Source organism: Paracoccus cavernae (genome assembly GCF_042430175.1).
Classification (GTDB): Bacteria; Pseudomonadota; Alphaproteobacteria; order Rhodobacterales; family Rhodobacteraceae; genus Paracoccus; species Paracoccus cavernae.
Window position 1 is genome coordinate 1 of record NZ_JBHMDZ010000045.1, and the last position, 113,093, is coordinate 113,093.

The 113,093-nt window shown below is 63.2% G+C and carries 101 protein-coding genes, 1 tRNA gene and 1 riboswitch (1 of these 103 running past the window's edge); of the genes, 61 read left to right on the forward strand and 41 right to left on the reverse strand.

Annotated features, from left to right (window positions below; all coding sequences use genetic code 11):
* The first annotated feature begins 451 nt into the window (after window positions 1–451).
* Both ACFFUC_RS14600 and tnpB read left to right on the forward strand, forming a co-directional pair.
* A complete protein-coding gene (locus ACFFUC_RS14600; protein WP_377687462.1) occupies window positions 452–844 on the forward strand; it encodes a hypothetical protein in 393 nt (130 codons plus the stop codon).
* On the forward strand, window positions 841–1,191 hold the full coding sequence (gene tnpB, locus ACFFUC_RS14605) for an IS66 family insertion sequence element accessory protein TnpB (RefSeq protein ID WP_377687464.1): 351 nt from the start codon (window positions 841–843) through the stop codon (window positions 1,189–1,191). Before ACFFUC_RS14600 ends, tnpB begins: the two co-directional genes overlap by 4 nt.
* A gap of 66 nt (window positions 1,192–1,257) precedes the next feature.
* Here tnpB and ACFFUC_RS14610 read toward each other — a convergent pair whose 3' ends face one another.
* Window positions 1,258–1,710, reverse strand: coding sequence for a hypothetical protein (locus ACFFUC_RS14610; RefSeq protein ID WP_377687466.1), 453 nt, complete (start codon window positions 1,708–1,710; stop codon window positions 1,258–1,260).
* A gap of 48 nt (window positions 1,711–1,758) precedes the next feature.
* On the opposite strand from ACFFUC_RS14610, the gene ACFFUC_RS14615 reads away from it, so the two are divergent.
* Together ACFFUC_RS14615 and ACFFUC_RS14620 are read left to right on the forward strand one after the other, a co-directional pair.
* Window positions 1,759–2,439: an AAA family ATPase gene (locus tag ACFFUC_RS14615; RefSeq protein WP_377687684.1), complete on the forward strand. Its 681-nt coding sequence runs from the start codon at window positions 1,759–1,761 to the stop codon at window positions 2,437–2,439.
* 75 nt (window positions 2,440–2,514) lie between these two features.
* Window positions 2,515–2,970, forward strand: coding sequence for a DUF6634 family protein (locus ACFFUC_RS14620; protein WP_377687468.1), 456 nt, complete (start codon window positions 2,515–2,517; stop codon window positions 2,968–2,970).
* A gap of 169 nt (window positions 2,971–3,139) precedes the next feature.
* On the opposite strand, the gene ACFFUC_RS14625 is transcribed toward ACFFUC_RS14620, so the two are convergent.
* Both ACFFUC_RS14625 and ACFFUC_RS14630 read right to left on the reverse strand, forming a co-directional pair.
* Window positions 3,140–4,837 (reverse strand): hypothetical protein, encoded by a 1,698-nt coding sequence (locus ACFFUC_RS14625; RefSeq protein WP_377687469.1) that lies wholly within the window; start codon window positions 4,835–4,837, stop codon window positions 3,140–3,142.
* A 57-nt stretch (window positions 4,838–4,894) separates the two neighbouring features.
* Complete coding sequence (locus ACFFUC_RS14630) at window positions 4,895–5,950, reverse strand: dsDNA nuclease domain-containing protein (RefSeq protein ID WP_377687471.1); 1,056 nt, start codon at window positions 5,948–5,950, stop codon at window positions 4,895–4,897.
* Between the two features lie 2,363 nt (window positions 5,951–8,313).
* Here ACFFUC_RS14630 and tnpC point away from each other — a divergent pair.
* Both tnpC and cml read left to right on the forward strand, forming a co-directional pair.
* Window positions 8,314–9,993, forward strand: coding sequence for an IS66 family transposase (gene tnpC, locus ACFFUC_RS14635; RefSeq protein WP_377687473.1), 1,680 nt, complete (start codon window positions 8,314–8,316; stop codon window positions 9,991–9,993).
* A 258-nt stretch (window positions 9,994–10,251) separates the two neighbouring features.
* Entirely contained in the window at window positions 10,252–11,454 is a 1,203-nt protein-coding gene (gene cml, locus ACFFUC_RS14640; RefSeq protein WP_377687474.1) for a CmlA/FloR family chloramphenicol efflux MFS transporter, read from the forward strand.
* Window positions 11,455–11,873: 419 nt separating this feature from the next.
* On the opposite strand, the gene ACFFUC_RS14645 is transcribed toward cml, so the two are convergent.
* The 3 genes from ACFFUC_RS14645 to uxuA are packed head-to-tail and all read right to left on the reverse strand — an operon-like array spanning window position 11,874 to window position 15,477.
* Window positions 11,874–12,779: a sugar kinase gene (locus tag ACFFUC_RS14645; RefSeq protein ID WP_377687476.1), complete on the reverse strand. Its 906-nt coding sequence runs from the start codon at window positions 12,777–12,779 to the stop codon at window positions 11,874–11,876.
* An 11-nt stretch (window positions 12,780–12,790) separates the two neighbouring features.
* Window positions 12,791–14,248 (reverse strand): mannitol dehydrogenase family protein, encoded by a 1,458-nt coding sequence (locus ACFFUC_RS14650; RefSeq protein ID WP_377687478.1) that lies wholly within the window; start codon window positions 14,246–14,248, stop codon window positions 12,791–12,793.
* Window positions 14,245–15,477, reverse strand: coding sequence for a mannonate dehydratase (uxuA, locus tag ACFFUC_RS14655; RefSeq protein ID WP_377687480.1), 1,233 nt, complete (start codon window positions 15,475–15,477; stop codon window positions 14,245–14,247). Before uxuA ends, ACFFUC_RS14650 begins: the two co-directional genes overlap by 4 nt.
* Before the next feature lie 223 nt (window positions 15,478–15,700).
* Here uxuA and glpK point away from each other — a divergent pair, with 223 nt between their 5' ends.
* Entirely contained in the window at window positions 15,701–17,188 is a 1,488-nt protein-coding gene (gene glpK, locus ACFFUC_RS14660; protein ID WP_377687482.1) for a glycerol kinase GlpK, read from the forward strand.
* 95 nt (window positions 17,189–17,283) lie between these two features.
* Here the strand turns inward: glpK and ACFFUC_RS14665 are convergent, their stop codons facing one another.
* From ACFFUC_RS14665 to ACFFUC_RS14680, 4 genes are all read right to left on the reverse strand, one after another.
* Entirely contained in the window at window positions 17,284–18,846 is a 1,563-nt protein-coding gene (locus ACFFUC_RS14665; protein ID WP_377687484.1) for an FAD-binding oxidoreductase, read from the reverse strand.
* Window positions 18,843–19,178, reverse strand: a complete 336-nt coding sequence (locus ACFFUC_RS14670) for a c-type cytochrome (protein ID WP_377687486.1) — start codon at window positions 19,176–19,178, stop codon at window positions 18,843–18,845. Before ACFFUC_RS14670 ends, ACFFUC_RS14665 begins: the two co-directional genes overlap by 4 nt.
* Window positions 19,179–19,182: 4 nt before the next feature.
* Window positions 19,183–19,554, reverse strand: a complete 372-nt coding sequence (locus tag ACFFUC_RS14675; RefSeq protein ID WP_377687488.1) for a hypothetical protein — start codon at window positions 19,552–19,554, stop codon at window positions 19,183–19,185.
* A gap of 568 nt (window positions 19,555–20,122) precedes the next feature.
* Window positions 20,123–21,595: an aldehyde dehydrogenase family protein gene (locus ACFFUC_RS14680; protein WP_377687490.1), complete on the reverse strand. Its 1,473-nt coding sequence runs from the start codon at window positions 21,593–21,595 to the stop codon at window positions 20,123–20,125.
* Window positions 21,596–21,723: 128 nt separating this feature from the next.
* Here ACFFUC_RS14680 and ACFFUC_RS14685 point away from each other — a divergent pair, with 128 nt between their 5' ends.
* Complete coding sequence (locus tag ACFFUC_RS14685; protein WP_377687492.1) at window positions 21,724–22,626, forward strand: helix-turn-helix transcriptional regulator; 903 nt, start codon at window positions 21,724–21,726, stop codon at window positions 22,624–22,626.
* A gap of 308 nt (window positions 22,627–22,934) precedes the next feature.
* Window positions 22,935–24,410 (forward strand): aldehyde dehydrogenase family protein, encoded by a 1,476-nt coding sequence (locus ACFFUC_RS14690; protein WP_377687494.1) that lies wholly within the window; start codon window positions 22,935–22,937, stop codon window positions 24,408–24,410.
* A 39-nt stretch (window positions 24,411–24,449) separates the two neighbouring features.
* Here ACFFUC_RS14690 and ACFFUC_RS14695 read toward each other — a convergent pair whose 3' ends face one another.
* Entirely contained in the window at window positions 24,450–25,301 is an 852-nt protein-coding gene (locus tag ACFFUC_RS14695) for a helix-turn-helix domain-containing protein (RefSeq protein WP_377687496.1), read from the reverse strand.
* A gap of 91 nt (window positions 25,302–25,392) precedes the next feature.
* Here ACFFUC_RS14695 and pobA point away from each other — a divergent pair, with 91 nt between their 5' ends.
* On the forward strand, window positions 25,393–26,562 hold the full coding sequence (gene pobA / locus ACFFUC_RS14700) for a 4-hydroxybenzoate 3-monooxygenase (protein WP_377687497.1): 1,170 nt from the start codon (window positions 25,393–25,395) through the stop codon (window positions 26,560–26,562).
* An 18-nt stretch (window positions 26,563–26,580) separates the two neighbouring features.
* On the opposite strand, the gene ACFFUC_RS14705 is transcribed toward pobA, so the two are convergent.
* Entirely contained in the window at window positions 26,581–27,540 is a 960-nt protein-coding gene (locus ACFFUC_RS14705) for a LysR substrate-binding domain-containing protein (protein ID WP_377687499.1), read from the reverse strand.
* A gap of 102 nt (window positions 27,541–27,642) precedes the next feature.
* Between ACFFUC_RS14705 and pcaD the strand changes: the two genes are divergently transcribed.
* From pcaD to ACFFUC_RS14735, 6 genes are all read left to right on the forward strand, one after another.
* A complete protein-coding gene (pcaD, locus tag ACFFUC_RS14710) occupies window positions 27,643–28,428 on the forward strand; it encodes a 3-oxoadipate enol-lactonase (protein ID WP_377687501.1) in 786 nt (261 codons plus the stop codon).
* Window positions 28,425–28,802, forward strand: coding sequence for a 4-carboxymuconolactone decarboxylase (gene pcaC / locus ACFFUC_RS14715; RefSeq protein WP_377687502.1), 378 nt, complete (start codon window positions 28,425–28,427; stop codon window positions 28,800–28,802). The genes pcaD and pcaC overlap by 4 nt, the downstream gene beginning before the upstream one ends.
* Window positions 28,799–29,542 (forward strand): protocatechuate 3,4-dioxygenase subunit beta, encoded by a 744-nt coding sequence (pcaH, locus tag ACFFUC_RS14720; RefSeq protein ID WP_377687504.1) that lies wholly within the window; start codon window positions 28,799–28,801, stop codon window positions 29,540–29,542. The genes pcaC and pcaH overlap by 4 nt, the downstream gene beginning before the upstream one ends.
* Before the next feature lie 3 nt (window positions 29,543–29,545).
* Window positions 29,546–30,145, forward strand: coding sequence for a protocatechuate 3,4-dioxygenase subunit alpha (pcaG, locus tag ACFFUC_RS14725; RefSeq protein ID WP_377687506.1), 600 nt, complete (start codon window positions 29,546–29,548; stop codon window positions 30,143–30,145).
* Window positions 30,146–30,166: 21 nt separating this feature from the next.
* Window positions 30,167–31,228, forward strand: a complete 1,062-nt coding sequence (locus tag ACFFUC_RS14730; RefSeq protein WP_377687507.1) for a 3-carboxy-cis,cis-muconate cycloisomerase — start codon at window positions 30,167–30,169, stop codon at window positions 31,226–31,228.
* Between the two features lie 473 nt (window positions 31,229–31,701).
* Window positions 31,702–32,793, forward strand: a complete 1,092-nt coding sequence (locus ACFFUC_RS14735; protein ID WP_377687508.1) for a Hint domain-containing protein — start codon at window positions 31,702–31,704, stop codon at window positions 32,791–32,793.
* Window positions 32,794–32,886: 93 nt separating this feature from the next.
* Here ACFFUC_RS14735 and ACFFUC_RS14740 read toward each other — a convergent pair whose 3' ends face one another.
* Window positions 32,887–33,396, reverse strand: coding sequence for a cell wall hydrolase (locus ACFFUC_RS14740; protein WP_377687509.1), 510 nt, complete (start codon window positions 33,394–33,396; stop codon window positions 32,887–32,889).
* A 165-nt stretch (window positions 33,397–33,561) separates the two neighbouring features.
* Window positions 33,562–35,442, reverse strand: a complete 1,881-nt coding sequence (locus ACFFUC_RS14745; protein ID WP_377687511.1) for an acyl-CoA synthetase — start codon at window positions 35,440–35,442, stop codon at window positions 33,562–33,564.
* Between the two features lie 578 nt (window positions 35,443–36,020).
* Between ACFFUC_RS14745 and ACFFUC_RS14750 the strand changes: the two genes are divergently transcribed.
* The gene (locus ACFFUC_RS14750; RefSeq protein ID WP_377687513.1) at window positions 36,021–36,560 is read left to right on the forward strand and encodes a CAP domain-containing protein; all 540 of its coding nucleotides are present in this window, start codon (window positions 36,021–36,023) and stop codon (window positions 36,558–36,560) included.
* A 148-nt stretch (window positions 36,561–36,708) separates the two neighbouring features.
* On the opposite strand, the gene ACFFUC_RS14755 is transcribed toward ACFFUC_RS14750, so the two are convergent.
* The 5 genes from ACFFUC_RS14755 to tsaD all read right to left on the reverse strand — a co-directional run bounded on the left by ACFFUC_RS14755 (window position 36,709) and on the right by tsaD (window position 41,352).
* Complete coding sequence (locus ACFFUC_RS14755; RefSeq protein WP_377687514.1) at window positions 36,709–38,532, reverse strand: ABC transporter transmembrane domain-containing protein; 1,824 nt, start codon at window positions 38,530–38,532, stop codon at window positions 36,709–36,711.
* Between the two features lie 123 nt (window positions 38,533–38,655).
* A complete protein-coding gene (locus ACFFUC_RS14760; RefSeq protein WP_377687685.1) occupies window positions 38,656–39,081 on the reverse strand; it encodes an EVE domain-containing protein in 426 nt (141 codons plus the stop codon).
* Window positions 39,081–39,353 (reverse strand): YciI family protein, encoded by a 273-nt coding sequence (locus ACFFUC_RS14765; RefSeq protein ID WP_377687516.1) that lies wholly within the window; start codon window positions 39,351–39,353, stop codon window positions 39,081–39,083. The genes ACFFUC_RS14760 and ACFFUC_RS14765 overlap by 1 nt, the downstream gene beginning before the upstream one ends.
* Window positions 39,353–40,291 (reverse strand): NAD(P)H-dependent glycerol-3-phosphate dehydrogenase, encoded by a 939-nt coding sequence (locus ACFFUC_RS14770; RefSeq protein ID WP_377687517.1) that lies wholly within the window; start codon window positions 40,289–40,291, stop codon window positions 39,353–39,355. Before ACFFUC_RS14770 ends, ACFFUC_RS14765 begins: the two co-directional genes overlap by 1 nt.
* The gene (gene tsaD / locus ACFFUC_RS14775) at window positions 40,288–41,352 is read right to left on the reverse strand and encodes a tRNA (adenosine(37)-N6)-threonylcarbamoyltransferase complex transferase subunit TsaD (protein ID WP_377687519.1); all 1,065 of its coding nucleotides are present in this window, start codon (window positions 41,350–41,352) and stop codon (window positions 40,288–40,290) included. Before tsaD ends, ACFFUC_RS14770 begins: the two co-directional genes overlap by 4 nt.
* Window positions 41,353–41,504: 152 nt before the next feature.
* On the opposite strand from tsaD, the gene ACFFUC_RS14780 reads away from it, so the two are divergent.
* The 4 genes from ACFFUC_RS14780 (at window position 41,505) to ACFFUC_RS14795 (ending at window position 45,751) form a co-directional block, all read left to right on the forward strand.
* Window positions 41,505–42,164 carry a uroporphyrinogen-III synthase gene (locus ACFFUC_RS14780; RefSeq protein WP_377687521.1) on the forward strand — a complete coding sequence of 220 codons (660 nt, stop codon included), beginning with the start codon at window positions 41,505–41,507 and terminating at the stop codon, window positions 42,162–42,164.
* Between the two features lie 100 nt (window positions 42,165–42,264).
* A complete protein-coding gene (locus tag ACFFUC_RS14785) occupies window positions 42,265–43,797 on the forward strand; it encodes a hypothetical protein (protein WP_377687523.1) in 1,533 nt (510 codons plus the stop codon).
* A gap of 10 nt (window positions 43,798–43,807) precedes the next feature.
* Window positions 43,808–45,613 carry a heme biosynthesis protein HemY gene (locus tag ACFFUC_RS14790; protein WP_377687524.1) on the forward strand — a complete coding sequence of 602 codons (1,806 nt, stop codon included), beginning with the start codon at window positions 43,808–43,810 and terminating at the stop codon, window positions 45,611–45,613.
* Between the two features lie 62 nt (window positions 45,614–45,675).
* Window positions 45,676–45,751, forward strand: a tRNA-Thr gene (locus tag ACFFUC_RS14795).
* A 290-nt stretch (window positions 45,752–46,041) separates the two neighbouring features.
* On the opposite strand, the gene ACFFUC_RS14800 is transcribed toward ACFFUC_RS14795, so the two are convergent.
* The 4 genes from ACFFUC_RS14800 to ACFFUC_RS14815 form a co-directional block, all read right to left on the reverse strand.
* Window positions 46,042–46,617, reverse strand: coding sequence for a DoxX family protein (locus ACFFUC_RS14800; protein WP_377687526.1), 576 nt, complete (start codon window positions 46,615–46,617; stop codon window positions 46,042–46,044).
* A gap of 171 nt (window positions 46,618–46,788) precedes the next feature.
* Window positions 46,789–47,391 (reverse strand): hypothetical protein, encoded by a 603-nt coding sequence (locus ACFFUC_RS14805; protein WP_377687528.1) that lies wholly within the window; start codon window positions 47,389–47,391, stop codon window positions 46,789–46,791.
* Window positions 47,392–47,502: 111 nt separating this feature from the next.
* Complete coding sequence (locus ACFFUC_RS14810; RefSeq protein WP_377687686.1) at window positions 47,503–48,708, reverse strand: glycerate kinase type-2 family protein; 1,206 nt, start codon at window positions 48,706–48,708, stop codon at window positions 47,503–47,505.
* Window positions 48,709–48,914: 206 nt separating this feature from the next.
* Entirely contained in the window at window positions 48,915–49,853 is a 939-nt protein-coding gene (locus tag ACFFUC_RS14815; protein WP_377687530.1) for an FCD domain-containing protein, read from the reverse strand.
* Between the two features lie 255 nt (window positions 49,854–50,108).
* On the opposite strand from ACFFUC_RS14815, the gene ACFFUC_RS14820 reads away from it, so the two are divergent.
* The 20 genes from ACFFUC_RS14820 (at window position 50,109) to ACFFUC_RS14915 (ending at window position 70,692) form a co-directional block, all read left to right on the forward strand.
* Window positions 50,109–51,182 carry a zinc-binding alcohol dehydrogenase family protein gene (locus ACFFUC_RS14820; RefSeq protein ID WP_377687532.1) on the forward strand — a complete coding sequence of 358 codons (1,074 nt, stop codon included), beginning with the start codon at window positions 50,109–50,111 and terminating at the stop codon, window positions 51,180–51,182.
* Window positions 51,183–51,240: 58 nt separating this feature from the next.
* Entirely contained in the window at window positions 51,241–51,660 is a 420-nt protein-coding gene (locus ACFFUC_RS14825; protein WP_377687534.1) for a hypothetical protein, read from the forward strand.
* Between the two features lie 326 nt (window positions 51,661–51,986).
* On the forward strand, window positions 51,987–52,826 hold the full coding sequence (locus tag ACFFUC_RS14830; RefSeq protein WP_377687536.1) for a methylamine utilization protein MauF: 840 nt from the start codon (window positions 51,987–51,989) through the stop codon (window positions 52,824–52,826).
* Window positions 52,827–52,928: 102 nt separating this feature from the next.
* Entirely contained in the window at window positions 52,929–54,185 is a 1,257-nt protein-coding gene (mauB, locus tag ACFFUC_RS14835; protein WP_377687538.1) for a methylamine dehydrogenase (amicyanin) large subunit, read from the forward strand.
* Between the two features lies 1 nt (window position 54,186).
* A complete protein-coding gene (locus tag ACFFUC_RS14840; RefSeq protein ID WP_377687539.1) occupies window positions 54,187–54,750 on the forward strand; it encodes a MauE/DoxX family redox-associated membrane protein in 564 nt (187 codons plus the stop codon).
* Window positions 54,751–54,752: 2 nt separating this feature from the next.
* A complete protein-coding gene (mauD, locus tag ACFFUC_RS14845; protein WP_377687541.1) occupies window positions 54,753–55,352 on the forward strand; it encodes a methylamine dehydrogenase accessory protein MauD in 600 nt (199 codons plus the stop codon).
* A 45-nt stretch (window positions 55,353–55,397) separates the two neighbouring features.
* Window positions 55,398–55,964, forward strand: coding sequence for a methylamine dehydrogenase (amicyanin) small subunit (gene mauA, locus ACFFUC_RS14850; protein WP_377687543.1), 567 nt, complete (start codon window positions 55,398–55,400; stop codon window positions 55,962–55,964).
* A 74-nt stretch (window positions 55,965–56,038) separates the two neighbouring features.
* A complete protein-coding gene (locus tag ACFFUC_RS14855; protein ID WP_377687545.1) occupies window positions 56,039–56,425 on the forward strand; it encodes an amicyanin in 387 nt (128 codons plus the stop codon).
* A 52-nt stretch (window positions 56,426–56,477) separates the two neighbouring features.
* Complete coding sequence (gene mauJ / locus ACFFUC_RS14860; RefSeq protein ID WP_377687546.1) at window positions 56,478–57,407, forward strand: methylamine utilization protein MauJ; 930 nt, start codon at window positions 56,478–56,480, stop codon at window positions 57,405–57,407.
* Window positions 57,401–58,621 (forward strand): cytochrome-c peroxidase, encoded by a 1,221-nt coding sequence (locus tag ACFFUC_RS14865; protein WP_377687548.1) that lies wholly within the window; start codon window positions 57,401–57,403, stop codon window positions 58,619–58,621. Before mauJ ends, ACFFUC_RS14865 begins: the two co-directional genes overlap by 7 nt.
* Window positions 58,622–58,655: 34 nt before the next feature.
* On the forward strand, window positions 58,656–59,321 hold the full coding sequence (gene napG, locus ACFFUC_RS14870) for a ferredoxin-type protein NapG (protein WP_377687550.1): 666 nt from the start codon (window positions 58,656–58,658) through the stop codon (window positions 59,319–59,321).
* On the forward strand, window positions 59,321–60,172 hold the full coding sequence (gene napH, locus ACFFUC_RS14875) for a quinol dehydrogenase ferredoxin subunit NapH (RefSeq protein WP_377687552.1): 852 nt from the start codon (window positions 59,321–59,323) through the stop codon (window positions 60,170–60,172). Before napG ends, napH begins: the two co-directional genes overlap by 1 nt.
* Before the next feature lie 103 nt (window positions 60,173–60,275).
* A complete protein-coding gene (locus ACFFUC_RS14880; protein WP_377687553.1) occupies window positions 60,276–61,928 on the forward strand; it encodes a Na/Pi cotransporter family protein in 1,653 nt (550 codons plus the stop codon).
* A 171-nt stretch (window positions 61,929–62,099) separates the two neighbouring features.
* Complete coding sequence (locus ACFFUC_RS14885) at window positions 62,100–63,734, forward strand: amidohydrolase (RefSeq protein ID WP_377687555.1); 1,635 nt, start codon at window positions 62,100–62,102, stop codon at window positions 63,732–63,734.
* Between the two features lie 111 nt (window positions 63,735–63,845).
* Complete coding sequence (locus ACFFUC_RS14890) at window positions 63,846–65,438, forward strand: ABC transporter substrate-binding protein (protein ID WP_377687557.1); 1,593 nt, start codon at window positions 63,846–63,848, stop codon at window positions 65,436–65,438.
* Window positions 65,439–65,521: 83 nt separating this feature from the next.
* On the forward strand, window positions 65,522–66,457 hold the full coding sequence (locus tag ACFFUC_RS14895) for an ABC transporter permease (RefSeq protein WP_377687559.1): 936 nt from the start codon (window positions 65,522–65,524) through the stop codon (window positions 66,455–66,457).
* A 3-nt stretch (window positions 66,458–66,460) separates the two neighbouring features.
* Window positions 66,461–67,282: an ABC transporter permease gene (locus ACFFUC_RS14900; RefSeq protein WP_377687561.1), complete on the forward strand. Its 822-nt coding sequence runs from the start codon at window positions 66,461–66,463 to the stop codon at window positions 67,280–67,282.
* Window positions 67,279–68,202, forward strand: coding sequence for an ABC transporter ATP-binding protein (locus ACFFUC_RS14905; RefSeq protein ID WP_377687563.1), 924 nt, complete (start codon window positions 67,279–67,281; stop codon window positions 68,200–68,202). Before ACFFUC_RS14900 ends, ACFFUC_RS14905 begins: the two co-directional genes overlap by 4 nt.
* Window positions 68,199–69,164: an ABC transporter ATP-binding protein gene (locus tag ACFFUC_RS14910; RefSeq protein WP_377687564.1), complete on the forward strand. Its 966-nt coding sequence runs from the start codon at window positions 68,199–68,201 to the stop codon at window positions 69,162–69,164. Before ACFFUC_RS14905 ends, ACFFUC_RS14910 begins: the two co-directional genes overlap by 4 nt.
* Before the next feature lie 19 nt (window positions 69,165–69,183).
* Complete coding sequence (locus ACFFUC_RS14915; protein WP_377687565.1) at window positions 69,184–70,692, forward strand: M81 family metallopeptidase; 1,509 nt, start codon at window positions 69,184–69,186, stop codon at window positions 70,690–70,692.
* Window positions 70,693–70,760: 68 nt separating this feature from the next.
* On the opposite strand, the gene ACFFUC_RS14920 is transcribed toward ACFFUC_RS14915, so the two are convergent.
* The 11 genes from ACFFUC_RS14920 to ACFFUC_RS14970 all read right to left on the reverse strand — a co-directional run bounded on the left by ACFFUC_RS14920 (window position 70,761) and on the right by ACFFUC_RS14970 (window position 81,647).
* Window positions 70,761–71,798: a quaternary amine ABC transporter ATP-binding protein gene (locus ACFFUC_RS14920; protein ID WP_377687567.1), complete on the reverse strand. Its 1,038-nt coding sequence runs from the start codon at window positions 71,796–71,798 to the stop codon at window positions 70,761–70,763.
* The gene (locus ACFFUC_RS14925) at window positions 71,791–72,678 is read right to left on the reverse strand and encodes an ABC transporter permease (protein WP_377687569.1); all 888 of its coding nucleotides are present in this window, start codon (window positions 72,676–72,678) and stop codon (window positions 71,791–71,793) included. Before ACFFUC_RS14925 ends, ACFFUC_RS14920 begins: the two co-directional genes overlap by 8 nt.
* 82 nt (window positions 72,679–72,760) lie before the next feature.
* The gene (locus ACFFUC_RS14930; protein ID WP_377687570.1) at window positions 72,761–73,762 is read right to left on the reverse strand and encodes an ABC transporter substrate-binding protein; all 1,002 of its coding nucleotides are present in this window, start codon (window positions 73,760–73,762) and stop codon (window positions 72,761–72,763) included.
* A 599-nt stretch (window positions 73,763–74,361) separates the two neighbouring features.
* Window positions 74,362–75,399: an ABC transporter ATP-binding protein gene (locus ACFFUC_RS14935; RefSeq protein ID WP_377687572.1), complete on the reverse strand. Its 1,038-nt coding sequence runs from the start codon at window positions 75,397–75,399 to the stop codon at window positions 74,362–74,364.
* The gene (locus ACFFUC_RS14940; RefSeq protein WP_377687574.1) at window positions 75,396–76,178 is read right to left on the reverse strand and encodes an ABC transporter permease; all 783 of its coding nucleotides are present in this window, start codon (window positions 76,176–76,178) and stop codon (window positions 75,396–75,398) included. Before ACFFUC_RS14940 ends, ACFFUC_RS14935 begins: the two co-directional genes overlap by 4 nt.
* Window positions 76,175–77,026 (reverse strand): ABC transporter permease, encoded by an 852-nt coding sequence (locus ACFFUC_RS14945; RefSeq protein WP_377687576.1) that lies wholly within the window; start codon window positions 77,024–77,026, stop codon window positions 76,175–76,177. Before ACFFUC_RS14945 ends, ACFFUC_RS14940 begins: the two co-directional genes overlap by 4 nt.
* A gap of 61 nt (window positions 77,027–77,087) precedes the next feature.
* Entirely contained in the window at window positions 77,088–78,134 is a 1,047-nt protein-coding gene (locus ACFFUC_RS14950) for an ABC transporter substrate-binding protein (protein WP_377687687.1), read from the reverse strand.
* 180 nt (window positions 78,135–78,314) lie between these two features.
* On the reverse strand, window positions 78,315–79,040 hold the full coding sequence (locus ACFFUC_RS14955; protein WP_377687578.1) for an adenosylcobinamide amidohydrolase: 726 nt from the start codon (window positions 79,038–79,040) through the stop codon (window positions 78,315–78,317).
* Window positions 79,037–79,807, reverse strand: coding sequence for an ABC transporter ATP-binding protein (locus ACFFUC_RS14960; protein ID WP_377687580.1), 771 nt, complete (start codon window positions 79,805–79,807; stop codon window positions 79,037–79,039). Before ACFFUC_RS14960 ends, ACFFUC_RS14955 begins: the two co-directional genes overlap by 4 nt.
* Window positions 79,804–80,811: a FecCD family ABC transporter permease gene (locus tag ACFFUC_RS14965; RefSeq protein ID WP_377687582.1), complete on the reverse strand. Its 1,008-nt coding sequence runs from the start codon at window positions 80,809–80,811 to the stop codon at window positions 79,804–79,806. The genes ACFFUC_RS14960 and ACFFUC_RS14965 overlap by 4 nt, the downstream gene beginning before the upstream one ends.
* Window positions 80,808–81,647, reverse strand: a complete 840-nt coding sequence (locus ACFFUC_RS14970) for an ABC transporter substrate-binding protein (RefSeq protein WP_377687583.1) — start codon at window positions 81,645–81,647, stop codon at window positions 80,808–80,810. Before ACFFUC_RS14970 ends, ACFFUC_RS14965 begins: the two co-directional genes overlap by 4 nt.
* Before the next feature lie 305 nt (window positions 81,648–81,952).
* Between ACFFUC_RS14970 and ACFFUC_RS14975 the strand changes: the two genes are divergently transcribed.
* The 6 genes from ACFFUC_RS14975 to ACFFUC_RS15000 all read left to right on the forward strand — a co-directional run bounded on the left by ACFFUC_RS14975 (window position 81,953) and on the right by ACFFUC_RS15000 (window position 88,432).
* On the forward strand, window positions 81,953–83,737 hold the full coding sequence (locus ACFFUC_RS14975) for a monovalent cation:proton antiporter-2 (CPA2) family protein (RefSeq protein WP_377687585.1): 1,785 nt from the start codon (window positions 81,953–81,955) through the stop codon (window positions 83,735–83,737).
* Complete coding sequence (locus ACFFUC_RS14980; protein ID WP_377687587.1) at window positions 83,737–84,282, forward strand: NADPH-dependent FMN reductase; 546 nt, start codon at window positions 83,737–83,739, stop codon at window positions 84,280–84,282. The genes ACFFUC_RS14975 and ACFFUC_RS14980 overlap by 1 nt, the downstream gene beginning before the upstream one ends.
* Before the next feature lie 118 nt (window positions 84,283–84,400).
* Entirely contained in the window at window positions 84,401–85,339 is a 939-nt protein-coding gene (locus ACFFUC_RS14985) for a pirin family protein (RefSeq protein WP_377687589.1), read from the forward strand.
* A gap of 201 nt (window positions 85,340–85,540) precedes the next feature.
* A complete protein-coding gene (locus ACFFUC_RS14990; RefSeq protein WP_377687591.1) occupies window positions 85,541–86,401 on the forward strand; it encodes a pirin family protein in 861 nt (286 codons plus the stop codon).
* A 262-nt stretch (window positions 86,402–86,663) separates the two neighbouring features.
* Entirely contained in the window at window positions 86,664–87,710 is a 1,047-nt protein-coding gene (locus tag ACFFUC_RS14995) for a four-carbon acid sugar kinase family protein (RefSeq protein WP_377687593.1), read from the forward strand.
* The gene (locus ACFFUC_RS15000; protein WP_377687595.1) at window positions 87,707–88,432 is read left to right on the forward strand and encodes a FadR/GntR family transcriptional regulator; all 726 of its coding nucleotides are present in this window, start codon (window positions 87,707–87,709) and stop codon (window positions 88,430–88,432) included. The genes ACFFUC_RS14995 and ACFFUC_RS15000 overlap by 4 nt, the downstream gene beginning before the upstream one ends.
* Window positions 88,433–88,436: 4 nt before the next feature.
* Here ACFFUC_RS15000 and ACFFUC_RS15005 read toward each other — a convergent pair whose 3' ends face one another.
* The 4 genes from ACFFUC_RS15005 to ACFFUC_RS15020 are packed head-to-tail and all read right to left on the reverse strand — an operon-like array spanning window position 88,437 to window position 92,629.
* Complete coding sequence (locus ACFFUC_RS15005) at window positions 88,437–89,552, reverse strand: iron-containing alcohol dehydrogenase (protein WP_377687597.1); 1,116 nt, start codon at window positions 89,550–89,552, stop codon at window positions 88,437–88,439.
* A gap of 13 nt (window positions 89,553–89,565) precedes the next feature.
* Window positions 89,566–90,474, reverse strand: coding sequence for a dihydrodipicolinate synthase family protein (locus ACFFUC_RS15010; protein ID WP_377687599.1), 909 nt, complete (start codon window positions 90,472–90,474; stop codon window positions 89,566–89,568).
* Entirely contained in the window at window positions 90,471–91,421 is a 951-nt protein-coding gene (gene pdxA, locus ACFFUC_RS15015) for a 4-hydroxythreonine-4-phosphate dehydrogenase PdxA (RefSeq protein ID WP_377687601.1), read from the reverse strand. Before pdxA ends, ACFFUC_RS15010 begins: the two co-directional genes overlap by 4 nt.
* Window positions 91,418–92,629: a sialidase family protein gene (locus ACFFUC_RS15020; RefSeq protein WP_377687603.1), complete on the reverse strand. Its 1,212-nt coding sequence runs from the start codon at window positions 92,627–92,629 to the stop codon at window positions 91,418–91,420. Before ACFFUC_RS15020 ends, pdxA begins: the two co-directional genes overlap by 4 nt.
* A gap of 264 nt (window positions 92,630–92,893) precedes the next feature.
* Between ACFFUC_RS15020 and ACFFUC_RS15025 the strand changes: the two genes are divergently transcribed.
* The 5 genes from ACFFUC_RS15025 to ACFFUC_RS15045 all read left to right on the forward strand — a co-directional run bounded on the left by ACFFUC_RS15025 (window position 92,894) and on the right by ACFFUC_RS15045 (window position 98,923).
* Complete coding sequence (locus ACFFUC_RS15025; protein WP_377687604.1) at window positions 92,894–93,841, forward strand: DMT family transporter; 948 nt, start codon at window positions 92,894–92,896, stop codon at window positions 93,839–93,841.
* Between the two features lie 29 nt (window positions 93,842–93,870).
* Window positions 93,871–95,370 carry an ABC transporter substrate-binding protein gene (locus tag ACFFUC_RS15030; RefSeq protein WP_377687606.1) on the forward strand — a complete coding sequence of 500 codons (1,500 nt, stop codon included), beginning with the start codon at window positions 93,871–93,873 and terminating at the stop codon, window positions 95,368–95,370.
* An 86-nt stretch (window positions 95,371–95,456) separates the two neighbouring features.
* Window positions 95,457–96,371, forward strand: coding sequence for an ABC transporter permease (locus ACFFUC_RS15035; RefSeq protein WP_377687607.1), 915 nt, complete (start codon window positions 95,457–95,459; stop codon window positions 96,369–96,371).
* 10 nt (window positions 96,372–96,381) lie between these two features.
* Window positions 96,382–97,296 carry an ABC transporter permease gene (locus ACFFUC_RS15040; protein ID WP_377687608.1) on the forward strand — a complete coding sequence of 305 codons (915 nt, stop codon included), beginning with the start codon at window positions 96,382–96,384 and terminating at the stop codon, window positions 97,294–97,296.
* Window positions 97,289–98,923, forward strand: a complete 1,635-nt coding sequence (locus tag ACFFUC_RS15045; RefSeq protein WP_377687610.1) for an ABC transporter ATP-binding protein — start codon at window positions 97,289–97,291, stop codon at window positions 98,921–98,923. Before ACFFUC_RS15040 ends, ACFFUC_RS15045 begins: the two co-directional genes overlap by 8 nt.
* A gap of 24 nt (window positions 98,924–98,947) precedes the next feature.
* Here ACFFUC_RS15045 and ACFFUC_RS15050 read toward each other — a convergent pair whose 3' ends face one another.
* On the reverse strand, window positions 98,948–99,850 hold the full coding sequence (locus tag ACFFUC_RS15050; protein ID WP_377687613.1) for a LysR family transcriptional regulator: 903 nt from the start codon (window positions 99,848–99,850) through the stop codon (window positions 98,948–98,950).
* 205 nt (window positions 99,851–100,055) lie between these two features.
* Here ACFFUC_RS15050 and ACFFUC_RS15055 point away from each other — a divergent pair, with 205 nt between their 5' ends.
* The 6 genes from ACFFUC_RS15055 (at window position 100,056) to nrdF (ending at window position 106,837) form a co-directional block, all read left to right on the forward strand.
* Window positions 100,056–101,414: an MFS transporter gene (locus ACFFUC_RS15055; RefSeq protein ID WP_377687616.1), complete on the forward strand. Its 1,359-nt coding sequence runs from the start codon at window positions 100,056–100,058 to the stop codon at window positions 101,412–101,414.
* A gap of 30 nt (window positions 101,415–101,444) precedes the next feature.
* The gene (gene speB / locus ACFFUC_RS15060; RefSeq protein ID WP_377687618.1) at window positions 101,445–102,425 is read left to right on the forward strand and encodes an agmatinase; all 981 of its coding nucleotides are present in this window, start codon (window positions 101,445–101,447) and stop codon (window positions 102,423–102,425) included.
* Between the two features lie 302 nt (window positions 102,426–102,727).
* Window positions 102,728–102,925, forward strand: a riboswitch (cobalamin riboswitch).
* Between the two features lie 103 nt (window positions 102,926–103,028).
* Entirely contained in the window at window positions 103,029–103,250 is a 222-nt protein-coding gene (gene nrdH / locus ACFFUC_RS15065) for a glutaredoxin-like protein NrdH (RefSeq protein ID WP_377687622.1), read from the forward strand.
* A gap of 15 nt (window positions 103,251–103,265) precedes the next feature.
* Complete coding sequence (gene nrdI, locus ACFFUC_RS15070) at window positions 103,266–103,682, forward strand: class Ib ribonucleoside-diphosphate reductase assembly flavoprotein NrdI (RefSeq protein ID WP_377687625.1); 417 nt, start codon at window positions 103,266–103,268, stop codon at window positions 103,680–103,682.
* Entirely contained in the window at window positions 103,664–105,790 is a 2,127-nt protein-coding gene (nrdE, locus tag ACFFUC_RS15075; RefSeq protein WP_377687627.1) for a class 1b ribonucleoside-diphosphate reductase subunit alpha, read from the forward strand. The genes nrdI and nrdE overlap by 19 nt, the downstream gene beginning before the upstream one ends.
* A gap of 75 nt (window positions 105,791–105,865) precedes the next feature.
* Window positions 105,866–106,837, forward strand: coding sequence for a class 1b ribonucleoside-diphosphate reductase subunit beta (nrdF, locus tag ACFFUC_RS15080; protein ID WP_377687629.1), 972 nt, complete (start codon window positions 105,866–105,868; stop codon window positions 106,835–106,837).
* A gap of 117 nt (window positions 106,838–106,954) precedes the next feature.
* Here nrdF and ACFFUC_RS15085 read toward each other — a convergent pair whose 3' ends face one another.
* Window positions 106,955–108,586: an acyl-CoA synthetase gene (locus ACFFUC_RS15085; protein WP_377687631.1), complete on the reverse strand. Its 1,632-nt coding sequence runs from the start codon at window positions 108,584–108,586 to the stop codon at window positions 106,955–106,957.
* Between the two features lie 418 nt (window positions 108,587–109,004).
* Here ACFFUC_RS15085 and ACFFUC_RS15090 point away from each other — a divergent pair, with 418 nt between their 5' ends.
* Window positions 109,005–110,534: a TerC family protein gene (locus tag ACFFUC_RS15090; protein ID WP_377687633.1), complete on the forward strand. Its 1,530-nt coding sequence runs from the start codon at window positions 109,005–109,007 to the stop codon at window positions 110,532–110,534.
* An 89-nt stretch (window positions 110,535–110,623) separates the two neighbouring features.
* Here the strand turns inward: ACFFUC_RS15090 and ACFFUC_RS15095 are convergent, their stop codons facing one another.
* Window positions 110,624–111,382, reverse strand: coding sequence for a DsbA family protein (locus tag ACFFUC_RS15095; protein ID WP_377687635.1), 759 nt, complete (start codon window positions 111,380–111,382; stop codon window positions 110,624–110,626).
* A 146-nt stretch (window positions 111,383–111,528) separates the two neighbouring features.
* Here ACFFUC_RS15095 and ACFFUC_RS15100 point away from each other — a divergent pair, with 146 nt between their 5' ends.
* Together ACFFUC_RS15100 and ACFFUC_RS15105 are read left to right on the forward strand one after the other, a co-directional pair.
* Complete coding sequence (locus ACFFUC_RS15100; protein ID WP_377687636.1) at window positions 111,529–112,194, forward strand: winged helix-turn-helix domain-containing protein; 666 nt, start codon at window positions 111,529–111,531, stop codon at window positions 112,192–112,194.
* Between the two features lie 3 nt (window positions 112,195–112,197).
* Window positions 112,198–113,093, forward strand: partial view of an ATP-binding protein gene (locus ACFFUC_RS15105; protein ID WP_377687638.1) — the 5' portion only. 484 nt of this gene lie beyond the right edge of the window; 896 of the gene's 1,380 nt are visible here — the first part of the coding sequence; its start codon is at window positions 112,198–112,200; the stop codon falls past the right edge of the window.

Below are 113,093 nucleotides of genomic sequence, written 5' to 3' on the forward strand. Positions count from 1 at the left end.
CCGCAACCAATATCCAAAAAAACAGCGCCCAAAATGGGCGCTTTTTGCGTTCATAAATGCCGAAGACGTGTGAATCCGTGAGGCGCCGGCATGGCTTCGCCGCGTATGGATATGTGGACAGCCGATCATCCCTAACCCAAGTATGCGCCTTTCGAATGATCGAGGGCCGTAGCTGGAACACCGTCGCGACAGAACCGCCTGATGTCGTTCCTCCGATCTTGCGTGGGCGGCCAGGGGTGCTCGAACGGAGTCTTCATTGTTCGCATACACCGAACAGAGCCGTGTTGGATCGCTAGCCTCCGTGTAGATCGGGAAGGGAGAGGACCAGACGGGTTGAAAGTCTTTCTCTACTCGGCCCATTGTAAGCGGTGCATATGACCCCCTCAAAGGGTCCTATCTCGGACTTCCGGCACGATGATATCCTTCCTGTAACTTGAGGCAGGAGGTCAACATGGATGTGCGCGAGGTCTGGGGCTACCAGATCGGATCATCCCCCAGCGGGAAGAGCATTTGGCCGAACGCCCTCAAACGCGAGGCCGTCAAGCGACTGCGCGATGGTGCACGGCCTGGCGATGTCGCGGCCGAGATCGGCGCACATGAATGCCTTGTACGCAAATGGTACGTCGCAGATCGTCGTGCGCGCGGAGAGGTTGTGCCCGCGCGACCTCCGGCTTTCGCCGAGGTCCTGATTGAAACATCCGCCGAACGCGCCTCTCCTGTCGACGGGGATATCAACCAATGCTCGGCGAAGCTCCATATTGGATCGCTGATCGTCGAATTCCCGATCTCGATTGCGGAGAAGGATCTGCACAAGATCATTCGCGTCGCGACAGGTGCGTCATGATCACGCCCTCCAACACCTACAAGATCTACCTGGCCACCGAACCTGTCGACTTCCGCAAAGGGATGGATGGCCTCGCCAGTTTGGTATCCAGAAATTTCGATCTGGATCCATTTTCGGGCGCCTTCTTCATCTTTCGTTCGAAAGGGAGAGAGCGGATGAAAATACTCCTGTGGGACGGTACCGGCCTGATCCTTGTCTACAAAAGGATCGAGGGCAAAGGCTTCATCTGGCCCAAGATCGCAGACGGGATATTACAATTGACCAAGGCCCAGTTCGAAGCCCTGTTCGAGGGCATCGATTGGCGGCAGGTCATCAAGCCCCGATATCGCCAGATCCGATTGGCCTGAACTGAACTCAGCCACGCAGTCGGCGGGACCGTAGCGAGGTCCACGACCAGAGCAACGCCGTGGCGATCATAGATCCCAAGCAAAAAGCGTGCTGTACGGCGCCGATGTCGCTCGCGCCGACGGCAGCAGCTTGTCTAAGAAAAGCTCAATCACATGCCTCTCATCCCTTTTGCCGAGATCAGATTCTTTGACCCGGCTGATGCCCGCGCAAATCTTGAAACCAGGTTCGAAGGTCATCTCTGTCGTCTTCGCGGCTTCTCTGACCACAGCGACGACGATTGCTACGAGATCGCAGCCAAGGTGCCTGCACAGATCGGGCATAGGCATAGTCTTGGGCGCGATGACCTGCAGAAGATCCAGCGTCGAATTTCTCGTCTCCTGGCTCGCCGCGACGCGGCGAGTGGCATGAGCCATCTCAAACGTGAAGACCGCGAGAGGCTTGAGGTTCTCAGGAGCGGTGTTCAGTTGGTGGCCGTACCAAGTGAGCATCGTGCCGATGGGATTGCAGCGCAACTTCATGCTGAAGCCCCTTGGATGGCGCCGGCGACCGAGATCGTCTGGCACGCCATGCGACGCTCCGTGCGCGAAGGCGCACACGGTTTGCGCCTACCGCCCTTACTTCTCGACGGCCCACCTGGCATTGGCAAAAGTCACTGGTCTCGTCGCTTGGGCGCATTCCTTATGCTTCCGACGACCGTTGTCGAGGCAACCAGCGAAAGTGCATCCTTCGGGCTGACCGGCTCTCAGCGCGGGTGGGGCAACGCGCAACCAGGTCGATTGATTGAGACAATCCTTCGCAATCTGGTCGCCAATCCGCTTGTAGTGATCGACGAACTGGAAAAGGCTGGAACGGTCACGTCGAGCAAGGGACACAGCTACGGCTTGGCAGATTCCTTGCTGCCGCTCTTGGAAACGCTGACCTCCCGCCGTTGGAAGTGCCCGTACTATGACATCCGGTTCGACGTCAGCTGCGTCAACTATGTGTTGACCTGCAATGACTATCGGCGACTTCCGGAACCTCTGCTGAGCCGCTGCCCACCGATCCGTCTACGCAATCTGAACAAGGACGAAATTGAAGGCTTTGTCCGGCGCGAAGGCGAAAAGCGATGCCTCTCGGACCTGGCGATCGAAACGATCCTAGAAGCAATACAACACCCATCCTGCCGAACCAGCCAACCGAGTCTGCGCCTTGCCTCGCGGATGCTGCAGCGCGCGAGCGAACTCGAGAACGCGCCACCCTTGCATTGATACGGCCTCGCCAGCGCCAGCAGAAAACCCACTTCGAGCGGCGCTGGCGCCCATCCCACGCTCAGGAGATCAACGATGATTCCTCATCACCGCAAAGAATTGAATCGTGCCATTAGCGCTATTCACGCCGCAGAGGTAGGGCCGACTGAAATCGATTTGGCAGACGCTCCGTTGCTGGCCTTTTGGCAAGTCTTGCTGGACTCTCGCGGTATGTCGATGCTGTTTGGCGAGGTGACAGATCATCCCAAACTTGGCAAAACAACGATGACGAGTTCCCGACTGATCGCCATTGACCGCGAGGCTGGCTGGGCGCGAACCATCAGTCGCTGGTATCGACTGGGGCGGCCATTCAACGACCTTGAAGCAGAGCTCATCCAGGCATGTCACAAAGCCGGACACGACGTGGTCTCCGCCCTGTTCGATTTTTCGCCTCACACGCCACTTGATGCAGACCACCTGGACCGGTTGCTCGCGGACTATGTAGCCCTTGTTCGGAAAATTTCGTTGGAATATCCGGAGGCCAAGGCTTAACGGCTCAACCGTTGATCACAGGCGCCTGAGCACTGTCTAAATCGACCCGAAGGGCGGACAGCGGTCTATGAGATCGCGGCATCGCATACGCGGCAATCGGCGATATCGGTCATTCACGACTCGTTCGGAGAGCGACACACTGCGCAGGTGTGAACAGAAAGCAGGAGCCTCAGCTGGCGTCCGCGGCCATATCCATGAATGGCTGTAGCGTCGCATGCACGCTCTCGAACTCACCAGCACGCAAAACCTGCAGCTTGTCGGTGAATTCGATAATATCGGCGTCCTCGAATTTCTGGTCATGCAGTGACACGGTTCCGAGAATCACCTGCGCGTCGTGCGGCACCGCCTTCACGACGAGGTCAATCATGGCGCCCACGTTTTTTGCGTCCTGGTCCTGCTGGTTTGGGCTGTCGATGACGATTGGCCCGAAGAACGACGTCGAGAACTCGTTCATCGTATTTATGATCGCGAGGTAGTAAGCGAGGATCGACCGCGGCAGGTCACTACCGGTCTCCGAAATTCGGGCCGGCAGCTTGGTGAATTCCTGAATACTGTAGTTGGCAACATCGAGCCGATCGAGATAGGAGAGCATGAGCCGGGCGTAGAAGGCGACGATCTCATCGCGACGCTTCTTGTCCTTCAACGCGCTCAGCTTCTCTTCGATCTCTTTGATTTCATTCACGAGAATCGAAATCTCATCCGTGAGATTGTCGAATTGTTCCCGGAAAAGATCAGACGCAATGCGTCGGCCCTTGCTCTCGATGACATCCGCCAAGGAGACATCGTCGCGCCGGGCGTTGAGCGCGGCTTGGATCTCGGCCATCGCCGCATCCGCATCTCGCACCTCCGCATCTACGGAAGCGGCCGATTTCGCAAGTTGCTGGATTTTCGTCGAAGAGTCAGAAATGAACTCGAGGCACGCCTCGCGATCCTCGATAATGCTGTATCGATTGGCAAAATCGTTCTGGTGGGACGTGCCACAGGTGGGACACAGGATCTCCTCAGGAAGATCACGAGCGAAGACGATGTCCTTTTCGATCTCCTGAAGTGCCGCGCGCACGGTGGCGATCTGATTATCGGTTATTACCCGCTGATCCAAAATTTCGGCGAGCTTTGCCGCGCGGGTCCGTCGATCTTCGCGAAGCTGTTTCAGCCGGACCAGCAACCGCTCGATTGCGACTTCGTGACCTTCAGTGCTGAGCTCCAGGCCATCGAAGGTCACCGTAAGCCTGACCTTCTCTATGGCCTTCTGAACAACGTTTCGATCCGCCTGGAACTCACGTTGCTTGATCTGGATCTGACGCTTGTTTGCCTCCAAGACGTAGAACTCGTTCGGCAGAATGCCGGTGTGGAACTCGATAACCGGCTTTTTATAGGCGTTGTATTGCGCGAGATTTGCGAAGGATTCGAGTGGCTTGGTCCAGCCGTCATCCTGGTCAATGTAGAAGGGTAAAAAAGCATAGGCGGGTGGCGGAATTTCGGGCTCCCCGGCACGACTCGATAGAACCAGCTTAAAATCCAGCAGCTCCGCCATAAAGGGCGCGAGCTCCTTTACCACACTGTTGGCTCGAATGACGAGCTTGCCGTCATCCGTGAAGAACGAAAAGCGGTTCCGCTCTCTGAGAACCCGATAGCGGACATCATCCACGGTGAATGTGAGGAGCGACTTGATGTTCGCTTCCACCCAGTTGGGATGAACCTTCGCCGCCTCGGCTCCCAGAGTCCAATAGATGCTCTTGATAACCGACGATTTACCGACGTCATTTTCGCCGATGATCACCGTCATCTTCGGATGAAATGAGATCCGGCGTGCCTTCCGTTCTTTGAGAGACAACAACTCCAAGCTTTCGAAGCGCAATTTTTTCATCGTTCTTTTTTCGCAGATTTCTGATCAAGAGTTGAAAGAGCTGATCTTCGTTACGTCTCATCGCTGCAACTCATACAAGATCGCCGCCTTGACCAGAAAATCGCTCGCGCCAGGGTGCCACTCCGCGACTAGGTTTTTCGCTTCTATAAACACGATATCTAAGAGATGCATTTTATCGTCGGCCTGATCGACACCGGCATACACTACATCATGAAGTTCCTGGGTAAACGCCACCGTTGCGGCATTCGTGCGGGAACGCACGAGCATTTCGTATTCACGCCAAGAGGCTTGGATACCGACCTTCTCCTTGAAAGGCACGGTCAGATCATCCGACGCAGTCTTCCAGTCTGGGCGATGTGAATGGTGATCTTGGGCCTGTGTCAACCACTTCATCATATTCGCTCGCGTGACGAACTTCGAAGCCTTCAACGCCTCGAAGTTCCCGAGATCTGCTAGCGCCTTGGAGCGCGTACGGCAGAAATCATTCAGAGCCAGCGCGAACGTCTTGGGCGGGATATCGGAGCCAAGTTCGGACTCGAGGAATTCGGCGATGCGTCCAATCACCGTATTTTGGTAGTTCGTCAGATTTAGATCGGAGAAAACGAAGAAGAAGAGTACGTTATGAACACCATCATCATAACCATCCACCTCTTCGGAAATCGCCTTAACGAACTTCTCGAGCTTCGCCTTCTCAGCCGAGGAAAACTTTTCCTCTCCATGGGCAACAATCACCTCCGGTAACGGCTGATTGCTGACGAATACCAATCGTTCAACGGTGGCGCCGAAACGAACACAGTTATCGAACATCTTTCCGGCGAACGAACTCTTCTTGATGCCTTTGCTGGAGGGGCGATGCGTGATTTTTGCAAAGGACCAATTACCAGTTTCTCTGGTCTTCACTTGATAAAAGATCGCGGATGACGGCTCATCCGCATCGTCAAGCGCGACGATGTCATCATGAAATTCGAAGGCGACAGCGTAATTCGATCCCTTCTCGTGCAAATCCAACAGCCTAGAAACGCCCCAAGCTGTCTGATAGTCAAACCGATCCAATGCAGTTTGGCCACCCTTCTCACGCTCGGGGACACACGTTAGAAATTCTTTGACACCCACCATCAGCTCCCGTCTGCGGCGCTACTACATCATACCAGTCGCCGCCGCATTGGAGCGCAGACTTCATGAAACATTAAGCCCACTTCCAAATTCAACCTCAAGAGGAGCCGGCGGCTATTTGATGGGCGTGGCGTTTTCGACACTCCGGCGGACGGCACGCAGTTCGAGGGCCTAGTGCCAAGGTTTCAGGCAAGCAGCTGTATCGCGTTTGCCTCAAGCACCACCAAGCCGATGTCGCAAAAGGGCTGCAACCGCATTTCGCAGCGGTGCGGTTGAATGGATGTTTCGCCGGGTTGCGCTGCGCTCAATGATGATAGAGACGGCGATGGGCCGGCCATGCAGGCTTGTCCTACTGATTGTCCCAACCTCGCAGCCCTGTCGCTTGCCATGGCGCAGGGCATCACTCGACGCCCTCTGCCTTCAATCCCTGCCGCCGCTTAGGAATCATGATATCGATCTTTTCGGATCGGGCCCCATGACACGAGTCGGCAAGTTGAACGCCGGTTCTCGTCCTCGTGGGTGGCTCTTGATTAGAACAACCCTCCCGCTCCGATAGCGCCTCTCGTGCTCGCTTACCCAATGGCGCACTGGCCCGTTTCTGGTCGGCTGGGAGTTACGTACGAACTCAAGGCGAGCTTGCCTCTCTTGCATGGCTGTCATCATGTCCGTCATTGCGCCGCAGCACCAGTCGAACGTCGGCTTTCGGGATGCGGCCACCCAGCGCGGGTCGAGCCCGACCGTCGGCTTAGGGCCGTCATTGACACTGCGATGGACACGCCTCGCCTGGTCTACTGCCAAGGCGATGATCGACGTACCGGACACGTAGCGACTTGCTTCCAGCCCTTGCTATAGGTTGAATGACCCTATGGTTGAGCCCGGGATAACGATACGACCTGCGCATCCGGCAGACATTTCCGCGATTGGTGAGATCGTCTCGGAATCGTGGCAGCACACGTTCTGCGATCTACTGCCACGAGACTTCTTGCAGTCAATCACGCCGGGCACCCAAGCATCTCGCCATAAACGAACTTTCGCACGACGTGACGTGCATTACCTTGTAGCCTGCGAGGCCAAGTCTGGGAACCTGATTGGATTCGTGTCTTGGGGACGTGGCCGTTAACCGAATTGTGCAACGCCATACGAACTCTACGCGCTGTACCTTCGGCCGGGGTTCGAGTGCCGAGGCGTTGGCCGACTTCTGTTCCAAAGGGTGATTTCCGGCGTTGCTTCTTTTGGTTGTTCTGGCCTCTACCTCACCGCGCTCGCGCTGAACGCCAACCTAGATTTTACGTCAAGCTTGGAGGGATCGAGGTCGTTGCCCCACCTATCCAACTCGGGGATGCGTTCATCTGGCGCTTCGCACGATAGTGACCGTTCGCGCGGCCCGGCATCGCTAACATCGCGGCCAGGATCTCAACTCGCCTGGACCAAGTGTCAACTTCGGAAAATACTGCTTCATAGCGAAAACTTCAGACGGCAGTCGGCCTAGGGCTGAATATACCCTAGCCCAGAACTACAGCCCGCGGTCAATTCCGACACCTTCCTCCGTACGGGATTCCCAGCGCCCAGGACCTTCAGGTCGGCCACGGCTGCAGTGATCGAAGCGAACCAGATTTCCTATGGGTTTTCTCATAGCTCAAAATAGGGGCAGTGGATCGACGGACTCGCAGCATGATCCAACTCTGAGGATTCTGCCTTCAGAATGAGAAATTTAGCGTCACCATCTGGAATCTCCTGCCCCTGAGGCCTGTCAAGCTTAACCATCCTCATATACCGGCGGCATGATAATGACCTTAGGCGGAAATTCGCCCAAATTGAAATATCGGCGTTTGTAGCCGTTTGCGAAAAATGCAAAGCCGAACACTCTCAAAATAAATCGCATATAAATTAACGCTCTGGGGTCTCGATTTTTCTAATAGAGAAATAGAGTTATGCGAAAAATCTTACTTATTCACTTTTTCGCATAAAATAATTGATCAAATAAGGACCGCCCCAAAATCGCTCAAATTATTTCCTCTTGATCTGGTGATTCGATTCGCGCAGAAAAAATGAACCCTGAATTTTTTGGCACTTCAGGGTTTCACGGCGGAGGACTGCTTCGCGATGAACTGTTTTCTCACCAGAAAGGTCGCCCTTTCTGGGCCCCGCCTTATGAAGGGAGTGCGCAGATGATCTAGAGCTTATGATCTTGGAAAGGAAAAGGGCCCTTCGGATCTGTAAATCCTCAGGGCCCGGAAATCGCTTAGACCACGATCGTCCCCTTTCATCCCACCCTGACATCATCAAGTCAAGCAAAACCGCGCTGAGCGAGCGAACGGCATTCTTGCGTTCGTGTCGCGCCTCAGTAAAAGGGATGAGATTACATGGATATTATTCAAATGGCTTGCGAGCCACTCTTGCGGCATGATGACTTAGCTGTATCATCAGCCGCGCTTGAGATCGCGGCAGCTGATTTGCGTCGCGACGCGGAGCATGAAAAGATTTGCGCGCAAAAAGACGCTGCCTACTCAGTGCTGAGCGCCAAATGTAAGGTGGCGACCGCAGAATGGAAGCGTTGCAAGGAGCAGCTTGCCACCCTAAAGCTCGTAATCTTCGCACAGAGCAGTGAGAAGACGGCGAAATCGGGAACGGAAAATATCGGGGAGACGCTATCCGGAATTGTCCCCGATAACGATGAGTCCAAGGACGGGGTGGAAAACGGGATCGAGGCTGGTTCCGTCACAACGGGGCAAGTCACTGATGCCCCCCAACGAACATCATCGGGAAAGCGAGCCGTCAGACTGCCGGACAATATTCCCCGGGCGCTCGAGGTCCACGAACCGCCATCTACCAGCTGCGATTACTGCGGCTGTCAGGCAACTGTGATTGGTGTCCAAATCGTCGAGAAAGTAGGTTTCCGGCCAGCCAGGGTCGTGGTGACTGAGCAGCGATTTCCTAAGTACAAGTGTCCGGGCTGCAAGACAGTCTTTCAGGCAAAGGTACCTGATCAGGCCTTTGATTTTACCAAGTACGGTCCCGAACTGCGAGCGGGCATCGCAACGAGTAAGTTCGCCGACTTCCTTCCCTTGTTCCGTATCGAGCAGATCTTCGAACGATCAGGCGCCAAAATCCATCGTGGGACACTGAGCCGGTTGATGACCAGCACAGTTGAAGCGCTTAAGCCAGTCTACGAGGCGCTTCTTGAGGATGTTCGCGCTTCCGGCAAGCTGCATATGGACGAAACCATAATGCCGCAATTCGTGCCAGGGAATGGAAAAGTCCGGAATTGCTATGCTTGGGCATTGTGCAGAGATGATAGACGCTGGTTGGGCAACCTACCTGCTGCCGTGGTCTTCGACTTCGCTCAATCTCGGGCGGGCGAGCACGGTGAGCGGTTCCTTGGTGATTTCCGAGAAGTACTGCAGGTCGATGGCTTCCCCGGGTATAACCGGCTGACCAGCGAGGGTCGTCCAAACGGTCCCATCAAGCTCGCTTATTGCTGGTCTCACGTCCGACGGCGTTTCCATCAGCTTTGGCTATCGACCAAATCCATGGCTGCAAAGCACCTCCTTGATCAGATCAATGCCATGTACGGGATCGAACAGCGGATAGCGGGAACGCCCGCCAGCCATCGGCTCAGTGTACGCAAACGGGAGACCGCTCCTCTCGCCGCTGAACTCAAGAGCAGCTTGGAGCAGACGGCAGCATCTATCGCAACGAAGTCCATCCTCGGCGAGGCTATCAGCTATACGCTGAATCTATGGGACGGCCTGCTTGTGTTCCTGTCGGATGGCCGCGTCGAAATGGACAATAACCCGGTAGAAAATGCCATTCGGCCGATTGCGCTTTTGCGCAAGAACGCCCTTTTCGCTGGATCTGAGGTTGGCGGAAGGAACTGGGCGATCATGGCCAGTCTGGTCGGTACCTGCAAGCTTCACGGCGTCGAACCCTACACCTACTTCACATGGGTGTTTGAGCAGTTGGCAAAGAAGTTGCCCCGGTCCGAGTATCATAGGCTGATGCCGTGGAACTGCCCGAAAGGTCGGTACAAGGCCAAGGACTAACGTCAGCCCGCGGAGCTAGCTCCAGCCGGCATCAGCTTGGCGGGAGCAAACTCAGCATTAATAAAAAGGGTGGCGGTCAGTTTGATCGCCATCCCAGACTGTGCTATGCGCTCTCGGGCAAGAGGGAGATCGACATGGGACCGAAGAAAGCACGCCGCTAAGCCGCCACAACCCTGACTTTGGTTGTTGCGGCCGTCACATGGTCAGCGCGCTTGCGTCCCTGAACGGCCGTCGGATTCATTCCTACGGAAGCTACCCATGCAAACCCAACCTTTACGGCTGTGGAATTACAGCCTGACAGTCGCGCTCGCGCTGCTGATCCCATTTAATTTGATCGCCTCGCTCGGGATGGATATCTATCTGCCCATTGTTCCCGCAATGCCGTCTATCCTCGGCACCAGCCCCTCTATCATTCAGCTGACCCTGACGCTTTACATGATCATGCTGGGCGTCGGTCAGGTGGTCTTCGGCCCGATCTCTGACGGGATCGGCCGGCGTCCCGTGCTGGCGTTCGGGGCCATCCTGTTCGTTCTGTCCAGCTTCGGTCTTGGCGCGGTTTCGACGGCCGCGCCGTTCGTTGCCCTTCGTGGCGCCCAGGCACTTGGCGCGTCTGCCATGCTTGTCGCGATCTTCGCGACCATTCGCGATGTCTATGCCGATAGACCCGAAAGCGGCACGATTTACAGCCTCATGAACGCTATGCTGTCCTTTGTTCCAGCGCTTGGTCCGATCATCGGCGCAATCGTGGCCGAAGCCTTTGGCTGGCGCTGGATCTTCTACCTGCTGGGAATCGCCGCGCTCATCCTGACCGCTGCCATTCTGCCGAAATGGAGAGAAACTCGCGTCAGAAGGGCTGAGCCAACCAACCTCACCGCGCGGGACATCCTGAGCAGCCGCGCCTTCTGGGCCTATACGTTCGCCTTTGGCACGGCGATGGGTGCGTTCTTTGTCTTCTTCTCGACCGCCCCACGCCTGCTCATTGAGCGCGCCGGATATGGTGAGTTTGGCTTCAGCGTGGCCTTTGCAACCGTTGCCGTAGTCATGATCGCGGTTTCGCGCTTCGCAGCTATCTTCGTCGATAGATGGGGAGTACGCGGTTGCGCCTGCCGCGGTTTGCTCCTGATGTTGGCTGGAGCGCTTCTGCTCTTGCTTGGACACCTGATCCTCGCCCCGTCACTGCTCTCCTTCATCATGCCGATGTGGCTCGTTGCAGTTGGGATCGTGATGATCGGCTCGGTCACAGCCAACGGTGCGCTCGCGGAATTTGGCGAGATCGCCGGGATGGCCGTCGCGCTGCATTTCTGCGTGCAAAGCTTGATCGTGGGGGTCGTGGGGACGGCTTTTGTCGTCATGCTCGGAGGCGATACCGCACTGCCCTTGATCACCTACACTACGATCATGGCGAGCGTTTCGTTTGCTTGGGTTAGAGCAGCAGGGAAGCGACACACGTCAGTGCATTGAAAAATATCAATAAACTGCCAAATTACACGTCGGAAGGTAAACTGGCGCTTGCGCCAGTTTACTCGACCTAGATCAATGCGAACAGGAATAAGGCCGGGGGTCATATGCACCGCTTACGGCCCATTCAGGACCCGCGATAACTATATCCCTTCACTCGACTCCGGTGCCGCCATTGCCGGCTTGAACTTGGCAAGCTTTGGCCGCTGATGGTCGCCCTTTCCTTTTGGAAACCACGCAAGGGAGAGAAAAAGGAAACGTTCTTATCAAGGTCGCGACCAAAGGTGCGGTAGCGCGGTCCCGCGACAAGACAGCGCGAGCCGGCGGAGGCAAGTCACTGAAAAGTCGCAAGCTTTTTCCGAAAGGATATGTGGCGCTAAGGCGCGGCGGCGCGATCAATGGCCCGCCACGCCCTTTGAATGTCACGTCTCGAGATCGCCCTGCGGGATCAGCGCGCCGGGATGGCGGACCACCCGTGCGGCGAGGTCATGGCCTGCGCGTGCAGCTGTTTCCATATCCGCGCCTTGAAGGCGGGCCGAAAGATAGCCGCCGTTGAAGGAATCGCCCGCGCCGGTTGTGTCGGTCGGGGTCACGGACGGGAAATGCGGTGCGGCATGGGTGGTCTCGTTGCGCAAGCAAAGCTTGCCGCCACCGTTCTTGACCACGATTTCGCTGGCCCCGAGCGCAAGATAGCGCGCGGCAGTCGCCTCGGGGTCGGCATCGCCGAACCATTGCGCCTCGTCGTCAAAGCTCGGCAGAACGATATCGGCCAAAGCGCCGGCCTCTGAGATCGCGGCGCGCAGGGTTTCGTGGTCGGGCCAAAGGCGCTCGCGGATATTGGGATCGAAGGCCAGCGTGCAGCCGCGCGCCTTGGCGTCGCGGAGGGCGGCGAACAGCGTCGCGCGGCCTTCGGGCGGCAGGATCGCCACAGTGATCCCCGAGAAATAGCACAATTCGGCATCGGCAATGGCCGCAGCGAGAACCGCCGCATCATCGGCCAGACCCCGCGCCGCCGATTGGCCGCGCCAATAGGTAAAGCTGCGCTCGCCCTCGCTCAGGCTGATCGCGTAAAGGCCGATATTGCGGGCGCTTTCGCGCTGGATCGTGCTGGTGTCGATACCGGCCGCGGTCAGGAAGGCCAGCATCTCTCCCGAGAAACGGTCCTCGCCGATGCGCGTCACATAAGAGACCTGCCATTCCGAGCCAAGCCGCGCGCGCAGATACCAGGCCGTGTTCAGCGTGTCGCCCGCATAGCCCATCCGCCACAAACCCTCGTCCGCTTGCGAGAGCTCGATCATACATTCCCCGATACAGGCGATTTTGCGCATGGGACGGCCTTTCAGTGGATTCCCGCCTCCTTGGCGATCGCCGGGATCATGCCGATCACCAGCATGGTTTCAAGCCGCGAAACACAGGCGTCGCGGAAAATGTCGGCGTTCAGGACAGGGGGCAGAAGCTCGGGTAGAGCCGCCAAAGCGTCAAAGATCGGGGCAGCACCTTCCTTGCCCGCAAGCGCGGCGGTGATTTCGGCTTCGCGGGGGTCGTTCAGGGCGTAGCCTTTGCCCGCCTCGTCCCGACCCAAAGCGTAGCGCATCCATGCAGCGGTCGCGAAGGCAAAGGCCGCGATGTCCTGACCTGCCGCCAGAGCCTCGCAGGCGGGCGCAAAAATGCGCTGGGGCATCTTCTGGCTGCCGTCCATTGCGATCTGGGCCGTGGCATGGGCGATCGCGGGGTTCTGAAAGCGCGCGACCAGTGCCTCGGCATAGGCGGCCGGATCGGGCGCACCTTCGGGCAGGCTTGCGGCCGCCGCGCCGAGGTGGCGGCGCACCAGCAGGGACAGCGCCGGATCGGCCATGACATCGCGCACGAAAGGTCTGCCCGAGAGGAAACCGGCATAGGCCAGCATCGAATGGCTGCCGTTCAGCATGCGCAGCTTCATCGCCTCATAAGGGCGCACATCGCTGGTCAGGGTTGCGCCCATCGCTTCCCATGCCGGGCGGCCCGAAGGGAAATGGTCCTCGATCACCCATTGCGAAAAGGGCTCGGTTTCGACGGCCGCGAGATCCTCGGCCCCGATCAGGGCTGCGGCCTCGGCAAAGGTCGCTTCGGTGCTGCGCGGGGTGATGCGGTCGACCATGCTCGAGGGCGAGGCGACTTCGGCCTCGATTCTTGCGGCCAAATCCTCGCCATGGGCAAGGCGGGCGAAGTCCATGACGGCGAGCTTCAGCAGCCTGCCGTTGTCGGGCAGGTTGTCGCAAGAGAGCATGGTGAAGGGCGGCACGCCCGCAGCAAAGCGGCGCTTCAGCCCCAGCGCGAGCAGGCCGAGAACGCCGCTTGGTGCCTCGGGGCGGGCCAGATCGGCGGCAACGGCGGGGTGATCGGGATCGCAGCCGCCCGAGCGGCGCAGCCCGTAGCCCTTTTCCGTCACCGTCATGCTGACGATGCGGCAGGCGGGATCGCCGATCGCGGCAAGAACATCTTGCGCCACCGTCTCGCCGGAGAGGACCCGGGCCAAAGCCCCGACGACCTGCGCCTTTGTCACGGTGCCCTTGATCAGCAAACTATAGCGCCCGTCCTGCGGATTGAGTGCGCGGGCGACGTCCTGACCGCGCAGGCTGGCACCGATCACGCGCCAATCGCCGCCTTCGGCTGCCATCGCGGCTTCGGTATAGGCGCAAAGATGGGCGCGCGCGAAAGCCCCGAGGCCGAGGTGGACAATGCCCACGCCGCGCGCCTCTGGGTCATAGGCGGGCCAGTCGGCCCCTTGGTTCCGCGGGGTCTGTGACGTCAGCCTCATGCGCGCGCCGCCTGCATCTGGTGGCGCACTTCGGGATGGGACAGGGCGGTCATGATCCCGCGCAGCTCGGCCAGACCCTTGAGCCGTCCGATCGAGGGATAGCCAGGCTGTGCGCGGCGGTTGAGATCGTCGAGGATATCCTGCCCGTGATCGGGACGCATCGGGATCTGCCAATCGGCGCGGCCTTCGGCACGACGACGTGCCTCCTCGTCAAGAACGGCCGCGATCATCGCTACCATATCGGTGCCGCCCTCCAGATGCCCCGCCTCGTGGAAGGAGCCGAAATTGGTCGGCGTCTCGATCGCCACATTGCGCAGATGGAGGAAATGTACGCGATCCCCCAGCCGCCGCATCATCCCCGGCAGATCATTGTCGCGCCGCGCCCCGAGCGAGCCCGAGCAAAGCGTGATTCCGTTCGCGCCCAGATCGACGGCCTCCATGACCTGACGGTAATCCGCCTCGGTAGACATGACGCGCGGCAGACCCAGAAGCGGAACCGGCGGATCGTCGGGGTGACAGCAAAGCCGCATCCCCAACTCTTGTGCCAGCGGCGTGACCTCCGACAGGAAGTCGATGAGATGGCGACGCAATTGCTCGGCGGGAATCGCGTCATATTCGGCGATATGGCGGCGCACATCATCCAGCGTAAAGCTTTCCGCCGCACCGGGCAGACCGAACACGACATTGCCCGCAAGCTGCCCGCGCCGCGCGGCATCCATGCCTGCAAAGCGCGCGGCGGCTTCGGCCACCGTCGCGGCGTCAAAGCTCTCCGCCGCGCCGCGACGTGCGAGGATATGGATGTCGAAGGCCGCGAAATCGACGAGATCAAAGCGCATGCAGGTCGCGCCGGTCGGAACGCGGTAGGCCAGATCGGTTCGCGTCCAATCCAGAACCGGCATGAAGTTGTAGCAAACAACCTCGATCCCCGATTGTTTGAGGTGGCGCAGGCTTTGCTTCCAGTTCGCGATATGCGCCTTCCAATCGCCCTTCTGCTTCTTGATGTCCTCGGAAACCGGCAGGCTTTCGACCACTTCCCAAGCCAGCCCGGACGGCGCACCATCCTTCATCCGGCCGATTTCGTCCTGCCGCTTGCGGATCTCTTCGACCGGCCAGACCGCGCCTGTCGGCATGTGATGAAGCGCCGAAACAACCCCCTCGACCCCTGCCTGAAGCATGTCGTCAACGGATGTCAGATCCTTGGGCCCGAACCAGCGCCACGTCTGCCGCATTTGCTCTCTCCTCCTCGATGCCGGAGCATTCTGCGAAAATGCCGACTAGTATGCAAGTTGCCATTGTGCCGCTCTGCCCGATTTCTTCATCACCCAAATACCCGTGCACCGGTGCCGCCAGCGCGATCCGGCATCGGCGATGCGGCGGGGGGCGATTTCCCTTGCCAGCTTGGCGGTGATGACCAAGTCTGGCGGGAATGACAGCCAACAGGACGGAACCGGTATGAGGTTCATTCTCGCCATCGATCAGGGGACGACCTCGACCCGCGCCATCCTTTTCGACCAGAACCTCAAGGTCGCTGCCGTCTCCCAACAGGAGTTCCCGCAGCATTTTCCCGCTTCGGGCTGGGTCGAACATGATGCGGGCGATCTTTGGACCAGCGCGGCAGGGACCGCGCGGGCGGTGATCGAGAAAGCGCGGATCAAGGCCACAAGCATTGCCGCGATCGGCATCACCAACCAGCGCGAGACAAGTGTGCTCTGGGACCGCGCCACCGGCAAGCCGCTGGCCCGCGCGATCGTTTGGCAGGACCGCCGCACCGCCGCATTCTGCGCCGAACTGCGCGAGGCGGGCCACGAGGCGATGATTACCGAGCGGACCGGCCTTTTGCTGGACCCCTATTTCTCGGGAACGAAGCTCAAATGGCTGCTCGACACCATCCCCGATGCCCGTGCGCGTGCGCTGCGCGGCGAGCTGGCCTTCGGTACCGTAGACAGCTGGCTGATCTGGAACCTGACGGGCGGGCGCAGCCATGTGACCGATGCGACCAATGCCGCGCGTACCATGCTGTTCAATATCCGCACCAACCAATGGGACAAGGATATCTGCGCGCTGCTCGACATCCCGATGGCGCTTCTGCCCGAAGTCTTTGATTGCGCCGCCGATTTCGGCCGCAGCCGTGCCGATCTTTTCGGCCACGAGATCCCTATCCTCGGTGTTGCGGGCGACCAGCATGCCGCGACGGTGGGACAAGCCTGTTTCACGCCCGGCATGATGAAATCGACCTATGGCACCGGCTGTTTCGCGATGCTCAATATCGGGCGCGATTTCGTGACCTCGAAGAATCGGCTCCTGACCACGATCGCCTATCGTCTCAACGGCGAGACGACCTATGCGCTGGAGGGCTCGATCTTTATCGCGGGGGCGGTGGTGCAATGGCTGCGCGACGGGCTCAAAATCATCCGCGACGCCTCCGAGACCCAGCCCTTGGCGATTGCTGCGGACGATACCCAACATCTGGTGATGGTCCCCGCCTTTACCGGCCTTGGCGCGCCTTATTGGAAGCCCGATTGCCGCGGTGCGATCTACGGGCTGACGCGCAGCTCCGGCCCCAAGGAATTCGCGCGCGCCGCGCTTGAAAGCGTGGGTTTCCAGACCCGCGACCTGCTGGATGCGATGCGCGCCGATTGGGGCATGGCCGAGGATGCCATCCTGCGCGTCGATGGCGGCATGGTGGCCAGCGATTGGACGATGCAGTTTCTGGCCGATATCCTCGGGACCAGCGTCGACCGGCCGGAGATGACGGAAACCACGGCGCTGGGGGCCGCCTATCTGGCGGGACTTCAGGCCGGACTTTGCCCCTCGCCACAGGATTTTGCCAAGAACTGGGCGCTCGAGCGCCGTTTCGATCCGAAAATGGACGCTGGTGCGCGCGCCGATAAATATGCGCGCTGGGTGAAGGCGGTGCAGGCGACGATGATGGTCACCTGACGGACCGCGCGTTCTCCATGCTGGTGCACCCATGAAAAAGCCGCCGGAGCATGCTCCGGCGGCTTTCTTTCCGCCCTCCCTCAGCCAGGGAAAGGTCAGATAGTGATGCCCGATTTGCCCGGAGCAAGAATGCCCTTGGGGTCGAGCGCGCGCTTCAGCGTCTGGTTCACATCGCGCTGGGTCTGACCGTAGATGCCTGCAACCTTGTCCATGAAGGCGTTGTTGACGCGGTAGACCGCATAGCCGCGCGCGGCAAACTCGGTCAGAAGCTCGTCGAAGCACTCATAGGCGCGCTTGGTTTCCTCTTCGTCGGACTTGTCGAACAGGACGTCGATGATGTGATGGAGGTCACGCATGCCGACGATATATTCGCCCGCATAATCAAAGCCGTATTTGTTGAGGATATCGGTCGCGAGCTTGGTCTGGTCCAGCGTTTCCGAACCCTTGTTGACCGTCACCGGTGCGAACCACATCGATCCGCCACCCGCGCCGCGGTCATCGCGCCAGCGGTAGAGGCCGAATTCCTGCATCGTCATGTAACCGCGCATCAGATCGGCGCGGTACTGGAAGGGCTGGGTGCCACCGGCGTCTTCCTCGGTGATGATGCGGCCCTTGCCGTGGCCCTCTACAACCGATTTCACGATCGCCCAGTTCACATCAACCTGCTCTTTGGTGCCGTAAAGCGCCGCATAGACGTTCCATGCGCCAAGACCCTCTTTCTCGCGGATCTCCTGCACGACCTCGGGGGGGGTCGCGCCCTCGCCGTCGAAATATTTGCGGCGCGAGATGATGCCGGCGGCCTCGTAGATGGTCGAGGCATAGACGATCGAGTTCGGGATGACGTTGTTCAGGCGCAACGGACGGAACAGGTCGACGATCTCGGCAATGTCTTCTTCATTGTCGTAGGCGACGCTGAAGGGTTTGAAGACCGGAGGCTTCGGCATCAGCCAGAAGCCCATTTTGGTCACGATGCCGAAGTTCGACTGGGTGAAAATCCCGTCGAGATAGGGGCCGTAACCCCATTTGAAGACCTGCCAGGCCGAGTTGCCCTCGACCCCGCCCATGCCGGTGCGCAGCACCTCGCCATTGGCCAGAACGACCTCCATGCCGCATTGCATCATGAAATGCTCGCCATAGGGGGTGTAGCCGACGCCGCGGTCCATCGTATTGCCGACGGGGCCCGCGATCGCCGAGGGCGCGGGGCAGGACAGATAGAAGGGCAGGTTGTTCGCTTCGAGATAGTCGAAAAGCTGCTGATAGGTCACGCCCGGCTCGACCAGTGCGGTGCCGAGATCGGGATCGATCTCGATGATCTTGTTCATATGCTTGAGGTCGAGCACGACAGTCCCGCGTTTCGCGGGCGCGGCGGTGCCGTAACCGAAGTTGCGGCCGGTCGAGATCGTCCAGACCGGAATCGCGAATTCGTCACAGATTTTGACGACGGCCTGAACCTGCTCGACCGTGGTCGCCTGCACGACGCAGGAGGTTTTGTAGAGGTCGTCGTCGACCGGCATCATGGTCTTGTAATAGGGCGTCAGGCGCTCTTCCGAGGACAGGACATTCTCCGCGCCAAGGGCCGCTTCGAATTTGGCGACGGCTTGGGCGAAGATCTCGGGGGTGATGCCCTCCGGCAGGACGGCGAATTCGCGATCGCTCATTGGGCGTCTCCTTTATAGATGTTCTGGGCGACGTAATCGGCGATGCCGGCCAACGTGGCGTCATCGATTGCCGATTCGGGGAAGGCCGGCATGGCAAGCTGGCCGTTGCGCACGAAGAAGCGCAAAGTGTCGACGTCATATTCGACCAGCGAGAGATCGGGGCCGACGCCGCTCAGGTGGCAGCGGGCGCAGACTTTCTCCCAAGCCTCCTGACCCGAGGCGAATTCCTTGATGTCGTCGAGGCGGGCGGGAACGTCCTGCGCGCCAACGGCGGTGGCGCTAAGCGCAAGGGCCGCGGCGGCCAGCAGGTGGCGCGGTGCAAGCTTCGTCATTGTCTCAAACTCCCGCAGTGACGGCGTTCAACCGGAATTCCGACATTCCGGCCGAGAGGGGGGTGATATGATAGGCCGAGGCCGTGCGGCTTTGCGCGAGGTCGAGCATGACCTCGTCGGCGGCATCCAGCACGAAGCGGATGCGCGGCGCATGGCCGGCTCTCAGGATGTCTTCCAGGGTGGAAAGATCCCTCAGGCGGTCGCCGCTCAGGGTGATCTTGGTGAAGTGCTGGTCTTCCGACAGCGGGCCCGTAGCGCGCGCGGGGCTGGCGATGACGACAAAGCTATCGCTGCTTGCTGCGGAGGCCGAGCCCGCCAGCGCAAGCGCCGAGAGCGCGCCACTGCTTGTCAGAAGGAAACCGCGTCTGGTGAACATGACACCTCCGTCAATTGACTGAACAAAGCACCCGCAACCGCCGCTCGCCCGCTGCGAAGCTGTCGATCACATGTGCTGCTAGCTTTATTGTATAACCTTACGGTTATGTTTTTGGTTTCGGTCGGGCGATTCAAGTTGGGACCCGATTTAGAACCTGCTGGCACAACGAGCTAACGCTTACCGATGTGTCAGAGCCGAAATTCCCTGTCAACGACGCAGTTTCAATGCCGGTTTCTGTGTTTTTATAATGAAAAACCGTTCCGGGCTTTGGGGTTTGGGAAAATGTCTGCGGGTTACAGGTGGAATGGTTTCGCAGTTCCGCACGCTTTGGCGTCGCGATACTCCGTAAAAATCTAATGATTACTGCGCAATCGATTATCTACAGGTTATATGTCGTGACCGATGATGATGGACGGCGGGGCTATGCTGATCGTGAGCGGCACATGCGCAAACGAACGTCTTGCCGCAAATGGTATGCGTTAAGCGCAATTCCGATATGCAAATTGCGCATTCGCCATGGCGAGTTGCGCCGGCGGTGCGATGGCTCCATGCCTGCGGCATCCTCGTCTCAGCGCGGCTGCCGGACAGCACCGTTGCCGACCGCGACCCAGCGCAGCTCGGTGAATTCGTCCAGCGCGGCAAAGCCACCGAACCGGCCGTAGCCGCTTTCCTTGATCCCGCCGACCGGCATGTCGGGGCGGTCCATCAGCGTGGGCGCGTTGATGTGGCACATGCCGCTCTCGATCTGGCGAGCCAGTCGGGTGGCGCGGGCAATATCGCGGCTCCAGACCGCGGCAGAGAGGCCGTAACGGCTGTCATTGGCGATCGACAGCGCCTCCGCCTCGTTCGCGGCGCGGCAGATCGACAGGACCGGCCCGAAGATTTCTTCGCTGTAAAGCCGCGTGCCCGGCTCGACGTGATCCAGCAGGGTCGCATCCATGAAAGTGCCGCGATTTCCGCCGCCGCACAGCAATTCCGCGCCGCGAGCCACAGCCTCGGCGACCAGAGTCTGAAGCCGTTCGGCCGCCGCTTCGCTGACGACAGGGCCAAGCGGAGCGCCTTCTTCGGGCGGGCCGGCGTGCAGCATGCGCGCGCGTTCGGTCAAAAGCGCGGCAAAGCGGTCGGCCACCGCGTCGAGCACGATAATCCGGTCGGTGCTCATGCAGATCTGGCCCTGATTGAGAAAGGCGCCATAGATCGCGGCATCGGCGGCGGCAGGAAGGTCGGCATCCTCGAGGACGATCAGCGCGGCCTTGCCCGACAGTTCGAGCAGGCAACGCTTCAGCGAAACAGCCGCCAATTCGGCCACCTTGCGGCCGACGCGGGTCGAGCCGGTGAAGTTGACGCGGCGCACGACCTCGTGGGCGATCAGCGCCTGCACTACTTCTTCGGCATGTTCGGGCGCATGGGTGACGATGCTGAGCACGCCTTCGGGCAGGCCCGCCTCGGACAGGATCCGCCCGATCGCGAGATGCGAGCCGGCACAGATTTCAGAAGCTTTCAGGATCACCGCATTGCCGCAGGCCAGCGCGGTCGCGATTGCACGGGTCCCGAGCGCAAGCGGCGCATTCCAAGGCGCGATTCCCAGACAGACGCCGGCGGGCTCGCGGAAAATCAGGTGCTGCCCGTTCTGATCAGGGCGGATTTCGGTCTGGAAACTCTCGGCAAGATCGGCGGCTTGGCGGAATTGCCAAGCGGCCTGATCGAGGTTGAATGCCTGCCAGGCGGGTGTCGCACCGATCTCGTCGCGCATCAAGGCAGCCAGCTCGTCATGACGCGATCCGATCAGTCCGGCCGCGCGGCGCAGGATCGCGGCGCGGTCCGCACCATCCATCCGCGACCAACCGGCAAAGGCCAAAGCGGCGCGATTGGCGATCTTGCGGGCGTCATTTGCGCGCATCGCGGGCACGCGCGAAGCGATGGTTCCGTCGGCCGGATTGAGGCGCAGACACTCTTCGCCCAAAACCACATGGGCATCGCCGCGCGTCTTGCGGGCAGCCGGAAGTTTGCCGGAGCGAATGCCGTCCAAAATCTCGCCCATCCGCTGCCTTTCCGTACCGGTTCCGATCGTTGCCGCCTTACGCAACGGCAATATTCACGACATTAGCCGTTTACATCGCAAGAATGGATGTCATTTTCCGACAAGACAATGTGATTAAGGCGCAAGCGATGGCTCTCTCCCGCAACTCTGGCGATGATCTGATCGAACATCTGCGCGCCGAGCCCTTGCCCGCCGGTCTGCGTGCCCGCCAGTTACGCCCCTGTCGGGGCATGTACGAGGGCTATGTCCATCTGGTCTTGCTGGGTTCGGGCAGTCTGCGGCTGGAGGGTGGAGAGACCGAACATCTCACTACCGCGCCGGTCGGCCTGATTCTGCCGCCGTCCTCGCAGCAGGTGCTGACGCTCGACGCCGGTTCGGAGGGCTGGATTCTCGGCCTGCCTCCGCAGCTTTTGGGCGAGGTCATGGGCAGCCGCGCCGAGATGGAGATGATGCTGCCTCTGGGGCGGCAGCTGATCCTCGGGCAGGATCCGGCTGCCGGAACGGGATTTGATTGCGAGCAATTCGCGCGGGCGATCCTGCAGGAGCGCGAGATGGGGGCTGTCGGAAACCGCATCGCGATTCTCGCATATTTCAGGCTTTTGATCATCGCGATCTGGCGCGCGAGCCATCAGGAGATTGCTGTTTCGGGCTTCGGCAGCGAGGCGCATTTGCTGGAAAACTTCCGTCGCGAGGTCGAAATCCATTTCCGCAGCCATCTCGGGATTGCCGACTATGCCGAGCGGCTCGGGCTCAGCACCAGTCGTTTGCGGCGCATCTGCCTGCGCAATCTCGGTCGGACGCCGCTCCAGCTGGTCCATATGCGCATGCTGCGCGAAGCAGCGGCCTGGCTTGAGCATTCGGGCAGGGGAATCGCCGAAATCGCGCAGGCATTGGGCTTTGCCGATTCCGCCGAGTTCAGCCATTTTTTCAAGCGCAATACAGGTGTTTCGCCCAGTGGTTTCCGCGCCGAACGCAAGGATCCGGCATCGGCGCACTCGGCCGAACCGACGGGCTTTGCCGATTGGCCCTAGACCGGTTGTGATGGGGAATCGGGCGAAAGCTGGCGGAAAATCGTGCAATCCGGACTATCTCTGAAACAAATTCACATCATATTGTCGTTTTTTGACATTCGCATCCGCGTTTGCGCTGGTTATTCCGAAACATGTCATCGGAGGATTCCGTCAATCGACGGGGAAGGGTGGCGACAGGGGTGGTATCATCTGCACAGGACGGTCGGGCATTTCTTAGCGCTGCGACACGACCAAAAGCAGGGAATGACGACAACTGTAACGATTTGGGATCAGTGCCCGCCTTGCGGGTCAGGACAGGAGATGCTTCGATGAATGCCGCTTCCCCCACGCCCTATGAGGGCTTGAACCAGCAATATATCGCGGGCGAGTGGCGTCCGGGCTCTTCCGGGCGCGAAGTCGCCGACCTCAATCCTTTCGACGCAACCGAGCTTGGCGTTTTCAAACTGGCCAGCCGCGCCGATGTCGACGCGGCCTATAAGGCGGCGCAGGCGGCACAGGTCGCTTGGGCGGCGCGTCCGCCCGCCGAACGCGAGGCGATCATCCGCCGCGCGGTCGCGGTTTTCGATGCCCGTGCTGATGAAATCCGTGATTGGCTGGGCCGCGAATCGGGCTCGACCGTGATCAAATCGCACATTGAACACGGTGCCGCGCGGACCATTACCGAATATTCCGCCGCTTTCCCCGGCAAGATCTCGGGCCAGATCCTCCCCTGCGAGCCGGGCATGGAAAGCCGCTATTACCGCGAGGCGCTCGGTGTCATCGGCATCATCAGCCCGTGGAATTTCCCGCTGCACCTGTCGGTACGTTCGGTCGCGCCGGCCTTGGCCTGCGGCAATGGCGTCGTGCTGAAACCGGCCTCGGACACCCCGATCACCGGCGGCACGCTCGTCGCGAAAATCTTTGAAGAGGCGGGCGTTCCGGCCGGTCTTTTGAACGTCGTTGTCGGCTCGGGCAGCGAAATCGGCGATTATTTCGTCGAGCATGAAATCCCCGCCTTCATCTCTTTCACCGGCTCGACCGAGGTTGGCCGCCGCGTGGGCGAACTGGCGACTGGCGGGAAATACATCAAACGCGTCGCGCTGGAACTGGGCGGCAATGCCCCGCTGGTCGTGCTCGATGACGCCGATATCGAGGCCGCCGCCGGCGCTGCGGTTTTCGGTCGCTTCCTGCATCAGGGGCAGATCTGCATGTCGACGAACCGCGCGATCGTTGATGCGAAAATCTACGACAAATTCGTCGAAGCGGTCGCGGCGCGTGCTGCGAAAGTCAGCTTCGGTGACCCGCTGAACCCGGCGACGAATGTCGGCCCTGCGATCAACAAAGGTCAAATGGAGGGCGTTTGCGCCAAGATCGAGCAGGCGAAGAAAGACGGCGCACGGCTGATCGTTTCGGGTCCGGTCGAGGGCAATGTCGTCGCGCCCCATGTCTTTGCCGACGTCGATCCGAATTCGGCCTTGGCCCGCGAAGAGACCTTCGGTCCGGTCCTGCCGATCATCAAGGCGCGCGACGAAGAGCATGCGCTTTTCCTCGCCAATGATACGGAATTCGGTCTCTCGAGCGCCGTCTATAGTCAAGACATTGATCGCGCGACGAATTTCGCCCGCAAGATCGTCGCCGGCATGACGCATGTGAACTCGATCACGGTCGGCGATCATGCCAATGCGCCCTTCGGTGGCGAGAAGAACTCCGGTCTCGGTCGCTTCAACGGCGAATGGATCATGGAAGAATTCACCCGCACCCATTGGGTGACGATCCATAAAACCGGTCCGAACTTCCCGTTCTGATCCTCGATTGCGGCCCCTCAACCCGCGGGGCCGCAGCCTTCACGTCAGGAAATGCGCGCGATATTGCGATGGCGTTTTCCCGATCACCTGCCGGAAACGGCGCGAGAAATAGGGCGGGTCTTCATAGCCGAGACGATAGCCGATCTCGCTGATCGACAGTTGGGTAAAGGCAAGAAGCCGGCTGGCCTCGACCATGCGGGCGGCCTCGATATAGCTGCCGGCATTGGTGCCGGTCGCCTCGCGGCAGATCCGGTTGAGATGGCCCGCCGTGATGCCAAGCTGGCGCGCGTAATCGTCGATGCTGCGGGTCACGTTCAGGTCATGCCGCAAAAGCGCGTCCAACTCGCTCATCCTGCGCTGGCCGATCGATTGCGCCGCCTCGCTTTCCTTGGCGGCCAGACTGGCGACCGCGACCAGAGCCGACTGGGCCAGCGTCACGAGCTGGTAGGATTGGAAAGTGCCAGTCTGGCGAAAGGTATCATCCAAGGCCGAGAGCAGCATTTCCAGCAGTTTTCCAACCGGAGCGCGCAATGGCCGCGAGAGCTTCGCCTGCAGATCCGCCGATGCCGAGGGCAGGTTCGATACCAGCGTCACAGGGAAGGAGAACACGCCGCCTTCGGTCCCTTGGCGGAACGAGAAGCCATGAACGGCCTGTACGGGAATATAGACGATTTCCCCGCTTTTCAGCGCGAACTCCTCACCATCGATCTGCACATCGGCATGGCCGTTCTCCATATGCAGGATCTGCACGATCTCTCGGTGGCGATGCGGGCTGATGCGCCAGTCGTGCAAAAGGGCGCGGTCGCGAATCCGCTCGTGATGGACCACACCGGGGAATTCGGCGGTCTCTCCGAATAGCCTGAAAACGGGGATCTGCATAAAGCGGGACATGCATGGATAATACCATTCAAAGCCCCTTGCGTCTATTCGTTTCAGTGCGGGATTGCCGCAGAAAGGCCGGCGAAAGATGGAGGAAATCGTCATGAAGACTCAGGTCGCCATTATCGGCTCCGGCCCTTCGGGTTTGCTTTTGTCGCAACTGCTCAACCGCGTGGGAATTGATACGGTCATTCTGGAGCGTTCGAGCCGCGACCATGTTCTGGCGCGGATCCGTGCGGGCATTCTCGAATGGGGAACGGTCGAGCTTTTGCGCGAAGCCGGAGCCGGGGCGCGGCTGGATGCCGAGGGCATCACCCATGACGGCACCTTCATGACCGATTCCGATCTCATGGTGCATATCGATTTCAAGGATCTGACCGGCAAGCAGGTGATGGTTTACGGCCAGACCGAGGTCACGCAGGATCTGTTCGAAGCGCAGGACCGGATGGGAACGACCATCATCCACAATGTCGAGGATGTGGCGATACATGATCTCGACACGACCAGCCCGCGCGTTGATTACACCGTCGCCGGCGAGCGCCGCAGCCTCTCCTGCGATTGGGTTGCGGGTTGCGACGGCTTCCACGGGGTCAGCCGCAAGACCATTCCCGCCGAGAAACGGCGCGAGTTCGAAAGGGTCTATCCCTTTGGCTGGCTTGGGATTTTGGCGCGAACCGCACCGATCGACCACGAGCTGATCTATGCCAATTCCGAGCATGGTTTCGCGCTTGCCTCGATGCGCAACGCCAATCTGGTGCGCCATTACATTCAGGTTCCGCTGACCGACAAGCCCGATGAATGGTCGGACGAGCGCTTTTGGGCCGAGTTCCGCCGCCGCCTTCCGGCCAGTGCTGCGGCCAAGGTGATCGAGGCTCCCTCGATCGAGAAATCCATCGCGCCTTTGCGCAGCTTCGTGTCCGAACCCCTGCGTTGGGGGCGTTTGTTCCTGGTGGGTGACGCCGCGCATATCGTGCCGCCGACGGGGGCCAAGGGGCTTAACCTTGCTGCATCCGACGTTTTCTATCTTTATCATGCGCTGGTCGAGGCGGTGAAAAAGGGCTCCGAGAAGGGCGTCGACGATTACTCGGCGCGGGCGCTCAACCGGATCTGGAAGGCGATGCGTTTTTCGTGGCAAATGACGACGATGTTGCACCGTTTCGACGGCGAGGATGCTTTCGCAGCCCAAATGCGTCGCGCGACGCTGAATCATCTGTGCGAATCCGAGACCGCACGCAGGGATCTCGCGGAGAACTACACCGGCCTTCCCTATTAAGCCTGTCGTGGGGCAGAGTTAACCTGTGGTTTGGTCCGCTTGTCCGCCAAGATATTGGATCGAAGAGGATATTTTGCTTGCCGCGTGGTTCAGCGCGGCCAGCATTCCGCGCTCGAGCTCGCTGCCCTCGCCCTCGTCCTTGCGGCGCGAGACCCCGACCGGACCGCCAAGCAATTCGTTGACGAGAGGCAGGACGACAAGGCTGCCCGCTTCGACTTCGGGGTGCACGACGCCTTCCGAGATGAACCAGACCGTATCGGATTGGCGCAGGATTTCGCGGCCGAAGGTCAGCGAGACATTCTCGAACGCGGGCTCGGTCTCGCCGAGGCCGACGCTATGAAGCCACGCCTGAACCGAGGCGGAGATCAGCGCCCCTTTGGGCGGTACCATCAAGGGGTAAAGGCGCAGGTCTTTCGGCTGCCATTTTCCTTGGGCCAAGGGATGGCCCGCCCGCACGACGGGGACAACGCGTTCCCAGTAAAGTGGCGTGAACTCAATGCCTTCCGAATTTCCGGCAGGAGGCATCCGGCCGATAACGAGGTCAAGCTGGCTTTCGCGCAAAAGCGACAGCAACAGCCAGTTCGGGCCGGTCGTGACCTCGACCAGCGCCTCGGGATTCCGGCTGCGGAGCGCCAGAGCCGCCTCGGGAACGAGGTGGGTCGCGGCGGTCGGAAGCACGCCCAATGTGATGCGCGGGCGCTGTTTTTGCGGCTGGAGCACGGCCTTCTGCGCCCGTTCGAGATCCGTCATCACCCCGCCCGCATGGGTCTGGAAGACCTGACCGGCAGCTGTCAGCACGAGACGGCGGCTGGAGCGGTCGAAGAGCGAGACGCCGAGGATATCTTCGAGCTCGCGGATGGTTTTGGATGCGGCGGGCTGGCTGATCTTGAGTGCTTCCGCCGCAGCCGAGAGACTGCCCAGACGGGCGGTTTCCAGAAAGCAGCGCAGGTGACGCAAACGCAGGAGAGGATTTAGCATATATAACCCCAAAGTTATGCGTTTAGTCGGTAATTATAATTTTAACCGCAAAGTCCGCATGGCATAAGCCAAGTGAACCGCCAGACAGACCGGAGGTCCAGCATGCAATTTCTTCGCCTTCCAGATGCCACGCTGCATATCGGCGATCAAGGCCCGCGTGACGGGCGCGTCGTGATGTTCGCCAATTCGCTCGGGACCGATCTTCGGGTCTGGGATCCGCTTTTGGCGCTTCTGCCGACAGATCTGCGCATCATCTGCTTCGACAAGCGCGGGCACGGGCTCTCGGATGCGACGCCTGCGCCCTATGGCATGGACCAGCTCGTCGGCGATGCCGAGGCGATTTGCGAGGCGCTGGATTTGCGCGATGTGACCTTTGTCGGCCTGTCGATCGGCGGGCTGATCGGGCAGGGGCTTGCGGCCAGGCGCCCCGATCTGCTGCGCGCTTTGGTTTTGATGGATACGGCCGCGAAAATCGGCTCTTCAGAGATGTGGCAGTCGCGGATCGACGCGGTGAGCGCGGGCGGGCTTCCATCAATGGCCGGCGCGATCATGGAGCGTTGGTTCACGCAGCCTTTCCGTGACGCGCGCCCCGAATTCGCGCTCTGGACGAATATGCTGACCCGCACCACGGTCGATGGCTATACCGGCTGCTCGGCGGCGATTGCGGGCGCCGATCTGACGGAGAGCACCCGCGCGCTGACCCTGCCGGTCATGGCGCTTGCGGGCGATCAGGACGGCTCGACTCCGCCCGATCTGGTGCGCGCTACCGCCGCGCTTTGCGGTGCCGAATTCCATCTGGTCGCGGATGCGGGGCATCTTCCCTGTGTCGAACAGCCCGAGGCGACCGCGGGACTTCTTATCCAGTTTCTCGAAAGGACCGACGCATGAGCCGTTATGACAAAGGCATGGAGACCCGCCGCGCCGTTCTGGGCGATGCGCATGTCGATCGCGCCGAGGCGAACAAGTCCGATTTCTCGGAGCCCTTCCAGTCGCTGATTACCGAATCCGCATGGGGAACGGTCTGGGCCTCGGACGGGATTTCGCGCCGCGAACGCTCGATGATTACGCTCGCGCTTTTGGCCGCGACCGGCAACTTCGAGGAAATCCCGATGCATATCCGCGCCACCGCCCGCACGGGGGCCTCAAAGCGCGATATTCTCGAGGCGTTCCAGCATGTCGCGATCTATGCCGGCGTGCCGAAAGCCAATCACGCGATCAAACTCGCCGAAGCGACCTTTGCAGAGATGGAGGCAGCCGAATGACCGATCCGGTGACCAAAGATCAGGGCCCGCTGATCCCGCGCAATCGCGAGATGCATCCCGAGCCCTATTACCCCGATTACAAGACCAGCATCACGCGTTCGCCCAGACAGGCGCTTTTGTCGATGGAATCGGGGCTTTCCGAGGAAACGGGCCCGACCTTCGGCCATGCGATGATCGGTGCCTTGGACAACAACCTCATCCTGAACTGGTCCAAGGACGGCACGCCCGCGATCGGCGAGCGGATTCTGGTTTACGGCCGCGTTCTGGACGAAAATGCCCGCGCGGTGCCCAATACTCTTGTCGAGATCTGGCAGGCCAATGCGGGGGGCCGCTACCGCCACAAGAAAGACAGCTATCTCGCGCCGCTCGATCCGAATTTCGGGGGCTGCGGGCGGACGCTGACCGACGCCGAGGGTCGCTACCAGTTCCTGACCATCCGCCCCGGTGCCTATCCCTGGCCGAACCGCGGCAATGACTGGCGTCCGATGCATATCCATTTCTCGGTTTACGGCCACAGCTTCGGCCAGCGCCTGATCACCCAGCTTTACTTCGAGGGCGATCCGCTGATCGCGCGCTGCCCGATTGCCGCGACGATCCGCAACCGTTCGCAGCTTGATACGCTGGTCGCGCCGCTCGATCTCAACAATTCGCGGCCGCATGATTTTCTGGCCTATAAATTCGACATCGTGCTGCGCGGCCGTCGTCAGACCATGTTCGAAAACAAGCTCGAGGGGATGTAAGCCATGACGCAGAAACTGGATTATCTGGTCGAAACGCCGTCGCAGACCGCCGGCCCCTATGTCCATATCGGCTTGATGCCGACCTATGCCGGCAACCCGGGCACCTATGCGCAAGAGGTCGGCGTCTCGCCGATCGCCGATGGAGCCAAGGGCGAGCTGATCGAGATTGTCGGGCAGGTCTTTGACGGCACAGGCTGGGCCATGCGCGATGCCTTGATCGAAAGCTGGCAGCCGGATGCGGCGGGGATTTTCCCGGGACAGGCCGGAGCAGATCCGGCGGTCAGCGGCCATTGCCGTTTCGCCGCCGATGCGGATAGCGGCGAGTTCACGCTTCGCACCGTCAAACCGGGTGCGGTGCGGGCGCGCGGCGGCAAGATGCAGGCTCCCCATATCTCGCTTTGGATCGTGGCGCGGGGGATCAATATCGGCCTCCAGACCCGTATCTATTTCGAGGACGAGGAGAATGGCGCCGACCCTCTGCTGGCGCGGATCGAGCAGCGCCCGCGCGTCGATACGCTGATCGCCAAGAAGGTCGGCGAGGGCAAATACCGCTTCGATATCCGCTTGCAGGGCGAGGGCGAGACGGTTTTCCTCGATCTTTGAGGCTGGGCAAAGGACGGCAGCATGAGCAGCGTTTTCGATCATCCGTGGCTGGGCGGCCTTTTTCGCGATGCGGAGATGGGGGCGATCTGGTCGCCCGATGCCCAGCTTGCCGCGATGCGCGCCTTTGAAGCGGCATGGAGTCGCGCGCTGGGCATCGCCGGGCTCGCGCCTGCCGATCAGGCAGAGCGTGCGGCGCGTGCGATCGAAGGGATGGGTTTCGATACCGGCGCCTTGCGCGCAGGCACGGCGCGCGACGGGGTCGTGGTGCCCGCGCTTGTCGTGCAGATGAAAGCGGCAGCGGGGGCGGATGCCTTGGCGGTCCATATGGGCGCGACTTCGCAGGATGTGATCGATAGTGCGCTGGCAGTTGCGATGGGCGCGAGCCTTGATGGGATCGCGCCCCGTCTGGTCAGCTTGGGCAGGGCTTTGGCGGAGCTTGATGCCCGCTTCGGGGCGAACCCCTTGATGGGGCGCACGCGGATGCAGGCTGCGACCGAGATCACCGTCGCCGACCGGATCGCGCCGTGGCGGCTGCCGCTCGCGGCGCATCTTGTGCGGTTGGAGGAGTTGCGGGACCGTGTCGTTCGGGTCCAGATCGGCGGCGCCTCGGGCGACAGGCGTGCTTTGGGCGACAAGGCGGATGTGGTTGCCGCGTCGGTGGCGACGCAACTCGGGCTCGGCAATCCGCCGCGTGCTTGGCATGCGATGCGCGATGGTGTCGCGGAATTTGCCGGATTTCTGTCGCTGGTCAGCGGTACCTTGGGCAAGATGGGGCAGGATATTGCCCTCATGGCGCAGCAGGGCATCGATGAGGTCGCGCTGTCGGGCGGTGGCGGGTCGTCGGCCATGCCGCACAAACAAAATCCCGTCGCCGCGGAGCTTTTGGTGACACTGGCGCGGTTCAATGCCGGCAGCCTCGGCCAGATCCATCAGGCGATGATCCACGAGCAGGAGCGCTCGGGCGCGGCTTGGGCGCTGGAATGGATTGTGCTGCCGGATATGGCGCAGGCCACGGGTCGCGCTCTGGCGGTTGCCGAGCAGCTTTGCGGCCAGATTACCTCTTTGGGGCGCCCTCGCGCCTGAGGTTGCTGCCGAGCGGCTTTCGCGGAGCAGACGGCGTCTCGCGCTGATGGCGCGGGCGCCCGGGGTATTTTCGTGATGAAGAAGAGGCGATTGGCCGCGCCGGATTGGTGCTCGGGCCAATGGTTGCGCCGTGACGGAATGTCACGAGATTCGTTTCACGCCTAAACCGGTCAGGCTGCTGATGGTTGGCCCCTTTTCGATGAAAGCGCGTGTTTCAAGGTGATTTCGGCGCGCGATCTCTGCCGGAAGCCGCTGTTTCGCGGACGAATTTCAGCTTTTGGATGTGTACTTTCGCAAGCGGAAGGTGCATGTCTGAAAGGATAGGTTCAATTTGTGCGCCTATCTGTTCGATATGTATGTGTATGGTCAATCGGCCCCGTGTTGTTTCCGGCTCTTTTGGCCAGCGTTTGTGTTGTTAACGAATATGGGGTGGGATTGTTATGCCTACTATCCGGACTGCTCAGGTTCTGCAATTGGGCCGCAACCGGGATCTTGATCCGAGCGAAAGCTTTCGCGGTGCCGAGAATGCCGGCGACTTGATCGGCCGCACCTTTGGCTCGACCAATGATCCGCTTTGGGCAACGCGTACGGCGATGACCTTCAACGACGGGAATTCGAACGGCAATATCCCTTTTGCGGGAAGTACGCCTTCGCCGTCGAACGAATTCGTCTCGGTCGGTGGCGCGAACCGTTCGATCGATACCGGCATCGCCTATAATGCGACCTTCCGCTATGCCGACGGCACGGTGGGAAATGGACTTGTGCGGGTTCTGCAGGACGGCGCAGGCAATATGTATATGGTACCGCCGCCGCGTGACGCTTCGGCGGCAGAGGTCCAGACTTCGACCGGAAAGCCGATCGTGTCGATCACGATCAACCGTATCCTCCAGAACGATTTCACCGATTTGAACACCGACCGGTTCGGTCTGCCGGGCGACCCGACCTTCCCCTGCTTTTGCAAGGGGACAATGATCCTGACGCCGCATGGCGAACGGCCGGTGGAGAGCCTGTCCGTCGGCGATAGTGTCGTCACGCAAGACAACGGCGTGCAGCAGATCCGCTGGATCGGCTCGAAAAGCCTTGCCGCCCCCGAACTTGCCGCAAATCGCAATCTCTTGCCGGTGGTGATCCGTCAGGGTGCCTTGGGCGACAATGCGCCCGCGCAGGATCTGATGGTCTCGCAGCAGCACCGCATCCTTGTCCGCTCGCGGGTTGCCCGCAACATGTTCGGTGCCGAGGAAATTCTGGTGGCGGCCAAGCATCTGACGGGTCTCGCAGGGGTCGAGCTGCTCGAGGAGCCGGGCGAGGTCACCTATTTCCACCTGCTTTTCGACGCGCACGAGGTCGTGCAGTCGAACGGGCTGATGACCGAGAGTCTGTTCATCGGCAAGCAGGCCTTGTCCGATGTCGGCCCTGCCTTGCGCGACGAGATTCTGGCGCTCTTCCCCGAGCTTGCGGAGGAGCAGGAAAGCTTCACGCCCGCGCGGCCCTTCATCAACGGGCGGCAGGGGCGCAATCTGGTCGAGCGCCATCAAAAGCATGATCTGAAACTGCAGATCAACTGAAGCGGCTTTCGCGTCGCGGCAGGGACAGCAAGCGGGGTCGCCGGTGGCGGCCCCGTTCGTATCTGCAGACGGGTTTGAAGGCGGCTTTGCGGCCTAGTAGCGGCGCCCCGTGAGGCCCTCGATCGGGGCGGGCGGGACCGGCTGGGTCACGAAGGGGCTTTTGCGTTTCTCGTAAAAGGCATTGCCGCCGGTCACGAGGACGTAGTGCATGTTGTCGTAGCCGAAGCGGTGGCCGGCGGTGTGGAAGAACATCGCATTGCCGATCAGGGGATGGCGCTCGCCGCGCAGAACCGCCTTGGCCGATTGTTTGGCGAGGGGCAGGCCGCTGTCCTTCATGCGTTTGGTCATGATGCCTTTGGCGAACTGGTTCTTTTGGCCGACCACGGCGCAGACGCTGCGCGGGTATTGACCGGATTCGACGCGGTTCATCACGACGCTGCCGACCGCGATCATGCCGTCGCGGCTGGAGCGGTTGCTTTCGAAATACATCGCTCGCGCCAGGCATTCCTCGTCGCTTTTGCCGCCGATGCCGCAGCCGCTGAGGGCAAGCGCGCCTGCCAGAGCAAGCATGGTCGTGCGAATTCGCGTCATTTTGGGGCGCATGCTCGGGTCCTTTCCGGCGGTATCGGCATCACGAACAGCCATAGCAGCCGCAGGAAAACGCCCCAAGCACCCGCGCGATCACAATTTTCGCCACGAGCATGTCCTTGCCGATCGGGGGAGGCTTTGCCGCCCCCCCCCGAGACGGCCTGTTGGTTCGTCAAGCGGTCAGGCCCATTCCCACGGGCGGGTGAACTGGCCGAGGATCGCTTGCACCTCTGCCGCATCGGTCTGCGCCCCGCGCGACAGCCGCGCGACGAGGCCGCGCTTTTTATCCTCGATCACTTCGACTACCTGCGCGCCGGTCCCTTCGAGCGCGCTGTTGTAGACGCGCTTGATCGCCATGCGGCGCAGGTCGGGTTTGAAGATCTTGCCGACCGCGGTTTTCGGCAATTCGGGCAGGATCTCGATATATTTCGGGATGGCTGCGCGTTCCGAGATGTGTTCGCGGGCATAATCCGTCAACTCTTCGACGGTAACCGTCGCGCCGGCCACCAGCTCGATATAGCAGCAGGGCAATTCTCCCGCGAAAGCATCCGGCTGGCCGATCGCGCCGGCGAAGGCCACGGCGGGATGATGCATCATCGCCTCTTCGATCTCGGCGGGATCGATATTATGGCCGCCGCGAATGATCAGATCCTTGGCGCGGCCGGTGATCCAGAGATAGCCGTCCGGATCGATCCGCCCGAGATCGCCGGTGCGCAAAAAGCGGCCCTCGGCAAAGAGTTCTCTGTTCTTGTCGGCCTCGGTATAGGTCGAGCCCTCGAAAACGCCGGGGTTGGCGACGCAGATCTCGCCGACCTCGTCCGTGGCGCATTCGGTGAAGGTCTCGCCGGATTTGCGCAGGATCCGGACATGTGTATAGGGCAGGACGATCCCGACGGAGCCGACTTTTTTCACCCCGTCGATGGGGTTGCAGCTGACAAGACAGGTGGCTTCGGTCAGGCCGTAGCCCTCGGCAACCTCGACGCCGGTGGCCTGACGGAAGCGGTTGTAGAGCTCCAGCGGCAGCGGGGCCGAGCCCGAAATCGCGATCCGCAGCGAGGAGACATCGGCATTGACCGGCCGTTGCACCATCGCGGCAATCGCGGTGGGCACGGTGATCAGGAAGGTGGCCTGCCAGCGCTCGATCAGCTTCCAGAAGTTGTCGAAAACGCCTTCGCCGCGATAACCGGCGGGGGTGGGCATGACCATATGTGCGCCCGAGGTCAGGCAGGACATCAGGATCGGATAGGCCGCGAAGACGTGGAACAGCGGCAGCGGGCACATCAGCACATGGGTCTCGTCGAACAGAAGCTCGGCCCCGAGCCAGCCGTTGTAGATCATGCCGCTGTATTTGTGCTGCGCGATTTTCGGCAGTCCGGTGGTGCCGCCGGTATGGAAATAGGCGGCGATTCGGTCTTCCTGCGGATCGTCGAATTGCAGGCTGCGGTGGTTCTGGGCGCTGGTCGCGGCCTCGAAATCCAGAATGCGGGCGTGGTGCTTGGTTTCGGTCTTGGGACGCAGGAAGGGCACGACCAGACGTTTGATGCCGGTCAGGTAGCGGCGCAGATCGACCTCGATGACGGTCTCGACATTGGGTGCCAGCGCGACGGCCGCCGCCGCCTTTTGCGCGACATCGCTTTTGGGGAAGGACTTCAGCGTGACGAGAACGCGGGCCTTGGTCTCGCGCAGGATGCCCGCGATCTGTTCGGCATCGAGCAGCGGATTGATCGGATTGACGATGCCCGCGACCATGCCGCCCAGCAGGACGACCGAGGTTTCAAGCGCGTTCGGCAGGAGATAGGCCACCGTATCCTGCGGCCCGATGCCGAGGCTGCGGAAGAGGTTCGCGGTTTCGGTGACGCGCTCGTGCAGATCCTGCCAGTTCAGGGTGCGGGCTGGCGCGTTCGGATCCGAGAAAAGCTGGAAACTGATGGCGGGACGATGGGGAAAGCGGTCGCGGGTTTTCGTGAGCTGGGCATAGACCGTCCGCGGCAGATCCCGCTCCCGATAGGGCATCTCTTGCTCGATGGCGTCGCGGGCCGCGATGTCCACAAATCTTTCCATGTCTTTCCTCCCCCTCGGCTGCCTTTGCCGATTTTGACCAAGAATGGTCCGAAATGTCGCATTGGAGCAAGTAGACCGATGCCCTCGCAACCGCCAGAGCGCAGCGTCACAAGCCCTGCGAATCACGGTTTCGCACGGCGCGGCGGAAACGCCTTTCCCAACCGGAAAACGGCATTTGGTTCCTTGCTGTTGCTGTCAAGTTTTCGTGATGACCGGCAGGGGTTGTAGGGAAATGGGTAAAATCATCAGGATTCCGCCATTGACCTGTCTTTTCAGGCAGGTTCTCGCCGAACCCCGCTTTCCGTTTTTTCTCAAGTAGAAAGCATGGGGCAAATGAACAAAAGTTAGAACGAAACGCCCGTCGCTGCGGCAGCATCCTGCCGGATTCCCCGGGGAATTGGACAAATGGGCGTTTGCTGCTGTGCTCGGAGGTTTGATCGTCTAAAAACGCTGACAATTCGAAGGGCTTTTCGCTATTCGATTGTACCTGTTCACCAGTATTCACTTTTGAGTTGTACGGGCGTCGAGCCCGAAACCGTTCTTGCGCGGGATGACCCGCATGAATCAGGGATATTGGAATGTCGATTTACAACTTTGTTTCCGGTTTGGGCGTTCTTGCGGGCGCCATGCTGTTTTCCTCTGTCGCCTCTGCCCAGGCGATCCGTCAGGCCCCGATCGGCGAAGTCATGCGTCCGGCCAATCGTGCGGTTGTCTGCATGGCGACCTCGGCCAATGAAAATGCCTTCGGCGCCGCGGAAACCAATGCGGTGCGCAAGGCGCGCGGTCTGGGCCATCTGCGCCCGAGCAAGAAGCTTGCCGATGCCGCTGCCCGCCACGCCTGCGACATGGCGCGCCGCAACGAGATGACCCATCGCGGCAGCACGACCAAAGGCCCCTCGCAGCGCGTCCGCGCCGCAGGTTACAAGACCCGCATCGTCGCCGAAAACATCGGCAAGGGCTTCCCGCAGGCGGATGGCGTGCTTGACGCTTGGGTGCGCTCGACCGGCCATCTCGAAAACATCCTTCTGCCGCAGGTCCGCGATTTCGGGATCGGCAAAGCCGTCGCCGCCGACGGCAAGACCGTCTATTGGGCCGCCGTTTACGCCGCCGACAGCTGATCGCGGCGGCGTCCAAGCCGCAGCTTTGACCGCGTCTCTCGCGGCAAGGCCCCTCGTCGCGCAGCCCCGTCCGCGCGACATGCAAAAGGCCCGACCGTGATTGGTCGGGCCTTTGTTGTTGGGGCGTCTTTGTGGTGCTGACGCGGGCCTAGCCCTGCGCCTGCTCTTCCTCTGCGGTACCCGTGGTGGCCTCGATGCTGCCGTCGGTGAACTGGAGGCGTGCCAGACGGGCGTATAGCCCGCCCTGCGCCACCAGCTCTTCATGGCGGCCCTGCGCCACGATCCGGCCCTGATCGAAGACCGCGATGCGGTCGGCCTTTTTCACCGTCGCCAGACGATGCGCCACGATGATCGTGGTGCGGCTGCGGGCCAAATGATCGACGGCGGCCTGAACCAGACGCTCGGATTCGGCATCCAGCGCGCTGGTCGCCTCGTCGAGCAGCAGGATCGGCGCGTCGCGCAGGATGGCGCGGGCAATCGCGATGCGCTGGCGCTGGCCGCCCGAGAGCATGACACCGCGTTCGCCGACGAAGCTGTCGTATCCGTCGGGCAGCGCCATGAGGAAGTCATGGGCATGGGCGGCGCGGGCGGCGGCCTCGATCTCGGCATCGGAGGCATCGGGGCGGCCGAAGCGGATATTGTCGCGGGCGGTAGCGGCGAAGATCACCGGATCCTGCGGCACCAGCGCGATTGCCTTGCGGAAATCGGCGCGGTCCATATCGCGCAGGTCGATCCCGTCGATGCTGACGCGGCCCGCCTCGGGGTCCCAGAAGCGCTGGATCAGCTGGACAACCGTGGTCTTGCCCGCGCCCGAAGGCCCGACCAGCGCCACCGTCTCGCCCGGTCGGATGCTCAGAGAGACATCGTCAAGCGCCGACATGTCGGGCCGCGAGGGGTAGTGGAAGGTCACACCCTCGAAGTCGATCTGGCCGCGCACAGGACGGGGCAGGGCCTTGGGTTGCGCGGGGTCGTTGATCGTATCCTCGGCGGACAGAAGCTCTGCCAGACGCTCTGTCGCACCAGCGGCGCGTTGCAGCTCGCCCCAGATGTCAGAAAGCGCGCCGACCGCGCCCGCGACCAGCACGGCGTAGATGACGAATTGCACCAGCTCGCCGATGGTCATGGCGTCGCGGAAGACGTCGCGCGCCCCGATCCAGAGAATGCCCAGCACGCCCGAGAAAATCAGGAAGATCACGATCACCGTCATGATCGAGCGGGTCTGGACGCGGCTGAGCGCGGAATCATAGGATTTTTCGGTGACCTCGGCAAAACGGGCGCGGGTCATGTCCTCGTTGGTGAAGGCCTGCACGGTCTGCGCCGAGAGCAGGCTTTCGGAGGCCGCCCCCGAAGAGGCCGCGATCCAGTCCTGATTCTCGCGCGAGAGCTTGCGCAGCTTGCGCCCCAGCACGACGATCGGCACGATCACCACCGGCACCAGCAAAAAGACCAGCCCGCTCAGCTTGAGCGAGGTCAGAAGCAGCATGGCCATGCCGCCGGTCACGATCATCATGTTGCGCAGCGCGACCGAGACCGACGAGCTGATCACCGATTGGATCAGCGTGGTGTCGGTGGTGATGCGGCTGATGATCTCGCCGGTCATGACGCGCTCGAAAAAGGCGGGGCTCATACCCATGACGCGGTCGAAAACGGCGCGGCGGATATCGGCGACCACACGCTCGCCCAGACGGGTCACGAGGTAGTAGCGGGCCCCCGTGCCGATCGCGAGCATCGCGACAATCGCCAAAGCCGCCCCGAAGTATTCGTCGAGCAGTTTCGAGCCGTCGCCAAAGCCGTCGACGACGCGGCGCACGGCCAAAGGCAGCACGAGACTGACCGAGGCGGTGATCACCAGGGCAATCAGCGCCGCCACAAGCAGAAGTTTGTAGGGACGCACGAAGGGCCAAAGCGCCCCGAGCGCACCAATGCGTTTGGTGGTCGGGCGGTCGGCGATGATTTTGGGCTGGCGGGCCATAAGATTTCCTTTGCAGCTTCGGCCGGTTTAGGCAGGCATCTGGGCCGAGGCAAGTTCGCAAAACGCCACCCGTGGGGGTGGCGTCGGCAGTGTGGCGGGCTTTCGGGTGCCGGCAGGGCCGGATCAGCCCTGCTTCGTCCCTCCGGCGAGTTCGAGAACGACCTCCCATTCCGCCGGGCTGACCGGCTGGACCGAGAGGCGCGAATTGTTGACCAGCACCATTTCGCGCAGACGCGGCTCGGCTTTGGCCTCGTCGAGCGAGATCGGGCGGACAACCGGCGCGATCGCCTTGATGTCGACACATTCCCAGCGCGGATCGTCGGATTTGCTGTCGGGATGGGCCAGCGCGATCACCTCGACCACGCCGACGACTTCCTTGCCGATATTGGAGTGGTAGAAGAAGCCGCGATCACCGATCTGCATGGCGCGCATGTTGTTGCGCGCCTGATAGTTGCGAACGCCGTCCCATTCCTCGCCCTGATCGCCTTTGGCGGTCAGATCGGCGAAACTGAAGACATCCGGCTCGGATTTGAACAGCCAATACTGCATCAGCCGATGACCTTCTTCCATTCGATCACCTCGACCGAGCGGAAGAGCCCCGCCGCTTTATAGGGATCGGTCGCGGCCCAGGCCTCGGCGGTTGCGATATCCTCGGCCTCGACGATCAAAAGCGAGCCGCGCATTTCGCCCTCTTCGATCAGCGGGCCGGCCATGCGCAGGATCTCGGCGCTTTTGAGATGGGCGAGGTGTTTCTCGCGGGTGTCGAGGCGGGTTTGCAACTTGCCGGCTTCATCGCGGCAGATAATGGCAAAAAGCGGCATCATTCTTCCTTCAGCGGACGGTTCAACAGAAATTCAAGGGCTTGTCCCATATCGACGCGTCCTTCGGCAAGTCCGGCGATCAGGGTGGAGATCGGCATATCCAGCCCGAGGCGTGGTGCCAGCGCGCTGACGGCGCGGGCGGTGGCAGCGCCTTCGACGGTGGTCGCGGCATCAAAGCTTTCGCCCGCGCCCAAGGCCTTGCCGAAGCGGAAATTGCGCGACTGTTCCGAAGTGCAGGTCAGCACGAGATCGCCAAAGCCCGAAAGCCCCGCGAGGGTCTCGGGCCGCGCGCCCATAGCACCGGCCAGCCGCGACATTTCGGCAAAGCCGCGCGTGATGACGGCGGCGCGGGCGCTGTCGCCGTAGCCCGCTCCGATCGCGGCACCGGCAGCAATCGCGATGACGTTCTTGAGTGCGCCTCCCAGTTCGGCGCCGGTCACGTCGCTGCTGCGGTAAAGCCGCAGGTTCGGGGTCGAAAGCTGGTGCTGGAGCGCCTCGGCCGCTGCCGGATCGGCGCAGGCGAGCGTCAGTGCCGTCGGCAGGCCGCGCGCGATATCGGCGGCAAAGGACGGGCCGGTCAGCACGGCGATCACGGAGTTCGGGCAGGCCTGCGCCATCAGGACCGAGGGCCCCTCGAGCGAGCCGAGATCGATCCCCTTGGCGCAGCTCACCAGATTGCGCCCGTTCAGGGCCGCGCCGTTTCCGGCCAGAAAGCCGCCCAGCTTTTGTGCGGGCAGCGCCAGAAGCACGGTTTGTTGGGTGATGCTTGCAAGATCGTCGGTCGTCGTCAGGGCAGGCGGCAGGGTGACGCCCGGCAGGCGCGGGTTCTCGCGCCCGAAGGACACATCGCGGCCCCAAAGCGTGACCGGACCATTCGCGGCCAGCGAAACCGCCAGCGCGGTTCCGAAAGCCCCCGCCCCGAGAATGGCAATGCTCATGCCTTGGCCCCCTTTTTGCCCGAGCCGAGCATGGGCGCGGCTGCCTTGTCCAACGGCCAGCGCGGGCGGGCGGCCAGATCCATGCCGTCGCGCTGCCCGTTCCGGAAGGCCTCGATGCCGGCCCATGCGATCATCGCACCATTATCGGTGCACAGACGCAAGGGCGGGGCGAGAAAACGTGCTCCGGCCGCTTCGGCGACGGATTCGAGGGCGGTGCGCAATTCGGTATTGGCAGCCACGCCACCGGCGACGGCAAAGGTCGCGACGGGATTGGCCGCAAGGGCGCGGCGGGATTTCTCGGCCAGAACATCGGCAACGGCGCGCTGGAAGGCGGCGCAGATATCGTTGCGGTCCTGTTCGTGAAGACCGCCCTGTTCGGTGACAAGCTGGTCGCGCAGCCGCAGAACGGCGGTTTTCAGCCCCGAAAAGGACATGTCGAACCCCGGCCGGTCCAAAAGCGGGCGCGGCAGCTGAAAGCGTTTGACATTGCCTGCGGCGGCAGCGGCCTCGACGGAGGGGCCGCCCGGTTGCGGCAGGCCGAGCAGCTTGGCGACCTTGTCGAAGGCCTCGCCGGGGGCATCGTCGATCGTGCCGCCAAGGCGGGTGAAAGCATCGGGGCCGTCGACGCGCAGGAACTGGCAATGCCCGCCCGAGACCAGCAGCATGAGATAGGGATAGGCGATCTGGTCGGTCAGGCGCGGCGTCAACGCATGGCCGGCAAGGTGGTTCACCCCGACCAGCGGCAGGCCGGTGCCGGCGGCCAGACCTTTGGCCATCATGACGCCCGCCATCACGCCTCCGATCAGCCCCGGCCCCGCCGTGACCGCGATCCCGTCGAGATCGCAAAGCCGCAGCCCTGCCGTGGCCAGGGCCTCCTCGACGCAGCCGTCAAGCTTTTCGGCATGGGCGCGGGCCGCGATTTCCGGAACAACGCCGCCGAAATCGGCATGGAGCTGGGTCTGTCCGACCACGACCGAGGCCAGAATTTCGCCCTTCTCGTTGACGATTGCTGCGGCGGTGTCGTCACAGCTGCTTTCGATGCCGAGAAAAGTCAGGGTCATGATGGTTCGCTTCGCAGGCAGTGGTGCAGGATATCGGGTCGCAGTCAGGGGCGCGGGCGGTGGCGCAAAACCTGCATCAGGGCCGCAGGCCTTGCCCGACGCGCGCCGAGCGCCTAGGCAAGGCCTGATAGCATTACCGCTTGAGGAACGCCATGCCGCCGCTGCTTTTGCTGACCCGCCCCGAGCCCGCCTCGCACCGCTTTGCGGCCGAGGCCGCGGGGCTTGGGCTAGAAGTGGTGATCTCGCCGATCCTGCGTATCGTGCCGGTAGCTCATGATGAGGCGCGGCTGGCTGCGGCCGAGGGGCTGGTCTTTACCTCGGAAAACGCGGTGCCTTTTGCCGGCGAGGGGCGCGGCCGCCCCGCGATCTGCGTCGGCCCTCGCAGCGCCGAAGTCGCCCGTGCGGCGGGTTTCGACGCCGTTGCGGGGCCGGGGGATGCGGCGCGGCTGATGCCGATGCTTCACGATCTCGGCGCGGGCTGGCTTCATCCCCACGGCGTCCATATCGCCAAAAAGCTGCCGGTCGCGGGGATGGCTGTCTATGACCAACTGCCGGTTGCGCTGAACGAACAGGCCCGTGCGGCGCTGGGCGGGGCGCGGCCGGTGCTTTTGCCGCTCTTTTCGCCCCGCTCTGCGCGGCTTTTGGCCGAAGAGGCGCAAACCGCCCGCGCGCCGCTCTGGGTGGCGCCGATCAGTGCGGCGGCTTGGGAAAACTGGGCCGCAGCAGCAGCGCGGCATGCGGTCGCACCCACGCCCGATGCTCCCGGAATCCTGCATGCTCTGCGGGAAATGCTGGCTGTGGAACAATCCTGATTGGCGCGGGTTGAGACGGGTAAAACTGACGACTAAGGTAGTGATGACGCCGTGTCAGATTTCTGGCCGGATCTCGCCTAGACTGATCAGGGAACCCACTGTGACCAAGCCAGAGAATTCCGCAAGCGACGCCGCCCTTCCTTCCGACGCCAGCCCGAAAAAGGCCGCCTCGGCAACGGAGACCGTGCCGAACCGACCCGTCGAGGCGGGCGCGGCTGCGGCAAGCGCGACTGCATCTTCGGGCAGCGTCACGGTTGCGGATTCGCTTCTGGTCGGCACCCCGTCGGATCCCAGCCTACAGCCCGCAAAGCGTAAAGCCATGACAGAGACCAGCCCCAGTTCGGTACCCCCGACCACGCAGCCTTCTGCCGCAAAGCCGGCCGATCCGGTCAAAACCGAGCCCGCGAAAATCATCGAGACCAAAGTGGTCGAGGTCCGCAAAGCCGGATTTTTCCCGATGCTTCTGGGCGGTGTCGTCGCTGCGGGGCTGGGTGCAGGGGGCGCCTATTACGCGATCCCGCATCTGCCCGCCGCATGGCAGCCCGTCGCGCCGGTCGATGCGCAGGCCCAAATTGACGCGGCACGCGCCGCCGCGGTCGAAGCCGCACGGACCGAGATCGCGGGCGCGCGCTCGCAACTGCTGAGCGATGCGAATGCGGCAGCCGTCACCACGGCCCGCGAAGCCGCGCAGAAACTTTTGGACGAACAGCCCGTCCGTCCCGATGCCGGTGCCGGCGATCTGGGCGCGACGGTTGCCGATATGCAGGCGGCGCTTGCCGCGCAAGCCGACCGTGTGGCGGCGCTGGGTACGGCGCTTGACGCCCTGCGCATGCCCGAGCCCGTGACGGGCGCGCAGGCAAGCTCGACTGCGGGGCTGCAATCCGGCGGCACGGTGGATGCCCAGGCCTTGCAGGCGGTGCAATCGCTGGTGGCGCAGCTGCGCGCCGAGGTCGATGCGCAGGGTGCACGGATCACCGAACTGGCCGCCCGTCCGGCCGGTGATCCCGACGCGACCGCACAGATCAGTGCCCTTGCCGCACAGGCCGCCGAGATGCAGTCGCGCATCGCCGCCGCCGCCGAAGAGGCGCAAAGCCGGATCGCCGCCGCCCAGGCCGAGGCCGAAAGCGTGCGCGCCGAAACCGCCACCATCGGGCGCCGCGCCCAGATCGCTGCTGCGGCTGCCGGTTTGCAGGCGGCGCTGGAATCGGGCGGCAATCTTGCGGGCGGGCTTGCCGATCTGCGTGCGGCGGGGGTCGAGCCTCCGGCGGCGCTGAACGGCGAGGTCGTTTCGCTGACCTATCTGCAGCGCGATTTCGACGATGCGGCGCGCTCGGGGTTGCGCGCCTCGCTCAAGGCGCAGTCGCAGGGCGGTGGTGCCATGGGCGCGATCGGGAGCTTCCTGCGCGTCCAGACCGGCGCCCGTTCGGTCGAACCGCGCGAGGGCGATGATCCCGATGCCGTCCTGTCGCGCGCCGGTGCCGCCGTGCGTCTGGGCGATATCGCCGCCGCTTTGACCGCCATCGCGAGCCTTCCGCCCGAGGGGCAGGAGGCGATGGCCTCCTGGACCGCGCAAGCCAAACAGTGGTCGGAGGCGCGCGCCGCCTTGGCCGATCTCGCCGCCACGGCGAATTGAGGGTTCGGGAATGCTGCTGTCGCTGTTGAAAATCCTGATCTTCTTTGCCGTCATTCTGGCCGTCGCGCTGGGTGCGGTTTTCCTGTCCGAAAACGGTCAGGCCCTGCGCCTGATCTATGACGGCAACGAATATACCTTGGGCCCGATCCAGCTTTTCGTCGCCTTGTCGGTCGGTGTGGTGCTGGCTTGGGCGCTGCTGCGCATCCTCGGCCTTTTCGTCGCCACCCTGCGCTTCGTTGCGGGCGACGAGACTGCCGTGACGCGCTATTTCGCCCGCTCGCGCGAGCGCAAAGGTTATGATGCTTTGGCCGAGGGCATGCTTGCGGTCGCTTCGGGCGAGGGCAAGCTTGCGCAGGACAAAGCCGCGCGCGCCGCGAAATATCTCGACAAGCCGCATGTGACCGATGTGCTGGCCGCGCAGGCAGCCGAGGCAGCAGGCGATACCGCCAAAGCTTCGGACGCGTATCGCCGGCTGCTTGCCGACGACCGCACGCGTTTTGTCGGCATTCGCGGCCTGATGCGTCAGAAACTGCATGACGGCGATACGGCCACCGCGCTGAAGCTTGCGGAAAAGGCCTATGCCTTGCGCCCGAAAAACCGCGAATTGCAGGATACATTGCTGCAACTCCAGACCTCGGAAGGGGATTGGAAGGGCGCGCGCCAGATCCTGAAGGAAAAGCGCAAACAGGGTCAGTTGCCGCAGGATGTGGCGATCCGCCGCGATGCGGTTCTCGCGCTGCAGGAGGCCCGCGACGTACTGGCCGAGGGCAGCTCGATCTCTGCCCGCGAGGCCGCGATTTCGGCAAACCGCGCCAGCCCCGACCTGATTCCGGCGGCGGTTCTGGCCGCGAAAAGCTATATCGCCCAAAAGGATACGCGGAACGCGACGCGGGTCTTGCTCAAGACCTGGTCTGTGCGCCCGCATCCGTCGATTGCCGCGACCTTTGCCGATATCGTCCCCGACGAGACGCCCGTGGCGCGGCTCAAGCGGTTCGACACGCTGATCCGCCAGAACCCCGACAACGAGGAATCGCATCTGCTGCGCGCCGAATTGCTGCTCGCGGTCGAGGATTTCCCCGGCGCGCGGCGCGCGCTCGGCGATCTGGCGCAGAAACATCCGACGGTGCGCACGCTCTCGATCATGGCTGCGATCGAACGCGGCGAGGGTGCCGATGATGCGGTGGTGCGCGGCTGGCTGGCCAAAGCGCTGACCGCAAGCCGCGGTCCGCAATGGGTCTGCGACAAATGCCATAACGTGATGGCCGATTGGGCGCCGGTCTGCGACAGCTGCGGCGGCTTCGATACGCTGAGCTGGCGCGAGCCGGACGACCGCCGCCGCGCGCGTTTTGCCGCGACCGACGGCGTCGAGATGCTGCCGCTTCTGGTCGGCGCACCCGTCGTTGGCGGTCTGGCTGCGGCGCAGGCTCAGGCCGAAAGCACGGGGACCTTTGCCAATATCGCGCGCGATCTTGCCTCCGATACAGCGGCACCGGCAAAGCCGGTCGAGATCGCGAATGTGGCCCCCGGAATGGTGCCGCGCGAATCGGATTACATCCGAACCGAACCGGCCAGTTTCGCCGATCTGCCCGAGCCCGCCATGACCGTCACCGACCCCGAAGAGCCGGTTGTCTTGCGGGCGGACGCGCCTCGGGCGCCCTTCGTCGTCCCGCCCGAAACGCCGGCCCCCAAGGCGCCGGTCAATCCCGATGATCCGGGTGTTTCCGGCTTTGTTTCGGCCGAGGAATTCGCTCCGGTGCGCCCCGATGTCGAGCCGATCGACGACGATTATCTCGAAGAGATGAAAAAGAGCCGCTAAACCCCTTTCCACCCGCGCCGGAACCTGTTATCCGGCGCGGAATACGCCTTCTCAGGCAAGATGCCGCAGTAGCTCAGCTGGTAGAGCACGTCATTCGTAATGATGGGGTCGGGGGTTCGAGTCCCTTCTGCGGCACCACTTCACTGAATGTGAAGCAATTCTTCCCGATGATATTTTGAAGATGCGCCGCTTGTGCGGGTCCGCGATTTTCGTTGCGCGCCTTTGCCCCGGCACCTATCCGCGGCCCGGTCAGCGGCAGAATGGCACCGCGCTTGACCCGTTCCATACCGCGGCGACCGCCCTGCATGGCTGCCACAAGATCGCCCCGAGGACATTCTTCGCAGCATGGGAGTGGTCGCAACACCCCTTTGCGCCGCCCCGACAGGGACGGCGTCGGGGCTGGTAGGGCCTGCCCGTTCGGGGCCGGACTAGAACTCCCTGCCGATCAGGCGGTCGAGCGAGAGTTTGCCGCCGCCAAAGGCCGCGATAATCGCCGCGCCTGCGGTCCAGAAGATCGAGTTGAACTCTGCCTTGCCCTGCACCTGCGCTAGGAAGCCTGCGCCGCCGTCCGTCAGCATATATTGCTGGCCCTGTGCGGTCAGGTATTGCAGGTTCGCCTGCAGGAAGGTGATGCCTTCGGGCGTCAGAAGCGCATCGCCGTAGGGGTGATCCATGTGGAACTTGATCGTCACCGCCAGCAGGATCGTGCTCGCAAGCGCTGCCGGACGGGTCAGAAGCCCCACCGCGATCAGAAAGCCGCCTCCGAATTCGACGATGGCGAGCAGCGGCGAAAAGAGCCAGGGCAGCGGCAGGCCCAGTACGTTTTCGATAAAGCCCGTCTGCGCCATCGGCGCGATGATCTTGGGCCAGCCCTCGACCATCAACAGGCCGCCGATGATCAGGCGGAAGACCAGCCAACCGACCGGCTGGGCGAAATTGTGATAGAAAGGTGCCATGAACGGCAGCAACAGCCGCTCTCTCGGGCTTGATGTCATTTCTTCCATGCATTCCCCCACTGGTTAAACCGGAGCCAAAACAACTGGCTCGCAAAGAGTGCGGGAGCATCGGCGCTCTGGCAAGCGGCGGCTGCGGCAGGGCCGCGCGACGGTGCGGAATTCCGGAGATTTTGCTGTCTTCGTCCGCTTTTCGCCCGTTTTCATGCGGTCAGGGCAGTGTCAGACCGGATCACCCTGACGGTTTCCGTCGCCGTCGATCCACCAGATCACGTCCTTCCCCTCGGCGCGCAGCTGCGCGTTTTCGCTCTCGGGCGGGAGGATCAGGCTTTTGTGGCAGGCGAGCCCCGCGATTTCCATGCTGCCGTAGGCCCCGCGCCCGAGACGGGCGGTAATCACCTTTGCGACCAGCGCGGGCGTCAGCTCTTCGGGGCGGGCGCTGGCGGGATCGGCGATGATCGCGGCAAGGCGGGCCTCTTTGGCGGCCTCCGCGGCCAGAATCCGCGCGACCTCGGCCCGAAAGGCGGCTTCGGTGGCGACATAGGCCTCGAGCGTGGGCAGCTTCGCGGTCGCGGGCTTTTTCAGCTTGAGCCGGCCGTCGCGGTAAAGGCCCAGCAAAAGCCGTGCCCCGATCGGGGAAACCAGCGCGACCGGAGCGTCGTAAAACGCCAGATCGCGGTCGTCGGGATCAAGCCGCTCGCGACCGGCACGCCCGTCGAGCACCGCCTTGCGCAACGCGGCCAGCGCGGGGGTGCGGTGGATGTTGGGGATCATGTCGATGACCGACAGGGCCGGTTTCATCCGTTCGCGAATGCTCCAAAGCATGGCTTTCCCCTCGTGCAGGCTGTGGCGCTCCGGCGGATCCTGCCGGAGCGGTTTCGGAGGCCCGTCTTAGCCGCCCGGTCCCGCCGCGTCCATTCTTTGCCGTTCCGCGTCTCAGGGCAGGATCAGAATGGCGCGGAAATCGTTGACATTGGTCAGGGTCGGTCCGGTCACGACCTGCTGGCCGATCGCCGCGAAGAAGCTGTGGGCATCGTTGCGCGCAAGCGCCTCGGCGGGATCGATGCCGCGCTCACGCGCCAGTGCCAGCGTATCGGGGCCGATCAGCGCCCCCGCGACTTCGGCCGCGCCGTCAACACCGTCGGTGTCGCAGGCGATGGCATGGATCTTGGGGGCACCGTCGAGCGCCTGCGCCAAGGCCAAGGCATATTCCGCATTCGGCCCGCCGATCCCGTCGCCGCGCCGCGTGACCGTCAGCTCGCCGCCCGACAAAAGGATGCGCGGGCCGGTCAGGGACAAGGCAAGCCGCGCATGGTCCTGCGCCACTTCGCGGGCCTCGCCCTCCAAGGCATCGCCGAGGATATCGACCTTGTAACCCGCATCACGCGCCAGTTTGGCGGCCGCCTCCAGCGATTGCGAGGGCGCGGCGCAGATCGTGTTCACGACGCGTGACAGACGCGGATCATCGGGATGGAGAACGCCGCTCGGCCCTTGGAGCGCTTGCCGCACCGAGCCGGGCGGATCGAGGCCCCAGCGGCGGATGATCTCGCGCGCATCCTCGGGGGTCGAGTAATCGCCGACCGTCGGGCCCGAGCCGATCATCGCCGGATCGTCGCCCGGAATATCGGAAACCAGAAGCGCCAGCACCCGCGCCGGATAGGCCGTCGCCGCCAGCTGACCGCCTTTGACGCGGCTGAGGTGCTTGCGCAGCACGTTCATTTGCCCGATCGGCGCGCCCGAGGCCAAAAGCATCTGGTTGACCATCTGCTTTTCCGCCAGCGTGACCGAACCCGCAGGCGCGATCAGCAAGGACGACGCCCCGCCCGAAATCAGTGCGAGCACCATGTCGTCGGGCCCGAGCCCCGCCAGCATCGCCAGCATCCTCTGCGTGGCGGCAAGCCCCGCCTCGTCGGGGACAGGATGGGCTGCCTCGACGATCTCGATGCCTCTGGTCGGGCGGCCATAGCCGTAGCGCGTGATCACCAGCCCTTCGCAGGGCCCCCAAGCTTGCTCGACGGCCTCGGCCATGCGTGCGCTGGCCTTACCCGCGCCGATGACCAGCAGCCGTCCGTTTGGCCGTTCGGGCAGAAACTGCGCGAGGCTTTGCATCGGATCGGCGACCGTTACGGCGCGGTCGAACATCTGGCGGAGAAGTTGGGCAGGGGTCACTATAGAAGCAGTCACAACGCAGTTCCCGGGCTGAGGGGCCGTTCCGGCATGAAAGGATCGCCGGAACATTCCGTCGGGCCGCGTTGCTCGCGGGCCTATAGAGGGCCGGTTGGCACAATGTGGCGGACAGACCGGCCCGCCCGCAAGTGCGCAAACGTTCCATGTCCTTCTTTTGGCGCTCAGGCAGGCGGGGCGTCGGGGAGGAACCCGGCACCGTCCTCCGCCGCGTGAAAGCGCAAAGAGGCCAGAAGCGTCTGTTTCGAGGTGCGCAGGTGGCTTCGGGTCGCCGCAAGCGCGGCCTCTTCGTCGCGCGCCTCGAGGGCGGCGATGATCGCGAGATGCTCGGCGATGGCGGCATGGTTGCGGTCGCGTTCGTCGGTCTTGTCCCATTGAAAATGATAGTGGAAGATCAGCGAGATAACCTTGCTGAACTCCGCCGCGAAGCGGTTTTGAACCACGGCGCCGATCGTGTTGTGGAAACGCTCGTCGAGTTGCGAGAAATCGTGGAAATGGTGATCAATGCGGTTTTCGAGGCGCTGGTGCTCGTCCCTGAGCGCGGCCAGTTCGCGCCAAACCGCGTGATCCGCAGGCAGGGCCAGCAGATGCGAAACCGCGTTGAGTTCGAGGATCATGCGGAAATCCGACAGCTCGACCGCGAAATCGCGGGTAAATCCGACCATTTCCCAGCCGCCGCGCGGACGCCGCCGCACCAGTCCGAAGCGGCTGAGCGAGGCCAGAAATTCCTGGAATGCATAGGCCGGAACCTGAAAGCGCCGCGACAGATCGGTGACATTGAGCGCGGTTTGCGGCGGAATGTCGGCGCGCAGGATCCAGTCGAGAAACTGGCGCTCGAGCTCTTCCTCCGAAATCGCGCCGCCCTGCGTCTCCAGCCGGTCGCGCGGCAGAGGGTGGCGCAAAAGCGTCTTGTCGCGTCCGCTCCAGTGGATGATCGTCTCGCTATGCATCCGTTCGAGCGCGCTGCGCACAATGGTGCGGCTGACCTCGAGGCGGGAGGACAACAGCAGCTCGGCCGGCAGGCTTTCACCCGGTTCGAGCGTGCCGCAATAGTCGAGCAGGGTGTTGTAGGCCTCGCGGAACCGTTCGTCTGTTCTGCCCAATCGCACGCCCTCCGCCTGTTTCACCAGAGGAAAGCAGCTTTTGCAGCGCGAATGAAGAGGGCGCGTGCCTGTCTGGCCGCATTCTCGCCAAAAGGCGTTTCCGGCCGACAGCGACAGGTATTGCGGGGCAGGATCAGCACAATTGTTGATTATGATTAAAAACAATTGACGCGACAGCCCGGCATGTCGCAGGTTTCGCGAAAGCCGCCCCGAGGCGGAGATTTCGACGTGCAATCCCCTGCAAGGAACTTTGCGATGGAAGACAGTGCCGGCCAAGCCGTAAAGGGCGGGCTCTCGCCCCGAACCGCATCTGCGGGAATGATGCTGGCGGGAAGCTGCATCGCGCCGGGTCAGTTCGCGATCGTCGAACAGCCCTTGCCCGATTCCGCGCCCGAGGGCTGGGTTTTGATCGATATCGCGGTAGTCGGCCTCTGCGGCACGGATTACCATATCTTCGAGGGCAAACACCCCTATCTCGACTATCCGCGCGTCATCGGCCACGAGCTGTCGGGCCGGTTGGTCGCGGATCTCGTGACCGCCGAGGGGCGGCTTGCGGCGGGGTCTCTCGTGGTCATCAACCCCTATGTCTCCTGCGGTGAATGCCGCCCCTGTCTGCGCGGCAAGCCCAATTGCTGCATGAAAATCGGGGTGTTGGGGGTTCATCGCGACGGCGGTCTGACCTCGCGCATCGCGGTGCCCGCGGGCAATGTCTATTCCGCCGAGGGGCTGGACGAGGTGGCAGCGGCAATGGTCGAATTCCTTGCGATCGGGGCCCATGCCGTGGCGCGTTCGGGGATTGTCGCGGGCGACCGCGTGCTGGTGACCGGCGCGGGTCCGATCGGCATCGGCACGGCGCTTTTCGCGCGGCTTGCAGGGGCAGAGGTCCATCTGCTCGATCTCAGCCGCAAACGGTTGGCGCAGGCGGCGGAGAAATTCGGCTTTGCGCATCTGCATGACGATCCGGCGAAGATCCTCGAAGGCGATCTGGCCGACGGCTTCGATCTGGTTTTCGACGCGACCGGCTCGGCCAAGGCGATCGAGGCGGGCTTTGCGCTGCTGGCCCACGGCTCGACCTATGTTCTGGTCAGCGTGGTCAAGGACCGCATCAGCTTCGAGGATCCCGAATTCCACAAGCGCGAGTCCCGCATCATCGGCAGCCGCAACGCTTTGCGCGCGGATTTCGAGCATGTCATGGCGGCGATCCGCTCGGGCGCGATCGATACCGGCGCGCTTTTGTCGGCCGAACTGACCCTGACAGAGCTGACCGAGCGCTTCGCCGCGCTCGCCCATGACCGCGAGTTGCTGATCAAGGCGGTGGTGCGGCCCTGATCGCGCTTGCATCCGGCGCGCGCTCTGCGGAAGCTGACAAAAAGCGGGGAGGGCGGCGATGCAGCGAACAAGGAAATGGGCACCCAAGGGACGCTTCATTCCGGTGATCGACGGCTTCATCTACGAGGTCGAGCCGCAGGGTGCCGCCTATTTCGTCACCCCGCCCGAGCGCGCGGCCATGGTGCGTCGCATCCTGATGCTGATCCCGCTGGTAATCTTTGGCGCGATGGCCGTGCTCGCGCTGGTCGCCCTTATGCTGGCCAAGGGCTTCTCGGCTTTCGAAAGCAATTTCCCCGCGATGGTGGTGCTGGCTTTGGCCGCGATGGCGCTGGTCTTTGCGGGGCTCCGATGGGCCTCGCTCGCTCCGGCGCGGGCCTTGTCGGGGCGTGCGCCGCTGGCGCGTGACGAGATCCGCAGCCTGCGCGAGCGATTCGAGGCGACCCTGCCCGACGAGGCCGCGGGACAGATTGAAGCATAGGCCTCAGCGCCGATATGGTTGATTCGTCTGGTTTTCTCGCCTTTCGCGGGAAATCGGCCCGAATGGCGGGCGCAGGCGGATTTTTTTACCCCGAAATTTTCCTGTAAAGAAACGCTGTTTCTTGACGTGGTGCGCTGACGGAAATGTCGCAAACCCCCGTGAAGCTGCGACATTTTGTCCTGTCACCCCCTTTGGATTGCGCGATCAGTTTTCGACTGGTGAAAATAATTTCACCCCTAAGTCTTAATTGCCGCAACTAAAGTTCCGTGTTTGCATCATTGTAGGCAATGGTATGCCCAGACGAGGCACCTTCAGGGGAGGGAGGAATGGCGTCTATAGATGAAACCATGGCGGTATCGGGTGATGAAAACTCGGTGGCGGATTGCGTTTTCTTTCCAGACACTTACTCGAAGTCTACCCGTGGCGTGATCCTGCTTGCTTCGGCGGCGGTTGGTGGCGTTGGCGGCTTCATGCTGTCGGGCGCTGCGGATGTTTCCGCTGCGCTCTGGTCGGTTCTGGGCGTGGCGGCGGTCGCTGGTGGGGTTCTGTCCACCTGGTCGCCCTGCGGCTATTCCTCGATCTCGCTTTTGCGGCCCAACGGTCGTGGTGTGAAGGAGGCGATCGGCTGGTTGCCGACATTCGCGATGCATGGCCTCGGCTATGCGGCAGGGGCGGTCATTCTGGGCACGCTTTTGGGCGCGATCGGGGCCATAGCGGGCTTTACCGGCATCGCTTCGACCATCGCGCTGACGGTTCTGGCGATCATCGGCCTGCTTTACGGGGCGCATCAGCTCGATCTCGTGCGCGCACCCTATCCGCAGCGCCGGGCTCAGGTGCCCCATGACGCGCGCAACCGTTTCCCCAAATGGGTGATCGGTGGCCTTTACGGCCTGTCGCTCGGGCTGGACTACCTGACCTATGTCCAGACGCCGCTGCTTTACATGATGACGCTTGCGGCGGTGTTCACCGGCAATATTCCGGCGGCCATCGCGATCATCGCGCTGTTCAACCTCGGCCGCTATCTGCCGGTCGCGGTCAATCTACTGCCCTGCAAGGACTATGCCATTCAGGCATGGCTCGCCCGCAATCAAGAGCGCGCGGCCATGGTTGACGGGGCCATCCTTGCTGCCCTTGGCGCAGCATTCGCGGTGCTTGCCCTGATCTGACGATCGGGGCGCGCCCGCTCGCGCGCCTCAAGACAAGAAGAACTATCCAGCGACGCTTGTGCAGGGCCGCAGGTGTCAGGTCGCCATCTTAGGGAGGATTCGATGGCCTATCCAAGCAATTTACTGCAGGCTGACTGGAAGCGCGTTCTGGGCGCGGGCATGATGTGCTCGGTACTCGCTCTGGGAACGGCATTCGCTCAGGAAGCCGCACCGGCAGCAGCCGATGCCGCCGCACAGACCGAAGGCCAGCGCGAAGCGGCCGATGCGGCGAAATATCTGGCCGAAGGCGGCGAGGACGAGCCGCATGTCCGCGAAGCTCCGGCACCGGACGCCCACCGCGTTTATGTCGGCGATCCGGCGCATTTCGCGGCAATCACGCAGCAATTCATCATCAACGGCTCCGACGGTACGGTTGAAGGCATGCTCGACGGCGGCTTCCTTCCGAACCCGGTCGTGACCGACGACGGCTCGATGATCGCCCAGGCAAGCACGGTCTTCTCGCGCATTTCGCGCGGAGAACGCACGGATTACGTCGAGGTCTACGACCCCAAGACGCTGCTGCCGACCGCCGATATCGAGCTGCCGAATGCCCCCCGTTTCCTCGTGGGGACCTATCCGTGGATGACGACGTTCATGCCGGACAACAAATCGCTGCTCTTCTACCAGTTCTCGCCGGCTCCGGCCGTGGGTCTGGTCGATATCGAGGGCAAGAAGTTCGACCGCATGATCGATGTGCCGGACTGCTTCCACATGTTCCCCTCGAGCGAGAGCACCTTCTTCATGCACTGCCGCGACGGCAGCCTCGCGAAGGTCGAGATGGGCGCCGAAGACAAGGTCACGCAGACCGCCGTCTTCCACGGCGAAGACGAATATCTCATCAACCATCCCGCCTATTCGATGAAGTCGAAAAAGATCGTCTGGCCGACCTATACCGGCAAGATCTATCAGGTCGACCTGAGCTCGGGCGATGCCAATTTCATGGACCCGATCGAGACGCTGACCGCCGAAGAACAGGCCGCCGACTGGCGTCCGGGCGGCTGGCAGCAGGTCGCCTATCACCGCACCAAGGACCGCTCCTATCTGCTGGTCGACCAGCGTGACCAGTGGCGCCACAAGACCGCGAGCCGTTTCCTCGTCGTCACCGACCTCAAGACCGGCGAGCGCGTGAACAAGTTCGAGCTGGGCCACGAGATCGACTCGGTTGCCGTGAGCCAGGACAACGACGCGCTGCTTTACGGCCTCTCGACCGGCGACCGCACGCTTTACGTCTACGACGCCGAAACCGGCAAGGAACTGCGCAAGGTCGACCAGCTCGGCCGCGGTCCGCAGGTCCTCAACGTGCACGATCTGGAGCCGTAAGATGATGGAGGCAATTCTTCACGAACCTCTGATCACGTTGGCCGTGCGGGTTTTCCTCGCGCTGCTCTTCGTGACGGCGGCTCTGTCGAAGCTGAGCCGCATCGAAGAGTTCTATGGCGTGGTGCGCAACTTCCGGCTTCTGCCCGACGGGCCGAGCCGTGTCGTCGCCTTCGTGCTGCCGGTTGTCGAACTGGCAGTCGCCGTGGGGCTGGTCATCCGGCCGTTGGCGGTTCCGGCCGCCGCGGCCGCCGCCGTCCTGCTTATGGTTTTCGCCGCAGCTTTGGCGATCAACGTGATGCGGGGCCGGACCTATATCGATTGCGGATGCTTCCGTCAGGGCCTGAAACAGCCGGTTAGCTGGCTGCTCGTCGGCCGCAACATCGTGCTGACCGTGCTCGCTTTGGGCGTGGTCTGGCTGCTGCCTTCGGTTCCGGCCGCAGGGCCTGCCGACGCCTTCGTCGGCCTGGCCGCAGGCGGTATGGCGATGCTGCTCTACTTCAGCGCCACCCTGCTCGGCGGGATCACCGCCGCGCAATCCTCTAACCTTTCCTCGAAAGGACGCTGATCATGACCTTCCTTGTTGCTTCCAACATCCTTCTCTGGCTGGCGTTCCTCGGGGTGACGGTCGTGCTTTTGGGCCTGATGCGCCAGGTCGGCCTGCTGCACGAGCGCTCCTCGCCCATGGGTGCAATGATCACCGATCACGGGCCCGACATCGGCGACAAAGCCCCCGAATTCGAGCTGCCCGACTATTTCGGCCGCCCGATGAACATCGGTGGTGCCGCGGCTGACGGGCGCTCGACGCTGATCATGTTCACCGCGCCGACCTGCCCGGTCTGCGACAAGCTGTTCCCGATCATCAAATCGATCGCGAAAGCCGAAAAGCTTTCCGTCGTCATGATCTCGGACGGTGCGCAGGACGAGCACAAGCGCTTCCTCGACAACCACGAGCTGGGCCAGATCCGTTACGTCGTCTCGGCAGAAGCCGGCATGGCCTTCCAGGTCGGCAAGATCCCTTACGGCGTGCTGATCGACCCGCAGGGCGTCATCCGCTCGAAGGGCCTGACCAATACGCGCGAACATCTGGAAAGCCTGCTCGAAGCCGACAAGACCGGTTTCGCCTCGCTCCAGCAGTACATGTCGAGCCGCAAGAACAAGGCGGCCTAAAGGGCGCCTTTTCGTCACAACCCCGAGCAGAGGGAGGAAATATCGATGCTGGGGAATTTCAAATTCGACGAGATGGTCGAAAAGATGTCGCGCCGCGTGGCCGGTCGGACCAGCCGCCGCAGCATGATCGGCAAGATCGGAACCGTTGTCGCAGGCGTGGCGCTTGTGCCGCTGCTGCCGGTCGACCGCCGCGGCCGCGTCAGCCGCGCCAATGCCGCCGGAGCGGCAGCGGGCAGCGATCCGCGCGCCAAATTCGTGCCGCAGGACCATGACGTCCAGTCCTGCGACTACTGGCGCCACTGTTCGATCGACGGCAACGTCTGCGACTGCTCGGGCGGCTCGCTGACCAACTGCCCCCCGGGCACCAAGCTGGCTTCGGCCTCCTGGGTCGCCAGCTGCTACAACCCGACCGACGGCCAAAGCTACCTCATCGCCTACCGCGATTGCTGTGGCTACAACGTTTCGGGTCGTTGCCCCTGCCTCAACACCGAGGGCGAGCTGCCGGTCTACCGTCCGGAATTCGCGAACGACATCATCTGGTGCTTCGGCGCGGAAGATGACGCGATGACCTATCACTGCACGATTTCGCCGATCGTCGGCAAAGCAAGCTGATTCACTGCCGGACGCGTGCAAGGAGGCGCGCGTCCGGCAGAGTTTACTCCAGGGAGAGAGAAATGAATTCTGCGATGAAAACCCGGTCGTTGCTGGCCGCTCTCGCGATTGCGGCTTTCGGTGCGACGGGCGCATTTGCCGCGGACAAGGTTACCGTGCCGTCCGAAGCCGCGATTGCCGCAGCGGATGTGCCGGCGGATTCGGTGATCGTGAACATCAACAAGATGAAATACGAAACCCCCGAAGTCACGATCAAAGCCGGCCAGACCGTCACTTGGATCAACCTCGAGGCCATGCCGCACAACGTCGATTTCGTCAAAGGCGTCGTCGGCGAGAACGAGCTGAAAGGCGTGATGCTCAAGAAGGGCCAGGCTTTCTCGGTCACCTTCAACGAGGCCGGCACCTACGATTACCACTGCACCCCGCATCCCTTCATGCGCGGCAAAGTCATCGTCGAGTAACGGCGCAAGGCTGCGCGACAGCGCCGCCCCGACCGTTTGAAAGGAGCCGGCCATGTGGATTCCCTACGACATTCGCGCCTCGCTGAAGGCGGAAAGCGACCCTTCCGTGATCCGTCTTTCGCGGGCGGACGAAAGCGTCAGGGATTTTCTGGTCGGCTTCTTTCTCAGAAATCCGGTGACCCAGGCATGGGAGCTGGATCTGGTCGCGAGCCCCTCGGGGCAGGATCTCGACGATGGCGCGGCACCTGCGGGCATGCGCATCACCTTCCACGGCAATGATGCCAGCAAGCTGAGCGAGGTCATCTACCGTCTGCCCGCGACCTCGGCACAGGATGCCTTGGCCAAGGCCCATGCCGATTTCCAGCCGCGAATGATGCGCTATCTGGCCGAAATCGGGCGCGGCATGGCGATCGCGGGCTGGCGCATCGCCGATACCGGCCACGGAGCGCGCTGGCGCTGCACGCCGTTCCGGCCAAGCGCCATGCATCTCGAATTCGACACGCTCGCTCCGGTCGAGGGCGATCTGGTCCCTGTCATCGAACTCTTCCAGCGCGCCCGCAACGCGCCCGATGCCGCAAGCCGCCTGATGGCCGGATTCGCGGTGCTCCATGCCGCTTATGCCGGCCATGCGGCTTTGACGGGCAGCGGGGCCGAAGGTTTCCGCGTCACGCAGGAAATGCTGGTCCATGCCGGCGCCATGGAGTTCTCGTCGCAATTTCTCGGGCTGGCCCTTGGCGATCTGATCGCCGCCATCCGGCCCGAACATGCTCGTCTGACCACGCCCGAGGGGCTTTTGGCGGCTGTATCGGATGATCTGGCGGCGCAGCAGCGTCTGGCACAGATCGCGAACCTCACGGACCTCGTGTCGCATCGTCTGATCCTCGCGGAGCTGAAGATGCGTGCCAAGGCCCGCAGCGCCGTCCTGCCCAATGCCCGTGCCGATGGCGAGCCGCTTTACGCTCTTGGAGAACAGATATGCTGACGCGTCTGCGGTTGGCGGCTTTGACCGCCGTGGCCTTGACGGCGGTGACCGGAGTTTCGGTCATCGCGGGATTTGCTTCGGAGGAACGGGCACTGCCTTCCGCAACGGGCTCGCTGGAGATTCTGGGCGGGCAATTGTTTTCGGACCCCGCCTTGTCGCTCAACGGCAACCAGTCCTGCGCCACCTGCCACGACCCCGAGCGCGCCTTTACCGATCCGCGCGAAGGGCTTGCCGGTCAGGCGGTCTCGGTCGGCGATGACGGCCAGTCGCATGGCGACCGCAACACCCCCACGCTTTCCTATGTCGCCATGAGCCCCGAATTCCACTTCTGGGAGGAAAAGGGCGAGTATAAAGGCGGCCAGTTCTGGGACGGCCGCGCAAGGGATCTCGCGGATCAGGCAGGCCAGCCCATGCTCAACCCCGTCGAAATGGCGATGCCCGACAAGGCCGCCGTGGTCGGGCGTCTGCGTGCCAATCCCGATTATGTCGCCGCATTCGACGCGCTTTTCGGAGCGGATGCGCTTGGCGATGTCGATCAGGCGTTCTCCCATGCCTCGACGGCTTTGGCGGCCTATCAGGGCACGCCCGAATTCATGCCCTTCGATTCCAAATTCGACCGCTTCCTGCGCGGCGAGGCCGAGCTGAGCAAAGAGGAAGAATTCGGCTATGCCGTCTATCTGACGTGGAACTGCCGCCTCTGCCACCAGCTGCGGGCGCAGGGTGTGACCGAACGCGAGAGCTTTTCGAATTTCGAATACCGCAACATCGGCATCCCCGTGAACCCCGAGGCCCGCGCGGCCAGCGGTCTGGGCATGGATTTCACTGATCTCGGTCTGGCGGGCCATCCGGGCATCGACGATCCGTCGCAGGCGGGGAAATTCAAGGTTCCGACCCTGCGCAATGTGGCGGTAACCGGCCCTTACATGCATAATGGGGCGTTCAAGGAACTGCGCACGGCCGTGGTCTTTTACAATAAATACACCACCACCGCGCAGAAATGGCAGATCAATCCGGAAACCGGCGAGCCTTGGGGGGATCCCGAGGTCGGCGAGAATCTGGCGATGAAAGAGCTGAAATCGGGGTTGACGGTCAGTGATGCGCGCGTCGATGCGCTGGTGGCCTTCCTCGAAACCCTGACCGATGCGCGATACGAGCCCTTGCTCGAAGAACAGCGGGCGGCCCGCGCGGCCGCGAAAGCCGGGGAGGGCGAATAAGCCGCGCCAGCGGACCGCCCTTTGGAGTACGGAGATGGCACCAAGCAAACGCAAGGTCACCCGCCGTCAGGCAATCACCGAAACCGCCAAGGCCGCAGGCGTGGCCTGTCTTGGCGGCTTTTCCCTTGCGGCGCTGATCCATTCGGCGAGCAAGGCAGATGCCCGCGCAATCCGCCCGCCGGGGGCATTGCCCGAGGCCGATTTCCTCGCCGCCTGCGTCCATTGCGGGCTCTGCGTCCAAGCCTGCCCCTATGGCACGCTCTCGCTTGCCGAATGGGGGCAGGAGGCCCCTTTGGGTACGCCATTTTTCACCCCGCGAGAGACGCCTTGCTACATGTGCAAGGACATCCCTTGCGCCAAAGCCTGCCCGACTGGGGCTTTGGACAGCGCGCTGCCGTCGATCAAAGATGCCGATATGGGGGTCGCGGTGCTGGTCGGCCATGAAACCTGTCTCAATTTCAAGGGGCTGAGTTGCGGCATCTGCGTGCGCGTCTGCCCGATCCGCGGCGAGGCAATTTCGCTCGAGCCGATGGAGGTCAACGGCCGCAAGGTCGAGATTCCCGTCGTGCATTCCGACAAATGCACCGGCTGCGGCACCTGCGAAAAGCAATGCGTGCTGGGCCATGCCGCGATCCGCGTACTGCCGCGCGATCTGGGGTTGGGCGGGCCCGGGCGCAACCGCGCGGGGCGCGAGGTGTGATGCTGGGCTGGTGGATCTCGGACAGTCGCAAGCTGGGAGTCGCAGCGCATGGGGTGCTGAGGGCCCATAAGTGGTGGTTCCTGCGCCGGATGACACAAATTCTGGCCTTGGCGATCTTTATGGCCGGACCGGTCTTCGGCTATTGGATCGCGCGCGGGAACCTCGCCTCCAGCGATATTTTCGGCGCGGTGCGGCTGACCGATCCCTATATTTTCGTGCAATCGCTTGCAGGGGGCTGGTGGCCGGCGGTGCCTGCGGTGATCGGGGCGGCGCTGGTTGCGGGTTTTTACCTGCTGGTCGGCGGTCGGGCCTATTGCGGCTGGGTCTGTCCGGTCAATGTCGTCACCGACGCCGCCTTCTGGCTTCGTGAAAAGCTGGGCCTGACGCGCGACCGCAAGCTCGACAAGCGCACGCGGATCTACATCTTGATCGGGACGCTGATCGCCTCGGTTCTGACCGGCACGATCGCTTGGGAATTCGTCAATCCCGTCAGCATGTTGCAACGCGCCTTCATCACCGGCATCGGGGTCGGCTGGGTGGTGATCCTGCTGGTCTTCTTTCTCGACCTTTTTGTCTCGCGTCGCGCTTGGTGCAGCCATCTCTGCCCCGTCGGCGCGTTTTACGGCGTGATCGGGCGGGCGTCGCTGGTCCGCGTTTCCGCGCGGCACCGCGAGGCCTGTACCGATTGCGGCGCCTGTTTCAACATCTGCCCCGAGCCGCATGTCATCGTGCCCGCACTCAAGGGCAAGGACAGTCCGCTGATCCTGCACGGCGATTGCCAGAATTGCGGCGGCTGCATCGATTCCTGCCCCGTCGATGTCTTTGCCATGACCACGCGGCTGCGGCCGTAAGGCTGTTTCGGGCGGGCGCTTGACTAACGCCCGCCGGAGATCCCTTCTGTTGTCATGGAGAGCCGCAGACCGGCCGGTTCGCGCGGCGCGAGGGGGCAAGGCATTGGAATCAACCGTCGATCTCGTGAATATCCTTGGCGCGGCCGCCCTGCTTTTATGGGGGCTCGGCCAGATCAAGACCGGTATCATGCGTGCCTTCGGCACCAAGCTGCGGCAGTGGATCGCCAAGGGCACCAAAAACCGCGTCTCGGCTGCTTTCTGGGGCTTTTTCGCGACGCTCGCGCTGCAATCGAGCACGGCGGTGGCGGTGATCACGGCATCCTTTGCAGCGCGCGAATTCGTCACTCTCGGCATGGCTCAGGCGGTGATGCTGGGGGCCAATCTCGGGACGGCGATCGTGGCATTGGTGCTGTCGGCCGATGTCAGCGCCTTCTCGAGCCTGCTGATCCTGATCGGCGTCGCGATGACCCTGCGGGCGCAATCGCTCACGACGAAAGGCGTTGCGCGGGCGGTTCTGGGGCTGGGCCTGATGCTGCTGGCGCTGCGGTTGATGGATGATGCGACGCTGCCCCTGCGCGATTCCCGCATTGTCGCGACCGTGCTGGCCGCGCTTGGCGATGCGCCGCTTCTGGCGGTGCTGCTGGCCTCGGGGATGGCGGTTATCGCTTCGTCGAGCCTTGCGGTGATCGTGCTCGCGATGGTGCTGGCGGGGGGCGGGATCATCTCGCCGCCGATGGCGATCTATCTGGTCGCCGGGGCGAATTTCGGCGGCGCGATCCCCGCGATGCTGGCCACGGCCGCCGACGGGGTCGAGGCGCGGCGTCTGACGCTGGCCAATCTCGTCGTGCGCGGCATCGGCGCTTTTGTGATCACGATTTTCGCCCACCCTCTGGCCGAGGGGCTGATTGCCCTGACCGATGATCCGCGCCGTCTGCCCGCGATTGCCCATATCGCCTTCAACATCGCGCTTTTGCTGGTGTTTCTGCCGCTGATCGCGCCTGTCGGCCGGCTGGTTGCGCATTTGGTGCCGGACCGTCCGCAAAGCCAGCTCGACCGGCCTTCCTATCTTGACGACAGCCTGCTCGATACGCCCGAACTGGCTCTCGCCGTCGCCAAGCGCGAGACCCTGCGGCTGGGAGATCTGGTGGCCGAGATGCTTTCCGACGCGATGCATTCGGTCGCCACCGCCGATGACGGTCTTGCCGAGCGGATCGAAACCCGCGAGGCGCAAGTCGACAAGCTGCACGAGGCCATCAAGCTTTACGTCGCGCGGCTCTCGCAGGCCGAGCTCGACCCTGCCGACAGCAAACAGGCCAACGAGATCATTTCCTATGCGATCAACCTCGAGCAGGTCGGCGACATCATCCAGAGCGGGCTGACCGAGCTTTTGGCGAAGAAGGCCCGCAAACAGCTGGCGCTCTCTCCCGAAGGTCTGGCCGAAATCACGGCATTCTTCCGCGAAACCAGCGACAATCTGCGGATGGCGCAGGCGATTTTCCTGTCGCGGGATCTGACCTTGGCCTCAAAGCTGATCGAGGCGAAAGTCCAGATCCGGCGGCTCGAGGAGGCCTCGGCGGAGAAGCATCTCGAACGGGTGCGCCAAGGCCGCGTCGAGACGATCGAGACCAGCTCGATCCACATGGATCTTCTGCGCGACCTCAAGCGCGTGAATGCCCATCTCGCCTCGGTCGCCTATCCGATCCTGAACGAACAGGGCCTGCTGCGCGACAGCCGCATAAAGACCGGCGGCAGTTGATTTTTGTTGCATTTGCCTGTGCTTAAGGCGCGGGCAGAAGGCTCTGCGGCGTGCAATTTTCCGCTCCCGACATTGTGACGACGCCTTGACAGCACGGGCCAGTTTGGACACCTCATTGTATAAACAATTGGCCTGAACATTCGGGCCGACCGAGGGAAGAAAGCTTGCATCATGACATCCAGGATTACCGCTGATCTCGTGCTTTCGCGCGGCAAGATCTGGCTTGGCTACGGCACGCCGACGGTCGAGGCATTGGCGGTCAAGGGCAACCGCGTTCTGGCCTCGGGCAGCAATCAGGATATCGCTCCGCTGATCGGCGAGGGCACGCGGGTCATCGATCTGGGCGGGCGTTTCGCGATGCCGGGTCTCAATGATGCGCATCTCCATCTGATCTCTACGGGCCTGCTGCAACAGCAGGTCGATGCGACCGCCGATGCCGCGCCGACCCGTGCCGCGCTGATCGCGGCGCTTCAGGCCCGCGCGGCGCAAACGCCCAAAGGCGAATGGATCCGCGCGCGCGGTTTCGACCAGACGCGCTATGACGACGGGCTGATGCCGACGGCGCAGGAACTTGACGCGGCACTGCCCGACCATCCGGTCTCGGTGACGCGGGCTTGCGGCCATGTCACGGTCGCGAACTCGGCCGGTCTGGCGCTGGCGGGCATTACCTTCGAGACGCCCGATCCCGACGGCGGTGTCATCGGCCGCGCGAATGGCGTGCTGACTGGCATGCTGGCCGAAAATGCCCAAAACCTCGTCTATAACGTCCAGCCGACCCCCTCGCTCGAGGAAATCATCGACGCGATCGAAATCGGCGGCCGCCATCTGATCGAATACGGCATTACCTCGTGCATGGATGCGGCGACCGGCCAGATCGACGGCATGACCGAGATCCAGGCCTATCACCTTGCCGACCGCGACGGTCGTCTGCCGGTCCGTGTCTGGGCCACGCTTCTGGGCGATCCCGGTTCCTCGATCGTCGAGCGCTGCCATGCGGTCGGTCTGGTCACGGGCGTCGGCAACGACATGTTCCGCATCGGCGGCGTGAAGATTTTTACCGACGGCTCGGCGGGCGGGCGCACCGCATGGATGCGCCAGCCCTATCACGGCGAGCCCGAGAATTTCGGCGTCCAGATGCTGCCCGACGAGCAGCTTTTCGAACTGGTCGACCGTTATACCGGCCTTGGCTATACGATGGTGTGCCACGGCATCGGCGACGGTGCGATTGACCAGCTGGTGCGCGCTTATGAGCGTGTGCGTGCCGCCAATCCCGACCACACCCACCGCCACCGGATCGAGCATTGCGGCTATGCCGACGACGAGCTGAACCAGCGCATGTTGGCGGCAGGGATCCTGCCCGCGCCGCAACAGGCCTTCATCCACGATTTCGGCGATGCCTATATCGCGGTTCTTGGGCCCGAGCGCGGCCTGCGTTCCTATCCGATCAAGACCTGGGACGCTTTGGGCATGAAGCCCTCGACCGGCAGCGACAGCCCCGTCTGCTCGCCCAATCCTTATCCCGATCTGCATGCGATGCTGACGCGCCAGACCCACAAGGGCACGGTGATGGATGCTTCCGAGATCCTGACCCCCGAAGAGGCCCTGCGCGCCTATACCGAACACGGTGCCTATTCGCAGGGGGCCGAGGGCGTCAAAGGCCGCCTCGATGCCGGAATGCTTGCGGATATCGCGGTGTTCTCGCGCGATCTGCTGACGGCGGAGCCGGGCGATATTCTGAACGATACGCGCTGCGAGATGACCATTCTGGACGGCCGCATCGTCCACGACCTGTTTTCGGCGAACTGAGGCGGCCGGAAGGCGACAAGATTGCGGCGTGGTGCCCTCGGGCGCCCGCCCACCGCGACGACAAGAGAAAACGGGGGAACAAGCCCCCAAAACAGGGAGAGAGACCGCAAGATGCTGACCAAACTTGGCCTGATGGCCGCGCTCGCTTTGGGCACGGCAACCGCCGCGCTGGCACAGGATGCAACGCCGCGCGACGGCGGCAAATTCGTCTTTACCGCGCCTTACGGCTCGTCGATCGGCTCGCTCGACATCACCGCGACGCCGCATACGCAAGACGAGATCGTCGCCAAGGCGATGAACCGTTCGCTCTACAAATGGAACCCCGAGAGCGGCAAGCCCGAGCTGGATCTGGCGGAATCGGTCGAGAAATCGGCCGACGGCAAGACCTATACGTTCAAGCTGCGCGAAGCGGTCTTCCACAACGGCGACACGCTGGACGCCGATGACGTGATCTTCAGCTACAACCGCCTTGCCGACCCCAAGAAAGCCCTGACCGGCGCCGAGCAGATCCTGACCATTGCCGGCGCGCAAGAGGTGCAAAGCGGTGCTGCCGAGACCATCTCCGGCCTCAAGAAGATCGACGACCGCACCGTCGAGATCACCATGACCAACCTTGCCGATCCGGGTTGGGTGCTGATGTCGAACTATGCGCCGATCTATTCCAAGGATTATCCCGAGGATCAGCTGGCCTCCAAGCCGAACGGCCTCGGCCCGTTCAAACTGGCGAATTACGTTCCGGGCTCGAAGGTCGAGCTGGTCAAATTCGACGACTACTTTGAAGAAGGCAAACCCCACCTCGACAAGCTTGAAATCATGCTGATGGGAGAAGCCGCCGCGCGCGACGTGGCCTTCCGCAACGGCGAGATCGACGCGAACGTCCTTGGTCCGGTGCAATACGAGGCCTATGGCCAGGATGCGGCGCTGAAAGACCACATCCTCGAAGTGGCCGAGGTCTATACCCGCAACATCGGCTTCAACCCCAAGATCGAGGCCTTCAAGGACAAGCGCGTCCGTCAGGCGATCAACCACGCGATCAACAGCGAAGTCATCATCAAGAAGCTTCTGAAGGACAAAGCCTATCCGGCGGTCTCGTGGCTTCCGGTCTCCTCGCCCGCGTTCAACGCCGATGCGCAGCCCTATGCCTATGATCCCGACAAGGCCAAGGAGCTGCTGAAGGAAGCGGGCTACGAGAGCGGGCTGACCTTCTCGGTCACCGCGACGCCCAATGAAAGCTGGGGTCTGCCGATTGTCGAGGCGATCATTCCGATGCTCGCGAAAGTCGGCGTGACGGTAACGACCGATCCGGTCGAAGGTCCGGTTCTGTCCGACAAGATCGTCTCGGACAATTTCGAGAGCTTCATCTGGTCGAACTCGTCGGGGCCCGATCCGCTGAAATACCTGACCTGCTTCCATTCGGAGACCTCGCAGGCGGCCTGTAACTACGTCAAATTCGCCAATCCCGATTTCGACAAGCTGATCGATGCGGCCGGAAACGAGACCGATCTGGCGAAACAGACCGAGATCCTGAAGCGGGCCAACGATCTTTTGCAGGAAGAAGCGCCGGTCTGGTTCTTCAACTACAACAAGGCGGTCATGGCTTATCAGCCTTGGGTCCACGGCCTCAAGCAGAACTCGGTCGAACTGGCGGTCCAGGATTACGAAGATATCTGGATCGACGAGACGGCACCCGATTCGCGCAAATAAGCGCAGTCACACGGTAGGGCGGGGCCGGTCTTCCGGGCCCGTCCAGCCTTCCGCTTAATTCCAACGAAAGGCAGAACCCGCAGATGATGCGATTCATCCTTCGCCGGATCCTGCAGATGATTCCGACGGTCCTTGCGGTCGTCATGATCATCTTCGTGATCTTCAGCGTGATCCCCGGCAGCTTCATTTCAAGTCTCATGGCCGAGGGACGCAATGTCACCAATGCCGAGGCTTTGTCGCATCTGAACGCGCAATTCGGGCTGGACCAGCCCTTGCTGACGCGGCTGTGGAACTACCTTTGGGGCTTGGCCCATTTCGATCTGGGCATCTCTTACCGCACGCGGGAGCCGGTCTGGGACGTGATCCAGCCGCGGCTCTGGCCTTCGATCCAGCTCGCGCTTTCGGCGATGGGGCTGGCCGCACTTATCGGCATTCCGCTGGGTTTCCTCGCGGCGCTGAAGCCGGGCAGCATTTTCGACAGCGGCACGATGGTGGTCGCCGTCTCGGGCCTGTCCTTGCCGGAGTTCTGGTTCGGCCTGCTCTTGATGTATGTCTTCGCGCTGCAACTGGGCTGGCTGCCGAGCTTCGGATATCAGCCCGGAAGCATCCAACATGTCATCCTGCCCGCGATCGCGCTGGGGGTCTCGCCCATGGCGCTGCTGGCGCGGACGACGCGGGCTGGCGTGCTTGACGTCATGAACGCCGATTTCGTCCGCACCGCCCGCGCCAAGGGCCTGACCGAGCCGCGCCTCGTGAAAAGCCACGTCGCGCGCAACGTGCTGGTGCTGATCCTGACCACCATGGGCCTCCAGATCGGCTCGCTCATGGGGCAGGCGATTGTCGTCGAAAAGCTGTTCTCATGGCCCGGTATCGGCTCTTTGCTGGTCGATAGCGTCGCTGCACGCGACATTCCGGTCGTCCAAGGCGCGGTTCTGGTGATCGTGCTGTGGTTTTTGGTCATCAACATGCTGGTCGATATCGCTTACGCGCTGATCGATCCGCGCATCAAGGTGAGCTGAGCCATGCGCCTTCGTTTCAACTTTCTTCTCGGCCTGACGCTGGTGACCATCGCCATTCTCGGCGCGGTTTTCGCGGGGCTGATCGCGCCATATGATCCGATCATGGACGCCGATCTGATGAATTCGGAAATGCCCCCCAGCTGGGACCACTGGATGGGCACCGACGGGCAGGGCCGCGACGTGTTTTCGCGGGTGCTTTACGGGGCGCAGGTCTCTCTGACGGTGGGGCTGATCTCGCAGATCATCAACTCCTTCATCGGGACGGCGCTCGGAATTTCGGCGGGCTATTTCGGCGGCTGGTGGGACGATCTCGTGAACGGCCTGACCAATGTCATGCTGGCGATCCCGTCGCTGGTCTTCGCACTGGCGATCATGGCGGTCCTTGGGCCGGGGCTGCCGAGCCTGCTGATCGCGCTTGGCCTGACCAACTGGTCGTGGACCTGCCGCATCGCGCGTTCCTCGACCTTGTCGCTGAAAAACCAAGGCTTCGTGCAGGCCGCGAAAACCGCAGGTTTCAGCGATCTCAACATCATGCGCACCCAGATCCTGCCCAATATCCTCGGCCCCGTGCTGGTGATCGCAACGCTCGGCATCGGCGGTGCGGTTCTGGCCGAGGCGGCTTTGTCCTTCCTCGGCGTCGGCATCCGCCCGCCGCAGCCCAGCTGGGGCAATATGCTGTCCGATGCGCGCGAGCTCATTCAGGCCGCGCCTTGGGCCGCGATTTTCCCCGGCCTTGCGATCTTCGTGACCGTGCTGGGCTTCAACCTCTTGGGTGACGGGCTGCGCGACATGCTCGACCCGCATATGAGGACCCGCAAAGCATGAGCGATCTTCTTCCCGATCCCATCCTGTCGGTGCGAAACCTGCGCATCGGCGTCGGCAAGCGCCACCAGATCCTGCACGGCGTCTCTTTCGACATCCTGCCCGGCGAGACCTATGGGCTGGTGGGCGAAAGCGGCTCCGGCAAAAGCATCACCGGATTGTCGGTCATGGGGCTGCTGAAAGCACCGCTGACCGTGACCGGCGGCACCGTGCATTTTCAGGGGCAGGACCTGCTGGGCATGCGCCCGCGCGCGCGCCGCAAGCTGCGCGGCGACCGCATCGCGATGGTCTTTCAAGAGCCGATGACCGCGCTCAATCCGCTGGCCACCATCGGCCGCCAGATCGCCGAGATGTATGTCATCCATCGCGGCATGTCCTGGCCGGATGCCCGCAAAAAGGCCGTCGAGGCACTGGAAAGCGTCCGCGTCCCCGCCCCCGAGGAACGTGCCCGCGCCTATCCGCACCAGCTTTCCGGCGGCATGCGCCAGCGCGTGATGATCGCGATCGCGCTGGCCTGCCGGCCCGATCTGCTGATCGCGGACGAGCCCACCACCGCGCTGGACGTGACGGTTCAGGCGGGCGTGCTGGAGCTGATGGCGGACCTTTGCCGCGCCGAAGGGACGGCGGTTTTGCTGGTCAGCCACGACCTGGGCGTGATCGCCAATATGTGCCAGCGCGTCGGTGTCATGGATCGCGGCCGTCTGGTCGAGGAACAGGACACCCGCAACATCTTTGCCAATCCGCTGCATCCCTACACCAAGGGCCTGCTGGCGGCCCGCCCGCGTCTGGGCTCGCGCAGCCTTGGCGAAAGGGGCCGCCTGACCGAGCTGGAAGAAGTCGTGTCCGACAAGGACCGCGGCCGCGAGGCTCCGACCCTGATCACGCCGCGCGGCCCGCGCGAAATCGCAAAGGCCATGTCATGAGCGAAGCAAAACGGGGGACACCCCTGCTTGAAATCCGCGACCTCAAGGTCCATTTCCCGCTGCCGCGCCAAAGCCCGCTTGGCCCGCGCCGTACCCTGCGCGCGGTGGACGGCGTCAGCCTGACCCTGAACGAGGGTGAGTGCCTCTCGATCGTGGGTGAATCCGGTTGCGGCAAATCGACGACCGCGCTGACCGTGATGGGCCTGCAGGAACCGACCTCGGGCGAGGTGCTGTATCAGGGCAAACCGCTGGCGGGTGCCGGCGCGCCTGACCGCAAGGCACGGGCGCGGATCGCGCAGATGGTCTTTCAGGACCCCTATGCCTCGCTGAACCCGCGCCAGACCATCGGCTCCACGCTGCTGTCGCAGCTGAAACTGCACGGGCTCGCAAGCGGCGCCGAGGCCGAGCAGCGCGTGGCGGATATGCTGGTGCGTGTGGGCCTTGCCGCCGATCACGCCAAGCGCTTCCCGCACGAGTTTTCCGGCGGCCAGCGCCAGCGCATCGGGATTGCCCGCGCGTTGATGCTGGACCCGAAAATCCTTGTGCTGGACGAGCCGGTCTCGGCTTTGGATGTCTCCATTCAGGCCCAGATCATCAATCTGCTGATGGAGCTGCAGGAAACCCTGCGCCTTAGCTACATCATGATTTCGCACGATCTTTCCGTGGTCGAACATGTCAGCGACCGCGTGGCGGTGATGTATTTCGGCCGTGTCGTCGAAGAGGGCGACTGGCATTCGGTCTTTACCCGCCCGACCCATCCCTATACCCGCCGCCTGATCGGTTCGGTCCCCGATGCCGAGGCGATCCTGAGCGGCGCGCGCGGTGTTCCCGATGGTGCCGCGATCCCCGCGGGGCGGCGTTTCTCGCCCGAAATCGACACCCGTCCCGATCCCGCGACCCTGCCGGAGCCGAGCGCGCTTCAGGCAATCGGTCCCGATCACCGCGTCCGTCTGGCCGATTAAGCCCCATCCCGAGAGCCTCATGACCTTCACCGTTCTGACTGCCGAATTCCAGCACGAGAGCAACACCTTCTCGCGCTACCGCACCGATCTGGCCCAATTCGAGGCGGATTCGCTGTTCTACGGCGATGACGCGATCGCGGCGCGGGGCGATGCCAATACCGAGCTCGCGGGCTTTCTCGACGTCGCACGTCCGGCAGGGTGGGAGGTGATCCATGCGATTACCGCCCATGCCGTGCCGGGCGGGCAGGTCACCCGCGCTGCCTACGACCATATTGCGGGCGTGATCCTGCAGGCCGCGCGCGACAACAAGGACCGCCTCGACGGCGTGCTTTTGTCGCTTCACGGCTCGATGGTGCCGGATTTCTGCGAGGATGGCGAAGGGCTGCTGCTGCGCCTACTGCGTGAAGAACTGGGCGATGCGATCCCGATCGCGGTGACGCTGGATCTTCATGCGATGGTGTCCGAGGAAATGGTCGAGCGGGCGCAGATTTTCGTGTCCTACAAGACCTATCCCCATGTCGATATGCGTGAAACCGGCGCCCATGCCGCGCGCATTCTCGACCGGACCATGAAGGGCGAGATGGCACCCAAGACCGTGCGCGCCCATGTGCCGATGCTCGACGAGGCCAATTCCGGCCGCACCGACATCCCCGAGACACTCGCGCTTTACGAGACCGCGATTGCCGCCGAGGCCGAGGGGCTGCTGGCGGTTTCGGTCAATGCGGCTTTCACCGGCGCGGATGTGTTCTGCGTCGGCCCGACCGTTCTGGCGACCTATGACAGCCGCGAGGAGGGTGCCGCGGTGATGGCGCGTGCGCTGGTCGAAGGGCTGGCTGCGCGGATCTGGGACGGGCGAACCAAAAAGCGAAACGTTTTCATCGAGGTCGAAGAGGCCGTGGCCGAGGCCTTGGCTTGGGACGGCGAAAAGCCCTTGGTGATCTCGGATTATGCCGACAATCCCGGCGCGGGGTCTTACGGCGATTCCACCGCGCTTTTGAAGGGGCTGATCGAGGGCGGCGTCAAAGGTGCGGTTTTCACCCCGATGATCGACCCCGCAGCGGCGGCGGAACTGCATTTGCACAAAGTCGGCGAGCGCGTCACTATCACCATCGGCGGCAAGGGCGATCCGGCATTCGGCGGCGGACCCTTGAGCGTGACCGGCGTCATCCGCACGCTGTCCGACGGGGCCTATATCGGCGACGGGCCGATTCAGGGCGGGTTGTCGCATAGTTTCGGGCCGACGGCGGTGCTCGATCTCGACGGGATCGAGGTTCTGGTCGTGACCGAGGCGCAGCAGATGGTCGATCTGCAACAGCTTCGCGCCTTCGGGATCGAGCCGACCGCGCGGCGCGTTCTCGCGCTGAAATCCATGCAGCATTTCCGCGCCGCCTTCGAGCCGATCGCCGGCCGCGTCATCGTCTGCGATGCGGGTGCATTGGCCACGCCCAAGGCCGAGCGTCGCCCCTATATCCGCGCGCCGCGCCCGCTGTGGCCGCTGGACCGCGACTTTGAACGCAAAGCGGGTTGAGCCGCGCCTTTCCAAAGAAAAGCGCCCCGTTCAAGGGGCGCTTTTTTATGTGGTCAGAGGAGGGTGGCCTATTCGGCGACCATCGCTTCGAGCGTGCGGCGCATCGAGATGACGCCGACCGGCCGGCCCTGATCGCAGACCAGCGTCAACCGGTCTGTGCCCAAGGCAGTGAACCGGCGCGCGGCCACGTCGAGGGTTTCTGTCTGCAAGAGCGTCGCGCTCGGCCAGTCCGAAGGATCGCCCAAAGCCTCGGCCAAGGCACGGGCTTCGATGACCTTGCCGCGGTTGACCTCTTTGACGAAGCTTTCGACGTAATCATCGGCGGGTTTGAGAACGATGTCCTGACTGGTGCCCTGCTGGATCATCTCGCCGTCGCGCAGGATCGCGATCTGGTCGCCCAGACGCAAAGCCTCGTCGAGGTCGTGGGTGATGAAGACGATGGTCTTGCGGATCTCCTTTTGCAGATCCAGCAGCACAGTCTGCATGTCGACGCGGATCAGCGGATCAAGTGCCGAATAGGCCTCGTCCATCAGCAGGATCGGGGCGTCGTTCGATAGTGCCCGCGCCAGACCGACGCGCTGCTGCATCCCCCCCGAAAGCTGGCTGGGGTAGTGGTTCTCGTAGCCCTTGAGGCCCACGCGCTCGATCCAGCGCATGGCGATCTCCTCGCGCTCGCGTTTTGGCGTGCCCTGCACCTCGAGGCCGTAGACGGTATTGGCCAGCACCGTGCGGTGGGGCAAAAGCGCGAATTTCTGGAACACCATCGCGGTTTGATGGCGGCGGAATTCGCGCAGCTCGTCCTTGTTCATCTTCACGACATCGGTGCCGTCGACCAACACCTCGCCCGCCGTCGGGTCGATCAGCCGGTTGATGTGGCGGATCAGCGTCGACTTGCCCGAGCCCGACAGCCCCATCACGACCTGAATCGAGCCTGCGGGGATCGAAAGGTTGATGTCGTTGAGCCCGAGCACATGGCCGAATTCGCGGTTGAGCTCCTGTTTGCTCAGCCCGTCGCGGACACGCTGGACCATGGCGGCGGGGTTGCTGCCGAAGATCTTGTAAAGATGGCGGATCTCGATTGCCGCGCCGGTTTTTTCCTCAGCCATTGGCAAGCTCCACATGTTTTTGCAGGCGGCGGCCGAAGGCCTGGCTTGCACGGTCGAAGATGATCGCGATGCCGACAATGGCAAAGCCGTTGAACAGGCCGAGCGTGAAATACTGGTTGTTGATCGCGCGCAGAACCGGCTGGCCGAGCCCCTGCACCCCGATCATCGAGGCGATCACCACCATCGCGAGCGCCATCATGATGGTCTGGTTGACCCCCGCCATGATCGTGGGCATCGCCAGCGGAATCTGGACGTTGCGCAGCTTTTGCCAGCTCGACGAGCCGAAAGCATCGGCCGCTTCCAGCACATCGCGGTCCACCAGCCTTATCCCGAGGTTGGTCAGCCGGATCATCGGCGGCAAAGCATAGATTACGACGGCGATCAGCCCGGGCACGCGGCCGATGCCCAAAAGCATGACCACGGGAATGAGGTAGACGAAGCTCGGCATGGTCTGCATCACGTCGAGGATCGGGTTGATCACGCCCTGCACGCGGTTCGAGCGCGCCATGAGGATGCCGATCGGCAGTCCGACGGCGATGGCGATGAAGGTACAGACAAGGATCATCGACACGGTTTTCATCGTATCGTCCCACATGCCGAAAGCGCCGATCAGCGCCAGCGTGACGGCGGTGCCGATCGCGATACGCATGCTGCGGCTCGCGGCCCAGACGATCGCGATGATGGCAATGAAAACGATGATCCAGGGCGTCTTGGTCATCAGCCGCTCGGACCAGATCAAGAGCGACTGGAGGGGCGAGAAAAAGCCCTCGATCGCATTGCCATAAGCGCGGGTGAAGTCGCGAAACCCGTCGTCGATCGCCTTTTTGAGCGCGCGCAGGGTGTTGTCGTTGATTGCGGGGAAGCTACTCAGCCAATCCATCAATGTGCCTATCGGGTTCAAAGGGTCGGGAGGGGTCAGGCAGCCCGCAATCGTGGCCGCCTGACGGTGGCGCTGGCCCGGCCTAGAGCGCGGCCTTGATCTTTTCTGCCGCCTCGGTCGAGACCCAAGGCGTCCAGAGATCGGGATTCTGGGTCAGGAACTGGCGTGCGCCTTCCTCGCCGGTGGCCTGGTTGTCGGTCATCCATGCCATGAGCCCGTTGACCGTGGCATTCGACCAGCTGCGTTTGGCGAGGTATTCCTTGACCCCCGCCGGTGCGCGTTCGGAGAAGGGCGTGGTAATGACCGTCATGACCTTGTCGGTGGGCCAGGCGTTCTTCTTGGGGTCGGGGCAGTCGGCGACCGAGGTGCAGCGCGTCCATTCCGCCGCATCGTATTCGGTCCCGAACCCGAGCATGACCATCTCGTACTTGCCCAAAAGCGCGGTCGGTGCCCAGTAATAGCCCATCCAGCCCTCCTGCCGCTCGTAGGCGCGCGCGACAGAGCCGTCGAGCCCCGCCGAAGAGCCGGTATCGACCAGATTGAAGCCCTTTTCCGCGCCGCCGAAGGCCGCAAAGAGCTGCGTGGTGATGACGGTGCCGCCCCAGCCCTGCGGACCGTTGAAGACCGCCCCTTTCGAGGGATCCTCGGGATCGGGGAACAGATCGGGGCGGGCGAGCGCGTCATCGATCGTCTTGATCTCGGGATTGGCGTCGACGAGATATTTCGGCACCCACCAGCCCTGCTGGCCGCCGTCGCTCAACGCATCGCCCAAAAGCACGATCTTGCCGTCCTTGACGCCGCTGTCGATCACCTCGGGAACAAGGCCGGTCCAGCCCTCGGGCGCGAGGTCCGGCTGGCCCTTTTCGACCATCGAGGTGAGCGAGGGCACGGTATCGCCGACGATGATCTCGGCGTTGCAGCCGTAGCCGTTGTTGAGGATGAACTGGTCGAGATTGGCCAGCACCTCGGCGCTTTGCCAGTTCATGCTGACGATGCTGACATCGCCGCATTCCTCTGCGGCGAAAGCGGCCGGCGCAAAGGCAAGCGCGGCAAAAGCGCAGCTGGTTGCGAATAGTTTCTTCATCTTGTCTCCCCGATTGTTTTTTGGCGCTCGCATCCTGCCCGAAGGGCGGCGGAGGCGCGGCTTTCAAGGTTGCGGCCAAGGGCCGGCGCAATGGGCAGGTCCGGCGACGGGCCGGCCCGAAGGGTTGCGGGCAGGCGGGGCCGCAGCGCGGTTGCTCCAAGCATGACAGCCTCAGGCCATGCGTCCAGACAAAACTTGGCTCCTTGGTCGCTTTGCCCGCGCAAAGGGCGGCTTTGCGCAGAAAGGGGGATGCATTGCCTGCGGGATGGCGCGGCGGTTTTCGCGCGGGACCGAGGGCCGCGGCGCGGCAGACGGGCGCCGCTTTCGGCGTAGGAGGCAAGACCCGTGCGCGCGATCCGGCAGGGAGGAGGGGCGCTGGTCGGTCCGGCCGGAAAAGGCGCGCTCATGAATGCATACGGGTCGTGGCCTCTGGCGATTGTCGCAGGGTCGTTCCCGTTATTTCAGCATCCTTGCACCCGCCCGCATCGCGCGAATCCGACAGGTCGCGGTTTAGATGCGTCATGGGCACGAAAGGCCGCGCCGCAGGGGCGGGCGCGCCTCATCCTTTGGTCGGGAAAATTGCCGCGAGGGCGGGCCGGTCAACCCGCCTTTTGTACCATCAGGCGCGAGGGTGCGATTTGCAGGTGGATCTGCGCGCCGATTGCCGGAATCTCGGTGTCGTCGCCGTTGAAGACCACAAAGGTGACCGGCGTACCTGCGACATCGGCGGCGACCGCGACCAGAGCGCCCAGAAACTCGACGCCCGTGACGGTCGCGGGAAGGCCGGTTCCGGCCATGCGGAAGGCCTCGGGGCGGGCGGCAAGCATGACGCGCGCGCCCTCGACCGGATGGCCCAAAGTGATCTCGGTCCCCGCAACGCGGACGCGGCCTGCTGCGGCATCGGCGACCTCGGCGGGGATTCGGTTCAGCGTGCCGACGAAGTTCGCCACGAATTCGGTGGCGGGGGTGTTGTAGATGTCTTGGGGCGAGGCGATCTGGTCGGCCGCGCCCTGATGCATGACGACAATCCGGTCCGAGACCGCCATGGCCTCTTCCTGGTCATGGGTCACGAAAATCGTGGTGATGCCGAGCTGCTGCTGGATCTCGCGGATCTGGTTGCGCAGGCTGACGCGGACCTTGGCATCGAGCGCCGAAAGCGGCTCGTCCAAAAGCAGCATCTGCGGTTTCGGGGCCAGTGCGCGCGCCAAGGCGACACGCTGTTGCTGGCCGCCCGAAAGCTGCCACGGGAAACGCGCGCCAAGATCGGGCAGGCCGATCAGGTCGAGCATCTCTTGCACGCGGCCCGCCCGCTCGCCGCGCGGAATGCCTGCGACTTTCAGGCCGAAGCCCACGTTTTGCGCCACCGTGAGGTTCGGAAACAGCGCATAGGATTGAAAGACCATCCCGACCTTGCGCTGGTTGGTGCGCAGGCGGGTGATCTCTTTGTCGGCGACAAGGATCTGCCCGCTCGACGGCGTCTCGAACCCCGCGACCATGCGCAGAACGGTGGTTTTTCCGCAGCCCGAGGGGCCCAAAAGCGAAATGAACTCGCCCTTTTCCACGTCGAGGTTGAAATCCTTGACGACGCGGTTCTCGCCGAAGCTCTTGTCGAGGTTTTGCAGTTTCAGGAAGCTCATTTCCCCATCCTTCCGACGCGCGTCAGACGTGTGATCAGGCTCATCACGCCCATACAGGCCCAGGTGATGGCAAAGGCAATGACGGCCAGCGCCGCCGGTTCATAGGCTTTGTTCGCGCCGAGGATCTGCATATAGGGCCCGAAGGCTGGGCGGTTCAGCAGCGAGGCCATGGTGAATTCGCCGATGACGATGGCAAAGGTCAGGAAGGCCCCCGACATGACCGCGCCGAAGACATTGGGCAGGATCAGCCGCCCCAGAATGGTCAGCCACCCCGAGCCGAGGCTTTGCGCCGCCTCGGTCAGGCTGCGCACGTCGATGGTCGAAAGGCCCGTGTCGACCGCGCGGTACATATAGGGCAGGGCAAGCACGGTATAGCCGAACATCAGCAGGATGTTCGTGCCCCCCGCCGTGCCGGTCAGCGGCAGCACCGAGGAGGTGTTGAAGAGCCGGATATAGCCGAAGACCACCACGATTGCCGGAATGACCAGCGGCAGCAGGGTGATGAACTCGATCACCGGCCGCCAGCGCGGCAGTTTGAGGCGCACCCAATAGGCCGTCGGCACCACAAGAAGGACGCCCACGATGATCGTGCAGATCGCCATGACCACCGAAAAGGTCAGCGTTTGCTGGAACCTCGGATCGGCCAGCACCGAGCGGTAGGCATCGAGCGAATATTCCCCGCGCCGCATCCGCAGCGAGAATTCCAGCGTGCCGAGCAGCGGCAGAAGAAAATAGAGCGCACCGAAGGCAAGCGCGAGCCATGACCAGAGGCGCTTCATTTCATCCACCTTTCCGCGCGCGTGCGCAGTATGATGTAGACGAGATTGGCAAGCCCCGTGACCACGATCATGCCGAAGGCCATCGCATAGCCCAGATGCGGGTCCTGCAGCACGTCGCCGCGGATCTGGGCGTAAAGCATGATCGGGACGATCGACAGCGTCGAGCCGGTCAGCGCATAGGCCGTGGCGATCGCGCCGAAACTATTGGCGAAAAGCAGCGCGAATGTCCCCAGAAGCGAGGGGAACAGCACCGGCAGCGCGACCATGCGCCAATATTGCCAGCCCGATGCGCCAAGGACCTCGGCGGCCTCGCGCCATTCTTTCTTCAGCCCGTCCAGCGCAGGAGTGATGATCAGCACCATCAGCGGGATCTGGAAGAACAGATAGGTGAGCGTCAGCCCCCAGAAGCTGAGAAGGTTGAAGCCCATCGCATAGATATTGATGCCGAACCACTGCTTGAGCAGCATCGTCACCAGCCCGACCCGGCCTAGCGTCGCGATAAAGGCGAAGGCCAGCGGCACGCCGGCAAAGTTCGAGGCCACGCCCGAAAACGTCGTGATCGGCCCGCGCAGCCATTTCGGCAGCCCTCCCAGCACCATCGCCGCCGCGATCGCGAAACCGATCAGGCAGCCGAGAATGGCCGAGGCCGCGGAAATCTGGATCGAGAGGACAAAGCTCTCGCGGATGCGCGGCGAGAAAAGGCCGCGGATATTGTCGAGGGTAAAGCCGCCATCGGCGGAACGAAAAGCGCCGACCACGATATTCATGGTCGGTAGCGCCAGAAACAGCAGGGCGAAGGCAAGGAAGGGGACGACCCCCAGCCAATTCAGCCCGATCCTTCGGTTCATTGCATCGCCTGTTCAAAGGCCCCGCCGGATGGCGGCGGGACCGTTTCGTGGATGGACGGGATTATTCCTTGACGGCTGCGCCGACGACGGAATCCCACTGCTCGGTCACGACCTTCTTGTTGGCATCCTGCTGGGCCAGCGACGGGAAGATCGCCTTTTCATAGGCTGCTGCCGGCGGCAGTTTGTCCAGCATTTCCTGCGGGATCTTGCCGGCCTTCGACAGGTCGTTGAAGCGGATCGGGTGGCAATAGCCTTCCAGCCACTTCAGCTGGCCCTCGTCCGAATAGAGATACTCCATCCAGAGTTTCGCGGCATTCGGATGCGGCGCATGGGCCGAGATCGCCTGGACATAGACGCCCGCGACCACGCCGTCCTCGGGGATGACGACTTCGACCGGCGGGTTGCCGTTCAGACCGTCGCGCCACGACAGCAGGTTATAGTCCCAAGCCGCGACGATCGGGGTCGCGCCCTGTGCGATGGTCGCGGATTTGCCGATGACCGGCACGAAGTTCTTTGCGTCGTTGATCTGTTTGAAGAGTTCGAGGCCCTTCTGGCCCGAAGCCTCGCCCGGCTCGCCGCCATTGGCGACGCCAGCGGCCAGAAGCGAGATGATCGCCTGCGCCGAGGCGCGCGGATCGCCTGCCAGCGCGAAGGCATTGGCATATTCCGGCTTGGTCAGATCGGCCCATTTCGTGGGCACGGTATCGACCAGATCCTTGTTCACGCCGAAAGCCATGACGCCGTAGTAGTCGCCATACCAATAGCCGTCGGCATCCTTGGCGTCCTCGGGGATCGAATCCCAGGTCGCGACCTTATAGGGCTGGATCAGACCTTCATCCTTGGCGGCGGGGCCGAAGGAGAGGCCCACGTCGATCACGTCGGGCGCCTGCGGGCCGGTGTTGCCCTTGTTGGCGCGGATCGCCTCGAGTTCGTCGGCCGAGCCCGCGTCGGGGTTCAGCTCGTTGACCGAGATCTCGGGATATTTCGCCTTGAAGCCTTCGATCACGCCGCCGTAGTTGCACCAGTCATGGGGCAAGGCGATCGTGGTCAGCATGCCTTCCTTCTTGGCGGCTTCTTCCAGCGCGGCGAGATCCTGCGCCTGACCCATGCCCGAGAAAGCGACCAGCAGGGCGATGCCCGCAGTGGTGGATTTCATGAAACTCATGTCTTTCATCCCTCAAGGTTATCCGCCGCCGGAGACGACGGGTGGCTTGGTCGAATTAAACACGCCTCATGACAAAGTTGTAAAGAATATTGGGCAGTTGGCCTGTTCTTTGAGGCAGGGTGGTCAAGTCTCGGTGGTGGGGGTGATCGGGGTGACCGGCTTGGCTGGGGGCAGAAGAATCTGCTCGTCGATCCAGTCCTGCGCCCCTTGCAGCACGCAATCATGGACCGCGCGGCCGATGGCCTCGCCCAAAGCGGTGTGAAGGCCGGCATATCGGGTCTCGCCCCGATCGGCGGCAATCGCGATGCAATCGGTGCCGGTCCCCGTCGCAAGGCCCGAAGGCAGACGCAGCCCCGCGCCGATGATTGCGGCGGTGCGGGCCTGTGTCGCGATGGTCAAAGCCTCGATCATCGCGGGGGAGGTCAGTCCCGCATCGATCGCGACGGCGATATTGATCGTGCCGTAGCTGCGGGCGCGCGGGCTGTCCTGTGCGGCAGAAGCAAGGCTCGCCGCATCATGGGCGCGGCGATGCCCGATCCTTTCGGCATTGCCCAGACCCACGGTCGCGACCGCATGGACCGGACCGCGCCTTGCCTCGCGGTAGCTGTCGATGCGGCGCGAGGTCATCATGGCGACGCAGGCCCCGTTTGCCGCAAGGCGCGCAGCATCAAGGCTTTCGTCCAGCCAGCGCTGGGCGTCGAAATCGGGGGTCAGGTCGGAATTGCGCACCTCGCGCCAGATGATCCGGCTTGCACGCACCAGCCCCGGGCGATGGGGCGCAAAGGACAGAACCTCCTGCTCGCGCCCGAGATCGGCGATCAGCCACGGCCCCGATTGCGCCAGCCTCATGCGCGTTCCCCGCCCAGAACGCGGAGCGGCTGAAAGATCGGCCCGTCTCCGGTTTGCGCGAAATGGCCCGAAATTCCGAAGCTTCGGGCGAGGTTTTGCGCCGAGAGAACCGCCTCGGGCGCGCCGTCGGCCACGATCCGGCCTTGATCGAGCAGGATCAGCCGCGTGCAATGCCTTACCGCCAGTCCGAGATCATGGAGCGAGGCGATCACGCAGCGCCCTTCGTCGGCGAGGCTGCGGAAAAGCTGCATCGCGCCGATCTGATGGGCGGGATCAAGCCCCGCGATCGGCTCGTCGGCCAGCAAAAGCGGCGTATCCTGTGCCAGCATCCGCGCCAGAAGCACGCGGGTCAGCTCGCCGCCCGAAAGCTCGGTCACGGGACGGTGGCGCAGGGTGCCGAGGCCGAGACGCGCGATGGCGGCCTCGATCCGCGCGCGGCCCGAGGGGCGGCCTTCGTCGAAATGGGGGATGCGGCCAAGGGCCACGAGCGCCTCGACCGGCATCGACCAGACCGCATCGCGGCCCTGCGGCATCCATGCGGCAAGCTGCGCGCGTTTGGCGGCGGGCAAAGCGGCAAGGCTCGCGCGTCCCGAAGCGGGGATCAGGCCGAGGGCGGCGCGCAAAAGCGTGGTCTTGCCCGCGCCGTTCGGCCCGATCAGCCCGATGAATTCGCCGGATCCGGCGCTCAGGCTCGCGCCGTCCACGACGGTGTTTTGGCCGCGTTTGACCGTGAGCTGGTCGAGGATGAGTGGCGCGGCGCCGGTCATTGCCCGCTCCTTTGCCGCCAGATCATGCGCAAGAAGACCGGCGCGCCGATCAGCGCCATGACGACGCCCAGTTTCAGGTCGCGCGCGGGCAGGATCAGCCGCACCGCGATATCGGCGGCCAGCACCATCGCCGCCCCGCCAAGGGCCGAGGCCGCCAGCAGCGCCGCCGGACGTGCCCCCACCGCGCGGCGCAAAAGATGCGGCACCACCAGCCCGACAAAGCCGATCGCCCCCGCAACCGCCGTCGCCGCGCCGACCGAGGCCGCGACACCGATCACCAGCCGCAGCCGCAGCCGGTTGAGGTCGATCCCCATCGATGCCGCGGCATCCTCGCCCAAAGTCAGCGCATCGAGGCCGCGCCGCGTCGAGGCGATCAGCCACCAGCCGCACGCCATGAAGGGCGCGGCAATCGCGACATGGAGCCACGAGCGGTCGGCGAGCGAGCCCATCATCCAGAAAATGATCTCGTTCGCGGCATAGGGATTGGGCGACAGGTTCAGCACCAGCGAGGTCAAAGCCCCCGCCAGTGCCGAGATCGCGATTCCGGCAAGGATCAGCGCCAGGGATTGCCCGCCGGCCTGCGTGCCCTTGCTGCCCGCCAGCATCAATATGATCGCGACCGAGACCACCGCGCCCGCCAGCGCCGCCAAAGGCAGGGCCAGCACAAAACTTGCGGCAAAGCCGGTCTGCAAGGCGACGACCGCGCCGAGCGCCGCCGATGAGGACACCCCGATCAGCCCCGGTTCGGCGAGCGGATTGCGCAGATAGCCCTGCATCGCCGCGCCCGACAGGCCGAGCGAGACCCCGATCATCAGCCCCAGTACCGCGCGCGGCAGGCGGATTTCGCGCATGACCATGCCGAGCGGGCTGTCGCCTGCCGCCAGCGCGGCGAGGCTTTCCGCCAGACCGGCCTTTGCGGGTCCGATCAGGGTCGAGGCGGCAAAAAGCGCCGCGACCAGCAGCGTCAGCGCGATCAAAAGGGGGCGCAGCGTCTTGGTTTTCATGGCAGCCGCGCCAGTTCCGCGGCGGCGCGGGTGATCTGGGGCAGGCCGCAGATCCAGTCGCGGTCGGGGATTGCGATGCGGCTGGCGCCGAGACGGGCCAGCGCCGGATGATCGAGGATTTCCTCGGCGCGCGAGGGGTTGTCGTAGCGCGTGCCGGTCACGACGACGCCTGGCGCGGCCATGACCAGCGCCTCCAGTGCCAAAGGCCCGCCGTAATGCAGGCCGAGCCGGTCGGGTACGAGCTCCAGCCCGGCCTTGCGCATGACATCGCCCGACAGGGTTTCGCGGCCGACGCTATAGCCGTTGGCGTCATAGCTCGCGCCAAGACGCCGCGCGGGAGGCGTGATCGCGGCCAGATCGGCGGTAAAGCTGTCGTTCACGGCTCGGGCTTCCGCCTCGCGGCCCAAAAGTGCGCCCATGACGGCGATGCCCGCGCTGATCTCGGACAGCGAATTGGCGGGCGGCAGGGTCTCGACGCGGATTCCCAGCCGCCGCAGCATCTCGGTGCTCGAGCGTGCGGTATAGCTGCCTGCAAGCACGAGATCGGGCTTGAGCAGGTAAATCTCTTCGGCGTGCGCATGGTTGAGCGGATAGCCCCGCGCCTGATCGGCCATGAGCGAGACCAGCGGATCGGCCGACAGCGCCGAGACGGAGACCAGCTGCCCGGGGCCGGCCAGCAGCATGGCGAGCTGATCGGTGCACAGGTTCATCGACACGACCCGCTTGGGGGCGGGGACCTCGGGTGCGGTTTGTGCCACCGCGGGGCCTGCCGGAAGCAGGGCCGCGGCCGCTCCGAAAAGGCCGGCCGCCAGCGCGGCAGGCAGCTTGTCCGCCATCCATGCGCGGATGGGGGCAATGAGGGGTGATCCGGCCAGTTCCGCCTCCCGTTTCAGGGTTCCGAGCCAGATAGAGGCCCGCGCCGCTTGCTGTCAATCAAGCGGGCAGTCGCGTACCGGTTCCGGCCCGCCCTTTGCCGCCGGCCCGTCTGCCGCCGCGTTCGTGTCGCGTGATGGGGAACCGTGCCCCTGAAGAAGGGTTGGGGCGGGGGTTGGGGCCGGGAATGCGCGGCAGGGACGAAAATCCGATTGCAGACATCCGCTCCGGCGCAGATTAAAGGTGCAAAATCACAGGAGGTCCGGACATGGCCGTCGAAGCAATGGGGACGATGATCGGACCGATCGTGACGCTGATGGGCGCGGCCGTGATTGCGGTGCCGCTGTTCCGCCGGCTCGGGCTCGGCTCGGTTCTGGGCTATTTCGCGGCCGGCATGCTGGTCGGGCCTTCGGTTCTCGGCGTTTTCAGCGATCCCGCCGCGATCCTGCACTTTTCCGAACTCGGCGTGGTGATGTTTCTCTTCATCATCGGGCTTGAGCTGCGCCCGCCGAAGCTTTGGGCGATGCGCGGGCAGATCTTCGGGCTGGGGCTGGCGCAGGTCTTCGGCTGTATCGCGCTGCTCACTTTCGCCTCGATGATGCTCTTCGACCTGACGCCGGCACAAGCTTTCGTGGCGGGGTCGGGGTTCGTCATGTCTTCGACCGCGGTGATCATGTCGATGCTGCAGGAGCGCGGAGAGCTGGCGAGCGCCGAGGGGCAAAAGAATGTCTCGATCCTGCTCTTCGAGGATCTGATGATCGTGCCCCTGCTGGCGATCGTGGCCTTTTTGTCGCCGCTCGATCATGGCGGCGGCGGCATTCAGGCCGCGTTGGTCAGCATCGGCGCGCTGGTTTTGCTGGTGCTTGCTGGACGCTATCTGCTCGATCCGTTCTTCGCGCTGATCGCCCGCGCCCGAACCCGCGAGGTGCTGAGCGCAGGGGCGCTTCTGGTCGTGCTCGGCTCGGCGCTGCTGATGGAAGGGGCGGGGCTGTCGATGGCGATGGGCTCGTTCATCGCGGGGGTGATGCTGTCGGGGTCGAGCTACCGCCACCAGATCGAAAGCGATATCGAGCCCTTCCGCGGCCTGCTGATGGGGCTGTTTTTTCTGGCCGTCGGCATGTCGCTCGATCTGCATGTCGTTCTGGCGGAATGGCGGCTTTTGCTGGCGATGCTGGCGGTTTTCGTCGCCGTCAAAGCCCTTGGCATCTATGCGGTGGCGCGGGCTTTCGGCGCGGGCAACCTGACCGCGCTGCGCCGGACCTCGATCTTCGCGCAGGGCGGCGAATTCGCCTTTGTCCTCTATTCGGCGGCAGCGGGCGGCGGGGTCATTTCGGGGCGCGAGAACGCGATCCTGTCCACGGTCATCATCCTGTCGATGGCGCTGACGCCGCTGATCCTGATTTTCGCCGACCGGCTGCTGACCGTCGAGAAATCGCTCGAAGGGGTCGATCCGGCAATGGGTCTCAAGGGGCAGGTGCTGATGATCGGCTTCGGGCGTTTCGGCCAGATCGCCTCGCAGGTGCTGCTGCTACGCGGAATCGAGGTCTCGATCATCGAAAGCAGCCCCGACCGCATTCGCGAGGCCGAAAGGTTCGGCTTCAAGATCTATTACGGCGACGGCACGCGCCTCGATATTCTGCACCATTCCGGCGCGGCCGATGCCGAGGTCATCATGATCTGCACCGACGACCGCCGCGCCACCTCGCATATCGCCGAGCTTATCCTTGCCGAATTTCCGATGGCCAAGGTTCTGGTGCGCTCCTACGACCGCTCGCATACGCTGGAGCTGCGCCGGATGGGCGTCGATTACGACATCCGCGAAACGGTGGAATCGGCCTATCTCATGGGCGGCGAGGGGCTGCGAGCGCTTGGTGCTGCCGAAGAGGATATCCGCGAGGGAATGGATGAAATCCGCACCCGCGACGAAGAACGGCTCGCCTTGCAGGAGCAGGGCATTAACCAGCCGTTGAAGGACGCGCTTGACAAAGGCGTGACACCTGAACCTTTGTCTCGGGTCCGGCGCATGATTGATCACAAGGAAAAAACAGACTGATGACGACGATTTTGGGTCTTGCGGGCAGCCTGCGCCGCGCCTCCTACAACCGTGGCCTCTTGCGTGCGGCGGCCGAGGTGGCTCCGGCGGGGATCACGATCGAGCTGGGCTCGATCGACGACGTGCCGCTTTACAACGGCGATCTCGAAGATGCCGAGGGGCTGCCTGCTTCGGTCCAGCGCCTGCAGGGCCAGCTGCGCGATGCCGATGCGCTGCTGCTGGTGACGCCGGAATATAACGGCGGCATTCCGGGGGTCTTCAAGAATGCGATCGACTGGATGTCGCGCGGCGAGGGTCTGGCCCATTTCCGCGAGAAACCCGTGGCTGTGATCGGTGCGTCTCCGGGCGGGTTCGGCACGATCTTGTCGCAAAACCACTGGAACCAGGTGCTGCGCCGCCTCAATACCCAGCCGTGGTTCGGTGGCCAGGTCATGGTCTCGCGCGCGGGCACCCATTTCGACGCCGAGCGCAATCTGGTCTCCGAGGATCTGCGCGTCCAGCTCGCGACTTTCCTCGACGGTTTCGCGGCCAGCTACCGCAAATAAGGCGGCGGGGTTTCGCGCCTTCGGCCCCGCAATCCGTGCGGGCCGGAGGCTGCGGCGCGGCAGCCCTTTCACGCGGCGCTTCGGAGGCCTATCTTCGGGACAGGCAAAGGAGAGCACCATGAGCTGGAATCCCGCACTGACCCCTGGTTGCCCCGACGATATCGGGGTCGATTCGATCGAGACCCTGATCATCCCGCGCACCCGCGACATCGGCGCTTTCGAGGTCAAGCGCGCCTTGCCCGCTCCCAAACGCCAGATGGTCGGCCCCTTCATCTTCTTCGACGAGGCGGGGCCTGCCGAATATCTGACCGGACAGGGCATCGACATCTGCCCCCATCCCCATATCGGGCTGGGCACGGTCACTTATCTTTACCGCGGCGATTTCCACCACCGCGACAGCATCGGCACCGATCAGGTCATTCTGCCAGGTGCATTGAACTGGATGGTCGCAGGCAAGGGCGTGACCCATTCCGAGCGCACCTCGGAAGAGGGGCGCGCGGGGCCGCATAGCCTGTTCGGCGTCCAGACCTGGATCGCTCTGCCCGAGAGCCACGAGGATATGAACCCGACCTTCGAGCATCACGCCAAAGAGGCCCTGCCCGAGATCACCGACAAAGGCATCCGCGCCAAGCTGCTTCTGGGCGATGCCTACGGCAAATCCGCCCCCGCGACGCTGTATTCGGAAACCTTCTATCTCGACGTCGTGCTCGAGGCGAACACGCGTTTTCCGCTGCCCGACAATCACGAGGATCGCGGGCTTTATATCGTTCAGGGTTCGGTCACGGTCGCGGGCCAGCTGTTCGAGGCGGGACGGATGATGGTTTTCCGTCCGGGCGACCACATCACCATTGCGGCGGGCGAACAGGGCGCGCGGCTGATGGCGCTTGGCGGGGCGACGCTGAACGGGCCGCGCTATATCTGGTGGAACTTCGTCGCCTCGACGCGCGACCGGATCGAACATGCGAAGGAAGAGTGGCGCGCCGCCAATTGGGGGCAGGGCCAGTTCGACCTGCCCGTCGGCGACGACAAGGTCTATGTGCCTTTGCCCGAAAGATAAAAACATCGGGCGATCGGGCTGTGGCGGCCGGAATGCCTCCCCGCAAGGCCGTGCCGGACGCTGAGGTCGCGCTTGCATCTGTGCGGATTCCGGAAAGCAGTGTTCGGCTTAAGCGAACACTCAAGGCGTTGTCGGATCGCCGCCGCATCTCCATCTTGTGATCAACAACGGCATTGATGCCGCATGAATCCGGAGAGTGAGATGAGAAAGATCCTGTCGACCAAATCTGCACCGCGTGGCCATTGGGTTGGCGACGGTTTTCCCGTCCGTTCGCTTCTGTCGGACATGGAGGGGCTGAACGAGTTTTCGCCCTTTCTGCTGCTCGACTATGCCGGTCCCGAGAAATTCGGCCCCGCCAAACGTCCGCGCGGCGTTGACGTCCATCCGCACAAAGGTTTCGAGACCGTCACCATCGTCTATCAGGGCGAAGTCGAGCACGGCGATTCCACCGGTCAGGGCGGCGTGATCCGCGAGGGCGACGTGCAGTGGATGACGGCGGCAGACGGGATCCTGCACAAGGAGTTCCACAGCCACGACTTCACCAAAAAGGGTGGCACGCTGGAAATGGTCCAGCTTTGGGTCAACCTTCCGGCCAAGCACAAATCGGCGAAGCCGGGTTACCAGAGTATCGGTTCGGGCGACATTCCGGTGGTCGATCTGCCTGATGGCGCGGGCCGCGTGCGGGTGATTGCAGGCAGTTTCGACGGTGTCAAAGGTCCGGCCAAGACCTTCACACCTGTTGAGGTCTGGGACCTGCGCCTCAAGAGCGGCGCGTCGCTGACGCTGGACCCCAAGGCCGGTTTCAACGTCACCGTCGTCGTGCTCGAGGGCGAGGTCGTGCTGAACGGCGAGAAAGAGCTGAAAGGTGCGGCGCGCGCCCAGCTTTCGCCCGACGGTGGCGCTTTCAACCTCAAGGCGGGCTCGGATGCCAAGATCCTGATCCTCGCCGGCGAGCCGATCGACGAGCCGGTGGTGGCTTACGGTCCCTTCGTCATGAATACGCAAACCGAAATCCGTCAGGCGATGAAGGATTTCAATTCAGGCAAGTTCGGCCGCCTCTGATCGCGGCCCTGCCTTAACCATTGGTCCGGCTGCGGGCCTCCACGCGTGCTCCACAACTGCCGCCATGTCCCGGGACCCGTTCCCGGCATGGCGGCTTTTTTTCGTCGCGCTTTATGCACGAAACCAAGATGCACCCTCAAGAAATCCGGCGGAGTTGTTATTCTTTTGTAAGGCGACAGGGAAATTATCTTTGTGCGATATATACAATGTTTTCAGATAACCCTATTCTCGTTGAACCCGTCCTTGGCCCCGGATGAACATCTTGCCTTACATTTCGGATGACAAATCGACCAAGCTTGCCGTCATCGCCGACGACCTGACGGGAGCGCTTGATTCCACGGCACCTTTCGCCGGCCGCGGCCTCGTGGTCGAGGTCGCGCTGACCGCCGAAGCCGCGCCCGAAGTGGCCGCCAGCGGGGCCGATATCATCGTGATCAACACCGCCTCGCGCGAATTGAGCGCCGAGGCCGCCCATGATGCCGTCGCCCGCGCCGCCAGTGCCATTCCGGCCGGTCTGCGCCTGTTCAAAAAGGTCGACTCACGCCTCAAGGGTCATGTCGTTCCCGAGATTTCCGCGCTGACCTTTACCCATGCTTTGGCCGCCCCCGCGATTCCGGCTTTCGGGCGCATCGTGCGCTGCGGAATGATGACGGGATTCGGCGTCGACCGCCCGATCTCGGTCGTCGCGGCGCTGGGACCGCATGCGGCGCGGGCCGATATTCCCGATACCAATACCGATGTGGAAATGCGCGCCGCTCTGGTTGCCTCGCATGCCGAATTGCTGATCGGCGCCCGCGGGCTGGCCGAGGCGCTGGCGCTGCAGATGACCGGCAGGCCCAAGGCCGAGCTGGTCGGGCTGAGCGGGCCGGACGGGGTGATGGTGATCGGTTCGCGCGATCCGATCACGATGGCGCAGGTCGCGGCCTTGCGCGCGACGCGCAATCCCCATTACCTGCCCGCGCCGAATGGGGTTTTCTCGCCTGATCCGCGCGCGGGTCTGGTGCTGGTCCAGGCCTTGCCCGCCGAGCACGAAATCGCGGGTGCCGAGGTTGCGGCCAATCTGGCGCGTGGCCTGCATCCGGCCATGACGGAGCGTTGCGGCACCTTGTTTCTGACCGGCGGCGCCACCGCCGAGGCGGTTCTGTCGGCCATGGGCATCACGCGGATGCGCCTTTTGGGGGAATGTCTTCCCGGTATTGCGGTCGCGACGGCCAAGGGTTTGACGATCGTGACGAAATCGGGGGGATTTGGTGATGATGCGACCTTGTTGCAGATTGCCGCGATGATCGAGCAAGGGGGGAAGGGATGAGTTTCGGTGTCGGAGGAGGGCGGAAGAGCCTTGCGGATCTGGTCTTCGAGCGCATGCAGCGCGCGATCAAATCCGGTGCATACGGCTCGGACGAGCGTTTGCCGACCGAGCACGAGCTGGCGGCCGAATTCGAGGTTTCGCGCCCCATCGTGCGCGAGGCTTTGCGGCGTCTGCGCGAGCAGGGGTTGATCTATTCGCGTCAGGGCGCGGGCAGTTTCGTGCGCTCGATCGGGCTCAAGCAGCCACTGGGGTTCGGACAGCTCGAAAATGTCGCCGATCTGCTCAATTGCTACGAATTCCGCCTGACGATCGAGCCGGAGGCCACCGCTTTCGCCGCCGAACGCCATCGGCCAGAGACGCTTTTGGCGGTCAGCGAGGCGCTCGAGCTGATGCGCGATGCGACCAACCGTTCGAGCCATCGCGAGGATGCCGATTTCCAGTTCCACCTGTCGATCGCGCTGGCGGCGGAGAACAGCTATTTTTCGACCGCGATGGAAGCACTGAAGGATCACATCGCCGTCGGCATGCGCTTTCACGGCGCTTCGGTCAAACGCGATGCCACCGGATTGGCCCGCGTTTTCGCCGAGCATAACGCGATTTTCGAAGCCATCCGCGACCGCAAATCCGATCTGGCACGCGAATTGATGCGCGACCACCTTTCCGGCTCGCGCGAGCGTCTGTTCGAGCGTCGCCGCCCCGACCCCGAGGCCGGAGCGGCCTGAGGGATCAGAAGGCCGCGCGGTAGATCGCGAGGACTTCGTCCTGCGACATGTCGCGCGGATTGTTGTCCATCAGCCGGCGGATCGCATGGGCATCCTGCGCGAAACGCGCGAGCTGGTCTTCCTGCGCGCCAAGGGCCGACAGGCGCATCTCGATCCCGAGACCGGCGCAAAAGCCGCGCGCCGCAGCCTCGAGCCCGTCTTTCGCGACACGGGCGCCAAGGCCGAGCGCCGCGACGATCTCGGCGGTTTTCGCGGGGGCCGCGCCTTCGTTGAAGGCAAGAACATGCGGAAAGATCACCGCATTGGCGAGCCCGTGGGGCAGGTTCAGAAGCGTGCCCAAAGGATAGGCCAAAGCATGGCCCGCCGCCGTATTGACCGGACCAAGGCAGATCCCGCCATAGAAGGAGGCCAGCATCATGCCCTCGCGCGCCTCGGTATCGGTACCGTCCGCGACCGCGCGGGCGAGGTAGCGGCCGACCAGCTCGATCCCCATGCGGGCGTAGCCGTCGATGACCGGATGGGCGCGTTTGCTGGTGAAGGCCTCGACGCAATGGGCCATCGCATCGACGCCCGTCGCGGCGGTCACGGCGGGCGGGACGGAATAGGTCAGCTCTGGGTCGAGAATGGCGAGATCGGCAATCAGATGCGGGCTTTCCACGGCGATTTTCGCGCCCTTGCCCGGATCGGTGATCAGCGCGCGGATCCCCGCCTCGGAGCCGGTCCCTGCCGTGGTCGCGATCTGCGCCAACGCGCTGCGCCGCCCCGCGACGCGGTTCGGGCCCGCGACATCCTCGAGGCTTTGGTCACCGTCCCAGAGCGCGGCGACGAGTTTCGCCACATCCATGACCGAGCCGCCGCCCAGACCCACGACGAGATCGGGCCGTGCCGCCCGCGCCGCAGCCAAGGCCGCGTCAAAGGTTGCGGTGTCGGGCTCGCCGGGGATGTCGTCGAAGACGACGGGTGCGCTCTCCAGCCCCAGGCGGTCGATGAAACCGGCCGTATGGGGGGTCGCTAGAACCAAAATGCGCTTGGCCTCTTTGGTCCAGGCGCCAAGGCCCGCGGCCGCGCCTTTGCCGATGTCCAGCCGTTTGGGCTGATGCAATGTGATGATGCGGTCCATTCCGGCCTCCGGCTTACAGGGCTTCGAGACGGGCCATTTCGGCCCAGACGGCATCGCGCTCGCTTTCGGCGAGGGGCGAGAAGGGCGGGTGCACATTCAGCCAGCCGTTGTCGCCGCGCCTGCGCGCGAGCATGGTCTTGACCGTCGGCAGCTGCACATAGGCATTGGTGAGGTTGCGCCAGTTGACGATCACCTCTTGCGCGGCCTTGACCTCGTGCGCTTTGGCGGGGTCGTTCCAGTGGTCGAAAACGATGCGCAGCTCGCGCGCGACAAGGTTCGAACTGGCGGTGATGCAGCCCGCGCCGCCGCCCTCGAGCAGCGGCAGAAGCAGCGGATCGGCCCCCGCCAGAACCGCGAAACCGGGAAAACGGGCCGCGATTTCATGCATGTTGCCGATCTTGCCGTCGCTGTCCTTGATACCGACGACGATATCGGGAAATTCGCGGAGCAGCATCTCGATGAGATTGTGGCTGATCGGTACGCCGGTCAGCATCGGGATGTGGTACAGTACCACGCGCAGCCGGTCGCTGCCGGTTTTCTCGATGATCTCGGCGTAAAAGCGAAAGAGGCTCTCGTCGGAAAAGGCGGTGTAGTAAAAGGGCGGCAGCAGGACGACGCCCTTGACCCCCAGATCGACCGCATGGCGCGTCAGGGTGACGGCATCGGTGACCGAGCAGGAGGAGGTGCCGGGCAAAAGCGCCTCGGGCGGGGTGCCGCCGTCCAGCGCGGCCTCGAGCAGGGCCATGCGCTCGTTCAGCCCGAAGCTGTTGGCCTCGCCGGTCGAGCCGAGCATGGCGATGCCGTGGCAGCCCTCGTCGAGCAGGGCTTTGCTATGGGCGCCGAACAGGGCCAGATCGGGCGTGCCGTCGGCCTTGAGCGGGGTGGCTGCGGCGCAATAGACGCCTTCGATGTTGAAACTCATGCTTTCTCTCCGGCGACCAGCTTGCGCGCATAGGCGATGGCCTCGTTCATGTTGCCGTGGTTGGCGATGCCCTTGCCCGCGATGTCGAAGGCGGTGCCGTGATCGACCGAGGTCCGGTCGATCGGCAGCTCGACCGAGACGTTCACTGCCGTATCGAAGGCCACCAGCTTGATCGGGATATGGCCCTGATCGTGATATTGCGCGACCACGAGGTCGAAATGGCCGCTATAGGCGCGGTGAAAGACGGTATCGGCCGAGATCGGGCCGTGGGCGTCGATGCCTTCGGCGCGCGCGGCGGCGACGGCGGGTGCGATCTGGTCGTCATCCTCGGTCCCGAACAGGCCGTTCTCGCCGCAATGGGGGTTGATCCCCGCCACCGCGATGCGCGGCGCGGCAATGCCGATGCGCTTGAGATGGGCGTTGCCCGCGCGGATCGTGGCCAGAACGCGTTCGGTCGTGGCGCGGGCGATGGCGTCTTTCAGCGAGACATGGGTCGAGACATGGATGACCTTGAGCCGCTCGGACGCCAGCAGCATATAGGCCGCCTGCGCGCCTGTCAGACTGCGCAGCATGCCGGTATGGCCGTCGTAATGGTGGCCCGCGGCGTTCAGCGCCTCTTTGTTGATCGGTGCGGTGACGATGCAGCCGATCTTGCCGGCCTCGGCGTCGCGGACCGCGCGTTCGATAAAGCGGAAGGCGGCATCGCCCGCGACGGGCGAGAGCTTGCCCCAGGGCAGCGGCGCGCCCTCGACCGGCAGATCGATCACGCGGCCCTCGAGGTCGACATCGCAGCCCACGGCGGTCTTGGCGGCTTCGAGCGTGGCGCGGTTGCCGTAGATCAGGGTGCGGGCGCGATCCTCGGGCGACATCTCCGCCAGGGCTTTGACGCTGATTTCGGGGCCGACACCGGCGGGGTCCCCCATGGTGATGCCGATGATGTCGCTCATGCTGCGGACTCCGCTTGGATTTGGGTGAATGCCTCGGGCGAGAGGCGGACATATTTGATGGCGCGGCGGTGGTAGGTATAGGCCAGATGCAGGCTGCCGTCGGGGCCTTGCAGCAGCCAAGGATAGGACATTTCCTTGTTGCGGCCATCGGTCGAATCGTTCGAGGTGCAGCTTCCGGGCCCGTCTTCGATGATCAGGCGGAGCGGAAAGCTGAGGCCGCCGTCTTCGGACAGGCACAGCGCGACCGGCGCGCGCGGCACGCCCCAGATCGGGGTGCAGCCGCCTGAATCGGGCGTGTCGCCGCCGGTCTCGGGGCGGTCGTCGTCTTCCCCGAGCTCGTCGTAAAGCGAGGCGCGGCGATCGGTCGAGGTCAGCGCCGACGAAGGGTTCGCGATCATCGCGACGCGACCATCCGCGAGCCGGATCGCCGCGATCGAGGAGTTGTTGTTGGGCACATCGGTCGGCACCGGCGCGCTCCAGCTGAGCCCGCCGTCGCGGCTTTCCGAGCGGTGGACCGTATCGGCCTGACGGCGGCGATAGAAGGCAGCGAAATGGTTCTGGCCCAGCTCGACCGGACTCATATGGACCGAGCCGGTCGAATCCGCGATCTCCTGCAGTACCCAGCTTTCGCCGCCGTCATGGCTGATCCCCATCGCGGCGACATCATGGCTGCCGTTCCATTTCCGGTCCGGCCGCGTCACGCAGCGAAAGATCGGCAAGAGCCAGGCCCCGTCGCGGCGCACCACCAGCGGCGCGCGGATGAAGCAGCCGGCCGGCAGGTCGATGAACCGACCTTCCTCCGCGCGGATCATGGTCGGATCGGCGGGGTCGAGGTGCAGGGCCGCCATGCGGATCCGGCACTCGTCCTGATTGCCCGAGGGCTGCGCGGTGTGAAACAGCCACAGCTGGCCATCAGGCGCGGTGAAGATGACGGGGTTCTGCTCGGAGCGCGCGGGATCAAAGCTGAGCACGCGCGGCGGACCCCAGCGATCGCCCCCATTCGGCAGGATCGCGGCATGGATCGCGATATCGGACTTCCCCTCGAGCGTGCCGCCGAACCAGGCGCAAAGCAGCGCGCCATCCGGTAGAGGATGCAGGAAAGCCGCGTGGTTCTGGATCATGGGCGAGGGCAGAAAGGCCTCCAGCCGGCCCGGTGAAACCTCGGTCAACGTGCCGGTCATTGCGGCGGCGATTTCATCAGGACCCATGCTCTTCCTCCCTCGGCCTCCCCTTGGCCGGAACTACGCGAAGGATTGGATCAAAATCAAAGGTTGTCAAGTTGATGATCTGTTGTTCGAAGAAGTAATTCAGCGGAAAAATTTGTAAAAGCTAATAAAAACAAATAACTGAATGGGATGATATTTTGTCGCGGAGGCTGTGTCTTGAAATAAGTTGACAATAGTTGCCGCGTTCATGCATCCTTCTGGCCAGTGGATGAGGACCGCGGATTCGCGTGATGGGGGGGAGAGGGTATGGTCGGGGCGCAGCCCAGATCTGGACGGGTCGTGCTGGCTGTCGTGTGCGCGGCTGGCGGGGCGGCTTTGGCTGCCTTTGACGCGGTGATCGTGCGCGCGCTGGCGGGCGGCGTGCATCCTTTCGTGATCGGCTTTTTCCGCGCGGCCTTCGGTGCGCTTGCAGTTCTGCCGCTGGTGATCCGGCGGCCGCAGGTTCTCCGCACCGGCTTTCCGCTGTCCCAACATGCGCTGCGCGCCGGATTGAAGCTGGTTGCGATGGTGGCCTTTTTCGCGGCCTTTTCACGCGGGGCTTTGACCGATGTGACCGCAATCGCCTTTACCTCGCCGGTTTTCGTCGTGCTCGGCGCGGCATTGGTGCTGGGCGAGCGTCTCGGCCCCCTTCGGATCGCCGCCCTGCTTCTGGGCCTTGCCGGAGCGTTGGTCATTGTCGGGCCAAGTCCCGAGGGCTTTGGTGCGGGGCTTTCTCTCGCCATGGCATTCGCGCTGTCGGGTGCGGTGATGCAGGCTGTTATCCAGCTCATGCTGAAATCCATGTCGGCGGGCGACAGCACCGCGACTTTGGTGGTCTGGAACCTGCTTTTGACCGTGCCTTTGGCGCTGCTTCTGGCGCTGCCGGTCTGGACCATGCCGGATGCGGGGCAGCTTGGCCTTCTGGCGCTGCAAGGCGTGCTCGGCGCGGCCTGCATGGCGCTGATGACCCATGCTTTCAGCCTTGCCGATGCCTCGATCATCGCGCCGCTGGATTTCCTGCGCCTGCCTTTGGTCGCGCTTTTGGCCTATGCGTTTTTCGCCGAGATCGCGCGTCCGGCGACCCTGATCGGCGGCGCGCTGATCTGCCTTGCGGCGCTGATCGCCTCGCGTGCTTCGGGGCGGGCGCGAGAGAAACAGCGTCGGGCGGAGAAACAGGGGCGCACGGCGGCTTTGACTGCCGGAAAACGCTCATGACACGATTTTCCAACGGGAGGAAAACACCAATGACGATCAAGAAGATGCTTTGGGGCGCGGTGCTTTCCGCCGTCGCGATGGGGCCGGCTTTCGCGCAGGACACAGGCGTGAAAATCGTGCTCAACGAAGAGGCCGACCTGCTCGAGCCCTGCATGGCGACGCGCTCGAACATCGGGCGGATCATCTTGCAAAACATCAGCGAGACCCTGACCGAGCTGGATGTGGCGGGCGGCGAGCTCAAGCCCAAACTGGCCGAAAGCTGGGAGCAGAATGCCGACGGCAGCTGGCGTTTCCATCTGCGTCAGGGCGTGACCTTCTCGGACGGGACGGGCTTTGACGCCAAAGACGTCAAGCACAGCTTCGACCGTGCCACCGATGCCGCGATCACCTGCGAAACGCCGCGCTATTTCGGCGGCATGACGGTTTCGGTCAATGTCGTCGACGACAAGACCGTCGATATCGTCTCGGATCCGGTGCAGCCGATCATGCCGCTGCTGTTCTCGTTGGTGACGATCGTCCCCGAGGAAACCAAGGTCGAATTCATCCGCGAGCCCGTCGGCACCGGCCCCTATGCGCTGACCGAATGGACGCCGGGCCAGCAGATCGTCCTGACCGAGCGCGCCGATTATTGGGGCGAAAAGCCCGCCGTGACGCAGGCGACCTATCTCTTCCGCGCCGATCCCGCCGTGCGTGCGGCGATGGTCGCCACTGCCGAGGCCGATATCGCGCCCTCGATCGCGCAGCTTGATGCGACCAATCCGGCGACCGATTTCTCCTATCTTGATTCCGAGACGGTCTATATCCGCCTCGACCACAGTCAGGCACCGGTGAACGACCTGCGCGTACGCCGCGCGCTGAACATGGCGATCGACCGCGAAGCCTTCCTCGGGACCTTGGTGCCCGAAGGGACCGAGCTCGCGACCGCCGTTTTCCCGCCGCCGACCCTGGGCTGGAACAAGGATGTGGCCGTGCCCGCCTTAGATCCCGAAGGCGCCAAGGCGCTTCTGGCCGAGGCCAAGGCGGACGGCGTTCCGGTCGACACCAAGCTGACGCTGGTCGCGCGTACCGCCAACTTCCCCAACATCACCGAGATTATGGAGGCCATCCAGCAGATGTTGCAGGAGGTGGGCTTCACCGTCGATCTGCAATTCTACGAGGTCGCGGAATTCGAGAAGATGTATTCCAAACCCTATCCGACCGATCGCGGCCCGCTGATGGTGACGGCGATGCACGACAACTCCAAGGGCGATCCTGTTTTCTCGATGTATTTCAAATACGCGACCGACGGCCGTCAGTCGGGCGTGGCGGATGCCAAGGTCGACGGGATGATCGAAAAGGCCTCGGCTGCGACCGGCGCGGATCGCGCGGCGCTTTGGAGCGAGCTGCAGAAATATCTGCATGACGACCTCGCGGCGGATGTGCTGCTGTTCCATATGGTCAGCTACAGCCGCGTCGCCGAGCGCCTGGACTGGCGCCCGACCATGGCGACCAATTCGATGCTGCCGCTTGCCGGCATCGCCTTCAAATAAGACCCACTGCCGGTCCGGACGGTGACTATCTCCGTCCGGACCTCGCGAACCGAGCTTCGAGCCCGCCTTCTGAGACGGACAGACCCATGCAGAGATTCATCCGCAAACGCGCCTTCGCGAGCCTTTTGTCCCTGTTGGGGCTGGTCGTGGCCGTTTTCTTCCTGTCCCGCCTGACGGGCGATCCGACCGCGCTTTTCCTGCCGGTCGATGCCACCGATGCGATGCGCCAGCAGTTTCGCGAGGTCCACGGCCTCAACGATCCGCTGATCGTGCAATTCGGAAATTACCTCTGGGATCTGGTGCATCTCGATTTCGGCGAGTCGCTGCGCAAAGCGCGACCGGCCATCGATGTCGTGATGGAGGGCTTTGCCTGGACGTTGCAACTGGCGCTGATCACGATGGTTCTGGTGGCGCTCGCGGCCGTGGTGGTTGGCTCGCTGGCGGCCTTCAAGGTGGGCGGCATTTTCGACCGCGTCGCCTCGCTTTTGTCTTTGATCGGGGCCTCGGCGCCCGATTTCTGGGTCGCCATCGTCGCGATCACGGTTTTCTCGGTCGGGCTGGGCTGGGTGCCGACTTCGGGAACGGGAACGGCGCTGCATTGGGTTTTGCCGGTCGCGGTGCTGTTCATCCGCCCCTTCGGGCTGATCGTGCAGGTGGTGCGCGGCTCGATGATCACGGCGCTATCCTCGGCCTATGTCAAAACCGCGCGTGCCAAAGGCGTGCGCTCGCGGCCGATCATCTTTGTCCATGCGCTGCGCAATGCGATGTTGCCGGTGATCACGGTGATCGGCGATCAGGCGGCGGCGCTTTTGAACGGCGCGGTCGTGATCGAGACGATCTTCGGCTTTCCCGGCGTCGGCAAGCTGATGATCGATTCCATTCTTCAACGCGATTTCAACGTGGTGCTGGCCGCGATCATGGTCACGGCTCTGGCGATTTTCGTCATGAACCTGCTGATCGATCTGGCCTATTCGCTGCTTGATCCGCGCATCCGTCACTAAGGGCCCGGCCATGAGCACAACCGACATCCTTCCGCCCGAGCCAAGCGCCGCCCGCCGTTACCTGAACATGCTTTGGGCCGATAAATTCGCGGTCTGCGCGGTGATCTTCCTGCTCGTGGTGCTGGTCATGGCGGTGATCGGGCCGTCGTGGATGAACGATCTGGCGCAAAAGCAGAACCTGCGCGGACGCAATGCTCCGCCCTTCGATCTGTCGCGCGGCTGGGTCTGGTTTTTGGGCGCGGATGCGCTTGGCCGCCCGCTGCTGGCGCGCATTATCGTGGCCACGCAAAACACCATGATGGTCGCGGCGGGGGCCGTGTTCTTTTCGGCGCTGATCGGCTCGGGGTTGGGGCTGGTCGCGGGCTATGCCAGCAAGCGCACCGGCGAGGTGATCATGCGGCTGGCCGATGTGATCATGTCCTTCCCTTCGCTTTTGCTGGCGGTGATCGTGCTTTACGTCCTCGGCCCTTCGGTCGGGAACCTGATCATCGTGCTGGCGATCACCCGCATCCCCGTCTATCTGCGCACCACCCGCGCCGAGGTGCTGGAAATCCGCGAGCGCATGTTCGTGCAGGCCGCCCGCGTCATGGGCGCCCCCGCGCGGCGCATCATCTTGCGCCATATCCTGCCGGTGGTCCTGCCGACGCTGATGACGATCGCGACGCTGGATTTCGCCTTCGTCATGCTGGCCGAAAGCTCGCTGTCCTTTCTGGGCATCGGCATCCAGCCCCCCGAGATCACCTGGGGGCTGATGATTTCGCAGGGGCGGCAATATCTGACGAACGCCTGGTGGCTGTCGTTCTGGCCGGGGCTTGCGATCATCCTGACCACTTTGTCGCTGAACCTGCTGTCGGGCTGGATGCGTGTCGCGCTGGACCCGGCCCAACGCTGGCGGCTGGAAATGAGAGGGCGCAAGAATGACTGACCATCTGCTCGAGGTGCGCAACCTCTCGGTCGAATTCCACACGGCGGCTGGGGTCGTCAAAGCGGTCAGGAACGTCGGCTATCATCTGGACCGTGGCGAGACGCTGGCCATTCTGGGCGAAAGCGGCTCGGGCAAATCGGTCTCGTCCTCGGCGATCATGAACCTGATCGACATGCCGCCGGGAAAGATCACCTCGGGCGAGGTGATTTTTGACGGGCAGGATCTGTTGAAGCTGGGCGCGGGCGCGCGGCGCGAGATCAACGGCCGCCGCATCGCGATGATTTTCCAAGACCCGCTCAGCCATCTCAATCCGGTCTATACCGTCGGCTGGCAGATCGCCGAGGCGCTGACGACCCATGACATCCCGCGCGACAAGGCCCGTGTCGAGGCCCTGCGTCTGGTCACCCGCGTCGGCATCCCCAACCCCGAGGCCTCGCTAGGGAAATATCCGCACGAGTTCTCGGGCGGGCAGCGCCAACGTCTGATGATCGCGATGGCGCTGGCGATGAAGCCCGACCTCCTGATCGCCGACGAGCCGACCACCGCGCTCGATGTGACGGTTCAGGCCGAGGTTCTGGGCCTGCTCGAAGAGCTTCAGCGCGAGACCGGCATGGGCATCCTGATCATCACCCATGATCTGGGCGTCGTTGCCGAAATCGCCGATCGGGTCGTCGTGATGAATGCGGGCGAGGTGGTGGAAACCGGCCCCGCGCGCGAAGTCTATCACAATCCCAAGCACCCCTATACCCGCAAGCTGATCGGGGCCGCGCCGGGCAAGGGCGCGATGCATGATCCCGCCCCGCCGCAGGGGGCGCCCGTGCTCGACGTGCGCAATCTGCGCAAGGATTACGGCGATTTCCTTGCGCTTGAAGATGCCAGCTTCCAGCTCATGGCCGGCGAGACGCTGGCGATTGTCGGCGAAAGCGGCTCGGGGAAGTCGACCTTGGCCAAGGTGCTCCTGCGTCTGGAAGAGCCGAGCGGCGGGCAGGCGCTCTGGAAGGGGCGCGATCTTTTCGCAATGTCACCGGCCGAGCTTTACGCTTTGCGCCGCGATCTGCAGATGGTGTTTCAGGACCCGACGCAATCGCTCAATCCGCGGATGACGGTCTATCAGCTCGTCTCCGAGGCTTGGGCGATCCACCCCGGCATCCTGCCCAAAGCGCGCTGGCGCGCCCGCGTCGCCGAGCTTCTCGAGCAGGTCGGGCTGAAGCCCGAGATGGCCAACCGCTACCCGCACCAGTTTTCCGGCGGGCAGCGCCAGCGCATCGCGATTGCCCGTGCGCTCGCGCTCGAGCCCGAGCTGATCATCTGCGACGAAGCCGTCTCGGCGCTCGATGTTTCGGTTCAGGCACAGGTGATCGCGCTTTTGGACAAATTGCGCCGCGAGATGGGCATTGCCTTCATCTTCATCGCCCATGACCTGCCGGTGGTGCGCGATTTTGCCGATCACGTCATGGTCATGAAAAAGGGCCGCGTGGTCGAGCTGGGCACGGTGGCGCAGGTCTTCGATGCCCCGCGCGAGCCCTATACCCGCGCGCTTCTGGCGGCAGGGCTCGACCCCGATCCCGATGTGCAGGCCGCGCGCCGCGCCGAAAGGTTGGCGGACGAAAGCCGCGTGCCGGCCTGAGCCCCCGCCCGACCGGCGCGGGGTCTAGGTCTTTTGCACCAGAACCTCGGCCAGATCGCGTGCAAAGAGCCGCGCGACCTCGGTCGGTTCGGGCTGGACGCGCAGGGCGATGTAGAATTGTGATTTCCACAAAAGCCCCGGCGCATCCAGCGCCCGCATCTCGCCGCGATCGACCCATTTCTGCGCGAAATGAACCGGCAGAAAGCCCAGAAAACAGCCCGAGCGGATCAGCACGGCCTGCGCCTCCATATTCGAGACCGAGGCCGTGATCTGCGGCTCGTGCAGCGCGGCAAGCTCGGCGCGTTCGAGATAGGGGCGCACCGTCATCGCATGGCGCGAAATCGTTTCGGGGGTGATCTCCGCGGCGGGGCGGTCGAACAACGGATGGTTGAGGCCGCAGTAGAGCTGGTGGTCCTCGACCCAGACAGGACGGTAGTCGATATTGGCATGGCGCGTCGGAAAAGGGCCGACCGCAACATGGATATCGCCGGTCTGCAGGCCCTTGCTCAGCGCCTCGGTGGTGCCGACCTCGACCGTCAGCCGGACCTGCTGCTCGCGGGTGAAAAAGCGCCGCAAGGCGAGATGGACGGGCAGGTCGGGGTTGTCGACCTCGCTGTCGACGATGCCGATGCGCAAATGGCCGGTCAGAACGCGGCGCAGGGTGCCCAGATTGGCCTCGCAGGTTTCCATCACGCCCAGCATGCGCTTGGCCTCGGCATAGACCTCGGCCCCTTTGGCGGTGACGGTGAAACCGGCCCGCCCGCGTTGGCATAAAGTAAAGCCGAGCGTGGTTTCGAGATCCTTGAGATGGGTCGAAATCGCCGCCTGCGACGCGCCGAGCACGGCCTGCGCGCCCCCGAAGCCGCCATGCTCCACCACCGCGCAAAAGGTGCGCAGGTTGCGCAAAGTATAATCGCTGATCCGCATGAGGCCCTCCTCCGGCTTCCGCTTCACAGGATGGATTACTTTAGATTTCTTGAAACAAGAAATGGAAAGATCGGATTTATACGCGATTTCCCTCGCGGCATGGTCTGGATATTCGCACTTGGGCAGGGGGAGGCACGAGCGGCGATCCGCATTGGGAGAACCCAATCGCGGCACCGGAAATCAACCATGGGAGGGGAAGATTTCTATGTCAGTATCAAGCACGGATCTGGGCGCCGGCGCCCGCTCGCATCCGCAAACGGATGTGTCCAAAGACGAATTGCTGCGCCGCGCGGCCTTCGCAAGCTTCATCGGCACCTTTGTCGAATGGTTCGACTATGCGGTCTACGGCTTTCTGGCCGCGGTGATCGCGGTCGTCTTCTTTCCCGCGACCGATGCGCGTTCGGGATTGATGGCGGCCTATGCGGTTTTCGCTTTGTCCTTCATCATCCGTCCGATCGGCGGCGTGATCTGGGGCCATTTCGGCGATAAATTTGGGCGCAAGGCCACGCTGTCGCTGTCGATTTTCATCATGTCGGCCGCGACTTTCGTCATCGCCTTTCTGCCGAGCTACGAGACCGCCGGCATGCTGGCGCCGATCCTGCTTTTGCTGACGCGGATGGTGCAGGGCTTTGCCGCTTCGGGCGAGTTCGCGGGCGCGGCCTCGTTTCTGGCGGAATATGCGCCCGACAACCGGCGAGGCTTTTTCACCTCGCTGGTGCCTGCAGGCGAGGCGGCGGGGCTTTTGGCGGCATCGCTGTTCGTCGCGCTGCTTTACGCTTTGTTGTCGGATGCGCAACTCCAGTCATGGGGCTGGCGTCTGCCTTTCCTGATGGCGTTCCCCTTGGGCTTCGTCGGCGTCTTCATCCGCCGCCGCCTCGAGGAAACCCCACATTTCCAGGCGTTGGAACAGGAAAACCACGTTCCCACGACGCCCGTGAAAGAGCTGTTCAAGAACAATTTCCCGCAGCTGATGATGGCTTTCGGCGGCACGCTTCTGAACGCGGTCGGCTTTTACCTCATCCTGATCTACATGCCGACCTACCTTGCCGGAGAGCTGGGCGTGGGCAAAGAGGCCGCATTCCTGTGCTCGACCGTGACGCTGGTGGCCTACCTCGGCTCGATCTTCATCATGGGGGCGCTGTCGGACAAGCTGGGGCGCAAAGTCATCCTGCTGCTGTGCTCGGTCCTGTTTGTCGTGCTGACGGTGCCGCTGTTCATGGTCCTGTCCTCGATCACCTATACCGGCATGGCGAGCACCAGCTATCTGATGATCCTCATGGTCCTTGCGCTGTTCGGGGTCATGATGGCGATGAACGGCGGCACTTTGGCCACGTTCCTGTGCGAGCTCTTCCCGACCCGCGTGCGTTTTTCGGGCTTCGCGCTCAGCTATAACTCGGCCAATGCCTTCTTTGGCGGCACCGCGCCTTTGATCGCAACATGGGTCGGCGGGATCATCGGCAGCGCCCTTGCGCCGGCCTATTTCCTGACCGGCGCCGCAATCATCACCTTCTTGTCGATCATGATGGCCCGCGCAGGCGGGGCAGGGTCGAAGCTGGAAGAGTGACCCAATATCTTGTTGAAAGGACATCATGAAATGAGCACGGACAAATATTCAGCGGGTCGCCTGAACCTACCCTTCGTCGGGATCTGCACCTTCGGCAAACGCCCCTATGTCGCCGATTGGACCCAGATCGACGCCGATGTCGCCGTGCTGGGCGCGCCCTTCGATTTCGGCACGCAATACCGCGCCGGCTCGCGCTTCGGGCCGCGCGGGGTGCGCGAGGCCTCGACGCTGTTCAGCTTCGGCCATGCGGGGGCCTACGATCACGAGGATGACGTCACCTATCTGCCCGACAGCGTGCGCATCGTGGATATCGGCGATGCCGACATCGTCCACACCGACACCGCCCAAAGCCACGCCAATATCAAGACCGGCGTGCAGGCGATCCTTGAAGCGGGGGCCTTTCCGGTGGTGATCGGGGGCGACCACTCGATCAACATCCCCTGTATCGACGCTTTCGAGGGGCATGGCGACATCCATATTTTCCAGATCGACGCGCATCTGGATTTCGTGGACGAGCGTCACGGCGTGCGTACCGGCCACGGCAGCCCGCTGCGCCGCGCCTCGGAAAAGGGCTATGTCACCGGGATGACGCAGGTCGGCATCCGCAACGTGTCCTCGACGGCGCGTGACGGCTACGAGGCGGCGCGGGCCTCGGGATCGGACATCTTGTCGGTGCGTCAGGCGCGCAAGCTCGGCGCCGAAGAGGTGATCAACCGCATCCCCGAGGGCGCGCGCGTCTATGTCACGCTCGATATCGACGGCTTCTGCCCCTCGATCGCGCCGGGGACGGGAACGCCGTCGCATGGCGGGTTCCTTTACTATGAGGTGCTCGAGATGCTTCAGGCGCTCGCGCGTCGCCACGAGGTCGTCGGCATCGACCTGGTCGAGGTCGCGCCCGAGTTCGACCATTCCGCAACCACCACGACGCTCGCGGCGCAGGTCTTGCTGAACTTCATCGGATTCGTCTTCCACGAGCGGGCGCGCCGTGCCGGAAATGTCGCGCAAGGCTGATATGCCCCAGCGTTACATGGATCGGGCTTGAAGCCGATTCTCCAAAATGCAAAAGGGGGCCGCGTCGGTCCCCTTTTGTCATGCCGCAGCGTCCCGTTCGGGGCCGCGACGGGCGAACGGGGGCGGGAATGCGCCGCTGCGAGGGCTTGAGTCCCGCGCGTGAATAGCTCTTTATGTTGCAGGGCGCGGGCGTCCCGCAGCCCCGAAACTCCGAAACTGTGGTTCGCTTCAAAGGCTTGATTGTCACGGGCAGTCTGTTACCTTGTCGTCATACCATATGTTGACAAAAATGCGGCCGTGAGGCCTAATGCTTGTGTTCTGGTTCTTGAGTCGAAGACGCGTTTGGCGCAAGAAAAAGAGGGAAAGCCGGTGAGAAGCCGGCGCTGCCCCCCGCAACTGTAGGCGGTGAGCGAAGCCACAAGGATCCTGCGGGTTTCTGCGCGAAGGATCGGCCGAGCGATGATCCGTGAGTCAGGACCTGCCAGGACAGGAATAGAATTAACCGTGCGGTGGGCGCGGGGGTTTCAAAACGTCTGACGAAGGAGTGTCTTCGCCGGATTTTCCCCTGTCTCTCGTCGCGATATGCCAAGGGACAAGGAAGATATGACCATCACCGTTTACTCGAAGCCTGCTTGCGTTCAGTGCACCGCCACGACCCGCGCGCTTGATGCGAAAGGTCTGTCCTACGACATCATCGACCTGACGCAGGACGAGGCGGCGATGGAGAAGGTGACGGCCCTTGGCTACCGTCAGGCTCCGGTCGTGATCGCGGGCGACGAGCATTGGGCGGGCTTTCGTCCCGACATGATCGGCCGTCTGTCCTGATCGGGCAGCGGGGTCGTGCTTGATCTTGTCTATTTCTCGTCGGTCTCGGGCAATACGGCCCGTTTCGTCGAGAGATTGGGAATGGGGGGCACCCGTATTCCGGTCAGCCCTTCCGATCCGATGCCGGTTGCGGACAAGCCTTTCGTCCTGATCTGTCCGACTTTCGCGGATGGTCTGGGGCGGGGCGCGGTCCCCAAACAGGTGATCAAGTTTCTCAATATCGCCGAAAACCGCGACCTGCTGCGCGGCGTGATCGCCGCGGGCAACCGCAACTTCGGCACGACCTTCGCCCTTGCGGGCGATGTCATCGCACAAAAAACCAACGCGCCAGTTCTCTACCGTTTCGAACTGGCGGGCACCGAAACCGATATCATCCGCATCAAAGCGGGGCTTGCTGAATTCCGGGGGATGGAATGCTCGACAATGGCGTGAAGGCCGAACTTGATTACCATGCATTGAACGCGATGCTGAACCTCTACGACAGCGAGGGGAAGATCCGTTTCGACGCCGACCGCAAGGCGGCGCATCAATTCTTCCTGCAGCATGTCAACCAGAACACGGTCTTCTTCCATTCGCTGGACGAGAAGCTCGATTATCTGGTCGAGGAAGGCTATTACGAGGCGCAGGTTCTGGACCAGTATTCCAAGAACTTCATGCGCGAGATCTGGGACGCCGCCTACAAGAAGAAATTCCGTTTCCCGACTTTCCTCGGCGCGTTCAAATATTACACCAGCTACACGCTGAAGACCCGTGACGGTCAGCGCTATCTCGAGCGCTACGAGGACCGCGTCGTCATGGTCGCCCTGGCGCTGGCGCGCGGCGACGAAAAGCTGGCGATGCGCTTCATGGACGAGATCCTGTCGGGCCGCTTCCAGCCCGCCACGCCGACCTTCCTGAACGCAGGGAAAAAATCGCGCGGCGAGCTGATTTCCTGCTTCCTGCTGCGCGTCGAAGACAACATGGAATCGATCGGCCGCTCGATCAACTCGTCCCTGCAGCTTTCCAAGCGCGGCGGCGGCGTGGCTTTGATGCTGACCAACATCCGCGAGGCAGGTGCCCCGATCAAAGGGATCGAGAACCAGTCCTCGGGCGTCATTCCGGTGATGAAACTGCTGGAGGACAGCTTCAGCTACGCCAACCAGCTGGGCGCGCGTCAGGGCGCGGGCGCGGTCTATCTGAACGCACACCACCCCGACATCCTGCGCTTCCTCGATACCAAACGCGAGAATGCCGACGAGAAAATCCGCATCAAGACGCTGTCCCTTGGCGTCGTGATCCCTGATATTACCTTCGATCTGGCGAAGAAAAACGAGGACATGTACCTCTTCTCGCCGCATGACGTGCAAAAGGTGTACGGCGTGCCCTTCTCGGAAATCTCGGTCTCCGAGAAATATGCCGAGATGGTCGACGACAAGCGCATCAAGAAGAAAAAGATCAATGCCCGCGCCTTCTTCCAGACGCTGGCCGAGATCCAGTTCGAGAGCGGATATCCCTACATCATGTTCGAGGACACGGTGAACGCGGCCAACCCGATCGACGGGCGCATCACCATGTCGAACCTGTGCTCGGAGATCCTGCAGGTCAACGAAGCCTCGACCTTCAACGAGGATCTGGGCTACGACCACCTCGGGACGGATATCTCGTGCAACCTCGGTTCGCTGAACATCGCCGCGACGATGGACGGCCCCGATTTCGGCGAAACCGTCGAAATCGCGGTGCGCGCGCTGACCGCCGTGTCGGAAATGTCGGCGATCGACGCCGTGCCGTCGATCCGTCGCGGCAATGACGAGGCCCATGCCATCGGCCTTGGCCAGATGAACCTGCACGGTTTCCTCGCCCGCGAGCGCATCCATTACGGCAGCGCCGACGGCGTCGAATTCACCAGCGTTTACTTCGCCGCGATCGCCTATCACGCGATCCGCGCCTCGAACCTGCTGGCGCGCGAACATGGCCGCACCTTCTCGGGCTTCGAGCGCTCGAAATATGCCGACGGTACCTTCTTCGAGAAATATGTGACGCGCGACTGGCTGCCGCAGCGCGAAGAGGTGCTGCGCGTGTTCGACGGCATCACGCTTCCGACCCGCGAGGATTGGGCGCAGCTGAAGGCCGATGTCATGGCGCATGGTCTTTACAACCGCAACCTGCAGGCGGTGCCGCCGACCGGCTCGATCAGCTACATCAACAACTCGACCAGCTCGATCCACCCGATCGTGGCGAAAATCGAGATCCGCAAGGAAGGCAAGATCGGCCGCGTCTATTACCCTGCCGCCTTCATGACCAACGACAACCTCGACTATTATCGCGATGCCTATGAAATCGGGCCGGAACCGATCATCGACACCTATGCGGCTGCCACCGAGCACGTCGATCAGGGCCTGTCGTTGACGCTGTTCTTCCCGGCAGAGGCCACCACCCGCGATATCAACAAGGCGCAGATCTATGCCTGGAAAAAGGGCATCAAGACGATCTACTACATCCGCCTGCGCCAGACCGCCCTCGAGGGGACCGAGGTCGAGGGTTGCGTCTCCTGCGCCCTCTGAGCACGACATTGACGCCGGGGGCTGTCCGCCCCCGGACCCCCGAGGATATTTAAGCATGAAAGAGGGGTTCTTCGGATGAAGGATCAGATTCTCCGCGCGCCGTTGAAGGCGATCAACTGGAACCGTCTGGACGATGAAAAGGACCTCGAGGTCTGGAACCGTCTGACGGTGAACTTCTGGTTGCCGGAAAAGGTGCCGCTGTCGAACGACGTGCCGAGCTGGGCGACCCTGCGCCCCGAAGAGCGCGAGCTGACCATCCGCGTCTTCACCGGCCTGACGCTTCTGGATACGATCCAGAACACGATGGGCGCGCCGTCGCTCATGCCCGATGCGATCACCCAGCATGAAGAGGCGGTTCTGTCGAACATCTCCTTCATGGAGGCGGTCCATGCGCGGTCCTATTCCTCGATCTTCTCGACGCTGAGTTCGACCCCCGAGGTTGATGCCGCGTTCCGTTGGGCCGAGGAAAACCCGCATCTGCAGCAAAAGGCGCAGCTGATCGTCAACGAATACAATGCCAAAGGCGATCCGCTGAAGCGCAAGATCGCCAGCGTGTTCCTTGAAAGCTTCCTGTTCTATTCGGGCTTCTATCTGCCCATGTATTGGTCGAGCCGCGGCAAGCTGACGAACACCGCCGACCTCATCCGCCTGATCATCCGCGACGAGGCGGTGCACGGCTATTACATCGGCTACAAATTCCAGCGCGGTCTGGAACTGGTCTCCGAGGAAAAGCGCGCCGAGCTCAAGGATTTCGCTTTCTCGATGATCTTCGATCTCTACGACATCGAGTCGAAATATGCGGCGGAGCTTTATGACGGCATCGGCCTGACCGAAGATGTCAAAGCCTTCCTGCATTACAATGCCAACAAGGCGCTGCAGAACCTCGGCTACGAGGCGCTCTTCCCGCCGCAGGCTTGCGAGGTCAATCCCGCCATCCTCGCCGCGATCTCGCCCGACAGCGAAAACCACGACTTCTTCTCGGGTTCGGGTTCGTCCTATGTCATCGGCAAGGCGGTCGCGACCGAAGACGACGACTGGGATTTCTGATCCCGCGTCCGGCCCGAGGGTTGTTCTTCATCAGAAAAATACCCTCGGGGGTGAATTGCGGCGCCAGCCGCGAGAGGGGGCGCAAGCCCCCTTTTCCTTTTTCGCCTCAGCCCAAACTCAGGCCAGATTGCGGGCGCGTTCGCGCAGGGCGAATTTCTGGATCTTGCCGGTCGAGGTCTTGGGCAGATCGCCGAAGATCACCGTTTTCGGGACTTTGAACCGCGCCATGTTCTCGCGGCAGAAGGCGATGATATCGGCCTCGCTTGCCTCTTTGCCCGGTTTCAGCGTCACGAAGGCGCAGGGCGTTTCGCCCCATGTCTCGTCGGGCCGCGCCACCACGGCCGCCTCCAGAATGGCGGGGTGGCGATACAGCACATCCTCGACCTCGATCGACGAGATGTTCTCGCCGCCCGAAATGATGATGTCCTTCGAGCGGTCTTTCAGCTCGATATAGCCGTCGGGATGCATCACCCCGAGATCGCCGGTCGCGAACCAGCCGCCGCGAAAGGCCTTTTCCGTGGCCGAGGGGTTCTTGAGATAGCCCTTCATGACGTTGTTGCCGCGCATGAAGATCTCGCCCATGCTCTCCCCGTCCGGAGGCATGCGCTCGAGCGTGGCGGGATCGGCGACCATCAGCCCGTTCAGCACGAGGTTCTTGACGCCCTGCCGCGATTTCAGCCGCGCCTTTTCATCGGGCGAGGCGCTGCCCCAATCATCGTTCCATTCGCAGACCACGGCGGGGCCGTAGGTCTCGGTCAGGCCGTAGACATGGGTGACGTCGATCCCCATCGCCTCCATCGCGCCGATCACGGCGGCGGGCGGGGCGGCGCCGGCGGTCATGACCTTGATCTTGTGGTCGAAGTCCTTGAGCGCATCCGGCGCATTCGCCAGCATGTTCAAAACGACCGGCGCGCCGCAGAAATGGGTGACCTTTTCGTCGCGGATGAGCTGGTAGACCGTCTCGGCGCGGACCGCGCGCAGACAGATGCAGACGCCCGCATTGGCGGCAATCGTCCAGGGAAAGCACCAGCCGTTGCAGTGAAACATCGGCAGGGTCCACAGATAGCGCGAATGCTGCGCCATGCCCCATGAAACGATGTTCTGCAGCCCGTTCAGCGCCGCGCCGCGGTGGTGGTAGACGACGCCCTTGGGATCGCCGGTCGTGCCCGAGGTGTAGTTCAGCGAAATCGCATCCCATTCGTTCTCGGGCGGCGACCAGCGATAGGCGGGATCGCCCTCGGCCAGCAGCTCCTCGTAGCTCAGCGCGCCGATGCGGCGGCCTCCGTCGAAATTCGGGTCGATGATGTCGACGACCAGAATGTCGCGCGCGCTTGCGATGCGCAGGGCGCGTTCGGCCAGATCGGCGAATTCGGGATCGACCAGCAGGACCTTGGCCTCGCCGTGATCAAGGATGAAGGCCACGGTTTCCGAATCAAGCCGCGTGTTGATCGCGTTCAGGACCGCGCCGGTCATCGGAATGCTGAAATGGGATTCGAAGGTCTCGGGGATATTGGCGGCCAGAACCGCGACCGTATCGCCCTTGCAGATGCCGCGCTTTTCCAGCGCGCTGGCGACCCGCAGGCAACGTTCGTAGGTCTCGGCCCAGTTGCGGCGCGTCTTGCCATGGACCACGGCCAGCGCATCGGGAAAGATCGAGGCGGTGCGTTCGATATAGCTGAGCGGGGTGAGTTGCTCGTAATTGGCCGGTCCCGCCTCGAGACCCTGCCGGTAGATATCATGATGTGCCATCTCTTCCCCCTTGATCGCCGATGCCTCTGTCGCGACCAAGCCGCCGGATGGCACCAAATCCGTCAGCAACTTTGCAATCCGCGCGCCGGAGTTCCAGAGCGGAGGGCAATGTTAGCGACCATCCGTGCGAAATATTTTTGCGCGGAGCCGGTTTCGGGCCCCGAAGCGGGGCGCGATCCGACTCTCCATGCCTGCCGCAGGGTCCGGCCCGACGGCACGGTGCGGGCGAATTGCCCGCTCTTGCGGCGGATTGTCACATGAAGTGGACGCAATCACGCGGATTGTTGGGAAAAACCGGCGCTTTTGTGCTGCTCCTTGCGGAATTGCGCGAGGATCCTCTTGCTCCGCCGCGGTTCTGGCCCGAATTTGTCCGCCACTGTTTCACTATGGGAGCCTGGGGCCTGTGTTTTTTGAATGGATGTCTGATCCTGCCGCTTGGGCGGGGCTGGCAACGCTCGTCGTACTCGAGATCGTGCTAGGGATCGACAACCTCGTTTTCATTGCTGTTCTCGCCGACAAACTCCCCGAACATCAGCGCGACAAGGCGCGCAAGATCGGACTCAGCCTCGCGCTGATCATGCGTTTGGGCCTTTTGGCTTCGGTTGCCTGGATCGTGACGCTGACACAGCCGCTCTTCGTGCTCTTCGGGCAGGAATTTTCGGGACGCGATCTCATCCTGATCTTCGGCGGGCTGTTTTTGCTGTTCAAAGGCACGATGGAGCTGCACGAACGCCTCGAGGGCCATGCCGAGAAAAAGGACGGCAAGGTCTATCAGGCGGTTTTCTGGCAGGTCCTGCTCCAGATCGTCATTCTGGACGCGGTTTTCTCGCTCGACAGCGTGATCACGGCGGTCGGCATGGTCAAGCATCTCTCGGTGATGATGATTGCGGTGGTCATCGCGGTCGGCGTCATGATGCTGTCGTCGCGCCCGCTGATGGCCTTTGTTTCGCGCCATCCGACGGTCGTGATCCTGTGTCTGGGCTTTTTGATGATGATCGGCTTCTCGCTGATCGTCGAAGGCTTCGGCTTCCATATCCCGAAGGGCTACCTTTACGCGGCGATCGGTTTTTCGGTCCTGATCGAGGCGCTCAACCAGATCGGACGCCGCAACCGCGAGCGCCACGACAGCCGCCTCGATGTGCGCGACCGCACTGCCGAGGCGGTTCTGAAACTGTTGGGCGGCAAGACGACGCGGCTCGAACTGGCCAAAGGCGATGCGGCTGCGGCGGCTGTGCCCGGGGATCAGGTCTTTGCCGTCGAAGAGCAGGATATGATTCAGGGCGTTCTGTCCTTGGCCGACCGTCCGGCGGTCTCGATCATGACGCCGCGCCGCGAGATCAACTGGATCGATCTCGACGAAAGCCCCGAGGCGATCCGCGCCCAGCTTATCGACGAGGGCCACTCGCGCTATATCGTGGCGCGTGGCGATCTGGAGAATTTCCTCGGCGTGGCGCTGAGCAAGGATCTTCTGGCCGATCTGCTGGAAAAGGGCGCGATCGACGCCAATGTCAGCATCCGCCAGCCCTTGGTCGTGCATGAACGCGTGACCGCCTTGCGCCTGATGGAGCAGTTGCGCGCCTCCAAGGTCAAGCTGGCGGTGGTCGTGGACGAATACGGCTCGCTCGAAGGGATCGTGACGCCCTCGGACCTGCTGGAGGCGATCGCGGGCGAATTCGGCGACGAGGATGAAGATCCCCTGATGACCGAGCGCCAGCCCGACGGCTCTTGGATCGTGGACGGGGCGCTGGATGTGCGCCGCGCCTCGGGGCTGCTGGATGTCGATCTGGCCGATGATGCCGACCGCTACTCGACGCTGGCGGGCTATATCCTGTGGCAGCTGGGCAGCCTGCCCAATGTCGGCTCGACCGTGGTCGTGGGCGATCTGGAGCTGCGGGTCCACGAGGTCAGCGGCCGCGCCATTTCCAAAGTGCAGATCCGCCGGCTTTGAGCGCCCTGTCTCCAAAAGCAAAGGGCGGCCTTCGGGCCGCCTTTTTCATTGGGCCCCGTTCAGCAAGGGCGGGCTCGGACCAATAGGGCTCAGGCGGGTGCGGTTTCAGGCTCGGGCGTGAAAACGATCGGGCCGTCCGAGCGCGCGCGCCGGATCGCCCTGCGCAGGGCGCTTTCGGAGAGGACGCCGGAATGGGTCTGCGTCCCGATGACGAAAGACGGCGTGCCCTGAAAGCCCATCTGGACCGCCTGCCGGTCGTTGCGGATCATGAAACTGTCCCAGGCGCGGCGGTTGTCGAGATAGCCCTGCATCGCCGCCGCGGGATCGACGCCGGCATCGGCCAAAGCGGTCTCGATGCGGGTCTCGTCCATCTGCCCGCGGATCGCCATCAGCGCGGCATTCGCCTTGTGGTACTGCGCGAGGCCGTCGGCTCCGCTGTCGGTTCCGGTTCCGGTTCCGATCCGCGAGGCACCGAGCACCAGCTGGCTGGCATAGACCGAAATGCCGCCGAAGATCGGCCAGTCGCGCAGCAAAAGCCGCGTATTGCCGTCCTCCAGGATCCCCGCCATCAGGGCCTCGTGGCCGCTGCGGCAGAAGCTGCATTGATAGTCGAAATATTCCACCACCGTCACGTCGCCGTCGGGATTGCCCAGCACCGGCGCATGGGGGTCGCGCAGGATTTGCGCCAGCCCTGCGGGAGCGGGCGGCTCGGGTATCAGGCGCGACAGTCCGTAGAAGCCGCCCGTGATCACCGAGGCGGTCAGGCCGGTCCGGATCAGCGTGCGCCGGTCGTATTGGCGCGCGCGGGCACGGCGTTCCTGCTGCTCGTCGCTGGGGCTGTCGGACATCGGTCGGTCTCTCCTTGGTCGTCGCGGGCTGTACTCGTCCGCCCTTGTCGGGGGCAGGGCTTAAGACAGGCTTAAGCTTTGACGGTTAGTCGCGTAAAGAGACAGAGGACATAACGGCGTTTTCGGGCGCGCGAAAGGGTACTGGAATGCGTCTTCTGGTGGTCGAGGACGATGCGCTGTTGCGCGACAGCCTGCTGGTCGGGCTGCGCCTGTCGGGCTTTACGCCGGACGGGGTCGCGACCTGTTCCGACGCGAGCGAGGCTCTGGTCCATTCGCAATTCGACGGGATCGTGCTGGACCGGATGTTGCCCGACGGTTCTGGGCTCGACTGGCTCAAGGCGCAGCGCGGGCAGGGGATGGCTCTGCCGGTCCTGATGCTGACCGCGCGCGACCGTGTGCCCGACCGGGTCGACGGGCTCGACGGGGGTGCGGATGATTACATGGGAAAACCCTTCGATCTCGACGAGCTGGCCGCGCGGTTGCGCGCGATGCTGCGCCGTGGCGAGGGGGGGCGCGCGGCGCCCGAGATCGCATGGAACGGCCTCAGGCTGGATCCCGCGACCATGCGCGGCACGATCGGCGGGGCGGCGGTCGATTTCTCGCGCCGCGAGCTTGCGGTGCTGACCGCTTTGCTTGAACGGCCGGGCCAGATCCTCTCGAAAGCCGCTCTCGAGGAACGCCTTTACGGCTGGGGCGAAGGGGTCGAGAGCAATGCGCTCGAGGTCCATGTCCACAAGCTGCGCGCCAAATTGGGGGCCGGTTTCATCGAGACGGTGCGCGGCATGGGCTACCGCCTCGGCGCGGAGGAATAGGTGATGTCGCTGCGCCGCCGCCTCGCGCTCATCCTCATTCTCGCGACCGGCATCGTCTGGGTGGCGGCGATGGTCTGGATCCAGACCTCGACGCGGGCGCGGGTGGAGCAGGCGCTGGATGCGCGTCTGGCCGAGGCGGCGCGGATGGTCTCGTCGCTGCTCTCGGACCGCCGGATCGACCTGCAATCGGGCGAGGGGCCGACCGCTTTCGAGCTCCCGCACCAGCCTTCGGGCGAATATGACCAGCATCTCTTTTGCCAGCTCTGGTCGCTCAAGGGCGATCTGGTCGGCCAGTCGGGTGCCGCACCAAACACGCCCCTGTCGCCCGGGGCCGAGGGCTTCAGCGACAGCGAGATCGAGGGAGAGCATTGGCGCGTCTATACCGCCGTCAACGCCGAGCTGGGGGTGCGCGTGATGGTCGGCGACCGCGTGATCATGCGCGACCGGCTGGTGCGCGATGTCGTGACGGGGCTGGCCGTGCCCGCGCTTGTGATCCTGCCGCTGCTGGCGGGGCTGATCTGGGTGGTGGTCGGGCGCGGCCTCGCGCCTTTGACGGGGATTGCGGGCGAGCTGCGGCGGCGCAAATCCGATGATCTGACCCCGATCGGACCCGCGCCGCGCGCGACCGAATTGCGCCCCGTCGTCACGGCGCTCAACGATCTCTTCGACCGCGTCAGCCGTGACCGCGACCGCGAGCGCAGCTTTACCACCTATGCCGCCCACGAGCTGAAAACGCCGCTGGCGGGGATTTCGGCGCAGGCCCAGATCGCACAGCGCGCCAGCGATCCCGCCATGCGCGAGGCGGCCTTGGCACAGATTATAGGTGCGGTGCGGCGTACCGATCATGTCGTGCGCCAGCTGCTGGATCTCGCTTCGGTCGATGGCGGGGCGGATGGCGC

Bases quoted from the DNA above. Each gene is read 5' to 3' on its own strand.
- ACFFUC_RS14600 (WP_377687462.1), top strand. From the start codon at position 452: ATGGATGTGCGCGAGGTCTGGGGCTACCAGATCGGATCATCCCCCAGC.
- tnpB (WP_377687464.1), top strand. From the start codon at position 841: ATGATCACGCCCTCCAACACCTACAAGATCTACCTGGCCACCGAACCT.
- ACFFUC_RS14610 (WP_377687466.1), bottom strand. From the start codon at position 1,710: ATGAAGTTGCGCTGCAATCCCATCGGCACGATGCTCACTTGGTACGGC.
- ACFFUC_RS14615 (WP_377687684.1), top strand. From the start codon at position 1,759: ATGCGACGCTCCGTGCGCGAAGGCGCACACGGTTTGCGCCTACCGCCC.
- ACFFUC_RS14620 (WP_377687468.1), top strand. From the start codon at position 2,515: ATGATTCCTCATCACCGCAAAGAATTGAATCGTGCCATTAGCGCTATT.
- ACFFUC_RS14625 (WP_377687469.1), bottom strand. From the start codon at position 4,837: ATGAAAAAATTGCGCTTCGAAAGCTTGGAGTTGTTGTCTCTCAAAGAA.
- tnpC (WP_377687473.1), top strand. From the start codon at position 8,314: ATGGATATTATTCAAATGGCTTGCGAGCCACTCTTGCGGCATGATGAC.
- cml (WP_377687474.1), top strand. From the start codon at position 10,252: ATGCAAACCCAACCTTTACGGCTGTGGAATTACAGCCTGACAGTCGCG.
- ACFFUC_RS14645 (WP_377687476.1), bottom strand. From the start codon at position 12,779: ATGCGCAAAATCGCCTGTATCGGGGAATGTATGATCGAGCTCTCGCAA.
- ACFFUC_RS14650 (WP_377687478.1), bottom strand. From the start codon at position 14,248: ATGAGGCTGACGTCACAGACCCCGCGGAACCAAGGGGCCGACTGGCCC.
- uxuA (WP_377687480.1), bottom strand. From the start codon at position 15,477: ATGCGGCAGACGTGGCGCTGGTTCGGGCCCAAGGATCTGACATCCGTT.
- glpK (WP_377687482.1), top strand. From the start codon at position 15,701: ATGAGGTTCATTCTCGCCATCGATCAGGGGACGACCTCGACCCGCGCC.
- ACFFUC_RS14665 (WP_377687484.1), bottom strand. From the start codon at position 18,846: ATGAGCGATCGCGAATTCGCCGTCCTGCCGGAGGGCATCACCCCCGAG.
- ACFFUC_RS14670 (WP_377687486.1), bottom strand. From the start codon at position 19,178: ATGACGAAGCTTGCACCGCGCCACCTGCTGGCCGCCGCGGCCCTTGCG.
- ACFFUC_RS14675 (WP_377687488.1), bottom strand. From the start codon at position 19,554: ATGTTCACCAGACGCGGTTTCCTTCTGACAAGCAGTGGCGCGCTCTCG.
- ACFFUC_RS14680 (WP_377687490.1), bottom strand. From the start codon at position 21,595: ATGGGCGAGATTTTGGACGGCATTCGCTCCGGCAAACTTCCGGCTGCC.
- ACFFUC_RS14685 (WP_377687492.1), top strand. From the start codon at position 21,724: ATGGCTCTCTCCCGCAACTCTGGCGATGATCTGATCGAACATCTGCGC.
- ACFFUC_RS14690 (WP_377687494.1), top strand. From the start codon at position 22,935: ATGAATGCCGCTTCCCCCACGCCCTATGAGGGCTTGAACCAGCAATAT.
- ACFFUC_RS14695 (WP_377687496.1), bottom strand. From the start codon at position 25,301: ATGTCCCGCTTTATGCAGATCCCCGTTTTCAGGCTATTCGGAGAGACC.
- pobA (WP_377687497.1), top strand. From the start codon at position 25,393: ATGAAGACTCAGGTCGCCATTATCGGCTCCGGCCCTTCGGGTTTGCTT.
- ACFFUC_RS14705 (WP_377687499.1), bottom strand. From the start codon at position 27,540: ATGCTAAATCCTCTCCTGCGTTTGCGTCACCTGCGCTGCTTTCTGGAA.
- pcaD (WP_377687501.1), top strand. From the start codon at position 27,643: ATGCAATTTCTTCGCCTTCCAGATGCCACGCTGCATATCGGCGATCAA.
- pcaC (WP_377687502.1), top strand. From the start codon at position 28,425: ATGAGCCGTTATGACAAAGGCATGGAGACCCGCCGCGCCGTTCTGGGC.
- pcaH (WP_377687504.1), top strand. From the start codon at position 28,799: ATGACCGATCCGGTGACCAAAGATCAGGGCCCGCTGATCCCGCGCAAT.
- pcaG (WP_377687506.1), top strand. From the start codon at position 29,546: ATGACGCAGAAACTGGATTATCTGGTCGAAACGCCGTCGCAGACCGCC.
- ACFFUC_RS14730 (WP_377687507.1), top strand. From the start codon at position 30,167: ATGAGCAGCGTTTTCGATCATCCGTGGCTGGGCGGCCTTTTTCGCGAT.
- ACFFUC_RS14740 (WP_377687509.1), bottom strand. From the start codon at position 33,396: ATGCGCCCCAAAATGACGCGAATTCGCACGACCATGCTTGCTCTGGCA.
- ACFFUC_RS14745 (WP_377687511.1), bottom strand. From the start codon at position 35,442: ATGGAAAGATTTGTGGACATCGCGGCCCGCGACGCCATCGAGCAAGAG.
- ACFFUC_RS14750 (WP_377687513.1), top strand. From the start codon at position 36,021: ATGTCGATTTACAACTTTGTTTCCGGTTTGGGCGTTCTTGCGGGCGCC.
- ACFFUC_RS14755 (WP_377687514.1), bottom strand. From the start codon at position 38,532: ATGGCCCGCCAGCCCAAAATCATCGCCGACCGCCCGACCACCAAACGC.
- ACFFUC_RS14760 (WP_377687685.1), bottom strand. From the start codon at position 39,081: ATGCAGTATTGGCTGTTCAAATCCGAGCCGGATGTCTTCAGTTTCGCC.
- ACFFUC_RS14765 (WP_377687516.1), bottom strand. From the start codon at position 39,353: ATGCCGCTTTTTGCCATTATCTGCCGCGATGAAGCCGGCAAGTTGCAA.
- ACFFUC_RS14770 (WP_377687517.1), bottom strand. From the start codon at position 40,291: ATGAGCATTGCCATTCTCGGGGCGGGGGCTTTCGGAACCGCGCTGGCG.
- tsaD (WP_377687519.1), bottom strand. From the start codon at position 41,352: ATGACCCTGACTTTTCTCGGCATCGAAAGCAGCTGTGACGACACCGCC.
- ACFFUC_RS14780 (WP_377687521.1), top strand. From the start codon at position 41,505: ATGCCGCCGCTGCTTTTGCTGACCCGCCCCGAGCCCGCCTCGCACCGC.
- ACFFUC_RS14790 (WP_377687524.1), top strand. From the start codon at position 43,808: ATGCTGCTGTCGCTGTTGAAAATCCTGATCTTCTTTGCCGTCATTCTG.
- ACFFUC_RS14800 (WP_377687526.1), bottom strand. From the start codon at position 46,617: ATGGAAGAAATGACATCAAGCCCGAGAGAGCGGCTGTTGCTGCCGTTC.
- ACFFUC_RS14805 (WP_377687528.1), bottom strand. From the start codon at position 47,391: ATGCTTTGGAGCATTCGCGAACGGATGAAACCGGCCCTGTCGGTCATC.
- ACFFUC_RS14810 (WP_377687686.1), bottom strand. From the start codon at position 48,708: ATGTTCGACCGCGCCGTAACGGTCGCCGATCCGATGCAAAGCCTCGCG.
- ACFFUC_RS14820 (WP_377687532.1), top strand. From the start codon at position 50,109: ATGGAAGACAGTGCCGGCCAAGCCGTAAAGGGCGGGCTCTCGCCCCGA.
- ACFFUC_RS14825 (WP_377687534.1), top strand. From the start codon at position 51,241: ATGCAGCGAACAAGGAAATGGGCACCCAAGGGACGCTTCATTCCGGTG.
- ACFFUC_RS14830 (WP_377687536.1), top strand. From the start codon at position 51,987: ATGGCGTCTATAGATGAAACCATGGCGGTATCGGGTGATGAAAACTCG.
- mauB (WP_377687538.1), top strand. From the start codon at position 52,929: ATGGCCTATCCAAGCAATTTACTGCAGGCTGACTGGAAGCGCGTTCTG.
- ACFFUC_RS14840 (WP_377687539.1), top strand. From the start codon at position 54,187: ATGATGGAGGCAATTCTTCACGAACCTCTGATCACGTTGGCCGTGCGG.
- mauD (WP_377687541.1), top strand. From the start codon at position 54,753: ATGACCTTCCTTGTTGCTTCCAACATCCTTCTCTGGCTGGCGTTCCTC.
- mauA (WP_377687543.1), top strand. From the start codon at position 55,398: ATGCTGGGGAATTTCAAATTCGACGAGATGGTCGAAAAGATGTCGCGC.
- ACFFUC_RS14855 (WP_377687545.1), top strand. From the start codon at position 56,039: ATGAAAACCCGGTCGTTGCTGGCCGCTCTCGCGATTGCGGCTTTCGGT.
- mauJ (WP_377687546.1), top strand. From the start codon at position 56,478: ATGTGGATTCCCTACGACATTCGCGCCTCGCTGAAGGCGGAAAGCGAC.
- ACFFUC_RS14865 (WP_377687548.1), top strand. From the start codon at position 57,401: ATGCTGACGCGTCTGCGGTTGGCGGCTTTGACCGCCGTGGCCTTGACG.
- napG (WP_377687550.1), top strand. From the start codon at position 58,656: ATGGCACCAAGCAAACGCAAGGTCACCCGCCGTCAGGCAATCACCGAA.
- napH (WP_377687552.1), top strand. From the start codon at position 59,321: ATGCTGGGCTGGTGGATCTCGGACAGTCGCAAGCTGGGAGTCGCAGCG.
- ACFFUC_RS14885 (WP_377687555.1), top strand. From the start codon at position 62,100: ATGACATCCAGGATTACCGCTGATCTCGTGCTTTCGCGCGGCAAGATC.
- ACFFUC_RS14890 (WP_377687557.1), top strand. From the start codon at position 63,846: ATGCTGACCAAACTTGGCCTGATGGCCGCGCTCGCTTTGGGCACGGCA.
- ACFFUC_RS14895 (WP_377687559.1), top strand. From the start codon at position 65,522: ATGATGCGATTCATCCTTCGCCGGATCCTGCAGATGATTCCGACGGTC.
- ACFFUC_RS14900 (WP_377687561.1), top strand. From the start codon at position 66,461: ATGCGCCTTCGTTTCAACTTTCTTCTCGGCCTGACGCTGGTGACCATC.
- ACFFUC_RS14905 (WP_377687563.1), top strand. From the start codon at position 67,279: ATGAGCGATCTTCTTCCCGATCCCATCCTGTCGGTGCGAAACCTGCGC.
- ACFFUC_RS14910 (WP_377687564.1), top strand. From the start codon at position 68,199: ATGAGCGAAGCAAAACGGGGGACACCCCTGCTTGAAATCCGCGACCTC.
- ACFFUC_RS14915 (WP_377687565.1), top strand. From the start codon at position 69,184: ATGACCTTCACCGTTCTGACTGCCGAATTCCAGCACGAGAGCAACACC.
- ACFFUC_RS14920 (WP_377687567.1), bottom strand. From the start codon at position 71,798: ATGGCTGAGGAAAAAACCGGCGCGGCAATCGAGATCCGCCATCTTTAC.
- ACFFUC_RS14925 (WP_377687569.1), bottom strand. From the start codon at position 72,678: ATGGATTGGCTGAGTAGCTTCCCCGCAATCAACGACAACACCCTGCGC.
- ACFFUC_RS14930 (WP_377687570.1), bottom strand. From the start codon at position 73,762: ATGAAGAAACTATTCGCAACCAGCTGCGCTTTTGCCGCGCTTGCCTTT.
- ACFFUC_RS14935 (WP_377687572.1), bottom strand. From the start codon at position 75,399: ATGAGCTTCCTGAAACTGCAAAACCTCGACAAGAGCTTCGGCGAGAAC.
- ACFFUC_RS14940 (WP_377687574.1), bottom strand. From the start codon at position 76,178: ATGAAGCGCCTCTGGTCATGGCTCGCGCTTGCCTTCGGTGCGCTCTAT.
- ACFFUC_RS14945 (WP_377687576.1), bottom strand. From the start codon at position 77,026: ATGAACCGAAGGATCGGGCTGAATTGGCTGGGGGTCGTCCCCTTCCTT.
- ACFFUC_RS14950 (WP_377687687.1), bottom strand. From the start codon at position 78,134: ATGGGTCAGGCGCAGGATCTCGCCGCGCTGGAAGAAGCCGCCAAGAAG.
- ACFFUC_RS14955 (WP_377687578.1), bottom strand. From the start codon at position 79,040: ATGAGGCTGGCGCAATCGGGGCCGTGGCTGATCGCCGATCTCGGGCGC.
- ACFFUC_RS14960 (WP_377687580.1), bottom strand. From the start codon at position 79,807: ATGACCGGCGCCGCGCCACTCATCCTCGACCAGCTCACGGTCAAACGC.
- ACFFUC_RS14965 (WP_377687582.1), bottom strand. From the start codon at position 80,811: ATGAAAACCAAGACGCTGCGCCCCCTTTTGATCGCGCTGACGCTGCTG.
- ACFFUC_RS14970 (WP_377687583.1), bottom strand. From the start codon at position 81,647: ATGGCGGACAAGCTGCCTGCCGCGCTGGCGGCCGGCCTTTTCGGAGCG.
- ACFFUC_RS14975 (WP_377687585.1), top strand. From the start codon at position 81,953: ATGGCCGTCGAAGCAATGGGGACGATGATCGGACCGATCGTGACGCTG.
- ACFFUC_RS14980 (WP_377687587.1), top strand. From the start codon at position 83,737: ATGACGACGATTTTGGGTCTTGCGGGCAGCCTGCGCCGCGCCTCCTAC.
- ACFFUC_RS14985 (WP_377687589.1), top strand. From the start codon at position 84,401: ATGAGCTGGAATCCCGCACTGACCCCTGGTTGCCCCGACGATATCGGG.
- ACFFUC_RS14990 (WP_377687591.1), top strand. From the start codon at position 85,541: ATGAGAAAGATCCTGTCGACCAAATCTGCACCGCGTGGCCATTGGGTT.
- ACFFUC_RS15000 (WP_377687595.1), top strand. From the start codon at position 87,707: ATGAGTTTCGGTGTCGGAGGAGGGCGGAAGAGCCTTGCGGATCTGGTC.
- ACFFUC_RS15005 (WP_377687597.1), bottom strand. From the start codon at position 89,552: ATGGACCGCATCATCACATTGCATCAGCCCAAACGGCTGGACATCGGC.
- ACFFUC_RS15010 (WP_377687599.1), bottom strand. From the start codon at position 90,474: ATGAGTTTCAACATCGAAGGCGTCTATTGCGCCGCAGCCACCCCGCTC.
- pdxA (WP_377687601.1), bottom strand. From the start codon at position 91,421: ATGAGCGACATCATCGGCATCACCATGGGGGACCCCGCCGGTGTCGGC.
- ACFFUC_RS15020 (WP_377687603.1), bottom strand. From the start codon at position 92,629: ATGGGTCCTGATGAAATCGCCGCCGCAATGACCGGCACGTTGACCGAG.
- ACFFUC_RS15025 (WP_377687604.1), top strand. From the start codon at position 92,894: ATGGTCGGGGCGCAGCCCAGATCTGGACGGGTCGTGCTGGCTGTCGTG.
- ACFFUC_RS15030 (WP_377687606.1), top strand. From the start codon at position 93,871: ATGACGATCAAGAAGATGCTTTGGGGCGCGGTGCTTTCCGCCGTCGCG.
- ACFFUC_RS15035 (WP_377687607.1), top strand. From the start codon at position 95,457: ATGCAGAGATTCATCCGCAAACGCGCCTTCGCGAGCCTTTTGTCCCTG.
- ACFFUC_RS15040 (WP_377687608.1), top strand. From the start codon at position 96,382: ATGAGCACAACCGACATCCTTCCGCCCGAGCCAAGCGCCGCCCGCCGT.
- ACFFUC_RS15045 (WP_377687610.1), top strand. From the start codon at position 97,289: ATGACTGACCATCTGCTCGAGGTGCGCAACCTCTCGGTCGAATTCCAC.
- ACFFUC_RS15050 (WP_377687613.1), bottom strand. From the start codon at position 99,850: ATGCGGATCAGCGATTATACTTTGCGCAACCTGCGCACCTTTTGCGCG.
- ACFFUC_RS15055 (WP_377687616.1), top strand. From the start codon at position 100,056: ATGTCAGTATCAAGCACGGATCTGGGCGCCGGCGCCCGCTCGCATCCG.
- speB (WP_377687618.1), top strand. From the start codon at position 101,445: ATGAGCACGGACAAATATTCAGCGGGTCGCCTGAACCTACCCTTCGTC.
- nrdH (WP_377687622.1), top strand. From the start codon at position 103,029: ATGACCATCACCGTTTACTCGAAGCCTGCTTGCGTTCAGTGCACCGCC.
- nrdE (WP_377687627.1), top strand. From the start codon at position 103,664: ATGCTCGACAATGGCGTGAAGGCCGAACTTGATTACCATGCATTGAAC.
- nrdF (WP_377687629.1), top strand. From the start codon at position 105,866: ATGAAGGATCAGATTCTCCGCGCGCCGTTGAAGGCGATCAACTGGAAC.
- ACFFUC_RS15085 (WP_377687631.1), bottom strand. From the start codon at position 108,586: ATGGCACATCATGATATCTACCGGCAGGGTCTCGAGGCGGGACCGGCC.
- ACFFUC_RS15090 (WP_377687633.1), top strand. From the start codon at position 109,005: ATGTCTGATCCTGCCGCTTGGGCGGGGCTGGCAACGCTCGTCGTACTC.
- ACFFUC_RS15095 (WP_377687635.1), bottom strand. From the start codon at position 111,382: ATGTCCGACAGCCCCAGCGACGAGCAGCAGGAACGCCGTGCCCGCGCG.
- ACFFUC_RS15100 (WP_377687636.1), top strand. From the start codon at position 111,529: ATGCGTCTTCTGGTGGTCGAGGACGATGCGCTGTTGCGCGACAGCCTG.